The sequence below is a fragment of the Dialister hominis genome (genome assembly GCF_007164725.1).
Taxonomy (GTDB): Bacteria; Bacillota; Negativicutes; order Veillonellales; family Dialisteraceae; genus Dialister; species Dialister hominis.
Map to the genome: position 1 here is coordinate 1229433 of NZ_AP019697.1, position 103068 is coordinate 1332500.

Below are 103068 nucleotides of genomic sequence, written 5' to 3' on the forward strand. Positions count from 1 at the left end.
ATTATACCAAATCCACTGGGTCAAGGTACAAAGGAAATCAGGGATTAATCCCCTCAATTTCCCCAAACTTTGATAGCAGCTTCTGCCATGAGTTCCTGTCCCTTCTCGTTAGGATAAACCCCGTCAACATAATAATCATCGTCAAAGGGAATCACTTTTGAAAAATCAATCACCCGTACGTCAAGGCTCTGTGCCAGTTCCTTTAAGAAGGAAATATACGTCCTGTAATCTTCCTGATTGGCATCATAGGAAAATTCCGACTGCCATCCTGCCTCAACGCTTGCGCGTGTTACCTGAGGCGGGATGGCAATCGTCAGCGGCAGGCTGGCTGCTATATGTGAAATCCCCCTTTCCATATTCTTTTCAAGGGAAGAAAGCCTTATTCTGCACAGCAAATCATTGGTTCCGCCCATGATGAAAATTTCATCCTGACTTCCGGCTCTCTCAAGAAAAAATTCTGCCTTTTGAAGGATATCTGATGACAGGGAGCCGCAGGATCCAAAATTCCTGAACCTGATGCCATGTATTTCCCTGGTAGCAATCTCAAGCCAGTACCTGCCCTTCCTTAGTCCGAACCCTTCAGTCAGGCTGTCACCGAAGCAATTCATGAATAAAGGCGCCTGCCCTTTCCATCGATCTTCCATATTCACTCTTGTGTATAAAAAAGACTGCAGCCCATGAATGAACTGCAGTCTCATTTAAATTACTTGCTTACTGAAATTCCTTTTTTCGGTCTTTTGAAACCATGAATTCGTTCAATAACAACGAAGAGCATCGGTACAATGAAGATCTGGAATACAGTTGCAGAAAGCACGCCGAATACTACAGCAATACCCATTTCAGAACGGGAATTCGAACCTGCACCAGTCGAAAGTGCCAGCGGAATGTTGCCGAGGATGAATGCCAGGGAAGTCATCAGAATCGGGCGCAGACGAATCTGCGATGCTTCGATGGAAGCCTTCATGACATCCATGCCATTATCAACACGGACTTTCGCGTACTCGACGATCAGGATGGCGTTCTTCGCAGCCAGCCCGATGATGGTCAAGAGACCGATCTGGAAGTAAATGTCGTTATATACATGGAATGCCATGGCTGCCAGGCTCGCGCCAAAGAAACCAGTCGGTATCCCGAAGATGACCGTGAATGGAACCTTCCAGCTTTCATAGAGAGCTGCCAAAGACAGGAATACGAAGAGCATGCCGAGCGAGAGGGCATATACTGTCTTACCGCTCGCTTCACGTTCCTGGGCAGAGGATTCGACGAATTCGAAGCCATAACCATTCGGAAGTACCTGATTGGCGGTTTCTTCGAGCGCATCGAGCGCCTGCCCGGAGGAGTATCCATCCTTCTGCTGCCCGCCGACCTTGACGGCCGGGAAGTTGTCGTAACGAGTGATGACGGAGATCGCATTGGATTTCTTCGGAGTGATAAAGGTGGAGATCGGCACCATATTGCCCTTATTGTCGCGAACCGTCAGGAACTTGTTGTCCCCCGGGTTCGTGCGGTACTGGGTATCCGCCTGCGCGACGACCTTGAAGTTACGGCCATAAATGGTGAAATCATTGATCTGGACAGAGCCATAGTAGGCCTGAAGAGCGGTGAAGATATCCCCGACAGCCACACCATTTCGCTGTGCTTTTTCTCGGTCGATATCATAATTGTAGGATGGTGTATCGCTTCGGAAAGTGGTGTAGGCCATCTGGATTTCCGGACGCTGGTTGGCTGCGCCGAGGAATTCTCCGACAACGCGCTGGAATTCTTCATCCGATGCACCGCTCTTGTTCATGATATAAAGGCTGAAGCCACCGGAGGCGCCAAGGCCTGGAATCGGAGGCGGATTCAGCGCCATCAGAGATACCTCCGGATGGGTCGCCCCATATGCCATGGCTTTGCCCATAATGGCATTGATCTGTTCGTTTGGCGCTTTGCGTTCATCCCACGGTTTCAGTTTGATGAAGGAAAGACCCGCATTTGGTTTCTGCCCGCCGGACAAAATATCAAAGCCGGTGACGCCCTGCGACTGTTCGATCGCCGGATCTTTTCCCATATAATCAAGGTAATCGTTGATCGCTGCATTCGTTCTGACATTGACAGAGCCTTCCGGCAAAGAGAATGCCGTGATGAAGAAGCCATTATCTTCCTGCGGAAGAAATGCTGTCGGAAGCTTGAAGAAAATACCGAAAGCTGCGACCGTGATGACGACAAGAACAAGGATCGGAGCAGCGATCGCATGTCCCATCTTCTGCAGGATCGCTCCGTAGATCTCTACCATACGATCGAAACCATCATTGAAGGTATCCCAAAATCGATCGAGGAAGTTTTTCCTATTCTGCTTCTTCGGCGGTTTCAGAAGACCGGCACAAAGAGCCGGAGTCAGAGACAGCGCGACGAAAGCAGAAATCAGGACAGAGACAGCGATGGTGAGAGCAAACTGTTTGTACAGGATACCCATGATCCCGCCCAGAAAAGCGACCGGTACGAAAACCGCAGCCAGAACGACCGCTACGCCGATAACCGGGCTCTGTACCTTCTGCATCGCAGCAACAGTCGCCTCTTTCGGGCCCATGTTGTTATAGCGCATTTCATACTCGACGGCTTCTATGACGACGATCGCATCATCGACGACCAGCCCGATGGCCAAAACCATTGCGAAAAGCGTCAGGGTATTGATGGTAAATCCGAGAAGCAGGAAGGAAGCAAAGGTACCAAAGAGCGATACCGGGACCGCAATCATCGGGATGAGCGTGGATCTCCAGTTCTGCAGGAAAATGTACACGATCAGTGCTACGATGAGAAGCGCTTCGACGAAGGTATGCATGACCTCCTTGATGGAGGCATAGATGAAGTCCGTGTTATCCGCGCAGATGACATAGGTCATGTCATCTGGGAAGCTCTTCGCATCTTCTTTCAGCTTCTCCTTGATCGCCCCCAGAGTTTCGAGCGCATTCGCATCATCGGTCAGAGAGAAGGCGAGGATCGCCGACTCCTGTCCCGCCGCACGGGAAATGAAGCTGTAGTCCTTTGCACCAAGCTCGATACGGGCCACATCCTTCAGACGAAGCATGGAGCCGTCATCATTGGTACGAAGTACGATATCGCCGAATTCCTTCTCCGTCACAAGACGGCCCTTCGCCGTGATGATGTACTGGAAGGAGGCATTCTGATCGACCGGAGCGCTGGAAATGTTACCGGCCGCGATCTGCTTATTCTGCGAAGAAACGGCAGAAATGACCTCGCTCGCAGTGATCTTGTTCTGCGACATCTTCGTCGGATCCATCCAGATGCGCATCGCGAAGTCAGAGCCGAATTCCTGTACGTTGCCGACGCCCTTGATGGACTTCAGCTCATCCAGGTAGTTCATGGAGAAATAGTTCTTCAGGAATACGTCATCATAAGTGCCATTCGGTGAGAGCAGGCCGACGACGAGTGCCATATCCCCCGAAGATTTCTTCGTGGAGACGCCGATGGAACGGACTGTATCAGGAAGCCCTGCATCGGCAGCCGTGACACCATTCTGTACACGGATGGTCGCCATATCCGAGTCCGTCCCCGTCAGGAACTGGACCGAGAGCGAATAGGAGCCATTCGAGTTCGATGTCGAAGACATATTATCAAAACCTTCGGCACCGACGACATTCTTTTCTATGACCTCGGCCACCGTCTGCGCTACGACTTCAGAGTCAGCGCCCGGATAGGTCGCATGGACAGAGACCTGAGGCGGCGTGATCTTCGGATAGCGGTCGATCGGCAGTGAGAAAATACAGAGTGCCCCGGCGATCGTGATGACAAGAGCCACGACGATAGCAAAGATAGGGCGTTTAATAAAGAAATTTGCCATAGCTCCTCCCCTTATTTCTTAGCATCTGTCGTGCCATGCTGCACAGAAGCGGCCTTGATCGCCGCCTGTTCCAAAGCCTCGCGCGTGGTTTCTTCCGGAGCGACTGCCTGTCCGACACGGACTTTATTCTGGCCTTCGACGATGATCTCATCATTTTCATCGATGCCGCTTTCGATGATGGTATAGATGCCATAGGTCGCACCGAGCTTGACCGCCTTCTGCTGGACCTTGCCATCGACGACGACATCGAGCATATCTCGGTTCAGGAGCTGTACGAGTGCCTTGGTCGGTACCAGGATACTGCCCTTGGCGATTTCTGCATCAGAAACGACCGTCGCATACATCCCCGGTACGAGCAGGTTATCCGGATTTGCATATGCCGCCTTCATGGTCAGCTGCCCGCCGGTCAGCCCCGGATTGATCTGGACGATCTTGCCGGTCTCCTGATAGATGGAGCCATCAGCAAGGCGAAGCTTCAGGGTATCCCCGAGCGTCTCCGTGCCACTCTTATTCTTGGTGAGCGAAAGGTATTCGCTCTCCGACATATCAAACTGAACATACAGCGGATCTGCCGAGGAAATCGTGACGAGAGGCGTCTGTCCTGCCGAAGCGAAAGTGCCGATATTCACATCATCCATGGAGAGCGTCCCGGTGAAGGGAGCTGTCACGATGGTATCGGAGAGATTATCCGATGCGATCGCTGCCTGCGACTGGGCTGCTTCGACGACGGCCTGATAGGACTCTGTCGCTGCCTTCTGCGCATCATAGGCCTGCCGAGAAATCGCCCCCGTCGCGATCAGCTGCTCATAGCGGGCGAGATCGCGCTTCGCATTTTCATAGGTAGCCGAAGCCTGCGCGACCTGCGCCTCTGCGGCTGCCAGAGAAGACGAATAAGTGCGCGTATCAAGGCGGAAGAGCGGCTGCCCTTCTGTGACATGGTCACCGCCTTTGACGTATTTTTCCATGACTGTACCGGATACTTTCGAGCGGACCGGCACCTCCTGCAATGCCATAATGGAGCCGGCATACTCTCTCTGGATCGGCGTGTCCGACTTGAACGGTTTGAAAGTCGTGACCTTCATCGCCTGCTGCTGCCCCTGCTGCTGTTTGGCCGACCCGCATCCGCCGGTCATCATGCCGGCGGAAAGCAAAAAGCCTGCCGCCATGGCAGCTGCCAAAAATTTTTTATACTTCATACTCTGCCCCCTTACACATACCACCTTCATCGTGCGGTACTGTAGAAATCGCTAGTAATCGAATATAGATTATAATAGCAAAGAGTTGACTTTAAGTCAAGAAGAGGTTCGTTCAATTTTCGCAATCACCAGCCACCTCTGATCCCTGACTTCTATTTCACACTCACCCATTCCACCGGCACCTTCACGACAGCTTTGCGAAGCTGCCGGCTGCCACTTTCTCCCTGGCAGAGCGGGCGATGGAGGTCTTCGGGGAAGAATACGGCAAAACGGCCCTTCTTGAAATGAATTTTCGTTTCCGGATCTTTTCCTGCTTCATAAAAATAAAGGTCTCTGTCCGGATGACTTTCTATGCATTTCCCGGCATCAAAAATTGTCTCAATCCCGATCCATTCTTCTTTGCCTTCCACTTCATACTGAACATCAATAAAATCCTTGTGCCCTTCAAGTTTCCTCTGAGCAGAAGGCTCCGTCGGTGAAGTCTCCACATTCATATTGCATCCTTTGATTTTATATTTTCCATCAGGAACGCCTGCAAAATCAAACTGGGAAGCTTCCTTGAGAACCTCGTAAATAAAATCAGGCATTTGGGCCTTGTACGCATCCAGATGTTTCATGTCTCCCATAATCATAATAATTCCACTTTCCTTTCCTACAGGTATCCCTTTAATAAAACAGCAGCTTCTATTGAGGATTTGACCTCAATTGCTCCCGCATTTATTTTATGATTCCCGAAAAGTCATCAAAAAAATAAATGTCTGAACACTTGCTAATGATTTATCTTAACACATTTTTTTACTCTGATGTAATAGCTTTCTTCCAATAAAAATTTTATTTCTCTTATATAAATATACGGCAAAAAGATGCCTAAAATATCCCGCTTGGTCCAAAGGATTGGAATCCTGAAAATGACATCATAAATTATTTGACACAGGGAATTGCCTATGATATAGTGCTAGTAATTAAAAATAAGCAATGAAGAGAAGAGTAGGCAGAAAAGACTATACCAGAAAGCTCCGGCAGATGGAAAGGAGCATAGGGATATTTGCTGAACATGGCCTCTGAGCTGGGATTGCTGAATAATGAAGCATCCCGGGTGTGCCCGATACAGCACTAAGGTATTAAGGCAAAAGCCGGCGTACCTGATGAGATTCATGCAGCGATGTATGGATAAACTTGGGTGGTAACACGAATCTTTCGTCCCTTTGGGGATGGAGGATTTTTTTATTGGTGTAGAAGGAGGTCTCCCATGCCTTTCTATAATGGTACATTATTTCAAATCAATGAAAAGGAAATGCTCAGATATGCAGGAATGAATCCTTCTTCAAAGGATTTTCCTCCCGAAGAAGTGAGTTCTGCGGTCAGAGAGGCGCTTGCCCTTGCAGAGCCCAGGGGAATCTGGCAGGTTCTTCCCTATGACAATAAAAACGGCATCATCTGCGGAGACTTCCCCATGAAGCTTGAAGGAAATGCCATCAAGCATCATCTTGCCAACTCTTCATCCGTTGCCGTCCTGGCAGTCACGGTCGGAGATGAGATTGAAAAACAGTCCGATGCTCATTTTAAAGCAGGTGAATATGTAAAAGGCCTTCTTTTAGATGCAGCAGCTACTACGTCTGTTGAACACCTGGCTGACCAGGTCGATGAACTTATCCAGAAAGAAGCTTCAAAGAATGGCGAGAAAACCGTCTGGCGCTTTTCACCAGGATACGGGGACTGGCCGATTTACCAGCAAAAGCAGTTCTGCCAGTTGATTCAGGCTGAAAAAATAGGAGTCTCCGTGACGGATCACTCCATGCTTTTCCCAAGAAAATCAGTTTCGGCCATCATCGGCCTTTCAGGCACGATCCAGAGGGATAAGCCCCCGAAGTGCTCCACATGCTCATTTCTAAACTGTCAATTCAGGCATTAATCGTAATACAGGTATAAGGAGGGTTTCATTATGGTATTTTTTGACGGCGGTATGGGGACGATGCTCCAGAAGTATGGATTATCAAATAGTGAATGTCCGGATTATCTCAACATCTCCCATCCGGAAATTGTCCAGCGTATTCATAAAGAATATGAGGCAGCGGGATGCCAGTTCATTACAACAAACACATTTGGCTCTTCCCCGCTGAAGCTTGAGGATTATGACCTTCAGGACAAGGTAGAAGTCATTACAGAAGCAGCCGTAAAGAATGCAAGAGAAGCATGCAGCAGCCGCGTTAAGATTGCAGGTGATATGGGACCGACCGGACGTTTCTTAAGTCCTCTTGGCGATTTATCATTTGACGAGGCATGCGAAAACTACTACCGTCTTGCCAAAGCTCTTGCCAACGCCGGAGCCGACTGCCTTATCATTGAAACCATCATAGATATTCAGGAAATGAAGGCCGCACTGATTGCCGCCAAAGCTGCGTCAAACCTTCCGGTCATCTGCCAGATGACGTATGCCGAAGACGGAAGAACCATTACAGGCACTCCTCCTAAAGCCGCTGCCATTCTTCTTGATTCCATGGGTGCTGATATCATTGGAGCCAACTGCTCGCTCGGGCCGGACAAACTCTTCAATGTTGCAAAGGAAATGATTGCCGCAACGAATAAGCCCATCATCATCCAGCCAAATGCAGGAATGCCCGTACTGGAAAACGGAGAAACACTCTTCCCGCTTTCTGCTGAAGACTTTGCCAGAGAAACAGCAAAATTTGCTGATATCGGCGTATCTTATCTTGGCGGATGCTGCGGAACGACACCGGAGCATCTTCATGCTTTAATCAAGGAACTTGAAAACAAACCAACTGTCACGCCTCCAAAGGTAAAGCCCTTTACTGCACTTACCTGCCGCACAGGCGTCGTCTATGTCGGTGATAATTACGCTCCCGTCAAGATTGGCGAAAGAATCAATCCGACAGGAAGAAAGACACTCCGGGAAGATATTCAGAAGGGAAGCTTCGTCTCCATTAAAAAGGAAGGGCTTGCTGAAGTGGCCGCCGGCGCTGACATTCTTGATGTAAATATGGGTGTCCCCGGAGTCGACCAGGCCGCCGCCATGGAAACTGCCATATCCCAGCTTTCCATGCTCTGCCCCGTCCCTTTCTCCATCGACAGCACGGATCCTGTCGTCATAGAAAGAGCCCTTAAGGTATATCCCGGCCGCCCTCTGATCAATTCCGTCAATGCGGCTGAAGAAGAGGCACTCGAGAAGATCCTGAAGCTTGCCAAGCAATATGGCGCTGCCGTCCTCTGTCTTCCGCTTGAGAAAGGAAATCTTCCTGCCACTGCCGAAGAACGAGTCAGAATCATTCACAGAATTGTAGAAAAGGCGGATGAAATCGGACTCAGACGCGAAGACCTTCTTTTAGACCCGCTGGTCCTCACAGTAGGGTCAGGAGAAAAAGGTGCCAGCGAAACTCTCCGCACCATCCGATTATATAAGGAAGAATTCGGTTTCCCCTGTGTCATGGGGACAAGCAATGTTTCCTTCGGTCTTCCTTCCCGTCCGCGCATCAACGCCGCATTCCTCACCATGGCATTTGCCTGCGGCATGAATGCCCCCATCATCAATCCTCTCGACCAGGGCATCAAGGATGCATTTATCAATGCAAAGCTCCTTCTTGGATTTGATAAAGGTGCTGCAAACTTCATCGCAGAAACCGCAAAGATGCCGGCGCCTGCCGAAAAGGCTGAAGCAAGCCAGGACCTTCCTCCCCTTGAACAGATCAAAGCTGCTGTAAAGAACGGCGAGAAGGAACAATCCGCCTCACTCATGAAGACGGCTTTAGATGCAGGCATCTCTTCGGAAACGATTATCAAGGAAGGGCTCACATCTGCCATGACTGAAATCGGTGACGGATATGGCGCTGGAAAAGTATACCTTCCCCAGGTCATGATGGCGGCTGAAGCCATGCAGTCTGCCTTCAGTGAATTAAAGAAGCTTCTTCCTGATATCAAGTCAAAAGAAAAAGGAACCCTGGTTATCGGCACCGTTCAAGGCGATATCCACGATCTTGGAAAGAATATAGTAGCTGCTCTCATGGAAAACAGCGGTTATAAAGTCATCGATTTGGGCAAGGACGTCAGTCCGGATGCATTTGTCAAAGCTGCAATCGAATACAAGGCCGATCTGGCAGGACTGTGCTCTTTGATGACGACCACTCTTCCTGAACTGGAATCTACCGTCAAAAAGCTGAAGGAAGCTGTCCCCTCTGTCGATATTCTTGTCGGCGGAGCCGTAGTAACACAGGACTATGCCAATGAAATCGGCGCCCCGAACTACTGCAAGGACGGAATTGCCGCTGTCCGCATCGCTGATCAGTTAATAGAAAAGAGGAATTCATAATGACAACACTAAGGGCCAAAAACAAGAATCACATCTTTACAATTACCGCTGAACTGGATCCGCCCAAAAGCGCTTCTTCTGAAATTACTGAAAAGCAGGTTGCAGAAATTGCCGATTACGTGGATGCTGTCAATATCGCTGACTGCCCCATGGCAAAGCTTCGGATGAGCCCGATTGCCCTCTCCTCTATCATTCAGCAGAAATACTGCGTAGAATCCATTTTCCACCTGACCTGCCGCGACCGCAACACAATCGGGCTTCAGGCAGAACTCCTGGGGGCCTATGCCCTTGGCGTACACAATATCCTCACTTTGACCGGCGATCCGCCCTCCATTGGCGATCATCCGGATGCCACAGGCGTATTTGATGTGGACTCCACGGGTCTTATAGAGATTGCACGCCGCCTTAATGAAGGCCATGACCTTAAAGGAAATCCGCTTGGCGCCGCAACAAACTTTTACATCGGCACTACAGCAAATCCAGGTGCTGACGACCTGGATAAGGAAATCCTTCGTCTGGAAGGCAAGAAAAAAGCCGGCGCGCAGTTCATCCAGACGCAGCCCGTCTATGAAATTTCTCAGGCTGAAAAATTTCTCTCCTATGCAAAAGACCTTGATCTCCCGATTCTCTTCGGTATCGTGCCCTTAAAGAGTTTCAAAATGGCCAATTACTTAAACGACAAGGTCCCGGGCATTTCCATTCCCCAGAGAATCCTAAAGGAAATGGAGACAGGAAACAGGGAAACGGGGCTTAAGCTTGCCTCTGAACTCGTACAGGGATTGAAGGATATCGGTACTGACGGCGTCCATTTGATGCCGGTCAATGATGTGGATGCTGTTCCTGTCATCGTGAAAAATCTCAAATAAATAACCAATAAAAAATGATTGCTCCCGTTATGGAAACAATCATTTTTTATTGGTTATTTTCGTTCTGTCCGCTTTTTCTCTGCTTCTTCGTCTTCCACCAGATGAAGCCATAAATCACCGTAACAAGGATAATGATGATCGTAAGCCGCATGGAATGTTCTTCCAGATTGACGACATCGTGCCCCAGGACAACTTCAAGCGCTGTCGAAGGCAGCTTGCCCAAAAGACAGCCGAAAGCATAGTCCTTGAACTTCATACTGGACAATGCGGCTATGGCCGTTATGAGGCCGTTTGGCATATACGGGATTGCTCTGGCCGCCGCAATTGCCTGCCAGCTTTCATAGGAATCCAGCTTTGACAGCGTCTTGCTCTTGTTGATCAGATTCATCGCCATTCCGCGGAACAGCGTACGCATGACATAGAAAGAAAGAATGACTCCGACTGTCTCAGCCAGCCATGAAATAATAACGCCCCAGAACAAGCCGAATATGAGGCCGTTTGCTGTGGAAATGAATATCGAGGGAAGAAATCCCACGATATTTATGATGACATCAATGAAGAAACTTACGAATGCTGCATAGATGCCAAATCCCTTGAGATAATGAATTGTTCCATGAAGATCGCCGTCTTTTGACAGATGATAGATTGTCGGATAGAACGAGGGGTCGATAAAATGGATTGCCGCCAGCATCAGGATCAGGATTCCCAAAAGGATCAGCCTGAATCTGCGTTCCCCTCTTTCATACCAGTTTCTTCTTCTCATCGACTAGAGACCTCGGATTCATTTTACAATTTCATCAACAACTTCCTGAATGGATTCTTTGATATTTTCCGGATTGATCACATCCGTAAAGCGTTTCTTCCTGTTTTCCAATTCTCCCAGCTGCGAAGGAATCGGAATCCCGGTATATTTCTTGATGGATCGCAGTGTATCATAAGGATTTTCCTCTGCCGCAATGCCAAGTGCCTCAGAAACAGCACCAGGGAATTTATAAGGATGCGCCGTACTGATAATGACGGTGTGCGTATGTCTTGTGACCTTGCCGCTGCGGCGGAGATTGTCATAAACAGCATATGCAACAGCCGTATGCGGATCCATCAGGTAATCATACTTTTCATATACATCGGAAATGGCTTTTCTCATGGTGTCAGAATCTGCCCAGCCACCAATCATTTCGCCTGATACCTTTTTACGCTCTTCCTCAGGAACACGGTATACACCGTTTTCCCTGAGTTCTGTCATGTCTTTCAAAACTTCATCAGACGATCCCGTCATGTAGTACAGGAACCTCTCAAAATTAGAGGAAATCAGGATATCCATAGAAGGAGATTCCGTCAGATGGAATTCCCTGTTGATATTGTATTCTCCGGTTTCAAAGAAATCTGCCAGCACCTTATTTTCATTAGATGCGCAAATCATCTGTCCGATAGGCGTGCCGATTTTCTTTGCAATCCATGCCGCCAGAATATTGCCAAAGTTGCCGGTAGGAACAACCACATTGAATGACTCTCTGGAGCCAATAGAACCGCTTCTAAGAAGGCTCAGCCAAATCCACACATAATATACGACCTGTGGAAGCAGGCGGCCGATATTAATGGAATTGGCGCTGGAGAACAGGACTCCCTTTTCAAGAGCTTCATCGCGCAGGTCACTCACAAAAATATTTTTCAAAGCAGACTGGGCATCATCAAAATTTCCTTCAATCCCCAGAACTTTGACATTTTCACCAAGCTGCTTCTGCATCTGATCCTTTTGCAGCGGGCTGACCCCGTGGGAAGGATAGAATACCATGATATGCACGCCTGGAACGTCTTTAAACCCTTCCAGAGCCGCTTTTCCGGTATCTCCTGAAGTAGCAGTCAGGATAAGCGTTTCCTTCCCATCCCCCAGCTTCTTCTTAGCATACACGAGAAGATGCGGGAAAAGTGAAAGCGCCAGATCTTTGAATGCGCATGTCCTCCCATGGAACATTTCGGCCATGGAAAAGGATTCGGACAATGTTTTTACCGGGACAATTTCAGATGTATCAAATGTACCGGTATATGCATCATGCGTCAGCTTGGATAAATCCTTCAGTGTAATATCCGTCAGAAAATGATGAAGTACAAAAGCTGCCAGTTCTTCGTAAGACATAGCTTTTAAAACATCAGCATCTAAAAATGGATCGGGCAGTTGTTCAGGCACATACAATCCGCCATCAGCAGCAAGCCCCTTCAGCAGCGCTTCTTCGGCTGTTACAGTCTCATTACTTCTGGTGCTTCTATAGTTCATAATACGCCTCCACACAGATAACTTTATACTTTATTTTATCATAAAATCTATCAATGGAATATAATATGCCGAAAGAATATAACGATTTACGATAGGCTTTGCCTGGTTTTATGATGAAATTCATAGAAGTACAGTTCATTTGCCGCTTTTCCTGTATAATTTTGCTTCTGCGCTGATTGTAGTGCCGCTCCTTATGCACTGGCGGAATCATTCGAATACATGTCCCGCTTTTTCAGGCAAAATAAAACCCGAAGCATTTCCATGCTTCGGGAATAGATTCTGGTGGATCATCAGGGGTTCGAACCCCGGACACCCTGATTAAGAGTCAGGTGCTCTACCAACTGAGCTAATGATCCGTTCAACGAATAGTATTATATCATTCCGATTTGTTTTTGTCAAATCTTTTTTTATTTCGGATTTGATCAAATGTACTGTTCGGAAGACGTAAGTTATTATAGCATGACACTCTTCATATTTCTAGTCCCCCCGGCAAATTTTTTTTACAAATTTTACCGGTTAATAATGAATGCCATACTTGTGTTTCAAAGCCTCTATATCTTCTCTCATTTCCTGGTCGCATTTTTCAAGTTCTGCTTTGATATACGGCAGATTTCTTCTGACAAGGGCCGCTTTTTTGGCACTTGCCATCTTGTAAACATGTGCCAGTTCCTTCTTGTATGAAGCCATGAGATCCTGCATTTCTTCATCAGTCAGATTCTCATTGATCAATTCTCTTGCATCCTTCTCATTTCCCATGACTGTCTCCTTTCAAGCCAAATAAAATGTAAAGAAAAACACTCCATAGAGGAGTGAATTTTCTCTTATATAAATCCGATCAAATCGGTTGTCATCAATGGAGCGCCTAGAGGGATTCGAACCCTCGCACCCGGTTCCGGAGACCGGTGCTCTATCCCCTGAGCTATAGGCGCTTAACGAGATTAATTATACCATAGATCTTACTGCCTGAAAAGGAACAGCCCGGGTGCCCTGCATCCATTATTTATTCATCTACATAGATTCTTGGAACCCGCTTCAGCCCGCACATGACTTCATGCGGTATGGTATTTACTATGGCAGCAATTTCTTCCGGATAGATCACTTCGTCTCCCTGACGGCCAAGGAGAACGACTTCATCCCCCACCTGGACATCATCACCAGCTGCAATCATCATCTGGTCCATGCATATGCGTCCAATGATGCGGTGCCTCTTTCCGTTGACCAGGACACTTCCCTTATTGGAAAGAGCCCTGTGGAATCCATCCGCATACCCGATCGGGATTGTTGCTGTTCTCATATCTTCTTCCGCTACATATGTCCCGCCGTAGCCAATCGCCTCTCCTTTGCGGAGAACCTGCACATGGGTAATATGGCTGATGAGGCGCATCGGATACTCCAGATCCCACATGTTGTCCATTTCATCGGAGGGATGCGGCCCGTAAAGAATGATTCCGGGCCTTGCCAAATTATACCAGCTCTCCGGCATGTCAAGGACGCCTGCACTGTTGGCGGCTGAAATGATAAATCCTTTCTCCAGTCTTTGCGGCATATGGGAAAGAGCTTCCTCAAATTTTTCCAGCTGCTTTCTTGCTGTAGTTTTATCATGGATATCCGCTTTTGCCATGTGCGTAAAAGTGCCATGGATATGGATATGCGGATATTTCTTTAATTTTTCAAGGAAGCCCTCTACATCTTCAGGATGCGTGCCTATCCGGTTCATACCCGTATCAATAGGAAGCCATACCTCAAGTATTTTCCCCTGGCCCTCTGCCGCTTCTTCGAAAGGTTCCAGTTCCACTGTATCATCCACAGGAACAATTAAATCATACTTTACCGCTGTTTCTGCTTCTTCAGGAAGCGGAAGTCCCAATGTGAAAACAGGGCAGGTGAATCCATCCTTCCTAAGTGCCACGCCTTCTTCTACTCTGGCTACAGCAGCTGAGTTGTATCCCTCTTCAAGAGCAATGCGCATCGCTTCAGAAGCGCCATGACCATAAGCATCTGCTTTAACGACTGCTGTGCAATCCACATGCGCCGGCAAATGACTGCGGATAACCCTCAAATTATGACGAAGGGCACTGCGATTGATTTCTATGTAGGAAACTGACATATGGAATACCTCCTCCAAATAAAAAAGCACCTGGAACCACAGATTGGATTTGACCCATTACTGTATCTATGAAGCCCCAGTGCTCCCTTATTGTATTTTTACACCAATCAAAGTGCGCATAAAAATACGTCAAATTTATTTCTTCCTATCATAAAACAAATACTGAAAAAAAGAAAGATACGAATAAAATTATTATCGAGTAAAGATCTATTCCCGAATTGCAATAATAAGTTGAACACCCGGCGAACCTTTATGCAGTAAGTGCTGCAAGCATTTCTTCCCTAAAGCACTCCTCGGGTGTCTTATAGCCGAGTATTTTTCTTGGCAGGGTGTTGGCCCAGCACTCTACTCTGGAAATGTGTTCCACTGGGTAATCCTGGATTTTCTTCCCTTTGGGAAGAAATCGACGGAATAAGCCGTTGTGATTCTCATTCGTACCTTTGTCGCTGGAGCAGTACGGATGCGCATAATAGATCCGTGTGTGACTTAGTTTCTCTAGCTCCGACAGGCTAGAAAACTCACTGCCATTGTCTGTCGTAATGCTGAGGAACACTCGGCTGAAACAGCCGCGGAACATTCCATCCTTCAATTTTCTGAAGGCTGCTATTACAGAGGCACTTTCCTTGTTGGGCAGTTTTCTGATGAGGGAACAGCGTGTCTTGCGCTCAACCAGAGTCAGCAGTACTTCGTCCTTTGAGCGAGATCCCAGTACAAGGTCACACTCCCAATGCCCGAAATCCTGACGCTCATCCACAGAAGGATCGCGCTCATCTATACTGCGGCCGAACTTCTTCTTACGCTCACGAACCCGCTTCCTGGCGTTTTTTCGCTTGACGCGCAAGGGCAGGTCAATACTCTTGATTTTTCCTAGGAGCCCCAGCGTGACATAGTTGTACAGGGTTTTCGTACAGACCATCTCGCCACGTTGAAATTCTCCCGTAACCAGTGCCCTGCCAAAGCAGGCATCGAGCGACCAGTGATGTTCCTGAAGTCTCTTCTGCACATAGTCGAGGAATGCTCCCTTTGCTATGGCGTCGCATTTGCGACCACAGTTTTCGCGATGCGCCTCATAGGTGCTTTGCCCGTCTGCTGCGCGATAGCGTTCCACCTTGCCGTTATAGCAAAGGACCTTGCCACGCTTCACCTCGTTGCGTACCGTATTGACACAGCACCCAATCTCACGGGCTATGCTCCGATACGATTGCTTGTCGCGGAGACGCGTTTGGATAATGACTCGTTCCTCAAAAGTTAAATGAGCCCCTTTTTTGCGTAACGTATCCGTGGTAAAATGATTTTGATCCATAGCGATTCTCCTTTGTGGTTGTGTTTTTTGTGCAACTACATTTTACCACAAGGGTTCGCTATGGATTTTTAAGTGTTCAACTTAATTATACAATCCGCCGTAAAGATCTATTCATCGATAATGAACTGTTCAAATACGAAATTTCCCAAAGCAGCACCATGATACGTCATAAAAAGATGTCCCAAAGATTCCTTCAGAAGCTTCCTCTCTTTCAGCATGGCAATTTCCCTGCCGAACCAGTGCTCAATCGGAAATCCATACCTTTCCTCAAAATCCTGAAGCGGGATTCCCTCTCTTGTACGAAGATGCAGGAAGCAGTATTCTTCCATTTCATCTTTGACAGAAAGATTCTCCACTTCTTCCGGCGGAAGATTCCCAGACAGAACTTCTTTCTCATATAATCTGACGCCCGGGTTGTTTTCTTTCCTTGCATGTCCGATCCTTGAACATGCCGCGGGTCCCAATCCCAGGTAATGGGATAAATCCCAATACTTCAGATTATGTCTTGATCTGTATCCTTTTCTTGCAAAACTGGAAATCTCATATCTTTCAAGGCCGTAGTGAGGAAGAATGCGGCACATCATCTGATACATTTCCCAGCTCTCTTCTTCCGTCGGCCTTTTGAGGATTCCTCTTTCAGCCATCTGACCGAACTTTGTCCCGTTTTCAATGATCAGACTGTAGACAGACAGATGATTGATCGGAAGATGGACAGCCCATTTCAAACTTTTTTCAAAGTCAAGCGGTGTCTGCCCGGGAAGTTCATACATGAGATCGATGCTGATATTATGGAAGCCCAGACGATAGGCGCGCTTCACAGCTTCTTCAGCAGCCTTTGAATCATGCCTCCTGTCTATAGCCTTCAGCAGGTAATCATTATGTGACTGCACACCGACAGAAAGCCTGTTGATGCCCAGACGGCGGGCATTTGCCAGGTATTCTTCTGTCATGTCGCAGGGATTCATTTCCATCGTAATTTCAGCCTGATCGGAAATATGGAAGTTTTTGTAAAGAGCTTCCATAATTTCCGAAAGCTGCATGCCGGTCAGCGTCGACGGGGTTCCGCCTCCAAAGTAAATAGTGTCACAGACTCTGTCCTTAAAGCCTGCACTCTTCATTTCAATTTCACGGATCAAAGCTTCAGAGAATCTTGTATCCGGCGTTCTGCTGATGGAATAGAAATCACAATAGGCACACCGGCTCCTACAAAAGGGAATGTGCAGGTAAAGCCCGAGCGGCTTAGTCATCTTTGAGCACCGCCATGAAAGCTTCCTGAGGGATTTCAACGCTCCCGACCTGCTTCATCCTCTTCTTGCCTTCCTTCTGCTTTTCCAGAAGTTTCTTCTTACGGGAGACGTCGCCGCCATAGCACTTGGCAAGAACGTCCTTCTTGTATGCCTTGATTGTTTCCCTGGCTACAATCTTGCTTCCAATCGCTGCCTGGATCGGCACTTCAAACTGCTGACGCGGAATGATTTCCTTCAGTTTCTGAGCCAGAGTCCTGCCTCTCGAAGCTGCATTGCTGCGGTGCACGATAATGGAAAGTGCATCGATCAGTTCACCGTTCAGGAGGATATCAAGCTTGACTGCATCTGTCTTTTCGTATCCGCAAAGCTGATAATCAAGAGATGCATATCCCTTTGTGCTCGATTTCAGTTTGTCAAAGAAGTCGAAGATGATTTCAGAAAGCGGAATTTTATAATGGAGATCGACTCTTGTTTCATCAAGATATTCCATGGTCTGATATACGCCGCGGCGGTTCTGCACCAGTTCCATGACATTGCCGATCATGTCTGACGGTACCAATATTTCCACTTTGGCAATCGGTTCCTCAATGAAATCAATTTTCGTCATAGGCGGAAGTTCAGCCGGGTTGTCGACTGGTATCATCGTGCCGTCTGTCTTATGGACATGGTAAATAACAGAAGGCGCTGTTGTAATCAGTTTTAAATTGTATTCACGTTCGAGTCTTTCCTCGACAACGTCCATATGAAGAAGTCCGAGGAAGCCACAGCGGAAACCGAATCCCAAAGCCTGGGACGTTTCAGGAACGTATTCCAGAGCTGCATCGTTAAGCTGCAGTTTTTCCAGAGCCACTTTCAAGTTGTCATAATCTTTGCTTTCGATCGGGTACAATCCGCAGAATACCATAGGGAGCGCCTTGCGGTAGCCTGGAAGGCTTTCCTTGGCTCCATTTTCCTCTGTAGTGATCGTATCGCCGACTTCGCAGTCCTGCACGTTTTTGATGCTTGCTGCCACATAACCTACCGAGCCGCAGGAAAGCACGTCACAGGCCTTTGGAAATGGCGAGAAATATCCTACTTCAGTCACTGTATAGACTTTTCCGGAAGCCATCATGCGGATATTCATGCCCGGACGGATTTCTCCATCTTTGACACGCACATAGGCGATGGCGCCTTTATAGGAATCAAAAATCGAATCGAAAATCAGACATCTTAAAGGTTCATTGGAATGATCTTCAGGCGGCGGTACTTGTTCTACAATGCGCTTGAGAACTTCTTCCACGTTCTGTCCTGTTTTAGCGCTGACCGGAATGGCATCAGACATATCAATCCCGATGATATTTTCCACTTCCTTCTTGACGCGTTCCACGTCTGCACTGGGAAGATCCACCTTATTGATGACAGGAATAATTTCCAGGTTATGATCAAGAGCCAGATACACATTGGCAAGAGTCTGCGCTTGCACGCCCTGCGTTGCATCGATAATGAGGATCGCTCCTTCGCAGGCTGAAAGGCTTCTTGATACCTCATAGTTAAAGTCTACATGCCCTGGGGTATCAATCAGGTTCAGTTCATAGGTTTCCCCGTCCTCATACTTGTACATCAAACGGACAGACTGCTCCTTGATTGTGATGCCTCTTTCCCTCTCCAATTCCATGGTATCAAGGATCTGGGCTTCCATATCTCTTTTTTGGACAGTCCCTGTCAATTCGATCAAGCGGTCTGCCAGTGTGGACTTCCCGTGGTCAATATGAGCGATAATCGAGAAATTCCTAATGTGTTTTGTATCCATGCTGTCTCCTGTCAAACTGTATTCTTTAAAATTTATCTATAGAAATGCACCTGTGCGAAAGTGCGGTATTTATATGGTATTCCCCTGTTTCCTCACTCTGAGGAATGGTGAATGCTTTCCTGTATAGGCAGGCGCAATGATTGCCATGACAACCATCATGATTCCCAGAGACTGTATCATATCAAAGCTCATCTGGAAGAAGGCCCATGACATCAGGACAGAAGCGATAGGCTCAGATGCTGCCGTAATCAGGGCCTGTTCGGGCGAAAGGTACATCAATCCCGTATTATAAAGGAGAAATGCGGCTACTGTCCCGAAGAGGACAATCCACATGACACCTACGATTATATCAGGCTCGAAAAAAGCTGCCAAATTCATATCCGGAACAAATGCCCAGGACACAAGGCCGCCCAGAATCATCCCCACGCCCAGGATAAATGTACAGTTGATCTTGAGGAAAAGATGCTTCGGATAAATGGACGCAAAGGAATATATAACACCATTCAAGAGCGAGAGCAGTATGCAGATGACCGAAACATTCAGTGTCGCCGGATTTCCTCCGGTCACGAGAAGGAATGTGCCAAAGACAGCCAGAAATGTGGTAAACATCTTAGTCTCTGACGGCAGATGATGCTCCCGGATTGCCTGATAGCAGACAACCATGGCCGGACAACTGTAAAGGATAACTGTTGCAGTAGGCGCATCCCCATAAGCAATTGCTTCAAAGTACGTATAATGCATGAGCATCAGTCCTACAACTGCATAAATCAGGACATCCAGCCACAAAAGCTTATGCTCATTCATCGCTTTCATGCTGCTTTTGAATTTTCCTTCCCAAACGGTCATCCCTAAAAGGATGATTCCTGCCATGATCATTCTGAAAGCTGTCAGTTCCATTGCATTGATGGAACTCTTTTCATAAACATTCTGTGCGCCAAGACCGCTTCCTGCCCACATGACACCCGCGGAAACAACCATCATAATTGCCATTGGCGAAGACGAACCAGCTAAGAGCTTCATTTTTCCCACCTCAGAAAATCATTCCAACACCACATCATTTATGCTGAAATCCTAACCTTTTCTTTAACATATGCTCAGAACCAGGCGCTGCAATCGCAGCAAGAATAAGAATAATGCCAACTGCCTGAAATACATTAAACATTTCACTAAACAGGAAATATGAAGCAATGACCGATATAGCAGGCTCTACGGTAGCCGTTACGGAAGCCTCTGTCTCAGTAAGACGGCGAAGACCCGCATTATAGCAGGTAAAGGCAACTACGGTTCCGCAAATGACGATCCAGAAGATATCCATGATGATATCCCTATGGAAAAATGCCCCTATATCGGTAACCGGGTCTGCGGCAAAAGCAGCCGCAGCTCCACAAAACATGCCAATCGATAAAACAAAAGAACCATCGGAAAAAGCCATCAGGTTTTTAGGATACACAGCGCATACTGCAAAAAATACAGCTGATGCAAGCCCCAGCCAGATGCAGTCAGCAGGAACCATGATCCTGTCAAGATTCCCTCCTGTAACCAGAAGGAAAACCCCTCCTATGGCAAGAATGACAGAAGCGGCTTCTGCCGTACCAGGAAGCCTTCCCTTCCTGAAGGATGTCCATAGGATCACGATGGCAGGACAGGTATATTGTATCACGGTTGCGGCCGCTGCATTCCCGGCTTCTATCGATGCAAAGTATGTCCAGTGCATCAGCATCAGCCCGATGATCCCATAAAAGGAAAGCTTCGCTAAAAGAAATGGATGGTCCTTCAGGATACGGATGGATTTCACAAAATTGCCTCTGGCAATCGTGAGTGCCATCATGATCACGCCCGCACAAAACATGCGGAACACGGTCAGATCCATCGGGGTAAGGCTGCTCCTGGAAAAGAAATCCTGTGCCGCCAGACCACATCCAGCCCACATTGCGCCTGCTGTTATTACAAGCAGAACGGCAAAGACATCCATGGCCTTCCAACGCCTCCAAATTCATAAAATTTATACAGAAAAACCCGCCAAATGGCGGGTTCTATTTTGGTGGGACTATTTGGATTCGAACCAAAGACCTCTTCGATGTCAACGAAGCGCTCTAACCAGCTGAGCTATAACCCCAAGTAACGTGTCATTATTATATATGATGCGTTTGTAAAAAGCAACTGAAAAATGACAGATAAAAAGAGATCATTTTACAGTTCTCCAAAAAAGGATTCCGCCCTTTTGCTGTATTTTCCCAGGCGCCAGTTTCCTGAGTTGTTTATGGCAATCTGCTAAGCAGAGATGAACTTCTGGTGGGACTATCTGGGTTCGAACCGGAGACCTCTTCGATGTGAGCGAAGCGCTCTGACCAACTGAGCTATAGCCCCTTGAACACGTCATATTATAGCACCGGTATTTCAGATTGTTAATATAAATTTCTTTGATGAAATTCCCCCGCGCAAAAGGACTGTGAATGGCATTCCCATTCACAGTCCTTTATTGCATATCTGTATTTTATTAATCTTCGAGACCGCCTCTGGCAGCGAGGATCTTCTCTGCAGCGCCCATTACGGCAAGCATGGTGTGTTCAAAAACAAGACCGCCTTGGAAGTACATGATGTACGGAGGTCTTACAGGGCCGTCAGCTGACATTTCGATTGTAGAGCCCTGGACGAAAGTGCCTGCTGCCATAATGATCGGATCCGTATATCCGGGCATGGGCCCCGGGACAGGAACGGCATCCGAATCAACCGGAGACCAGTTCTGCACGGCCTCGGCAAAGCTGCACATATTTTCTTCAGAGCCCAAAGTAATGGCTGTAATAAGGTCAGTCCTTAGATGGCCCGGTTCAGGAACGACGTCAAAGCCGAGCACCTTGAATACAGCAGCGCAGAATTCGGCGCTCATCATTGCCTGACGCGTAATATGCGGAGCGAGGAAAAGTCCTTCAAAGAACGGGCGGTAAGAAGCAGCATAGGATCCCATTTCTGCGCCAAGTCCGGGAGCTGTCCAGACGTAGGAGCAAAGCTCGACAAGATCTTCTCTTCCGCAGATATAAGCACCCGTCGGTGCAAGTCCGCCGCCGGCGTTTTTAATCAATGAACCTGCCGTAATATCAGCGCCAAGCTCGATCGGTTCTTCCTTGCATGTAAATTCGCCATAGCAGTTATCGACAAAGCAAATCGCATTTGGATTCTTTGCTTTGACTGTTTCGATGATTTTCCTGATGTCGGATGGGAAAAGCGAATCTCTCAGCATGTACCCTCTGGAGCGCTGGATTTCTACAAGTTTTGTATTTTCATCAACAGCATCTGTAATGGCTTCCAGATCGTAAGTGTTGTTCTTAAGAGGCACTTCCTTATAATGAACGCCCTTGGATTTAAGATTGCCCGGTGCGTTTCCGGAAATCCCGATGACGCTCTGCATCGTGTCATAAGGAGCACCTACAGCAGATACCATCGTATCTCCCGGCTCGAGGAGCGCAAGGAGAACGGTAGCAAGCGCATGAGTGCCTGAAACAAACTGCGGACGGACCAGGGCGCTTTCTGCCTTGAATATATCTTTCCAGATTTCCTCGAGTTCTTCACGGCCCGGATCCCCATAGCCATAGCCATTGGATGGAGCGAAGTGATAAGCAGAGAGGTGGTGGTTCCTGAATGCTTCCAGAACTTTCTGTGTATTGTATAAGGAAATCTCTTTCATTTCATCAAAAACAGGCGCACAAAGAGCGAGCGCTTCTTCCTGCACCTGTTGAAGTTTTTCATTCATTTTCACTCAATCAGATCCTTTGTATTGTAGAAATAGCATGCTTGTAAATCAGCTGCGAACGATTTTCGCTTACAAGAAGCACGGTAAAGCTGTCAAAGGACTTTACCTTGCCCTTCAGTTGAACTCCATTCATCAAAAAAATGCTGACAGGCGCATTTTCTTTCCTGGCTTCATTTAAAAATGTATCCTGCAGATTCATTTTACCTTCCATCTTCACATTCTCCTCTAAAATATGAAATGACATAATCCGTGATTTCCTTACACCACGTGTCCTGGTTAAACTCATTTCTCTCATACCAGTGAATATACGGCATTCTCTTATACCATGTAATCTGCCGTTTTGCGAAATGGCGAGTGTTTTTCTGGATGAGAGCTTCTGCCTCTTCAATAGAGAGCTCGCCTTTTATGCACTGAACCATTTCCCGATAGCCAATGGCCTTCAGTGACTGGGCTGTTTCCGGAATGCCTGAATCCAGAAGTTCTTGAACTTCATCATATAATCCGTCCTGCATCATATGACAGACTCGCTTATTTATTCTATCATATAAGACCGCTCTGTCCATAGCAATCCCTATAACTGGACCATCATAAATGAGAGATTGGCTCTTTTCCGGGGATAAATCCCTGCCTTCTGCATCAATCAGCTCCAGTTTTCTCAGCATTCTCTGCGGATCATCAGGAATTTCCCTGACGCCTGCTTTCTTAAGTTCTCTTTCAAGGCCTTCTTTCCCATTGGCCAAATAAAAGTCATGCCACTTTTTCCGCTGATCAGACTTAGGCAGGAAAGAATATCCTTCCAGAAGCGACTGGATATAAAGCCCTGTTCCTCCCACAAGGACAGGAATTCTTCCTTCTTTATTTTCTCTTGTTATGATTTCTGAAGCTTTCTTCTGAAAATCAGCAGCGGAATAGGGTTCTCTGGGATCGATACAGTCGACAAGATAATGAGGGATTCCCTGCATTTCTTCTTTTGTCACTTTGGCCGTTCCAATATCCATTTCCTTGTAGACCTGGAATGCATCGCCGGAAGTAATGGAAGACCCCAGCGCTTTTGCAATCTCAATCCCGACCTCTGATTTACCAGAAGCAGTCGGCCCTAGTATGGTTATAAGCTTTTCCTTCATGATAAATCAATCACCCCGTATGCCGTGGTCTGCCCCTTTTTGGCTTCAATCCTTGTAAAAAAGTCCTTCTTGAAAAGCAATGAAAACGGGCGCTCCTTGACAATCACACGCGCCCTGGCCGCGCGCATGGCCAGCAGAATCGTCTCGTCATCAAGCTTGTCATAAGCGGCTGCTTCCCGAAAGCCTGTCATATCATTGACTTTTGCCTGCACAGGATGCCGGAACATAGGATCAAAGTAAACGACATCAAAACTTTTCTCTGGAATATTTTTCAGATATTCCTTGAAATCAGCATGAATCAAATAGATTCTCCGAACGGCATCCGTCAGCGCAGGGTCTTTATCCTGATAAGATTCTATGCCGGCCCTTCCTATTTCATAAAGCGCAGTGCTTTTCTCCAAGGCTGTGACGCTTCCCCTGTCCCCTAAGAACCAGGAAATCGTCGTGGAATCATTCGCATGGCCAAAGGTACAGTCAAGGACGCGGCAGGGTCCTTCCTTTGGAAGCAGCCTGCATAAGCGGTCCTCATTCCCCGCAAGAATCTGGCGCGTGCGGAGGACGGATGTCCCTAAATGAAAATGGTATTCCCCGTCTTTCGTCTTAAACGAAGGAAGGCGCCTGCCATAAATCAGGAAACCTTCTGCCTTGTACTTCTCTGCCATCTCTTCAAGCTTGTCTTCTCTCTCAAGGTAAGGGATAGCCAAAGCTTTTGCACGCTCTTTTGCCTTTTCTCGGATCAGTCCCGGAGCATCCGAGATTGTTGTTGCAGCAATCTTCATGGCCTTTTGAACAGCCTTCCCAGTTCTTCAGGTGTGAATCTTACAATCGTCGGTCTCCCATGCGGACATACAAACGGGCGAGACGTGTGGAAGAGATCTGTAATCAGTTCCTTCATCTGGCGGATATTCAAGGGATCTCCCCTCTTGATGGCGCCGCGGCATGCTGCATAGGCCATCATGCGGTGGCGGAGCGTTTCAGGTGAAACCATATCTTCATCGTGATAGGCGACTAAAATATCCCTTATGACGCGAAGGAGTTCATCATCTGCAAAATCCTCCGGCACTCCGGTCACGCGTATGACATCAGGTCCTGCCTGCTCAAATGTAATGCCCAGCTTGAGCAGTTCATTTTCATGATCCTGCAAAATCAGAATATCATCCGGCTCCACATGGATCAGATGAGGAATCAGGAGTTTCTGGACAGGAATTCCTTCCGCTCTTTCTGCAAGCTTATCATAACGAACGCGTTCATGCGCTGCATGCTGGTCAATGATGAAAAGATCCTTCCCATGCTGGCAGAGAATGAAGCAGTCTGCCACCTGTCCTAAAGGGATAACCGTTTCTGCTTCTTCTTTTTCTGATTCAAATAAGACGCCTTCAGAAATCGTTTTCTGATCTTTCGACTCCTGATGATCTTCCTGATCTTCTCTCTTGAAGAATGGCTTATCCGACAGGATTTCACGGCTTCCTACTGATGGCTGGAATGTCTCCCGCATCGTTTCAGAGTTTTTTCCAGTGCCGGAAGATGAAGATCCCTTCTGCTGCTGGCTGTATTCTTCAAGATGCGCTCTCCATGAATCAGGTACAGAGGGAGTCTTTGCCTCTCCTGTCTCCATAGCAAGCCCGATGTCGTGAAGAGGTTTCTGGTCTTCCACTTTCACATTGACCGGATTTACATCCATTTCACCAAGGACCTGATGGCCCGGATCCTTGATCATCTCGCGGGCAATGCTGTCTGCATCCGACTGGGATGTGAGCGTCCTTAAAACGGCATGGTAGACCGTGCGGAATGCCATCTGTTCATCAGAAAACTTGATTTCCCTTTTCTGAGGATGCACATTGACATCGATGCTTTCCGGCGGCACATCAAAAGAAAGGACAAGAAGCGGATAGCCATTCTTTGGAAGAAGTGAATGGTATGCATTGTCCACGGCTTTTGAAATGACAGAACTTTCAATAACTCTCCGATTGATGATCAGCGTCTGGAACTGGCGGCTGCTCTTTAAGAGCGATGGTTTCGAAATCAGTCCGTTAAGGAAGATATTTTCCCCTTCTTCTTTGACTTCAAGCATTTCACCGGCTGTCTTTACACCGTATAAAGCAGAGACAACGTCTAGAAGTCTTCCGTTGCCCGGTGTTTCAATGACGACTCTTCCATTATTGATCAGGCGGAAAGCAACATCTGGATTGGCAAGGGCCAGTTTTCCCACCATCGTATTGATTCTAGCCGATTCCGTTCTTTCTGATTTCAGGAATTTCTTCCTCGCCGGAACGTTATAGAAAAGCTCCCTGACCTCAACCGTTGTGCCGGCTGGCGTTCCGGCGGCATGCACATCTTCAACAACGCCGCCCTTGATATCAATGACCGTTCCTTCAACATCTTCCGGTCTTCTTGTCGTGATGGATGATCTTGAAACGGACATAATGCTTGGAAGCGCTTCCCCGCGGAATCCCAGGGAGGCAATGTGATAAATGTTATCCACATTGGAAATTTTGCTTGTGGCGTGGCGGATAATGGACATCTTGGCATCTTCTGCAGTCATTCCAGAGCCGTTATCCGTCACACGGATGTAAGTCATACCGCCGTCTGCAATTTCTATTTCCACTTCATGAGCGCCTGCATCGACAGAATTTTCCACCAGCTCTTTGACGACATTGACCGGACGCTCGACGACTTCTCCTGCAGCAATCTGATTCGCCGTAACTTCATCAAGAACATGAATTAATCCCATTATCGGCTCTCCTTTGCTTCCTTACTCAGGCGGAATAAAATCTCCATGGCTTCAATCGGTGTCTTGCTCATGACATCAAGGTCTGCCAGTTCATTGATGATGGGCGATGCAAAAAGATCAAAGCCGGTTTCTCTTGCTTCATTAGAAGGAGCAGAAGGCGCATGGTATCCCTTGCCATCCGATCCCTCCAGTCCTTCAAGAATATCGTCGGCTCTTTTCAGGAGAGATTCGGGAAGCCCGGCAAGTCTTGCGACATGGATACCGTAGCTTCTGTCTGCGCAGCCTGGAACGATGCGGCGGAGGAACATGACATCCTTTCCGCGCTCCTTCACTGTTACCGTATAATTCTTGATCTTGCTGCTGCCATCTGCCATATCTGATAATTCATGATAGTGCGTAGCAAACAAAGTAAAGCCATGAATCTTTTGGTCAATGTATTCGACAACGGCTCTTGCAATGCTCATGCCGTCATATGTGCTCGTGCCTCTCCCGATTTCATCAAGAAGAATCAGGCTGTTTCTGGTAGCATTGCGGAGAATATACGATACTTCCTGCATTTCCACCATGAACGTACTCTGCCCGGTCGATATATCATCCGTGGCTCCGATCCTTGTGAATATGCGGTCGACAGGAGAAAACATACCGCTTTTTGCCGGTATGAAGGATCCGATCTGCGCCATAATCGTCAAAACGGCAACCTGACGCATGTATGTCGACTTGCCTGCCATGTTGGGCCCTGTGATAACCAGGATTTCCTGATTATCATGATTCAGTTCTGTATCGTTTGGTACAAACATTTCATGATTGAGTGCATGTTCTACCATCGGATGCCTTCCATCAGAAATGGAAATGCGGCCTTCCTTCTGCGGGAGGATCTGCGGTCTTACATAACGGTCCTTCAGAGCTGCCCTTGCAAGGCTTGCTATGCAGTCAATACCCGCCAGAGCAGAAGCTGTTCTCTGCATATCCGGAATTTCCGGGCGTATTTCCGCTTTGACCATCTGGTAGATCTTAAGTTCGAGCTCTTCGGTCTTTTCCTTGGCGGAGAGCGCTTTAGCCTCGAATTCCTTCAGCTCGGGGGTAATATATCTTTCCGCATTGACCAGCGTCTGTTTTCTCACATAATACTCGGGAACAGGAATCTTATTGGCATTGGAGATTTCAAAGTAATAGCCAAAGACATTATTGAAGCCAATCTTCAGCTTGATGCCCGTCTTCTCTTTTTCCTCTTCTTCCAGCTTTGCTATATATTCCTGGCTGTCTTCCGACAAAGAGCGGATTTCGTCAAGTTCCTCGGAAAAGCCCTTCTTTATGTACTTGCCGTCCTTGATATTCCCTGTGCCGTTTTCATTCATCGCACGATCCAGAAGGTCAAAAACGGCTTCATGCACTTTCATCTGTCCGTTCAGCTTTTTCAAGATGACTGAACTGGAAGATGCAAGGAGATTCTTGATCTGCGGCACAATCTTGAGCGTTGCTTTGAGTGCCAGCAAATCCTTCGGCGAGGTGACATTGGCTTCGATACGGCCAAGGATTCTTTCAAAGTCAAAAACCTGAGAAAGCAGCTCCTCGAGCTGTGTCAATTCCATGGCATGATTCGTAAGTTCTTCAATCCCGTCCTGACGAAGGATGATTCCATTCACATCCACCAGAGGCCTTTCAAGCCAGCGGCGCAAAAGTCTTGCCCCCATTGCCGTATGCGTGTGGTCAAGAAGCTCAAGAAGTGTCCCTCTTCTTCCGCCGTCCCTCATATTCCTGGTGATTTCAAGATTCCTGATGCACTGGTCGGAAAGAATCAGCGTATGATCTTCCCTGATCGGCTGCACGGAATGGAATTCCGGCAGGTTGTCTCTCATGACATTCTGCAGGTAATCCGCCAGGTATCCAAAGGCCATGCGTACATTTTCATCCTCAATCGATTCCGCGATTGAAGGTGCCTTGCACGTTTCATCCGTTTCAGGCATTCTCGTGACAAGACAGCTTCCAAGGCGTGATGAACAGAAGGATGTCAGCTGGCGGTAGAAATCATCAGATACGCCGCATACGAGTTCTGCCGGATTATATACAGAAAGGACATCCAGGAAATCGTCCTGCTCCTTTTTCAGATTCCAGATCCCCCACCAGCTTTCGCCTGTTGAAATATCACAGAGGACCATATGGATCTTCTTGTCTTTCTCAAGCAGACAGGCCAGATAGTTGTTGGATTTATCCGCAATGGCATTTTCAAAGAGAATGGTTCCCGGCGTAATGACGCGGATGACATCGCGCTTAACGAGTCCCTTTGCCTTCTTAGGATCTTCAAGCTGTTCGCAGATGGCTACTTTATACCCCTTTTGAATCAAACGGTAAATATAAACCTCGGCCGCATGGTACGGCACGCCGCACATAGGAACGCGGCCTTCTGCACCTGCATTCTTCCCTGTCAGGGTCAATTCCAGTTCATGAGAAGCCGTGTACGCGTCATCATAAAACAATTCGTAAAAATCACCCAGACGGTAAAAGAGCAGGCAGTCCTTGTATCCCTCTTTTATCTCTTTGTATTGATCCATTAATGGCGTTTTAGCCAATCTCAATCACCTCTCGATCAAATGACAAGACAGAATTCAGATCAGTTCTCCCTTGAGAACCCAGGTCTGCGCTGTGTCAACTTTAACGTCAACAATATCTCCGACGGAAATTCCTTCCTTGTACGGGAATAAGATCATTTTGTTTCCTGAAGTTCTTCCATACCAGTTCATCGGATCCTGCTTGGAAGGGCCTTCTACGATAATGGAATATGTCTTTCCTTCCATTTCCTTATTGAGTTCAAGGCTGACTTCATTTTCCACATCCATCAGTTCCTGCAGACGTCTGTGCTTGGTATCAGAATCGATCTGGTCTTCCATTCTTGCTGCAGGCGTTCCGGTTCTTGGAGAATAAATAAATGTATAAGCGGAATCGAAACGGACTTCCTTCAAGAGGGCCAGCGTTTCCTGATGCATTTCTTCCGTTTCCCCCGGGAAGCCTGTAATAAGATCTGTTGTTACGACAATATCAGGCATTTTGCTTCTTACGTAGGAAAGGAGTTCCTTGAAATGTTCAATCGTATAGCCGCGGTTCATCTTCTTCAGCATTTCATTGGATCCGTGCTGGACAGGAAGATGCATATGACGGACAACCTTCGACGATTCTGCCATGGCATCAATCATTTCGAATGTCATATCTCTTGGATGGGATGTCATGTAGCGTACTCTTTCAATGCCATCAATTTTATCGATAGCACGGATCAAGTCGCCGAAATCGGTTCCGTTCCTGAAATCGAGCCCGTAAGAATTGACATTCTGCCCGAGAAGTGTAACTTCCTTATATCCTTCATCGGCAAGAGTCTGGATTTCATTGGAAATGTCATCAATCGTACGGCTGATTTCACGGCCTCTAACATAGGGAACGATGCAGTAAGTACAGAACTTATTGCATCCCTGCATGATCGGAACCCATGCGAAAATCTTAGACTTTCTGACAGACTTCAATTCGCTGTAATCTTCAACGCTGTGTGGATTTCTTTCTGTCTTGACGACATGGCCGCCGCGTGCATTTTCCTTGGAAACGATATCTTTCAGATCATGAATATGGTATGGTCCGATAACAAAATCAATGATCGGCATTCTTTCAATCAGCTTGCCCTTGTTTTCCTGCGCCATGCAGCCGGCGATTCCCAGAAGCATGTCCGGGTTCTTGTCCTTCAGCTTCTTGATTTCACCGATTTTCCCATACACTTTTTCTTCCGCATTCTGGCGGACGCTGCATGTATTCATGATGACGATGTCTGCGTCTTCCATTTCTTCAGCCGGCCGATATCCCAGTTCTTCCAGCTGTCCGTTAATACGTTCTGTGTCAGATTCATTCATCTGGCATCCATATGTAATCGTATAATATTTTTTCCCCATCGAGAGCTGCTCCTTATCCACGGCAATCCTCCTGTATTATGTTAAATCAATTATAATATTATACCATATACAGGATATTCCTTTCATATAATCTAATTTCCACCACGCAAAAAGGAGCCGCGGCAAAATGAATTGCACATTTTGTCACAGCCCTTTTATGGGTTTCTGCTTACTTTCCAAGCTTCTTGAAAAGGCTTGCCATTTCAAGAGCATCCATAGCGCATTCAAAGCCCTTGTTGCCGGACTTGAGCCCTGCTCTGTTGACAGCCTGTTCAATCGTATCGGTGGTCAATACGCCGTAGAGAACAGGAATGCCGCTCGAAAGCGATGCCATAGCAACACCCTTTGTCACTTCGGTTGCTACATGTTCATAATGATCTGTTTCACCGCGGATGACTGCGCCAAGGCAGATGACAGCATCATATTTTCCTGATTCAGCCATTTTCTTGGAAGCCAGCGGGATTTCGAAAGCGCCTGGCACCCATGCCAGATCTACTTTATCCATATCGACGCCATGACGGGTAAGTCCGTCTACGGCTCCGTCAATGAGCTTGCTGACGATGACTTCATTGAAACGGGATGCTACAATTCCTACTCTGATTTCACTTTCATTAAAAAGTCCGGAAATAATATTCACTTTGAATGCCTCCTGTGCTTACTCTTTTGGTTCTTCAATATCTTTATCAAGCTTTAACATATGGCCCATTTTTTCCTGCTTCGTTTTCAGATAGAATTCGTCTTCGCGGGTAGGAGCCATTTCAATTGGTTCTCTTGATGCAATGGTGATGCCGTATTCACTGACATCTCCGATTTTCTGCGGATTATTGGTCAGAAGACGGATGCTGTTTACGCCCAATGCCTTAAGAATCTGCGCGCCTGTCATGTATTCACGAAGGTCAGCCGCAAATCCAAGCTTCAGGTTTGCTTCAACGGTATCATATCCTTCATCCTGAAGAGCATAGGCTCTGATCTTGTTGATCAGGCCGATTCCTCTTCCTTCCTGGCGAAGGTAAACAAGAACGCCGCGTCCTTCACGGGCAATCTGGCGCATAGCCTGCGCAAGCTGCTGGCCGCAGTCACAGCGAAGGGAACCGAAGCAGTCTCCTGTCAGACATTCAGAATGAATGCGGCAAAGGACCGGCTTACCGTCAGAAACATTGCCCATGGAAAGGGCTACGTGGTGTTCCCCGTTCATCTTATTCACAAATCCGTAAATTTCAAATTCGCCATACTTTGTCGGAAGCTTGGCATGAGAAACTTCATCTACCAGTACTTCGTGCTTTTTCCTGTATTCGATGAGCTCCTGAATATTGCCAATCTTCATATTCTTTTCTCTGGCAAGCTTGAAGAGGTCGTCCCTTCTTGCCATTGTTCCGTCATCATTCATGATTTCACAGCAAAGGCCTGCCGGTTTCAATCCTGCAAGTCTTGCAAGATCGACAGTTGCTTCCGTGTGGCCCTGACGTTCAAGAACGCCCCATTTTCTTGCCTTCAGCGGGAAAAGATGGCCGGGTCTTCTGAAATCTTCCGGTTTTGCTCCGTCCTTGATTGCTTCAAGCGCTGTCATGGAGCGGGCATAAGCGGAAACTCCCGTACCGGAATCTTTATAATCGATCGATTCCAGGAATGCTGTCTGGTGATTATCCGTATTATGGCGGATCATCGGTCCCAGGTACAGGGAATCAGCGATTTCTTCAGACATCGGCATGCAGATGACGCCTTTTGCTTCCGAAGCCATGCGGTTCACATTTTCCGGAGTAGCAAATTCTGCGGCGCAAATATAATCGCCTTCATTTTCTCTGGACTCCGGATCCTGCATGATGACAATGTGTCCTGCACGGATTTCTTCAATGATTTCTTCAATACTGTCAAATTTATAATCCATAACTTCCTCCATGCCCAAGGCTCTGAAGCATCCCCAGCGTCAACCCCTCGCCCGGTTTGTCTTTCATGAGCTGCTCGATGTACTTTCCTATATAATCACATTCGATATTGACCGGATCCCCTGGTTTTTTGTCCATCAATATCGTCTTCTCTCCCGTATGAGGGATAAGAGAAATGGTGAAACCCGTATCTGTTCTTTCCGCCACGGTAAGGCTGATGCCGTCTATGGCGACAGAACCCTTTTCAACAATATATCTCATCAGCGCTTTGTCTAATGTTATGGCAACTTCGATGGAATTATCCAGTTTCCTGAATGAAAGGATCTTTCCCTGTCCATCGACATGGCCAAGCATGATGTGTCCGCCCAGGCGGTCGCAGAGCCTGAGTGCTCTTTCAAGATTAACCGGTGATCCCGGCCGGCAAATAGAGAAGGATGTTCTTCTCAAAGTTTCAGGCGTAACATCAGCGTCAAAAGAATCCTGATCCATCCTTGTTACGGTGAGACAGGCGCCATTGACTGCAATGCTGTCGCCAAGCTTGGTCCCTTCCAGTACAGTCCTGCAGGATATAGTCAGCGTGCAGCTGTGTCCGGATCTTTTGATCTGCCTGATATGGCCGATTTCCTCAGCAATCCCGGTAAACATTCTTATTCACCCTTTTCATCCTCTCCTTTTTCGATAGGGAGATCTGATGCAGGTTCATCATGAGCTTCTTCTGATTTCTCAGGTTCTTCTTTAGGAGATTCCTCTTTGTGATCTACATAACCTTCAATGATGAGATCGGAGCCTGACATCAATGTCGTAATATTTTTCAGCCTGACTGCTTCCGGTATGGTATCTGCGCCTTTTCCTCCAAGGAGGCCCGGTGCATCTTTTCCGCCAATCAGGATAGGAGCTGCATAGATTCTTACCTTATCAACGATTCCTGCCTCAAATGCATCCGCAGCAAGGGTTGCGCCGCCTTCCAGAAGGATGCCGTCGATTCCTTTCAAGGCAAGTCCTGTCATAGCAGCGGAAAGGTCTACCTTTCCCTTGATATCGCCGTCTGCGATAATGACATCAATGCCGTTTTTTATCAGGGCATCACGCTTTGTCTCATCGGCCGAGGTGGTCGTAAGGACGATGGCCTTTCCCGGTTCCTGGAATACCTTTGCCTTTAGCGGAACGGATAGATTGCCATCTACGATAATTCTTACCGGATCGATCATCCCTTCCGTGCGGGATGTCAAAAGCGGATTATCGGCCAGTATAGTGCCGGCTCCCGCCATAATTCCTGCATAGCAGCCGCGGAGAACGTGAACCTCCTCGCGTGAATCTTCGGAAGAAATCCACTTGGATTCACCGGTATGGCAGGCTGTTTTTCCATCCAGGGACATGGCCGCTTTGTAAAGGACAAAAGGTTTATGCTTCTGGATGTACTTCAGGAAAACTTCATTGAGCTCTTTTGCTTCTTTTTCCATGACGCCGACAGTAACAAAAATGCCCGCATCCCTTAATTTCCTGATTCCCTTTCCTGCTACGAGCGGATTGGGATCGACCATTGCCGTGACAACGCGGTCGATGTCTTTTTGGATAATGAGATCCGCACACGGCGGCGTCTTCCCGTAGTGAGAGCAGGGCTCCAGACTGACGTACAAAGTCGCCCCCTTCGGATCTTCTGTGCAGTTATTAAATGCATTCACTTCTGCATGAGGGCCGCCGTACTGTTCATGCCAGCCTTCACCGATGACACGCCCGTCCTTGACAATGACAGCACCTACCATTGGATTCGGGCGCGTATGCCCCATTCCCCTGACTGCCAGTTCCAGAGCGCGGGCCATGTACTTTCTATCTTCATCAATACGCAAAAAATCCACCTCCCTTTCGTTCCAGGGAGGTGGATTCCTAAGAATCTTATCCACTCTTCTTTCATCCGGACTATACCGTCGGCTCTGGATTCACACCAGATCTTACCAAGCGAAATTGGTTCGTGGGCTGTCACCACCGGTGGGGACTTCCACCCCGCCCTGAAGAGATTAATCTATTCTTATTTATTATAGCAGAACGATGTATAAACGCAATAGTCAGCCTGTCATCCAAAGACCTTGTCCGTTTATTTTCCCATCATGGAAAGAACTGCGTCTTTTACATCACGGCTGATATCATCAGGACTTCTAAGATTTTCTTCTTCCACGCAGGAAATCTTCTTCCAGCCATACAAAGCAACCAGCTCCTGATAGGCTGCATGACATTTCTTCAAATAATCCAGATGCTGTTCATGAATATCTGAGGAACCGCCCTTTGCCGCTCTTTCCCTGATCAGCCTTTCTGAAATGGCCAAAGGGATATCAAGCAGAATGACCAGATCAGGCCTTGGCAGTTCAAGTTCTCCATACTCGGTCGCCTCAAGCCATTGAAGGAACTTCTTCCTTTCTTCTGCCTGATCATACTTTGTCATCTGATGCACCATATTGCTTGTCGTGTACCGGTCTGCAATGACAATTCCGCCGTTTTCATAAAACTTTTTCCACTTGGTGCGGAAGGAAGCAAACCTGTCGACGGCATAGAACAAGGATGCTGCATACGGATTCACATCCATCGGATCTTTACCGAAATCTCCGCGAAGGTACATTTTCACAAGAGCGGAAGATTCACTTTCGTAATCAGGAAAGGAAATATGCATGACATCCTTCCCGAGACTTATCAGATTCTGCTCCAGAAATTCTGACTGCGTTGCTTTCCCGCTTCCATCAATTCCTTCAAGAACGATTAAGTGTCCTTTCATTCTTTCACCTCCAGAGCTCAATTGGCCCAGTCATCAAAAACAGCCGCCCATGCAGGCGGCCGCTTTCATTCAGGCTTTTCTCTTTGGATTAAAGAGGTTCATTGCGCGATCCACGCCGCTTTCCAGTGCGGTTTCAATGGAATCCGCGGTTTTTATCTTTGCCTCTTCGATTTTGGCAATATCGTCTCCGTAAGGACGGCCCAGGACATGCTCTATGACTGTGTGTCCATCCTGAGGATGACCCACGCCAATTCTGAAGCGTGTGAATCCTTCACTTCCCAGATGAGCAATCAGAGATTTGATTCCGTTATGGCCTCCTGCGGAGCCTTTTTTGCGAATTCTTACTTTTCCGGGCGGCAAATCAAGATCATCACAGATGATATAAATATCATCGAGACCGACCTTGTAATAATTGGCAATGGCTCCCACTGCTTCTCCGCTGTTATTCATATAGGTCAGCGGTTTGACAAGAAGAACCTTTTCCCCGTTGACAACAACAGCTGCTGTTTCCGCCTTCATCGTTTCTTTCCATGCAGAAACATTCCAGCGTTTTGCCAGAATATCAATGACATCAAACCCCATATTATGGCGGGTGTGTTCATATTCCTTGCCCGGATTTCCGAGTCCTGCTAAGATCTTCATTATTTATCGAAGAGCTGGCTGACGGATGCATCATGGAAAATGCGGAGGATAGCTTCGCCAAGGAGCGGAGCAATGGAGAGAACCGTCAGTTTATCCTGGATTTTTTCCGGAGGAATCGGAAGAGAATTGGTAACAATCAGTTCCTTGATGTTGGAATTCTTGATTCTTTCGGTAGCCGGATCTGTCAGTACCGGATGGCAGACTGCAGCATATACGCTTTTAGCGCCATATTCGGCAAGAGCTTTGGCACCTTCGCAGAGGGATCCTGCTGTATCAACGATATCATCAACAACGAAGCAGTTTCTGTCTTTTACGTTGCCGATGATGTTCATGACTTTAGCAACGCCCGGTTCCGGACGTCTCTTTTCAATGATGGCGATCGGAGCACCTACACGGTCAGCCAGTTCTCTGGCTCTTGTTACGCCGCCAAAGTCAGGAGAAACGATGGTCAGGTTTTCCAGATTCTTGGATTTTACATAATCTGCCAGAAGAGATGCGGACATCAGATGATCGACAGGAACATTGAAGAAGCCCTGGATCTGTCCTGCATGAAGGTCCATCGTTACAACTCTTGTCACGCCGGCAGTGGACATGAGATCGGCAACCAGCTTGGAGCTGATCGGTTCACGGCCTCTTGTCTTGCGGTCCTGACGAGCATATCCATAATATGGAACAACAACAGTGATGTGGCGTGCAGAAGCTCTCTTGAGCGCATCAACCATAATCAGCATTTCCATCAGGTTATCATTAACCGGAGCACCAGTCGGCTGAATGATAAAGCAGTCCTTACCACGGACGCTTTCATTAATCATGACCTGTATTTCTCCATTATTGAAGCGGCCGCAGATTGCTTTACCGAGCGGGACTCCAATGTAGTCAGAAATTTCCTTTGCCAGAGCCAGATGCGCGGTACCCGTAAAAATCTTCAATTTAGAAGTGTCTTCCATGTCCATTTGCTGATTCTCCCTTTCCTTTCACATAGATGAAAGTTAAAAATTTATATGGAATTGCTGATTTGTCCCTAACCGGACTATTCCATTTCATTATATACCAGTTTCACTTGGATATCTGAAAATTTTTATTACTTTTTTGAAATTTAATCATAACAAAAGATTCACAAATTCACAGTGTCAAGGAATTAATCTTTGTAAGTGTCATCCTTGACCCAGTCTTCGATATTTCTCTGCTTTGCGCGTGCAACAGAAAGCGCATTGGCAGGAACATCTTTTGTTATGGTAGACCCTGCTGCCGTAAAGGCGCGTTCTCCGATATGAACGGGAGCCACAAGGTTTGTATTGCATCCGATGAAAGCGTGATCATCAATTTTGCAGCGGTGTTTTTCCTTGCCGTCGAAGTTGACGGTAACGGTGCCGCAGCCGAAATTCACATTTTCGCCGAGATCGGAATCACCGCAGTAAATGAGATGCGGAAGCTTTGTGCCATTTCCAACAGTAGAATTCTTCACTTCTACGAAGTTTCCGATCTTTATGTGATCATGAAGGTCGGTATTTGGACGAAGATGAACGAAAGGTCCGATTTCATTATAAGAGCCGATTTTGCATTCATGTGCATAAACGCGGTTCAGATGAGTAAAGCTGCCGCAGGTGACATCTGTCAGCTGGGTATCGGGACCAATGACGCATCCTTCCCCAATCACGGTATGACTTTCAAGGATCGTCCCCGGATAAAGGATGGTGTCTCTTCCCACTTTTACATCCTGTCCGATATATGTATTCTCCGGATTTATGATGCTGACGCCTTCAGCCATCAATTCCTCTGCCTTGCGGAGGCGGAGAATCCTGTCTGCCTCAGCAAGCTGAATGCGTGAATTGACGCCTTCGGTTTCTTCAGGATTATCGCAGATCTTCGGAATGACTTTCTTTCCATCGCGGATCATGATGCCAAACACGTCGGTCAGGTAATACTCGCCCTGCGCGTTTTTGTTGTCAATACGTCCCAAAGCATCAATGAGATCCTTTGCGCGGAACACATAGGTCCCCGTATTGATTTCATGAACGGAAAGCTGCTCAGGCGTCCCGTCCTTCTGCTCTACGATGCATGTCATATTCCCTTTTTCATCACGGAGAACCCTTCCGTATCCGAATGGATTATCCAGAACAGCAGTCAAAACCGCAGCGGATGCTCCATTGGAAATGCATGTATCCGTCAGATCCCTGATTGTCTCAGCGCGAAGAAGCGGGGTGTCTCCGCAGACGACAAGAACATATCCTTCCGGATCATCCTTGAATTCAGGCAGCGCCTGCATGACGGCATGACCTGTTCCGAGCTGTTCTTCCTGATGCACAAATACGACTTCTTTATCTTCCAGGCATTCTCTTACAAGTTTTTCCTTAAAACCTGTGATTACGACACACTTTTCAAATCCGCCCAGTCTGACAACACGGATGACCTGCTCAGCCATCGGTACGCCGCACACACGGTGAAGCACCTTGGGATAAGCAGATTTCATACGGGTTCCCTGACCGGCTGCCAAAATGACGGCTGTCAACTCTGCCATACAACCTCCTGAACTGCAACAAAATGAAATGCAAAATACCGGAAAAGAATTTCCCAGAGCTTTTGTGTTCAAATAAAAAATTTAATAAAACCCATGAGTTTTATTTTAGCAAATGACACATCTCATGGCAAGGAAAACAGCGTATACATAAGAAAAAATCATCCTGAAAAATACAGTTCATGAAAACTTTCCTGTGTATTGGCGAAAAAGTAAAAGCAGGCGGCCATAAGACCACCTGCCTGCTTTTATTTTATGAGATAGACTGTTACGCGCGGTTTTGTTCCCCACGCATATGCCTGATCTAATGTATCAACTCCGACATCAATAATCATGCCATGAATGGCGCCGCCGATATCATCACAGATAGCGTAGCCATATCCTTCAATGAAAACGATGCTTCCAAGCGGAATTACATTAGGATCGACAGCGGCGTGACCCTTCCCTGCAAAACCGCCAAGCGCCGTATGCCCGTTTCCATTCCCGTCATTTGGCGTATAAGCTGTTGCTTCCATGTGGAACACCTTGATATAGTTTCCGGTAAAGCGCGGCGGATCATCCAGTCTTTTCCAGACATTGCTGTCTACGCTCCCCGTCCTTGCCAGATTCTGCTCAGCCTGGAAAGCTTTTACTGCATCAGCCGTGCTCTGCCCGTAAACACCGTCAGCCGTTCCGGGATTGTATCCATGCAGAAGAAGCTTGTTTTGAAGAAGAATGACCTTTTTTCCCGAATCGCCCAAAGCAAGGGAGAAATCCCCCGGCCTGTCTGCATAGGCCTGAGACAAGGCATCCAGTGTCCCTTCATCAATTTCTCCTGTTTCAGAAATTCCCTGATCTCCCTGGAAAGCTTTCACCGCATTGGCGGTAAGTCCGCCGTAAATACCGTCAACTGTCCCGTCAAGATATCCAAGCTTCTTCAGCTTATTCTGGATATCGAGCACCCGGTCTCCGCTGTCTCCGATTCCATACAAGCGGGATGGGCGGTTTGACCTGGCCTGGGCGCTCTCCTGACTGCTTTTCCCTTTAAGAGAATTGTATGTCATCTCATCAATCACGCCGGATACAGGAAATCCATGATCCTTCTGGTAAGCCCTGACAGCATTTTCCGTGTCCTGCCCGTAAACGCCATCAATGCCGCCTTTCAGATAGCCGGCTTTCTGCAGCCTCAGCTGCATATCAACGATGACGTCTCCCCTGTTGCCAGATGCATACACGACTCCACCCCCATTGCGGTAGCCGGAGTTCTCATTTCTTCGGATGGATGCAATGGTCGCATCATCTGCTTTCCCTGTCGCAAGAAGCCCGTGATCCTTCTGGAAAAGGAATACTGCTTCTTTTGTCGTCGAGCCGTAGTCTCCATCTACGGTTCTGGCTAAATAGCCTGCCTGGACAAGTGCATTCTGCAGATCAGCAACCGCGCTTCCACTCATACCTGCCGTCAGCGTTTCCGCTGAAACAGCCATGGAAGTCATGAGCCACAAAACGGCTGCACAGCTCCATTTATATAAGTCACGCACATCTATCACCTCCACGAACTTCTGTATTTTACCATTTTTCGCCAAATTTGTAAAAATATGCCTGAAACCCCTTGTTTTATAAATGCAAAATCTTCTGATTTCCTTTATTCTTCACCGCACGATTTCAGAAAAATGCATCGTGGTTTGAAATGTTTCAAAATGCATGAAATATACAATGGCATCCCAAATTACCGCATGTTTTTGAGCCCTCATCCTGGCATGTGTCCATCCCACGCGTACACATGCAGCAGGAAAGCTCCTCTCCTTTCATGTATGCATTCCTTTCGCCCTGTATCTTTGGACTTTTACTGGCTTTTCCTTAACTTTTCTAATCCTCCCGTCATGATAAATTTATATTCATGATGTTGTACAAAGCGGCAAAACATTATATAATGAGTTGAATTTGTACATATATATTGTATTAAAAGAAGAAGAAGAGTATGGTATGGAGTCATTAAACGACATTGTCTCATCAATCAACGGCGTCCTGTGGTCGTCAGTCATCATTGTCCTTTTGGTAGGCGCAGGCGTGTACTTTACCATCCGCACAAAAGCAGTACAGCTTCGCTATTTCGGCACGATGTTCAAACTGATAGCAAATACGGCCGGCACAAAAACAGAAGGAAATGAAATTTCTCCTTTCCAGGCGTTCTGCGTCAGTACAGCATCCCGAGTCGGCGTAGGCAATATTGCCGGCATTGCAATTGCTATTGTATCCGGCGGTCCTGGAGCTATTTTCTGGATGTGGTTCATTGCTGTCATCGGTTCGGCTACAGGATTTGTAGAAAGTACCCTGGCTCAGATTTACAAGGTTCCGCGTGAAGGCGGAAATGGTTTCAGAGGCGGTCCTGCTTACTACCTGAAAAATGGTTTAGGCCACAAACTCTGGGCAGCTATCTTTGCCATCCTCATTTCCGTTACTTACGGCATGATTTACAACTCCGTCCAGTCCAATACTATTTCCCTTGCGCTGAACCATGCACTTGGTGCTGACCGTATGGTCGTCGGAGCTGTTGTTACAGTTCTTGCCATGGCTGTCATCTGCGGCGGCATGGGACGTATTGCCCGCGTCACTGAATGGATGGTTCCCCTCATGGCAGGCCTTTACATCGTTATTGCGCTTGGCATCATGATTTACAACATCACGGATATGCCGCATGTTTTCTACATCATTTTCAGAGATGCATTTGACTGGCAGGCTGCATTTGGCGGCGGCATGGGCGCTGCTGTCCTGACTGGTTTCAAGAGAGGCCTCTTCTCCAATGAAGCCGGCGAAGGTTCTGTTCCAAACGCAGCTGCAACAGCTGATGCCAATCATCCGGTTGTACAGGGCCTGATCCAGGCATTCGGCGTATATGTCGATACACTCTTCATCTGCTCTGCTTCTGCATTCATTGTTCTTTTAACTGGTGATTATGCATCTACCGGACTGACCGGTATCGAACTGGTACAGTGGGATCTGGCGCAGTACTTTGGACCTATGGCTCCAAAAGCCGTTTCCATCCTGATTTTCCTCTTTGCATTCACCTCTCTTATCGGCAACTACTACTATGGTGAAATCAATATCGGCCATCTGACTCATAAAAAATGGCCGCTGAATCTCTTCCGCGTACTGATCGCTGTCATGATTTTCTGGGGTTCCATTGCTGATCTTCCGCTCGTCTGGAATCTGGCTGACCTCTTCATGGCATTCATGGTTCTGACAAACGTTACAGCTATTCTCCTCTTATTCCCGCAGGTTCGTACATGCCTGAAGGATTATGAAGACCAGCTTGCAAAAGGCATCAAGCTTCCGATTTTCCACAAGAAAGTACTCAAGAACCAGAAGGGTATCGTATGGTGGGATGACGAGAACAACTTCAACGGCGCTAAGAAATAACGCTGTCCCCATCATTCTTAATAAGCATTTGAAAAGGACTGCTCAATGAGCAGTCCTTTTTGTGTTGGCTTTCTATTAAGCTTTCAGCGTACCAACGATTTCCTGAATATCCTTGACGCCGTTCTTATCGCACCATTCATCCATTTCATCGGCAATACGTTCCATGGCATTAGGATCAATGATATTGGCTGTGCCGATCTGAACCGTATCTGCGCCTGCCATCATAAACTCAATGGCATCGATGCCGGTCATGATGCCGCCTAATCCGGATACCGGAATATTGACGGCCTTTGCCACCTGCCATACCATGCGGAGCGCAACCGGCTTGATGGCAGGGCCGGCGAATCCGCCTGTTATATTTCCAAGAATCGGGCGTCTTGTCCTGACATCAATGGCAAGTCCTAAAAGCGTATTGACAAGGGACAGTGAATCAGCGCCTGCATCTTCCACCGCTTTTGCAATCGTGACGATATCGGTCACGTTCGGTGACAGCTTTACGATAACAGGAAGATTCGTGCTGTCCTTGATGGCTCTTGTCACAGCGGCTGCCTGTTTGGGATCTGTCCCGAAAGCAACACCGCCTTCCTTGACATTCGGGCAGGAAATATTGACTTCCAGCGCATCAACGCCGTCTACCGTCAGCATTTTTGCACATTCTGCATATTCTTCGGTCGTCTTCCCCACCATATTGGCGATGAAAGGAACGCCCAGCTTTTTAACCTTGGGAAGGTAATGCTCAATAAAGTAAGGAACACCTGGATTTTCAAGGCCGATGGCATTCAGCATGCCGGAATCCGTTTCAGCAACGCGTATGCCTTCATTTCCTTTCCAGGGAGTCGGCGCAAGGCCCTTCCCGGAAATGGCGCCGACTTTATTCATGTCGACGTATTCAGCAATTTCAAGTCCGAAGCCTACTGTCCCGGACGCGCCGATCAGCGGTGTTTTCATCGGGATTCCCAGGTAATTTACCGACAGATTTGTCATAATACTACCTCCTCTGCGTTAAACACCGGGCCGTCAGTGCATACCTTGTAATGGCCTTCGCCTGACTTCTTGTCGCAAACGCAGCCAAGGCATGTGCCAATGCCGCATCCCATTCTTCTCTCCATAGAGACTTCGCAGTATACGCCTGCCGTCTTTGCCATTTCTGCGGCAGTCTTCATCATGATGGCTGGTCCGCATACGCAGGCTTCGTCCACCTTTTCTTCAGCAAACATCTGAGGAAGCACGGAGACGGAGAATCCTTTGATTCCATAAGATCCATCATCCGTCGTTACGATCATTTTCCTGACCGTATCCGGGAATAAATCCTTCCAGAATACTTCTTCCTTATTTCTGCCGCCGATGACAACGGTCATCTGTCCAGGTCTTGCCTGTCTTGCCATGAAAAGGATCGGCGCAATTCCAATGCCGCCGCCAATGCCTACGATATGATCCTTATCCATGGAAAAGGATGTGCCAAGAGGCCCTAAGCTGTCTACGACATCCCCTTCCTTCAGATGGGACATGGCTTCTGTTCCTTTTCCGACGATACGGTAAATGATTTCAACGAGTCCCTTTTCAGGGTCCGTTCCCGCAATGGAAATCGGACGCCTTAAAAGGTAACGCGGATCATTGACTTTCATATGGATGAACTGTCCTGGCTTTGCTTCTCTGGCTGTCAGCGGAAGTTCAATCTGCATCTGCCAGATGTCCTTAGCAATCTTCTTATGAAGCCGGATAATTCCTTTTTCTACATAACCTGCCATGCTTTTTCAGTTCTCCTTCACATAATCCTGAATGGCTTCCACGTGATAGCCATCTCCGGTCGATGCCATGACACGCAGTACTTCCTTGGCTGTATCCAGAGAAGTAATGCACGGGATGGCAAGTTCTACCGCAATGCGGCGGAGGTCATAGCCTTCCTGTTCGATTTGGCTTCCATAGGAAATCGTATTGAGTACCATGTCTACCTTGCCAAGTTTCAGATACTTTTCGCAGTTTTCGCCCTTTTCATGGATCTTCTTGATGATTTCAACCGGAATTCCAAGGTTCTGGAAATAGGAACCTGTACCGGATGTACAGATCAGACGATATCCGAGGTTGACGAACCCGCGGGCAAGTTCAGCTGTTTCGGGCTTATCGCGGTCGCTGACGGTAATCAGGACATTGCCATGGGACGGAACGGTAAGATGCGCAGCAACGACTGCTTTGTAAAGTGCTTCCTGATAGGTGTGTCCGATGCCCATGACTTCGCCGGTGGATTTCATTTCCGGCCCGAGCTTGATTTCAACAAGTCCCAGCTTGGAGAAAGAGAATACCGGTGCTTTAACGGCTACATAGCCTTTGTCCGGCACGAGTCCGAGCGGAAGCCCTGTATCCTTCAGGGATTCACCAAGAGCGACTCTTGTTGCATATTCAACCATGTTGATGCCGGTAATCTTGCTCATGAATGGAACCGTACGGCTGGCTCTCGGATTGACTTCAATGACATAGACCTTGCCATTGACTACGATGAACTGGATATTGACGAGGCCCTTGACGTTCATGGCTCTTGCAATTCTTCCTGTGTAATCAGTCAGTGTTTCAATGATTTCCTGCGAGAGATGCTGCGGAGGATAAACGGCAATGGAGTCGCCGGAATGAACGCCGGAACGTTCAATCTGTTCCATGATGCCCGGGATGCAGACATCGACGCCATCGGAAATGGCATCGACTTCCACTTCACGGCCGACCATGTACTGGTCGATCAGGACCGGATGCTCATGGGATGCGACAACGGCTTCCTTCAGGTACTGTTTCAGTTCAGCCTGATCATAAACGATCTGCATGGCTCTTCCCCCAAGGACGTAGCTTGGGCGGACAATCAGCGGATAATCAAGTTCCTCCGTCTTTGCCATAGCTTCTTCAACACTTTCGACAAGGCAGCCCTTCGGGCGTGCAATGCCAAGCTGGCCCATCAATGTATCAAAACGTTCACGGTCTTCTGCCATATCGATGGATTCATTGGAGGAACCGATAATGCGGATGCCGCGTTTTGCCATCGGTGTTGCCAGGTTGATGGCAGTCTGGCCGCCGAACTGGCAGATGACGCCTTCCGGTTTTTCCTTATCGATGATTTCCATGACATCCTGTTCTGTCAGTGGTTCAAAGTACAGGGAATCGGATGTATCAAAGTCGGTCGAAACGGTTTCCGGGTTGTTGTTGATGACGATGGATTTCTTTCCTGCCTTCCTGAGAGCCCAGGAAGCATGAACGGAGCAGTAGTCAAATTCGATGCCCTGCCCGATGCGGATCGGACCGGAGCCGAATACGACGACGGAACCCTTCCCCTGCGGCTTTACTTCGTCTTCTGCGCCGTAGGTGGAGTAGTAATATGGCGTATGCGCTTCAAATTCAGCAGCGCAGGTATCTACCATCTTGAAGTCCGGATGCACGTTGGCTTTTCTCTTGAAGTTTTCCACTTCTTTGGGAGTAACTTCGCAGAAATGCGCAATCGCTTCATCAGGCATCTGGATTCTCTTGGCAGCCTTCAGGGATTCTACCGTCAGTCCTTCCTTCATGAGACGGCGTTCCATCATAATGATGTTCTGGATCTTGTAGATGAAGAAGAGGTCGATTCTTGTAATGCGGTTGATTTCTTCAGGTTCGATGCCTCTTCTGAGTGCTTCAGCGACAACAAAGATTCTTTCATTGTCAATGCGTCTCAAGAGGCAGCGGATATCATAGAGGGACTGTCCGTCAAGCTTGTCGAGGTGCAGGTAGCCGCCTCCGACTTCGAGGGAACGGAGTGCTTTAAGAAGAGCACCTTCCAGTGTACGGTCGAGCGCCATGACTTCGCCGGTTGCCTTCATCTGCGTTCCGATTTCGCGGTCGGCAAGCGTGAACTTTTCAAACGGCCATCTCGGGAATTTGCATACGACATAGTCGATCGACGGTTCAAAGCATGCTTTTGTATTTCCTGTAATGGCATTGGTGATTTCATCAAGATGCATGCCAAGGGCAATCTTTGCTGCTACTTTGGCAATCGGATAGCCGGTTGCTTTCGATGCCAGAGCCGATGAACGGCTGACACGCGGATTGACTTCGATGACGTAGTACTGGTTCGTCTTGGTATCAAGGCCGTACTGTACGTTGCAGCCGCCTTCGATGCGGAGATAGCGGATGATATCAAGGGAAGCTGTACGGAGCATCTGGTACTGCTGGTCTGTCAGAGTCTGCGTCGGAGCGACAACAATGGAATCGCCTGTATGAACACCGACAGGATCGATATTTTCCATAGCGCAGACGATAATGCAGTTATCAGCACCGTCTCTCATGACTTCGAATTCTACTTCTTTCCAGCCGGCGATGCTGCGTTCAACCAGAATCTGATTGATCGGAGAAAGCTTGATGCCGCGGTTGGCGATTTCTTCCATTTCATAGCGGTCATGCGCAATGCCGCCGCCTGTACCGCCCAGTGTATAAGCGGGGCGGATGATGACCGGGTATCCGATCTTATCTGCGAAAGCAACAGCAGGTTCCAGGTCTTCGAAAATTTCAGATTCAGGAACCGGCTGATGGATTTCTTTCATAGCTTCCTTAAAGAGTTCTCTGTCTTCTGCATGCTTGATTGCATGGAGAGAAGAGCCGAGGAGTTTTACATTATACTTGTCCAGCACACCTGCATCAGCAAGCTGTACTGCCATGTTAAGGCCGACCTGTCCGCCAAGCGTGGCAAGAAGGGCATCCGGACGTTCTTTCTTGATGACTTCCGTTACGAATGGGAGCGTAATCGGTTCGATATATACACGGTCAGCAATATCTACGTCGGTCATGATTGTGGATGGATTGCTGTTGACAAGAACAACTTCCACGCCTTCTTCTCTAAGAGAGCGGCAGGCCTGTGTACCAGCGTAGTCAAACTCTGCAGCCTGTCCGATGACAATAGGACCAGAGCCAATAACGAGAACTTTTTTCACATCTTTATTTATCATTTTTGAACTCCTCCATGGCCTTCGTAAATTCAGCAAAGAGATAGAAGTTATCCTTCGGTCCGGGTGAAGCTTCCGGATGATACTGCACTGCCTGAATCGGAAGTGTCTTATGGCGGATGCCTTCAATGGTTCCGTCGTTGACGCTTCTGTGCGTGACTTCAATGCAATCCGGCAGTCCTTCATCGGAAACTGCATAACCATGGTTCTGGCTCGTGATGTATACGCGGCCGGTTCTGAGGTCCTTGACCGGGTGGTTGGATCCTCTGTGTCCGAAAGGCAGCTTAAAGGTATGCGCGCCTAAGGCGGTGGAGAGCATCTGGATTCCCAGGCAGATACCGAAAATCGGCTTCTTTCCGATCAGTTTCTTGACCGTTTCAACGACATAGGGCACATCCTGCGGGTCTCCCGGTCCGGGCGAAAGGAAAATTCCGTCCGGATCGGACGCAAGGAGTTCCTCAGCCGTTGTATGGGCCGGGAATACATGCACCGTGCAGTCATTGGCCGCCAGACTGACGAGAATATTCTTCTTCAGTCCGCAGTCAAGAAGGGATACCTGGTACTTACCGTCCCCGTATGTATATGGATAAGCGGTCGTTACTCTTTCGACCTGATTCTTGTGCATCGGTTTTGCCAGGGCTTCCTGAATGAAATCTTCGCCTCTGTCAGCAGAAACGATGACAGCTTTCATGACGCCCTGCATGCGGACCATTCTTGTGACCGCTCTTGTATCTACATTGTAGAGGCATGGCACATGGTATCTTTCAATGAAATCCGTAATCTTTTCCTTGCATTCCCAGTTGCTCGGATGCTCTGTGATCTGATCCAGGACATATCCTGCAGCAGCCGGTTTCCTGTTCTGCATGAAAAGATCATTCGCACCGTAGTTGCCGATCAGCGGATATGTCAGTGTCAGGATCTGTCCTTCATAAGACGGATCCGTAAAGCATTCCTGGTATCCTGTCATGCCCGTATTGAATACGAGCTCTCCCATTCCTTCTACTGTTCCCAGGAGATCACCCTCGAAGCGGGCGCCGTTTTCTAAAACCAAGAGGCCTTTCATTTCAGCACCTTCCCTTCCTTCATGACAATCTCTCCATCTACGACTGTAAGCACAGCCCTGCCCTTCAAAGTCAGTCCTTCATAAGGCGTGAAAAGTGATTTCGTATAAAGTTCATTTCCATGAACCGTCCATTCCTTGTCCGGATCGATGACGACAATATCAGCAGCAGCTCCTTCTTCAAGAACTCCGCCTTCTACGCCAAGGAGACGGGCCGGATTGACGCTCATGAGTTCAATAAGCCTGTCAATCGTAAATCCGTTGTTGTGGCAAAGAACCGTCAGCGCAGAAGCAAGAGACGTTTCCAGTCCTGCAATGCCGTTAGGCGCACAGTTGAAAGGAACATCCTTTTCTTCGTTGCAGTGCGGCGCATGATCGGTAATGATGGCGTCGATCGTGCCGTCCTTCAATCCTTCAATCAGAGCTTTCCTGTCATCTTCGGTGCGGATTGGCGGTGCCATCTTGAAGGAAGACTCATAATTCTTCAGCCATTCATCTGTAAAGTAAAGATGCTGTGATGTGACTTCTGTTGTGCAGTTCACATGCTTCGCCTTAGCCTCGCGGATCAGTTCCACAGCCTTTGCACTGCTGACGTGGGCGATATGGATATGGCATCCCGTCATTTCTGACAGAAGAAGATCTCTTGCTACTGCAATATCTTCCCCGGCTGCCGGTCTTCCGGTCACGCCCATTGCATAAGATACCTTTCCTTCATTCATGAAACCGCCGGAGCACATGGTTGCATCTTCTGCGTGGTCGATGACCATCTTGTGCAGCATGTCTGCATATTCCATAGCCCTGCGCATGAAGTTTGCGCTTTCTACATAATGGCCATCATCAGAGAAAGCGGCTGCGCCTTCGGCTGCCATGTCTCCCATCTCAGAGAGCTGCTTTCCTTCCAGATTTTTGGAAAGAGCACCGATGACGCTGACCTTGACGACACCGCATTCATCGACGCGTCTCAGCACATCCCTGAAGACTGCTGCATTATCGATGACAGGCTTTGTGTTGGCCATTGTTGCCACGCGCGTGATGCCGCCTGCGCCTGCTGCCTGCGTGCCTGTGTGAATATCTTCCTTGGCTTCCTGTCCGGGTTCACGGAGATGGACATGCATATCAATGAGTCCTGGTGCAACAAACAAGCCATTTGCATCATAAACTTCTGCCCCTTCTGTATCTGCAGTCCCGCCAATGGAGAGGATTTTCCCATTTTCTATGACAATGTCGCCTTTTTCATGCTGCTTTCTGGCAGGATTTACAATGATTCCGTTTTTAATGACCAGCTTCAATGTCTTTGCCCTCCGTCAGTGTCAAATACTCCAATGCCATACGCACTGCTACGCCGTTTCTTACTTCTTCCTGAATCCAGGATGATTCATCGTAAGCCACATCATATCCGATTTCTATGCCACGGTTCATCGGGCCCGGATGGATGATGGCCGCATCCTTCTTGCAAAGCTCCAGTCTCTTCTTGTTGATGCCGAAGAGACGTGCATATTCTCTTGTTGTCGGAATGAATCCGCCTGCAGCTCTTTCAAGCTGGATACGAAGAATATTGATCGCATCAGCATCCCTTAATGCATCTTCAAGGTTGTCATCAACGATGACTCCCATTGACTCGAGTTCCTTAGGAACCAAAGTGCGCGGTCCCACAAGATGTACTTCAGCGCCCAGCTTCGTAAACCCGTAAATATCACTTCGCGCAACGCGGGAGTGGAGAATGTCGCCAATGATGACATACTTCATTCCTTTGATATTCTTGCCTGCTTCCTTTAATGTGAAAAGTTCGAGCAGCGCCTGCGTCGGATGAGCATGCGCGCCGTCGCCTGCATTGATGACAACAGGCACCTTGACCTTGGGGCTCATTACTTTGGATGCAAAAAGAGCGGCCCCCTCTGACGAATCACGAATAATCACTGCATCTACTCCCATAGCGGAAACAGTAAGCAATGTATCTCGCATGCTTTCACCTTTCGTCATCGAGCTGCCGCTCTTTGTAATATTGATAACATCGGCTCCCAAGTATTTACCGGCAAGCTCGAAAGAACTGCGTGTTCTCGTTGATGCCTCAGAAAACACTGTCACAATGGATTTGCCTTTCAGGAAATCCCGCTTTTTGTTATCAGACAGTACAATTTTTTTCATCTGTGCTGCCACTTCCAGAATCCGTTCAATTTCCCCGGCTGTAAAATCCTGCAGTCCGAGGACAGAACGGCCTTTGAGCGAAATCGCGTTCATGCCGGCCTCCTTAAAAACAACAAAATATGATATCTTTATAATCTTAAAAGGTATACTCGGGTTTTTCAATAGCAAAATTGTTAAATTTTCATTATAGAAAAACCCAGGTACCTGAAGACATACTACTTCTCACCGGATTGTCCCTTATTCCCGGCGGAAAAGCGGACAGCCGCATGAATGGTTCTGGCAAAAGCAGGCGGAATTTCATTTTCCGTCAGCCTCTTTCCCAGAGCGCGCCCTATGATAACGCCTTTGTTCCCATAGAGCCAGGCAAAGTAATAGAACTCCTGCGCTTTCTCATCTCTTGGATTAATATTCTTCAGCTTCTTTGGCGGATAAAAGCCCTTCGGAACGCCCAGCTTTGCTCCTGCTTTTTTGATCAGCGCAGAGCTTACGACATCCCCCGCTTCTTCAATATCCCCGATGACGTCATCGAGAAGCTTTCGTTTCCCATGTGACAGGCAGGATTTTACGACATCCATTTCAAAACAGATGTAGTCCGTATAGAAGACATAGGGAGAATGGTGCCTTGACCCCATGACGTCCCTGTCATAGAGACATACGGCCGGTATATGGAAACGTCGGATCAATTCAGCAATCTTTGAAATGGAACTTTCTCCCCGTGCATTGATGAGGCAGATTCCATGATAATCAAACTGAACGCCGAGTGTCTTTGCAAAATAGCCGAAGGAACCATACTCCGTCTCTCCTTCGACAAGGATCGTGCAGCGGGAGTAAAGGGCTTCCTTGACTTCCGGGAAATGCATAATCAGATGCTTTTCTATTTCACTGTCAAAATGGAAGGAAGAACCGCAGGCAGCACGTACCATTTCCTTCTCATCCCTGTACATGCGGATGATTTTCTGGTAGTCGTTGACAAGAGCATCCGTAGAATGAGTGACGACAAAGAGCTGCCCGTCCAGTCCGTCCACACCAAGAAGATTCTGCACAAGCTTCAAGAAGAAACTTTCCTTGTTATTCAGGATCGAACGGCAGAATGCCAGAAGAGCACGCTGGAGGTATGGATGCAGATGGAGCTCCGGCTCATCAATATTCACAATGACAGGAAGAAGGCGCGTTCCGTCATTCTTCGTCATGATGATATTCTCGAAGGAAATCGCACGGCTTTCCCGCTTCTCCCGCATCAGGACAAGAAGCGAAACCCCTACGGCAATCATCAGCTTCATCGTGGAATCATAAGAAGTCCCGGAAATCTGTGCGCCGAAAATTTCACCGAAAAGGACCAGTGCGGCCTTATGAGGATCATCCTTAGGAAGGGAAATGGAAAAGCCTCTTTCCTTCATCATGCGTTCCACTTCTTCCACGGCCTCAGGACCATAGGAAAGATATTCATCGAAGATACTGATCGTCCTGCCGGCCAGATTGTCATCCAGCATATTTTTAGGGATTTCAGAGAGAGCAAAATCCAGGCAGAAAAGGCAGCGCATGTATTCAAGAGGAAGTGTTTCCCCTGTATCCATATTGTAGAGGCGCGGCACGATCTCCCTGACAGACTGTTTAAGCTCAATTCGGATGGAATCATTGCCGCCTTCATCTTTTGTCGTCAAATCGAAGGTAACCCGTATCGGAAGGTCTGAATCCAGGAAATCTGCCTCCTTGAATCCATATCCGTGCGTAGCTGATTTCAGAAGGCTCAGGAAATTACTCTTCCCTATATTATTGTCCCCTACAATATAATTGACCTGGCTGTCGAAATGAAAACTTACATTTTGAAACGTTCTGTAATTTTCCACAGTCATTCCTGAAATAAACATAATTTCCCTCCTTGCCGGCACTGCTTTTTCCTTTATTATATCATTCCAGAAAGGAAGAAACCTTTTATGCCTGCAGTTTTATTCACTTACGAAAAAGGACCTCAAAAGAGGTCTTTTTTTCAAGAATCGGAATCCGGATACATCCCGCGCCCGTAACAAGAAAAGGATGGGATAAAAACAATTACGGCCGCGAGGGAAGAGAAAGAAAGTGTTAAATCAATCGGATTCCGCTTCCGTTCTGTCTGTGCAGCAGCCGTTTCCTGGATATCGTGTTTCCAGGAATAGCTGTTCACAGCATCCTTTTTCTTACATCTTTATTATATCGCTTTATAGAAATTTTATCATTTATAACATGTATATAATAAATTTCTTTCATTTTGATTTAGTTTACTTATTTTTATACTGAGTACTATTCCGGACAAATTCTTCCTCTTGTATGGCCTAAAGACCCTGCGGCCCCGTCTGTCCCCTTTACGTCCCTGGAGTTCGTATACAAAATACCATCGATTTTACGGCAATAAAAAGCTGTGACAAAATGTACGATCATTTCATCACAGCTTTTTTACCGCCAAAACAGATTTTCATAAAGCTTCCGTATTTTATTTCTGTGTCAGATCGGCTGCCTCCGCATGAATCAATTCTACGAGATCTTTTGGTGCAATCAGTACCTGGCGGCCTCTCTGGCCTGCGCTGATGCTGATCCTTTCATGGTTATAGCAGCTTTCATCAATATATGTAGGAAATTCTTTCTTCATTCCAATCGGTGAGCATCCGCCCCGGATATACCCCGTCAGACCCGGAAGTTCCTTGACATGAATCATTTCGACACTCTTGTTTCCACTTACACGGGCCGCTGCTTTCAAATCGATTTCCTTTTCAGAAGGAAGGCAGAAAACAACCGGACCTGTCTTGTCTCCCTTGGTAACGATCGTCTTGAATACCATATCTGCATCATAGCCTAATGCAGCAGCTGCATGAACGCCGGAAAGATCCTCTTCTGTGTAGTCGTAGGACTTTGTGTCATAATCAATTTTTTCTTTATCCAGAATTCTCATCACATTGGTCTTTTTTCCTTTTTTTGCCATGATAATTACCTCTGATAAATGTTTTTATAAATTAAAAGGGCCGGAGCACAAAGCTCCGGCCTGTTTGATTCTTAATTGGTGCCGAGGACCGGAATCGAACCGGTACGAATCTTACGATTCGAGGGATTTTAAGTCCCTTGCGTCTGCCAGTTCCGCCACCCCGGCAGGTAACTTTAAAAAAATATGGAGGCGGCACCCAGAATCGAACTGGGGATAAAGGTTTTGCAGACCTCTGCCTTACCGCTTGGCTATGCCGCCATATGGAGCGGAAAACGGGACTCGAACCCGCGACCCCAACCTTGGCAAGGTTGTGCTCTACCACTGAGCTACTTCCGCGCTGGCGACCCGGATCAGATTTGAACTGACGATCTCCGCCGTGACAGGGCGGCATGTTAGACCACTACACCACCGGGCCGCACGTAAGTTACTTGAATAGTATACCCATTAATGCTAAATTTGTCAAGCGTAATTAAAGAACTCTTTAGGATGCGGTCAAACCGCTCCATTCAGCACTTTTTCCCCTGCTTTGAAAATAAAAATTCCCGGCATCCTGCCATGCAGTCTGCCGGGGAATTTTATTGATCTCCCTTGCCGTACATATCCCACTGCATTTCCATAATATGGAAACGGTCTTCTGAGCTGTGTTTTTGCAGGTGAAGAATATCCTTCTGCTGTTCCTTGTTTTCTTCCAGCGCTTTTTCTGCTTCCCAGCGGATATCATTCAATTGATCATCATAGCGGGAGGCTTCTATATTCATCATCCTTGTCTGCAGATCCGTAATCAGAACCTGCTGGTAAATCGTCATTCCCGTCAGGGCGATCAGTGCAAGGTATAAATACTTCTTATCCTTCCAGCCGATTTTAGCTTTCCAATTGCTCACGGATACTTTATTCCTTTATGCCTTCATCCAGTTTTGTATCTACATTCAGAAGTGTCAGATGATCCTTGGTGAATTTGATCCATAAACGGGCTGCTCTGGACAGGTAGCGGCCTTTCTTCCAGATCGCATAGAGATGATGCGTCATGCGCGGTTCTGTCATGACACGGGTGACAACCTTGCTGTCTTCGCTGTTTGCCGGGCAAAGGCGGGAAGGAAGGATGGCAACGCCAAGTCCGCTCATGACGGTCTGCAGCATCAATTCACGCTGGCTGGTTTCAAATACAACCTTCGGAGTGAATCCGATCTTCTTGCAGTTGGCAAGAATGTCGTCATGAAGATTGAAATCATCACGGTAAAGAACGAGCGGATAGTCTGCCAGAAGTTTCATCGGGACTTCCTTGTGTTCTTCCAGCGGATAGCCCTTTGGCATGACGACGCACATCTCATCTTCAGAAAGGAAGAAAGATTCAAAATCCTTATTCGGGATGGTGCAGATGATGCCTACATCAATGACGCCTTCCTGAACGGATGATTCAATGACTTTGGAACCATGTTCATACAATTTGATGGCAATCTGCGGATATGTTTTCTTGAATTCACCCAGAAGCTTTGCGAATACATGGGCATCCGTAATAGGCGGAAGTCCGATCTCAATCGTATCCTGCTTCAGATTGAATTCGTTTTCAAAGTCTGATTTCAAATGTTCAAAAACAAACAAGCAGCGCTTAGCATAGTTCAGGAAGATGGTTCCAGGAGCTGTGATTTCTACAGTCTTCGCATTTCTGATAAAGAGCGTAACCCCCAGCTCTTCTTCAAGTGATTTGATCATACGGCTGATTGCAGACTGTGAAATGTGCAAATTTCTGGCCGCCTTGCTGAAGCTCTTCTGCTCCGCCACTTCCATAAAATACTTCAGGTGACGATAGTCCATGGCATATTCCTCCTGTTTCCGTATATGCTTTTCTTTATCATAGGAAAGCAATTGAATGCATGCGCCCGGGGCCAATTCTTCTTGTGGAATAATTGAGTTTATCTTATAATAATAATGTATCTACCTCTGCTAGATGCACCCTGAAAAAGCGCAATGTTTTGCATAACTCTGGCTGAGTAAAACGCTGGATACCTATGCAAATTTATCATAAAATCATTGTACATAATTTTCAGGGTTCTTGCAAGAGAATCAGCGGCTTGAGGTTGTTTTTCAGAGTATAAAAAAGGCATGTGTTCACGAATGAGTGAAATGATCCATCACCAGGGCCTTTCAAGCTCTTTTCTGCTTCATCTGCTGCTTCCATTGTGCATATGTCCCTCTTGAGGGCATTTTAGGAAAAGTCTGAAAGCCCAGATTTTTCTGTAAAGAAAAAGGAGTGTTTATTTGTGAGAAAAGTAAAAACAATGGATGGCAATACAGCTGCTGCGTATATTTCCTACGCTTTCACAGAAGTAGCTGCTATTTATCCAATTACCCCTTCTTCTCCGATGGCTGAAGTGGTAGACGAATGGTCCGCACACGGAAAGAAAAACATTTTCGGCGACACCGTACATGTTGTTGAAATGCAGTCCGAAGGCGGCGCATCCGGCGCATTCCACGGCTCTCTGCAGAGCGGTGCGCTGACTACTACCTATACAGCATCGCAGGGCATGCTCCTCATGCTTCCAAACATGTATAAAGTAGCTGGCGAACTTCTTCCGGGCGTTTTCCATATCGCTGCCCGTGCACTGGCCAACCATGCTTTGTCCATTTTTGGCGATCATCAGGATGTCATGAGTGCAAGAGCTACCGGCTGCGCTATGCTGGCTGAAGCTAACGCACAGGAAATCATGGATCTTTCCGGCGTCGCTCATCTGGCTGCCATCAAAGGCCGCGTTCCTTTCATCAACTTCTTCGATGGTTTCCGTACAAGCCATGAAATCCAGAAGATTGAAGTCCTGGATTATGATGAACTGGCTCCTCTCATCGATCAGGAAGCACTGGCTGATTTCAGAGCAAGAGCTCTGAACCCGAATCACCCGGTCATCCGCGGCACAGCAGAAAATCCGGATGTCTACTTCCAGCACTGCGAATCCGCAAACCCCTATTACAATGCACTTCCTGACATCGTTCAGGGCTACATGGACAAGATCAGCGCTATCACCGGCAGAGAATATCACCTCTTTGACTACTATGGTGCTCCGGATGCTGACCGCATCGTCATTGCCATCGGCTCTGTCACGGATATCTGCAAAGATGTCACAGACGCCCTTAATGCACATGGCGAAAAGGTAGGCGTACTGAACGTCCACCTCTTCCGTCCGTTCTCCGTCAAGCATTTCCTGTCCCAGATTCCGGATACAGTCAAGAAGATTGCTGTCCTCGACAGGACAAGAGAACCGGGCGCCATCGGCGAACCGCTGTATCTTGACGTTGTCAGCGCCATCGCTTCTTCCGGCCGTTCCATCAAGGTATGCGGCGGACGTTACGGCCTTGGTTCCAAGGACGTTGTTCCGGAAGACATCATGGCTGTCTATGAACACCTCAAGGAAGAAACACCGCGCCACAACTTTACACTGTCCATCAACGACGATGTGACAAACCTCTCTCTGGCACCGGTTCCTGTACCGGAAATGCCAAGCAAGCTTGTATCCTGCAAATTCTGGGGCTTCGGTTCTGACGGCACCGTCGGCGCAAACAAGAGCGCCATCAAGATCATCGGCGACCACACTGACCTCTATGCACAGGGCTACTTCGCTTATGATTCCAAGAAATCCGGCGGCGTAACAATCTCCCACCTCCGTTTCGGACCGGATCCGATCAGAAGACCATACCTGATCAGCAAAGCAGACTACATTGCCTGCCACCGCCCATCCTACATTTACAAGTATGACCTTCTCCGCGGACTCAAGCCAGGCGGCATCTTCCTCCTGAACTCCACATGGAGAAAAGAAGATCTCGACAGAGTCCTCCCGGTCGGCATGAAGAGAAAACTCGCTGCTCTCCACGCAAAATTCTACATCATCGATGCATTTGAAATTGCAAAGGAAATCGGCCTTGGCGGACGCATCAACATGATCATGCAGTCTGCATTCTTCCATCTGACCCACATCATTCCTGATGAAGACAGCATCAGATACCTGAAGGAATCCAACGAACACTCCTACGGCAAGAAGGGCCAGGATGTCGTTGACATGAACAACCGCGCTGTTGATGCAGGCATGCAGGGCATTGTTGAAGTACCGGTTCCTGAAGAATGGGCTCACGCAACAACCGGAGGCTCCATTGCCAGAGTAGAACGTCCTGATTTCGTAAAGAACGTCTGCGATGTCATGAACCGTCAGGAAGGCGATGATCTCCCTGTTTCCACCTTCACCGGCATGGAAGACGGCACATTCCCGTCCGGCACTTCCAAGTATGAACGCCCGACCGCTGCTATCAACGTTCCTGAATGGATTGCTGAAAACTGCATCGAATGCAACCAGTGCGCTATCGTCTGCCCACATGCAACAATCCGTCCTGTACTCGTTACAGAAGAAGAAGAAGAAGCTGCTCCTGAAGGATTCATCGTCAAGGAATTCAGAGGACCAGTCAAAGGCCTCAAGTTCCGCATCATTATCGATCAGGAAGACTGCTATGGCTGCGGCATCTGCGCTAACGTATGCCCGGCTCCGAAGAAAGCTCTTGTCATGAAACCGCTTGATACCCAGATTTCCAAGCAGAATCTCTGGGATTATGCAATGAATCTTCCGGAAAGAACGAACCCGATCGGAAAGACAACCGCCAGAGGCACTGCCTTTGAACCGACCTACTTCGAATTCTCCGGCGCTTGCGCAGGATGCGGCGAAACACCTTATATCAATATGGTAACCAGACTGTTCGGTGATCGCATGGTCATTGCCAATGCTACAGGCTGCTCCTCCATTTACGGTGCAAGCTCCCCGTCCATGCCATATACAAAGAACCTTCGCGGACAGGGTCCTGCATGGGCTAACTCCCTCTTCGAAGACAACGCTGAATACGGTCTTGGCATGCACCTCGGCGAACAGAAACTCCGTGACCGCCTTGTTCAGAGAATTACAAATGCTCTTCCTTCCGCAACCGGCGATGTCAAAGAAGCTATGGAAGAATGGCTTGACAAGAAGGATGTAGGCGCAGGCACACGTCTCCGCGCTGAAACACTTGAAAGCGCTCTGGAAGCAGAAGTCTCCGCTCATCCGGAATACAAGGATCTCCTTGAACTGAAAGACCACTTCATCAAGAAGAGCCAGTGGATCTTCGGCGGCGACGGCTGGGCTTATGATATCGGCTTCGGCGGCCTCGATCAGGTTCTTGCATCCGGCGAAGACGTCAATGTCCTCGTTCTCGATACCGAAGTTTACTCCAACACCGGCGGACAGTCCTCCAAGTCCACACCGGCTGCTGCCATTGCAAAATTTGCAGCTTCCGGCAAGAAGACAAAGAAGAAAGATCTCGGCATGATTGCTGTTTCCTATGGATACATCTATGTAGCTCAGATTGCTCTTGGCGCTGACATGAACCAGGCATTCAAGGCTATTGCAGAAGCAGAAGCATATCCGGGACCGTCCCTGATCATTGCATACTCTCCATGCATCAACCACGGCCTGAAAGCCGGAATGGGCATGTCCTCTGCTGAAGAGAAACGCGCTGTAGAATGCGGTTACTGGTGCAACTGGCGCTACAACCCGACTCTTCTCGAAGAAGGAAAGAACCCGTTCCATCTCGACAGCCGTGAACCGAAGGGCAACTTCAGAGAATACCTCATGGGCGAAGTCCGTTACTCCTCCCTGGCAAAACTCTTCCCTGAAGAAGCAGAAGCACTCTTCGAAAAGACCGAAAGAGATGCCCTCCAGCGCAGAGAAAACTATGTACGTATCCAGAAATCCTACGATCTGGAAATCGAAGCTAAAAAAGCTGCTGAACAGAAATAAGGATCTGAAGTCTGCTATGCAGGCACATGCTCTATAATGCTGAATAAGAAATCCTGCGGGGTACGGCCCTGCAGGATTTTTTATTGATTCCTTATCACTGCCATTCATTTGCCACTTTTCTCCCGTTATGTTACGATGAGGGTAAGAGAATACAAGGAAGTCATCATTTCGCGATCTCTCATATTTTCCAAAGGAGGCTGTCACGATGAGTACTGATGCCGTTTCAGAAAAGAAAGGTCTGCTTCATGAATTAAAGGATGGATTTTCCATTGATTTGACAGAGGAAGAATATCTGGCAAAGGAAGCGGAAATCCGAAAAATTGCAGGCAAGCTCACAATCAATATGGATGTATTGAATTTGCTGGAAAAGGATTACAAGCTGCGTCTTCTCGTCCTTTCCATTATATCCTATTTCGGATTCAGGGAAGTAACAGGAGAAGAACTTCTTGATGCAGCAAATCTTCAGCCGGCGGAAGGAATCAATCCCATGAAATTCTTCTTTATGAAGGCAGGATGGGCTCCCTACTATCTGGAATATTCCTTCAGCAAAGACTATCATGTCCCGTTCAACGAGGTCATGGACACGTTTTATGCGGATGTAGAGTTCTACATGGATATGTCTGAGCATCTGGGTACGGTAAGGATTCCAAACGCTCTGAGGATTGTTTAAATCAAAAAGAGGCTGTGACAAAATGTGCAATCATTTTGCCACAGCCTCTTTTATTTTGCCCTTCCCCAGTCATGGAGTTCCCATATGTCTGAAAAAGGAATCGTTTTGTCATTCACTACGATTTCTTTTTTTATTTCATCAACTTTTGAAGCAATTCCGCTTTCTTCCTCATAATGATCTTCTTTATAGAAGATGCAACGGATCAAATCTCCCCTGCTCATGCTTCTGATCATCAGGTCAAGAAAGGCTCCCCTTCTTTCTGATATTTCCTTCTTTGGTTCCTTTATCTTCCGTTTTTTCCTGATCATTTCATCATATCCGCGCAGTCCGTTAAAGGGAAGAAACTGCACGGCTCTTTTCTTATCACTCATGATGTCCTCCTACCAGTCCGTTTCTTGTCTGCTGCATGGCTCCCGGCGCATAATTGAAACCGCGGAGCAGCGCATTTTTCCCAAATTCTCTTTTTACCTGGATCATCACCCGTTCCAGCTCTTTGTCCCTGTCCTCCTCCTCACTGCTTCTGAATAAAGACATAATCCTTGGCACCTCTTCTGCTTTCCTGACATTTTCCAGGCATAGGCTGACTGTCCTTATCGGGATCTCTTCCCTGACTTTTTCTACATACAGCCGGTCAAATGCCGCCCATATATCCTTAGGTATATCCGTAGGTGTCTCCAGTTTCCTGCTGCCTCCGTTTCCTCTCCTTTCATTTCCTGAATATCCGACATGAAGGGATATCCCCTCCGCCACCAGATTCTTTTCTAAAAGCTGCTGGATAAGGACTTCTGCCATTTCACCTGTAAGAAGCCTTGCACTTTCATAATCATAATCCTTAAACAGTACCTGCCCGTTGGAAAGAGACCTCGCAGCCGGCGTGTAACTATGGATATCCGAAATGGTGCAGGGTTCCCTCCCATATGCATGATCGATCAGGTACTCTGCCCTCTTCCCGAACTCCTTATAGAGAAGCGATTCATTGACTTTCGTGATGCCATACAGATCAAAGATGCCGTATTTAGCCAGTCTTGTCGCCATATGTGTTCCGATTCCCCAAATATCCGTGATGGGCCTGTGATGCCAGATTTCCTCTTTAAAACTGTCTTCATCAAGGACTGCCGCACGTTCGGCATTGTGCTTTGCCAGGACATCCATTGCGACCTTTGCCAGAAACATATTGCTTCCGATCCCGGCTGAAGAACTGATGCCTGTTTTCACAAAGATGGATTTCATCAGAAAAAGCGCCATGCGTCGCCCGTTCATACGATACAGTGGCAGATAGGATGTGACGTCAATGAAGCATTCATCAATGGAATATGCATATATATCTTCCCTTCTGAAGATTTTCAGGTAATTTTCGTAGATATCAGAAGATACCTCCATATACTGTCTCATCCGGGGAAGCGCCGCGATGTACTTCATTTCCGGAGGAATTTCAAAAAGACGGCAGCGGTTTCTGACTCCTCTCGTCTTCATGGCAGGGCTTACCGCCAGGCAGAGTGCGCCATGTCCCCTTCCGGGATCTGCGACAACCAGGTTGGAAGAAAAGGGATCAAGGCCGCGGGCTACGCACTCTACAGAAGCATAAAAGCTCTTCAAATCAATGCATATGTACGTTTTTCTCATTTCCAGCGCCAAACTTATTTTCACCAAATAAATATTCCGTCTTTCTATTATAGAATATCGGTTCGGTTCTTTCAATAGTCCAGTTTTTTTGAAAATTTCCATGAAAAAAGCACCGGAGTCATCCTCCAGTGCTTCTTTCATGGATTATTTCAGAAAAGGGAGTTCCTGACCTGTTAAGCGAACGGTACCCACTTTCCGTCTTTGACCTGCAGAACGTCCAGATCCATCTTCGGATCGCGGTGTTCGTCAAACTGGAATTTGCCGGTAGCGCCTTCGAAGTCTTTGATCTTAGCCAGTGTATCACGGAATTTCTTGCGGTCTGTTGTTGTGCCGGACTGTTCAGCAGCCTGGTGCATAACGTACATAGCATCGTAAGCCTGAGCAGCGAACTGATCTGGTTCATGTCCGTACTTGGCAACATATGCCTTGCGGAATGCCTGAGCCTTGTCGCTCTTGCGTTCCGGGTTCCACGGGGTAGCTACAAGTGTGCCGTTAGCAGCATCGCCTGCCTGCTGGATATATGCAGGGCTGTTGAAGCCGTTGTTGCCGATGATCGGCTGGGTCATTCCCATTTCACGAGCTTTCTTGACGATGAGAGCGCCTTCCTGATAGAGGCCTGCAATAGCGATGACATCCGGATTAGCTGCCTGAATCTTTGTCAGCTGTGCAGAGAAGTCTGTATCTTTATCAGCGAAAGTTTCAGTATCTACGACATTGACGCCCAGCTGCTTGAATACGTCCTGATAAATCTTGTTTTCGCCGACCATCTGGTCATTGTTGTTGGAGTACATGACAGCAACGGTCTTGAAGCCAAGCTTGTCATAAGCTTTCTGTACAGTAACCGGAATTGCGAGTTTGCCTGGGATAGCATTACGGAAAATGTAGTCGCCAAGATCGGTGATGCCAGGAGCTGTGGTGCCGGTACCAAAGGCAACGACCTTGGACTGCTGGGCAACGGGACCTGCAGCAAACATTTCGCCAGATGTCATCGGACCTTCAATAGCGAGGACTTTATCCTGTTCAATGCACTTCTTGACAGCATTGATTGCTTCTGCCTTGTTCAGCTTGGTATCGTAAGTTACGAGATCGATCTTCATCTTTGTCTTCGGATCTTTGTTGATTTCTTCGACAGCGAGATCAACGCCTTCCTTCATAGCCTGGCCGTAAGCTGCGCCGGGGCCTGTATATGCAGTTACAAATCCGAATTTAACTGTCTGTCCTGCTGCGCCGCTCTGGGCAGCTTTCTTGTCTCCGCCGCATCCTGCAAATGCACCGGCCAGTGCTGCTGCTGCCATGACAGCAGCCATTCCCTTGAACCATTTCTTCTGCATAATGTCTCCCTCTTCCTCTCAAAATACTTTTTAATCCCAGCCTTCCAACCGATGAAGTAAAACAAAACCCCGCAGACATAAAAATATTGCCTGCGGGGGCGCATTGCGCGGTACCACTCCGGTTTATCACTCATGTGCTAAATACTATGGAACAGGTACAAAAAAAGCCCTATCTCCCTACGAAGATAGGGGCGACGTATCGCGGTACCACCCTACATTATACTTAGCAATCTATTCGTAACGTGAATGAACGCCGGCTCCTACTTTTTTCGGATCCAGAGCTCGCAAGGGATATTATGAATATTGCTGTCCACCGGTTTGCACCATACACCGGCTCTCTGAGGAACACTGCAACAGACCTTTTGTCTTGCTCATCGCTTGTTCTGGCTGTTTGATTGTTTGAATGTGTATATCATAATCTGATTATTTTGCCTTGTCAAGCTTTTTTATCTTAAACTTTCTTTATCATGTTAGAGTAAAACATTTATAATGTATACTATTATTCAGTTCTTATTTTTGCTATATAATCTACTATTGCAATCCAGCCTGACAATAAAGTACCTTATGAAGTTCGAGAATGATTCCCCTTTACAGCAGATGAAGCATTTCATCTTATCCTTCCCACCTGGCAGAGTTTATTTGGGAAAATTGGGGAACTGAATAAAAAACATGGAAAGATTACATGAGATGCTTTTTTAGCAGCAACCGCAGCATCAGCAAAGGAAAAATGAAATACAATGCACGTACCGCTCGTCACGGCTTATTCCCGTATAAAAGGGAATCCTTATTCTTCAGGGATGTGGATATATCCTTCTGAATAAATTGCCGCTTTACCGCCAAGAATAACCCGCTTCCCTTTCATCTGGCAGTAAAGGACACCGCTTCTCTCGGAAGCCTGCCATGCTGTCAATTTACCTTTCCCAAGCTTTTCTGCCCACAGAGGTATGACATGACAATGGCCAGAGCCACAGACTGGATCTTCATCAACTAAAAGTTTCGGCGCAAAGCTCCTGGTTACGCAGTCATAACTTTTCCCTTTAGCAGTGATATGCAGTAAGAGTCCATCCAGCTTCAGGACTGCCTCCTGATCAATTTTTGCATGGACGACATCCTCTTCATTGTCTAAAACGCATACCAGATCGCGGCCCATCCAGGCTTCTTTGGGACGGATGCCGACAGCCTTTTCCATCTCATCGGTCACCGGGATTTCTTTCAGCTCATAAGCCGGCATGTCCATTTCATAAATATCCCCATTCCTATGGATAGTCAGATTGCCGCTCATCGTATGAAATACGATATCTTCCCTATCCTTTTCTATAAAATTGAAGAGGATGTAAGCCGTTCCCAAGGTAGCATGACCGCAAAGATCTATTTCGCCGCCCGGTGTGAACCATCTAAGTTCATAATCCTGATCTTTTTTGACAGTAAATGCTGTCTCTGACAAGCGATTTTCTTTGGCGATATTTTGCATCATTTCATCAGAAATCCAATTCTGGAGCAGGCAAATGGCTGCAGGATTCCCTTTAAAAACGGTGTCAGTAAATGCATCTGCAATATACTGCCTGACAATAAGTTCTTTCATAACTAACCTCCGTGAAGATCTTTCTATATTGGGTCAAGAGATAATTTAGCTTATTTGAATTATAAGGCTATATCTTGAGTAAGACAATCCATATCTGCCCCTGCATTTTACTTCCGGGAAATGACCTTTTGTAAAATGTTTGTATCAACAATCCATGATGATTTGATATAATAAGCATAAGATCAACAAACTGCGGAATTGGGACCGCAGTCATTCGGGAGAGTAAATTTATGGAAAAATCAGGACAGTGTACTGTCATCGTCAACCCTACTTCAGGGCGTGAGCGTGCCCCCAAGTACATACCCTTGCTGCACTCCGTGCTGTCAAAACGGTTTGAGGACATTACCATAAAGCTCACGGAAAAACCGGGAGATGCCACACATTTTGCTGAAATTGCCGCTAAAAAAGGCCATGACATCATCTGCATGGGAGGCGACGGCACAATCAATGAAACCATCAACGGAATGGTTCCTGTTGGAGGGAAATCCGCCTTTGGATTCATCCCTTTCGGTACGGTAAATGATCTGGCGCGTGCCCTTCACATCCCCCGCTCGCCAAAAGGTGCTATACGGATGCTTGAAACGGCTGTAAAAACGAATATCGACGTCGGCAAGATAAATGACCGCTACTTCATCAATGTCGTTGCTGCAGGCCTCTTATCGGAAGCCGTAGGAGAAGTCACCATCAAAGAAAAGACACTCTTTGGTTCTCTTGCCTACTTCATGAAGGGAATGCAGGTCCTGAACCGCCAGAAATCGTATCACTTCAGAATTGAAGAAGACGACGGCACTGTCATTCAGGTCTCCTCTCCTTTAATTGCGGCCATGCTGACTGACTCAGCAGGGAGCTTCCGCAACCTGATCCCGCCGGAAGACAGGAACAAGGGCGTCATAAAGCTCTGCCTGTTCCATGATTTCGAATGGCTTCTTGCCATCCGCCAGGCGCCAAAGCTTCTGGCAGGCATTCAGATGGGTCCTGACTTCGTCACCGTTGTCAGCTTGAAGAAGGCTCATATTTCCATTGACGAAAATGATGTACTTTGGACAAACGTTGACGGCGACAAGGGGCCAAAATTTCCTATTGACCTTGAAATTCTTCCAGCCTGCCTTCCCGTCTTCGTACCTAAGGACGCAAGGGATGATACCGTTCATTTCCCGCACTTCTTCAACAGTGTGGCGCCTCATATCCATTTCCCCTGGAATGAAAATGAAGAGCTCCTCCAGAAGGATAAGACCACGCAGGAAAGCAGCGAGCCTTCCGAGACAGAAGAAAAATAGTTCATCATCAACAGAGCATAATAAAAAGCGTGCCGCATTGGACACGCTTTTTATTATGCTTTTATGCTTTTTCTTTTTTACTTCTGAACCACTGCATGACGCCTACGCCTACAAGAAGTGCAACGCCGATGAGATCTGTCAGGCCATGAGGATCAATCAGGCAGAGGCCGCCTGCAGCCAGAATCAAACGTTCAAATACATTTGCCCTGGTATAGAACTGGCCGATCATAGCTCCCGAAATACCAATCATGCCGATGATGGCAGTTGTCGTCGTCATGAGAACACTCGTAAAGGTGGCTCCTATGCCAAGCAGCTGCGGAGACAGAACGAATACATATGGAATGATAAACGCGGCTATGCCCAGCTTTGATGCATTCACGCCCGTTTTCAGCGGGTCACCTCCTGAAATTGCAGAGCCAGCATATGCTGCCAGAGCAACCGGCGGAGTGATATCCGCAATGATACCGAAGTAGAATACGAACATGTGCGCTGCCAGCGTAGGAACGCCAAGCTGAATCAGGGCTGGAGCAGCGATTGTGGATGTAATAACGTAGTTTGCTGTTGTCGGAACGCCCATCCCGAGGATCAGGGAAGTGAGCATGGTGCAGAACAGGAGAAGCATGAAGTTGCCTGCAGCAACAGTAACGAGTGCGGAAGCCAGTTTCAGGCCGACACCTGTCTTTGTAACAACGCCGATGATCATACCTGCAGCGGCGCACGCTACGAGTACGCCTAAAGCGCCTCTGGCACCCTTGATGAGGCCGTCTACAATGTCATAGAAGCTCATGCGGGTATTTTTTCTAAGCATAGCTGTTGCAATGGAAATGAAGATACCTGCAAGAGCTGCTTTCATTGGTGTATAGCCGGAAGCAAGAAGCCCGATGATGGCAATCAGCGGAATAGCCAGATGGCCTTCTTCTTTCATGATTTTGCCCCATGGCGGAAGTTCGCTTCTGGGCGTTCCTTCCAGATGGTGTTTCTTTGCTTCAAAATGAACGCCAAGGAAAACGCCAAGGAAGTAAAGGATAGCTGGTACGACAGCCGCTTTAACGACTTCCATGTAAGGAATACCAACGAATTCAGCCATCAGGAATGCAGCTGCGCCCATGATAGGAGGCATCAGCTGGCCGCCTGTGGAAGCGGCAGCTTCTACGGCGCCTGCAAAGTTCTTATGGTAACCCAGTTTCTTCATCATCGGAATGGTGAAGGAGCCGGAACCTACAACGTTTGCAACGGAAGATCCGGAAATGGTGCCCTGGAGAGCAGAGGAAAGTACGGCAACTTTTGCCGGACCACCGGATGCCCAGCCTGCAATGGCGTTCGCAATATCAATGAAGAATTTGCCAAGGCCTGTCTTTTCCAGGAATGCACCAAAGAGGATAAACAGGAAAATAAATGTTGAGGATACGCCCAGCGGAATACCGAATACGCCTTCCGTCGTAAAGAAGAGGTGTCCGACCATCTGCTGCAGGGAAAGTCCCCTGTGTGCCAATGGTCCGGGCATGTACGGCCCAAAAAAGCCGAATCCCAGGAAGCACAGTACGACGATGACAATCGGCAGTCCGACGATACGTCTTGCTGCTTCAATGACCATGACAATCCCCAGCGTGCCAATGACCGTATCAAGTGGCGTTACGGTGCCGGCGCGGAGGATGAGCTGCTGGTAATTGACAAGGATGTATACCGGCGGAACCATGGCCAGAATGGCAAGTCCCACATCAAGCCAGTGGAATTTCCCGTCTTTGATCCATTCCTTCTTTGTCGGGCAGAGCAGGTACACCAGGCAGAGACCGAACGACAAGTGGATACATCTCTGGATCATGGCATCTAATGTACCAAAAATCCCTGTGTAGATCTGGAAGAGGGAGAAGCAAATGCAGATTGCTGCAATGATTTTCCCGAAGATGCCAGAGTACTCTACGGTATTGGATTCCTTATCCAATTCCTTGAGCTTCTTTTGGAGTTCATCTGTGAGCTCCCCGTTTATGGGTTCTGTATCATTCGGCGGATTCGTCCCATTTTTCTTTAATTCATCCAAGATTATCAGCTCCTAATTTCTTTTTTCATATACCAACCTTTGTAAAGAGGCGCTACGTAGAGATGAAGTTCTTTTCCCAGAGGCATCAGCTTTGACAGCTCATATTCCTTATCTCCCACATAGACCTTCTCTTCATTGGTTACACCATTTCTAATCGATAATTCCGGGAAATTGCGGTTCATGTTATCCATGATGAACCAGCCGTCTTCTTCCCTGAAATCACCATCTCCCTGTGAGAATGGCAGGCCAACTCCCAGCGATTGGTACTTGGTGGACTTCAGGACGAATCCTTCCGTTGCTTTATTGACTTCCAGATATTCATAAATCATCGTCTTCTGTACGGAATGTCTATAAACCAGCGTTACGGGTGTTCCTGCTTCCACTCTCTGCCTGATGATAAATCCGTCCGAGGTTTGTCCGAACAGGTATGGCTGCCGGATAATCCATCCTCCGACAGCAATAACCAGACAGATAATCAGCCCGAAAACAATCAGGACTGTTTCTAATTTCCCATTTTTCTGCTTTCTCATTAAAGTGAGAACGGACCCTGCCCTGCAGAGTCCGTTCCCCCTCCTTCCTTTTTAAAGAATCGGCGTAATGAGATGACCCTTTAGTTAGACTTCAGATACTTTTCAGCACCGGCGTTCATCTGAATGGACATACCTTCCAGAGCGGTGTCCTTCGTAATGTACTTGCCTACGGCGTGAGCTGCTTTCATGCGGTCGAGATGCGTGTAGAGAGCTTTGACGATTTCTCCGCCCATTTCATCGCTGAGTTTTGTTGTTCCGACGATGACGCACTTAACAGCTACAGTATTGACGTCTTCTGTCTGTCCAGGATAAGTGCCCTTCGGAATGACCATCTTGGTGTAGTATGGATATTTCTGCATCAGCTGATCAGAAATCTTCGGATCGATATCAACGATAGCAGCAGATTTGTTAGCAGCAAGGTCCTGTACAGCTGCTGTCGGGAAGCCTGCTACAACGACGCCTGCATCAACGTTGCCATCCTTCAGAGCATCGACTGCTTCGCCGAAGGAGAGGTACTGTACATCAATATCATTGTATGTGATTCCATAAGCTTCCAGAATCTGGCGTGCATTGGCTTCAGCACCGGAGCCGGATGCGCCGACTGCTACTTTCTTGCCTTTCAGGTCGGCAATTGTCTTAATTCCCTTGTCCTGGGTTGTAACGAACTGAATTGTTTCCGGATAGAGAGCTGCAAGACCGCGGAGGGAATCCACTTTATTGTCTTTGAACATTTCCTTGCCATTTGCTGCGTAGTAAGCAATATCGTTCTGGATGAAAGCGATATCAACGGATCCGTCTTTCAGCATATTGACGTTAGCTACGGATGCGCCGGTGGACTGTGCGGAAGCGTTCATCCCTTTGATGTTCTGGTTCAGGATTTCAGCTAATGCGCCGCCCAGAGGATAATAGGTGCCGGCTGTACCGCCGGTTGCGATGTTCAGGAACTGTTTGCCGCCAGAAGAACTATCGCTTCCGCAGCCTGCCAGGAATGCAGCACCTGCCATGCAAAGGACACCTGCTACCATCAATTTCTTCATTGCCTTTTTCATAACTGTCGACCTCCTTGGTTCTCTTAGAAAGCACTGGTGCTGTAGTTTGCTCTTGTGCCTCCGGAAACATTTGTGCACTGCAGAGAAATAAAAAAGCAGCGAGACATACGGGAACCGTACATCTGCTGCAAGCTTCTTTGCTTTATGTGCTATAAAGTTATTCTGATAATACTACTTTTCGAAATCTTTGTAAAGGAGGCTGGGCTGAATTCCTGTATTATTTTGATATTTTCCCTGATCATACGTATCAGCTTCGCCAAGAACCGTATGGAAATAGATCTGGCAGATCTCTACTCCTGCATAGATGCGGATCGGCTGCACGCAGAACATTTCAAGTGTCCAGTAGCCTGAGAATCCTACATCGCCGAACCCTGCCGTAACGTGGATGAAGAGACCAAGCCGTCCGATAGAAGATCTTCCTTCCAGCATCGGCACAAAGCACTTCGTCTTTGTATATTCTCTTGTTCTTCCCAGGTAGAGCTTGTTTGGTTCAAGAAGAATTCCTTCTTCCGGTATATGGAGGAGGTGTCCGGTATTCTTCTTTTTCATATCCAGCTCATGATTGTCATAAACCATAAGCTCATCGGACAGTGTCAGATTGTAACTGTTGGGATTTACCTTTTTGGGATCAAACGGATCAATGATTATTTCCTCACCCATATGCCGAACGATTTCTCTTCCGGATAAAATCATTTGTGCTTCCTGCCTTCCTGATTAAAAATTCTTCTATGTACAGCCATCCTGCGGCGGCTGAACGGGTTTACTGCCTGCATGCCTTCTGTCAGATTGAAAAGAGATTTCTCCTTATCTGTCAGGCGGTCGGATATCAGGAGTTCTCCCCTGTCATTAAATGTAATCAAATGCGCTGCAAACAGTGACCCATGCGTCGGGCAGAAGACGAGCCCCTTATGGTTGAAGTCATCATCTCCGTAGGGAACGGCTCTCAATAAAGAAAGTCTTTCTGCTCCGCAAACGGTGCACCTCGGATGTTCACCAAAGGATTTGCGGTGAAAGGTATGCTCTTCATCAAGATAGCGGCGGATTCTTCCTACTGTTGTTTCAGATGGCTTTGAAAAAAGATTTCCTTCCACTCCGGCCGCTGATACGTCCTCATCGAGGAATCTTCGGATAGCTTCTCCGCCCCAGATATCGGCTTCAACAAGTTCGCGGTAAGCACGGACGGCTTCCGGTTTCAAAATCCAGAAATAAGTGCCGTCTTCACTTTCAGAACCATCAAAGACATACTCCCAGGGGGCTCTTTTCTTAGGTGCGGCATCTGCTTTTAGAGCCCCTTCGCCGGCAGCGTCTTCGCTGCCTGTTTCTTCCGCTCCATCAGCCTCGCTGTTCTTAGCCAGCTTTCCTTCTTCATACAGGCTCTTGATCTTGTTTCCTGCCCAGCCGACGCCTGCATTCAGGGCACGGTATTCCATATAAAGAGCTTCTGCAATATTCTTCGCATTGTCTGTATAATCCGGGGTATAGTAGAGCTTGGAGAATATTCTCATCATCAGCTGGCTCATGACAGCATTATCGCCTAAAAGCGTCATCCAGCCTTCTGTTGATATTTTGTCCCACTGTTTCAAACCTTTTCTTCTTGCCATACTCACCGCCCCGTTTAGTTCATATCTATCATTCTCTGTTTCAGCGTTTTGGTATATTATATATAATTTTAATGAGCCTGTATATATTTTTATTTCAGATATAGGCGCTAAAGCGTGAATTCTCTCAATTTCAATAAAAAAAGGAGCCGTGGATCATGCATTGCTGCATTCCACTGCTCCTTTTTTTATTCGATCCGCCTTGATCAGTTTCCTTCCAGTTCTGCCACTCCTACAGGCGGGCTTTCAAGGAATTTGACCTTCGGATTTCTCTGTTCGAGCCATCCTGCCTGCCATGCATTTGGAAGCAGGTATACCGGACGTTCCCTTCTGTCGTATACGACAAGTGCATTGTCGATGCCAATCAGTTCTTCCGGCGGAACATCGCCTTCCGTCCAGCGGGCTGTCGTATATTCCATAAGATCCAGATTTACAGTTACATTGTATTCATTTTCAAGACGGTACTTCATGACTTCAAACTGGAGCTGGCCGACAGCACCGATAATGAAGGATTCCATGATATACGGCTGCTTGTAAACCTGAATGGCGCCTTCCTGGGCAAGCTGTCCTACGCCGTTCAGGAACTGCTTTCTCTTCATGCTGCTTTCCGGGGAAATCCGGGCAAAGAGTTCCGGCGGGAATACAGGGAAATCAATGAATGTGACAGGATGCTTCTTCTCACAGACTGTATCTCCCACACCAAGTTCGCCTGTATCAAAAATACCGATGATATCACCCGGGTATGCTTTTTCGACGGTCTGTCTTTCCGTGGCAAGGAACTGCTGCGGCTGGGACAGGCGGAGCATCTTGCCGCTCTGGCGGTGAAGGACGCTTGCGCCCTTTTCGAAAATGCCGGAGCAGATGCGCATGAATGCGACTCTGTCGTGATGCTTGGGATCCATATTCGCCTGGATTTTGAAAACGAAAGCGGAGAAGGATGGATCTTCCGGGGAAATCGAACCTTCCAGCGTTTTTCTAGGTTCCGGAGGCGGAGCAAGCTGCAGGTATTTTTCAAGGAACGGCTGCACGCCGAAGTTCGTCATGGCCGAGCCAAAGAACATCGGTGTCAGTTCCCCTTTCTTTACTTTTTCTTCATCAAAAGGATCGCCGGCTTCATCAAGAAGTTCCAGATCACTTTCGAGAGATTCAATGATTTCCGGAGTCAGATTCGATTTGATTGCTTCGTCATCAATCTTGCCGGAGATAACTTCGAGCTTCTTGACGCCGTGGGCATTGTCCTTCAGGAACAGGTGGCACATTTCTGTCTCCCTGTCATAAATCCCTGTGTAATTGCCGTTTACGCCAATCGGCCAGTTCATCGGGCAGGAACGGATGCCAAGGACGTCCTCGATTTCAGCCATCAGATCAAATGGATTCTTGCCAAAGTGGTCGATTTTATTGACGAATGTAAAAATCGGGATGCCTCTGTCAGAGCAAACTTTGAAAAGTTTCTTTGTCTGCGCTTCGACACCTTTTGCAACGTCGATGACCATGACAGCCGAGTCGACGGCCATCAGTGTACGATATGTATCTTCAGAGAAATCCGCATGCCCTGGCGTATCCAGAATATTGATTCTGCATCCTGCATAGTCAAACTGCAGTACGGAACTCGTTACAGAAATACCGCGCTGCTTTTCAATTTCCATCCAGTCAGACACTGCATATCTGGCTGTTTTCCTTGCTTTTACGGAGCCTGCCAGGTGAATAGCACCCCCGTAAAGCAGAAGTTTTTCCGTCAATGTCGTTTTACCGGCATCCGGATGTGAAATAATGGCAAATGTACGGCGTCTCTGTATTTCTTCTAAATCAGTCATTTTGCACCTCAATAATAAAAAACATATACATTTATATTATACATCAAGGAGGCATCAGTTTCCTACAGCTTCTTGGAAATTCAGAAATTTCGTTTCACTGCCTTTATTTCAGGAATATACATCGCAAATTTCTTGTAGTATAATAACTGTAATTATCTATTAAACAGATAATTGTATTCTATGTATTGATAACGATTCGTACAGGAGAATGGTATGTACCCTGAATCAGCCCATCTGGTTCGTTTGGAGTAAAGGAGAAGAGAATCTTATGTCAATCAAAACCAGAAAAATCGGAATCATCGGAGCCGGCAACGTAGGCTCCCACTTAGCCCTTCAGTTTGCAGTCCAGGGACTTGCAGACGAAGTCGTTTTCTATGATATCAATCATGACAAGGCAACAGGCGAATCTTTGGATCTGCTTGATGCCGTAAGTTACCAGCCGCATCATTTCGAAGCCTATGCAGGCACAGTCGATGATATGAAAGATGCGGATATCCTCATCAATGCATCCGGCAGGCCGCGCCTTCAGGGACAGAACCGCCTCGACATGATGAACAGCGCCGTCGATACGAGCAAGGAATTCCTCCCGATCATTGAAAAATCCGGATTTGACGGCATCATTATTTCCATTTCCAACCCATGCGATATTATTGCCGAATACCTGCAGTACAAGCTTGACTGGCCAAAGCAGAAAATCATAGGCTCGGGCACAGCTTTGGACTCCGCCCGCCTGCAGATGCAGCTCTCCACGCAGCTTAAAATCAACCGCCGTTCCCTCACAGCTTACCTCTTAGGCGAACACGGGGATTCGAGCATGATTCCGTGGAGCCACGTCACGGTAGCAGGCAAGCCGATTGATGAACTTCTTGCTGAAAAGCCGGACGTTTACCACATGGATTCCAAGGATGAAATTCTCCGCAAGGTTCATGAAGAAGGCACCTGGGAAAATTCCATGAAAGGCTGCACTGAATTCGGTGTTTCTTCTGCAACAGCTGAGCTTGTCCGTGCCATTTACCATGATGAGCACAAGATTCTCCCCTGCTCCGTCTACCTCGACGGCCCGTATGGAATCAAGGACAGCTTTGCTTCCGTTCCGGTCAAGATCGGTAAGGACGGTGTAGAGGACATCATTGAACTCCACCTGACAGATGAAGAAAATGAAGAATTCCAGAAGTCCATTAAGGTCCTGAAAGAACACTTTGCAAGAGCACTGAAACTCTAATCTGAAAACTAAAAAGAGGCTGTGAAAAGCGGAAAATCGTTTTTTACAGCCTTTTTTATGGCTCTTCACGGAAATTTGGGGGATGAATAATTTTTAGGTAAAGAATGGAATCGGATAAGGGTAAAGAAATAATCCATGTTTCGGTACCCATATCCGATTCTTTTTAGTACCTTGATCTTATTATTGAATCCTTCAAGCTTCCCCGTATTGATAGGATACAGGGCATGAGCAGCCAGTCCCTTGATTCGCTTCTGCTTTTGCCGGGCAAACTTTACCAGGGCAGGGATCCCGCTCTCCAGTCCAGCCTGAATCCATTTTGTCCATCCGGCGAGAGCTTCTTCATAGTCAGTCAATGTGAACAGACGAGTCATCTCCTGCTTCATGGCATAACAAATCGCCAAATCCCTATGCTCGCTCAGGATATCCAACAGATGAGTTTTCTGCCTTTCATTCAGGTGGTCGTCCTTCTTTAACAGTATCCATCGGGATTTCTTTAATTCGGTATAAAGCTTCCTTTCTTCATGGCTCTTTTCCCTGGCCATCTTCTGGAGCTCTGGATTATTAGTTTCTTTCGTATATTCCTTTAATGCTTCTGCTTCCTGCCTATGCTTTTGTGCTTCCTCCAGGCGCACGGCTCCCATAACATCACGCCCAAACTGTGCCTGCATATGGTACCGGTCATAAACGATGGGGACCTTCGGACAATATTTCTGGAACAGCCTGTTAAAGGATGCGTTCATATCCATGGCCACCGCTTTTAGCCTGGAAAGAAGCGAAAGGCCAATGCTCTTAAAGAAGTGCTCAAAATCTGCCATGGAGCGGCCCAGGCCGGCCCACAAGATGAATCCCGTTTCCAAATCCATAACGCAGGTGGCATAGCGATGGCCCTTATGGATAGCGAACTCATCTACGGCCAAATACCGTGGGCGATAGTTACTTTTCTTCAGGCAGGTTTCAAAGGCAGCCAACGCCTTATCCATGATATGCTTTTGTATTTTCTGTATGGTACTCCAATGTACAGAGAGCATGGCCGAAATGGCAGAAATGGATGTATGACACTTAAGCAGGTGGATAATCCACAAGGCCATATCCCAAGTAACGCGTGTGAAAGGGCATTGGCAGGGGATATCTTCCGTTATGGCCTCCCCGCAGGATGTGCAGCGGAATCTGTGCCCCGAGAACTCTATATACTTCTTTTGCTTAGGAAGATCTGGAAAATCCTTGATGAGTACAGAAAAAGCCCCATAACTATACATACGGGAGTGACAGTGCGGACAGGAAAAATCTCTGGCAGTCCGTAGACTGGTAACTCGGGTATGGCAATGAGGATTTGGATGGTTAATGATATTTTCTGTGCGATAATATTGACAATTAAAAGTGATTTCATTATGGTAATAAAAGAGCATTATTCGACCTCCGTGCGTAGTTTTAGGCAACTTACATTTTGGAGTAGATGATGCTCTTTTTCAATGCCAATTTTATATGTTATTATTTTTATCCCACAAAAAAGCGTGAAGAACCTTTTTTATTGTATTATACCTGATCCGCCAGATTCAGGATCAATTCATAGCTCTTTGCCCATCCAAGGCATGGATCGGTAATGGACTTGCCATAAATCCCTTCTCCGATTTTCTGGCTTCCGTCTTCGATGTAGCTCTCGATCATAAGCCCTTTGACCAGATGATGAATATCCGGAGAATAAGCTCTGCTTGCCATGACATCTCTGGCAATACGGATCTGCTCCATGTACTTCTTGCCGGAATTGGAATGGTTGCAGTCCACAACGATGGCAGGATTTTCCAGTGATCTTTCATTGTACATTTCCATCACATGCTGCAAGTTTTCATAATGATAGTTGGGCATGCTTGTCCCGAAGTGATTGACATATCCGCGGAGGATAGCATGCGCCAGGGGATTTCCCGTCGTATGCACTTCCCACCCATGGAAAAGGAAATCCTGCTCATTCTGAGCGGCTTCAATGGAATTCATCATGACAGAAAGATCGCCAGATGTCGGATTCTTCATGCCGACCGGAATCCCCACGCCGCTTGCAATCATCCTGTGAAGCTGATCCTCGACAGAGCGCGCCCCGATGGCTCCATATGCCAGTAGATCGGAGAGATATCTGTGATTTTCCGGATAGAGGATTTCCTCAGCACAGGTAAATCCTGTATTTTCAATGACACGGACATGCATGCAGCGGATAGCTTTGATTCCTTCCATCATGTTTTCCTTTCCTTCCGGATCGGGCTGATGAAGCATGCCTTTGTAACCCTTGCCTATCGTGCGCGGCTTATTCGTGTATACTCTTGGAACAATGAATAATTTGTCCTTGACTTCATCTGCCGCTTTGGCAAGACGCTCACAGTAATCGAGCACGGCAGTTTCATTATCTGCTGAGCAGGGGCCGATGATCAGTAAGAATCTGTCATCCTTCCCTGTCATGATGTCTGCAAGCTCTTTATCTCTTCTCTCCTTCAATTCTGCATATTCCGGCTTCAATGGAATTTCCTGCTTCATTTCCATTGGTTCAGGAAGCCTGCGGATGAATTTCATCTGTTCCATGATGTCCACACCCATTCTCACTTATACAACTTTCAGAAAAGACTGATTAGTCCTCTTTCTCTTCATCGATTCGTTCGATTTTGAATACATTGATGGTTTCTACATCAGGGCAGCAGAAAATGGCTGTCCCTTTTTTCTGTCCCGGCTGGGGAATCTCTCCGCCGTACCTCAGGATATCTATGTATGGAAATGCCACATGCATGACCATGGAGCAGATTTCTCCTCTGTCCTTATCAAAATCCCAGGAATCTCCCGGACGGTGTCCCCTGTGGCAGGGGCATTTTCCCAATCTGTCAATATAGGTAATCTTGATTTTCGGTCTTCTAGCCATTAGTCCAAAACCTCCAGACATGTTTCAATCGGAATTCCTTTAAAAGGTTCCCTGCTTCCTAAATTCTTTTCTATCATTCTGCGTACGGTATCCATGGCATGCGACGCAGCATCCTTCATCGTTTTTCCATGAAGCACTCCGCCCATGAACACGGCAGAAAAAATATCGCCGGTCCCTGGGAAGCGCATGGGAATCAGTGAAAAATGGATGAGGAAAAACTTATCAAGCTTTGCGTCATAGCCTGCTACTGCATTCTTTCCATCTACTTTTGCGCTTGTTATAATAACGGATCCCCTGCTGATCTCATGAAGACGAAGCAGAAGGTCTTTGATTTCAGGCTCTGTCGTCCCCTCTTCCTTGTAAGGCACTCCTGCCAGGAAAGATGCCTCCGTATAATTGGGGACCATGAAGTCTGCTGCGGAAATCAAATTTCTGAGCCCTGCAACTGTCTGATCCGTAAGCCCGTTATACAGATGCCCTTCATCTCCCATAATCGGATCTACAAATATCAGTGTTCCTTTTTTGCGTTCTTCCACGCAGTACTCCCGGATCATCTCCGCCTGCTTCTCCGTTACGATAAAGCCGGTAGAAACGGCATCGAAGGAGAAATTAAGCGTTCTCCAGACATCAAGCGTATGGATCATATAATCCGTCGTGTCCAGGATTTCAAACTTCCCATAATCCAGGGTATTTGAGACCAGAGCTGTCGGCAGATTATAAATATGATGCCCCATATGGGTAAGAATAGGCATCATGGCAGCCAGCGCTACTTCGCCGTATCCGGGAAGATCATTAATCAATAGTACTTGTTTTCCCAAAACAGCCCCTCCCTTCAGTAATACTTCAATATATTTTTTATTGTACCATATTGCCAAAAGGGAAAATCATCTATTATTGCATCTTTATCGATTTCAATCAAAAAAGCCGCCATCCTCATATGGACAACGGCTTTTGCTTAATTAATTACATAAGACCTGCTTTTGTGAGCCACGGGTCAATGACATTGTACGAAGTATTTGCATCAAGTGTCAGCCCCTGGAAAATCTTAGCGCCAGGCGCTGCGGCTGCAATGGCCGGTATAGTCACCTCGATTGGACTGCTGTAGGAACACATGAATGGAACAATCAGCTTCCCTTTCAGATCCTGCTGTTCAAGGAATGACGGGATGACCATCGGTGCTGTAAACCACCATGCCGGATACCCCAGAACCAGTACATCATACTGCTTCAAATCAGGCTGTATTCCGGCAAGCTTGGGACGTGCATTGCTGTCTGTTTCTGCGGCTGCTTCCTTCAGGACAGCATTATATTCCTTGGAATAGTCCGGATCTCTCTTGATTTCATAAATATCGCCGCCAATTTTCTGCTGGATGGAATGAGCGACTTCGCCCGTTATGCCGCCCCACGTAAAGTAAGCGATCATGATTTTCTTTCCCTTATTGGATCCGGCAGGCAGCTCTTTGATCGTATCAATAGATTTTGCTTCCTTTTCATGAAGGCTTTCTAGCTGGTCCTTCAGGTCTTCGGACATAGGCTTCCCTGTCGGATTTGGCACATACTTCCCGTTCTGCGAAGTTGGCTGCACGGCAGAGGCCGCTTTGCTTGAAGAACTTCCCGAGTTTCCGCAGGCGGTCAACGCCAGGACAAGCCCGCCCAATGCAAGAGCCGCGCAGATTTTCTTGATTTTCATAAAATCCCTCCCATAATCACAATCCTTGTACCTCATTTTCCTCTATTTTATCACCTGAAGCAGAAATATAAACAAAATAAACAAACAGAATTTTTATTATTCTTTTTTTCTTTTAGAGGACCCTTTCCCTTTGATTCCTGTATAATAAGGAAAACAGTTTCATCAGGAGGATATATGATCGTTACTATCAAAGACGATTTCGATGCTGATAAGATCATGAGAAGCGGACAGTGCTTCCGTGTCGTTCAAACTGAATATGGTTACCGCTTTATCACAGGCTCCCATGTACTTTACATGAAGCCGCTTACAGAGACAAAGTATGACATTTCCTGCAGCCGGTATCAGTGGAATCATACATGGAAGCCTTACTTTGACTGGAACAGGAATTACAAATCCATAAGGGAGGCTCTTCCGGAATCAGATCCATGCCTGTACAAGGCAGCTTCCTACAGCAGTGGCATCCGGATTCTCCGTCAGGATCCATGGGAAACGCTCATTACTTTCATCATCTCGCAAAGAAAATCCATTCCTGCTATCCGTTCGGCTGTCGAAGCGCTTGCAAAGGCCGCAGGAAAACCTGTAAAGACACCCTATGAAATCATTTATACATTCCCAATGCCAAAGGAATTATCAAAGCTTTCGTTAGAAGAGCTCAAATCCTGCTCCTTAGGATACAGAGCTCCTTATATATACGATACTGTGAAAGCGGCTGTTAAAACTCCCGGTATAATGAAAAAGATAGGTACACTCGATGACGAAGATCTTTTGAAGGCGCTGATGGATTTCCCGGGTGTCGGCATTAAAGTAGCAGGATGCACAGCACTCTTCGGATACGGACGGACATCTTTTGCCCCCGTTGATGTATGGATTTCCCGGGTCATCGATACATTCTACCAGGGAGAAAACCCATTCCCTTCTTTTGGTGAAAATGCTGGAATCCTCCAGCAATACCTTTTCTTCTACGCCCAGACAACAAAATTGAAATAAAAAAGGGGCTGTGACAAAATGGTTAATCATTTTGTTGCAGCCTCTTTTTTGCGTCTTTATTTCATCATTTTTAGCTCTGCTGTAAGCCTTTTACGTAAAAATGCGCGTAAGCCCCCTTACCCCCATAAGACTTTTAATTATATTGTCTTAGGCGGCAATCCTTATACGCATTATTTTTGTGATGTATTTCCTTAAATTATAGCCAAGTGCTACCAGGTATAACTCGGCTTTTACAGAATCTATCCCTTTTCTGACGATTCTTTTGTACCATCTGTCATGTTTCATGATTCCAAAAGTTCCTTCAGCCTGGATTGACCGGTTCATTCTTAGCAGGGCTCCATGGATGCTTTCCAGATTATCCTGAACCTCCTGGTACATGTTATTCCGTTCTCTGCTCAATGAGATTCTTTTGTTCTTCGGGGTCTTTTTACATTGCTCTGCCAGCGGGCATCCTTGGCAGTCTTCGCATTCAAATACTTCCTCCTGCCTGCCGTATAAGTTCCCTCTGACCAGATGTCTATAGATAAATTTGAAAGCCCTGTCATTTGGACAACGGATGGTTCCATTCTCATCAACTCTAAAGTTTATTGGCCGAAACGGATTGGTATGGTATTTCTTGTCTTTCGTTTCTTTCTTGTACATGGGGAATTTCATATACTTTTCCATACCGTGCTGCTCGCAATAGATGTAATTGTTGAAAGATCCATATCCTGCATCTGCCACAGGATACTTAGGATAAGCCCCATAGACTTCGTGGAATTCCTCCATCAGCGGTACGAAGCAATCCATATCTGAACGATACTGGTTAACATCAATTACGGCAATAAATTCATCGGCAACACCTATTTGGACATTGTATGCAGGCAGAAGCTGATCATTTCCCATGTAGTCCGACTTGATTCGCATGAATGTTGCATCCGTATCGGTCTTCGAATAACTGTTTCTGGAAGTACCGCATATCTGTATCTTCTCAACATATTCTTCAAGTTTTGATGTATATGCCTTAAGCTGCTCATACTTGCGTTGATGATCGGACTTGCGATGCCCGCTTCCATGAACAAAGGCCGTCTCATCAATCTGCCAGATTTCTTTTAATTTATCCAATACCAGACGCAGATAGTCCGGAGCGTATTCTGTATTGATGTTTACACTCATATGGTCATACTTAAGATCATCATTGAGTAACTCAAAAAGGCTGGTAATCTTGGCAAAAAGCTTGTAGCGGGATTTTTCAGCGGATTTCTTCCATACCCAGCTGTATTTATTTGCGTTCGCTTCAAACTTGGAACCGTCAATATATATATGCTGCAAATCCACGTTGAGTTTGCCGCAGAGTTCTTTCGTAATTGAATAAAAGATATCCTTGAGAGAATACTTAAGAAAGCCCTTCACGAAATGACAGAATGTCCGATAGGATGGGGCTTCATAATTCATCAGGTACATATATCTGATATTAACCCTGCAATTATCTTCAAGTTTTCTAAAAGAGCAATATCCTTCTTCTGCGAAACCATAGATGATCGTTTTCAGCATGTTGACGGGATTATACCTGGGTCTGCCAGCGCCACGCGTCGGTATGTAACGAAGGTACTTTTTAAGATCGATTTCCTCCATAAATCTGTCATACATTAAAACAGGATCATCGACATTGAGAATCTCAGAGGGAAACATTGGCAAAATGCCTTGTTCTGCGGTAAAATGATTGCTAGTGTTGTTATTTTTCATTGTAAAAAATTATAACACGAAAGGCTCTGCCCCGGACCAAATGATCCGGGGCAGAGCCCTTTTTGTTGGGATGAATTTTGTCACATCCCCTTTTATTTTAGAATTTCAGCCCTGCTTTCCGGAGCGCTTTGAATGTGTAATCAAGAATATTGTACAATGTTTCGCTGTCTTCAGCAGTCAGATTCTTTCCGTCGACTGCTTTAAGATCCTTGTAATAAAATCCTAGTTTCTTTTCAAGATTCTTTGCAATATCAATACCTTCTGCAGGTGTCTCAACCTTAGGCTGATTCATTTCAGCTTCCAGCTGGAATACGCGTTCCTGCAGTTTTTCATTTTCTTTTTCCAGTGAATCGATGGTCAAATGAAGTCCATCGATGGCATCTCTTTCCTGATCCAGATTCATCTGGAGGCTCTCTACCGTTCCCTTCAATACCTGAATCGTTTCAGCAGCCGCTTCCATTGCACTCTTTGAAATTTCCTGATTATCCATTATCCATCACCTCGCGGAAACTACGATACTTTTCTTTATTTTATCACAGCTTTTGACAGTCTATCAGGTATTTTTAATGAAATCTGTGACATATTCGCGATAAGCCGGCCCATTTGCAGACATTTCCATCGTATGTGACGCTCCCTGGAATATATAAAGTTTTTTGTTCGTGCTGGACGAATCTGCTAAAAGAAGTTCTGCTACTTCAGGCGGTACGAGCTGGTCTTTCGCGCCATGAAGGAAAAGCACCGGAGATGTCATGTGCTGGACTCTGTTTACCGGATCGATATCAGATAAAAGCTTGCCCGTGTGCATGTATAAGGCTGCCTGGAAGAATGGATTCAATACGTCCATGCCGAGGACCAATCTGTCATCCCCCGTATACTTCATAAGCTTGTCTCTTCCAAGATCTAAAAGATCCCCGTAAGAGCTGTCGGCCACATAGAATTTCATTTGCTTTCCTTCATCGCTTGCACTGTAGATGAGCGCCATGGCAGCGCCTAAGGAAACACCATGGAACCCGATCTGCATCTGCGGATTTTTGCTTCTAAGAAGCGAAACCCATGCATTCATATCCTCTACATCATGGATGCCCCAGTCTGTATGGCCGCCTTCACTTTCTCCATGCCCGCGAAGATCGGCCAGCAGGACATTGTATCCCATCCTGCGGTAAATATTGGCATAAGGAATGCACATCGTGCGGTTCTGATACAAACCATGGAGAAGTATCACCGTATTCCGGGTTCCTGATTCTCCCGGAATATACGTCCCGACAAGTTTCGTCCCATCCTTTGAATGGACTTCGACCCTCTGCCAGCCATTTCTCGCCTCCAGTGAATGGATCCGGTCAAGTTCTCCTTTACGATTCTCTATTCCAAGAATCTGATCCCAGGGCGCGGAGAAAAGCTCTTCATACGCTACATTTCCCGCATAAAGCCCCGCCGCCAGAAAAAGGATAAGTGCAAGACCGACGAGCCACTTGATTAATTTCCACAAAAAACGCATTCTAATGTCCCCTATAAGCAAATTTTTGCTTCCTGTCCCGTTTCTTCTGGAATAACAAATGACCGCAGAATATCTGCGGTCACTATTATTTCTGTCATCATCTGATGTCTGCGCGCTCAATCTTCCCGACAAGAGGCACATCAGCATCAATCATAATCCGATCTCTCCCTGCCTGCTTTGCCTTGAACAACAAACGGTCTGCCCTGTCGACAATGGATTTTAAGGTATCTTCTTCTCTGACAAAGGTCACGCCAATAGAAACTGTAACAGAAAGCTTATTTCCGTCTTTAATAATATACGCCTGATTGACTACATCCCGCAAGCGGTTTGCAATCGGAACGGCATCCTTTTCATAAGGAACAGGGCATACACCGACAAACTCCTCGCCGCCCCAGCGTCCGATCACATCTTCGTGCCGGACATTCTCTTTAATGCTGTCAGCAAATGATTTCAGCATCATATCTCCGGCAACATGGCCATATTTTATATTAAAGTCATGGAAATGGTCAATATCCATAAACATCACGGCAAACGGGCGGAATAATTTGTGGTACTCATAGAACCTGACCTTCAGTATGGATTCCATGTACAAGCGGTTCGGAAGCTCTGTCAGGGAGTCATGGAATGCGATCTCATGCAGATTTTCAACGAGACGGGAATCTGCTTCCACCGGGCCCACTACCTCAAAAATTTCTGCTACATGCTTCGTTTCCCCATTTTCATCCTTAAGCGGCACAAAATATGTATCAATCAAGATGCGGTATCCGTTCTTATGAAGAAAAGTAACTCTTGCTTTTGATTTTTCTCCCGATTCGACAGTAGCAAGGAGCGGGCAGAAGAATTGGCAAAGGCTTCGTCCCTCTTCATCCATATGGAACAATCCTGACTGCGGACAGTGCTTGCCCACCATTTCCTCTCTTTTATATCCTGTAATCTGTTCCGCTTCCTTATTCCAGTAAACGATCGTACGGTCCGGCTCTACAATGTAAAGTCCAAAAGGAAGATCATCCGCTATCTTTCTAAAATTTTCTTCTTTCAGCTCCATCAGTAACTCCCCTTTCTATAATCCGAGTTCCGTACAGGAATTACATGGTACATAACAAATCATGAAATCATGGCCGGCACAAATCATCATTTAGAGAACCTGCCGTTTGCATGCATCAGCTGTTCCCGCTGCGGAATTACCTTGCAGCAGCTCTTTCATCTCCCCGTTCTGTCAGTTTGTGTGTTTTGTAATATTTCTTCTTGTTGCGATACATCTTTTTATCGGCAGATTTCATGCCAAAATCAAACTCAGATGCATTCTCCACCCATTCAAAACCAATGGCAACATCCACGGAACGATTCCGGATGACCTTTTTGAATTTCCTAAGTTTATCCATCTTGTCCAGTTTCTTCACATTATCCATGATGATAATGAATTCATCGCCGCCAAGGCGGTATATATCGTCAAGATCGAAGATTTCCTTCATGATGTCAGCGATTTCCTTCAGCCGGAGATCCCCTGCATCATGCCCGTATGTATCATTTGTTGCTTTAAGATTATTCAGATCGGCATATATAATTCCAACCGGCGTCCGATGGAGCTTGAGCTCCTCTACCTTCTTGCTCATTGCGTTCCTGTTATGGAGTCCGGTCAGCAGATTATTGCCCGACATATATTTCAGTGTATCCATCAGTTCCTGGTTTCTTGCCTTGAGGTCCAGGTAACCAGCCACTTTTTCCAGCATGTACCTGACATCGACTCCATTTTCCCTGTCGTAATTGATTACGCCAAGGAAGCCATATAAATGATTATCACGGAAAATAGGAACTTCAGCAATAGAATGCACATCGTGCGCTTTCAGGAACTGATACGTTACCCGGTCAGTCTCCTTGATATCATCAATATCGGAAATCGCAATGCTGTCATTCTTCTCAAGGAGATGCTTCCTCATCTCGACATATTCATCAAAATCAGCACCTGTAAATCCCAGATTCTTAATCGATGCAAGACCTTCTCTGCACCAGCTGAAAGGATAGGAAACTGACTGATTCTGTATGTTTCCGATGAAAACGCGGTCTGCGGAAATGATAATTCCTATTTCCTTGAGAACACTTCCAATCGCTGTGCCATAATTCTCGCCTTTGATGAGGATATCCATCAGGTAATTGACCAGATGATCCGTTGAATAATTGAGTACTCTGGGTGCTGCCTGCACGGTACTCTTGTCCCGGTGAAGAATCATTGCTGAACAGGTGCCTCTTCTAGGCCCCCTGAAAAACAGATAGTCCAGCCATTCTCCTTCTTCAGGGAAGTACTTCTGATTGAAAACGGTCCTTCCTTCGTAAGCGGCTTCATACAAACGCTGCCGCCAGGTATAATCCGGCGTATCCAGAAGATCAGAAAAGCGTTTTTCCAATTCAGTCTTATTATGGATTCCCATCATCTTCTCATATGCCGTATTCTTGTAACGGCAGATGATGCCTGAAATCATTCCATCATTTCCAATCGGAACATCAAGCAGGACGTAAGGAATGGGAATACGATCGAACAGTTCGCCTTTATTGACCCAGTCATCGACGGAAATTTCAGCACCGCCGCTCCTGATAATGCCAATAGCCTGTTCCATCAATTTACCGGCTGCAATCTTATCTGATCCATATGTAATCAGTGTATTTGCATCCACTTTGCACGGAATATTTTTCACATGATCAATATGGGAAATTTCTTCTTTCAGTTTCCGGCTCATATCCGAAACAGCCCCCTGGTCCTCATAATGGAAGAGAAGGATAAACTCTCCTCCATTGATTCTTCCGACCGGCCCGCTCCTGCCGAAAACTGAATTGATTCTTGAAGTGACTTCTCTCAAAAGTTCATCTGCCGTCTCTTTCCCGTAAGATGCCAGCATTTGATTGTACTGGGGAACAAAGATAAAGACCCGAATTGCAATAATAAGTTGAACACCCGGCGAACCTTTATGCAGTAAGTGCTGCAAGCATTTCTTCCCTAAAACACTCCTCGGGTGTCTTATAGCCGAGTATTTTTCTTGGCAGGGTGTTGGCCCAGCACTCTACTCTGGAAATGTGTTCCACTGGGTAATCCTGGATTTTCTTCCCTTTGGGAAGAAATCGACGGAATAAGCCGTTGTGATTCTCATTCGTACCTTTGTCGCCGGAGCAGTACGGATGCGCATAATAGATCCGTGTGTGACTTAGTTTCTCTAGCTCCGACAGGCTGGAAAACTCACTGCCATTGTCTGTCGTAATGCTGAGGAACACTCGGCTGAAACAGCCGCGGAACATTCCATCCTTCAATTTTCTGAAGGCTGCTATTACAGAGGCACTTTCCTTGTTGGGCAGTTTTCTGATGAGGGAACAGCGTGTCTTGCGCTCAACCAGGGTCAGCAGTACTTCGTCCTTTGAGCGAGATCCCAGTACAAGGTCACACTCCCAATGCCCGAAATCCTGACGCTCATCCACAGAAGGATCGCGCTCATCTATACTGCGGCCGAACTTCTTCTTACGCTCACGAACCCGCTTTCTGGCGTTTTTTCGCTTGACGCGCAAGGGCAGGTCAATACTCTTGATTTTTCCTAGGAGCCCCAGCGTGACATAGTTGTACAGGGTTTTCGTACAGACCATCTCGCCACGTTGAAATTCTCCCGTAACCAGTGCCCTGCCAAAGCAGGCATCGAGCGACCAGTGATGTTCCTGAAGTCTCTTCTGCACATAGTCGAGGAATGCTCCCTTTGCTATGGCGTCGCATTTGCGACCACAGTTTTCGCGATGCGCCTCATAGGTGCTTTGCCCGTCTGCTGCGCGATAGCGTTCCACCTTGCCGTTATAGCAAAGAACCTTGCCACGCTTCACCTCGTTGCGTACCGTATTGACACAGCACCCAATCTCACGGGCTATGCTCCGATACGATTGCTTGTCGCGGAGACGCGTTTGGATAATGACTCGTTCCTCAAAAGTTAAATGAGCCCCTTTTTTGCGTAACGTATCCGTGGTAAAATGATTTTGATCCATAGCGATTCTCCTTTGTGGTTGTGTTTTTTGTGCAACTACATTTTACCACAAGGGTTCGCTATGGATTTTTAAGTGTTCAACTTAATTATACAATCCGCCTACTTATTTCTTTTAATCATATATAATCGTTATAGATGAGAGCAACGGCAGGCCCGGGGAGAGGCCTCAAAAAAATACCCGGCCCCTGCCAATGCTGCAAGCCATCTCGCATAGATGAATCCATAAGAGCTCCGGGATGAAAACCCGTTCGAAGCGCTGAGAATCTCCAACCGCCCGGGAGGAGAGACTCCAAGATTCAATATAGTTGTGTATTGCATTGTGCAGAATATCTGAGGCGGAAAGCCTGAAGGACGACATCCATTTCCATGGATGGGCTGTGATTCTTTATGGGTTGTGTCACAGCAACGAGCTAGCTCCTTTGGGCTTTTTGTCGTGGAATGAATATGCCGTTGATTCCCAATCGTTAAAACTGCAAATGTATCAAATATACGATAGCATGGCTGTGGCCTGCGACCAGGGCTGTGTCTAACGACAGGGCTCTGCCTGGCGGCATGGCTATGGCGTACGCCAATGCTCAAGGTAGAATTTTATATTCCAGCTTCCGCCATACCACTGGCTACGGACTTTGACAAGGGCTATATCTGACGACAGGGCTCTGCCTGATGGCTCTGTTGTTTAAAGTCCCTAAAGCTTAGAGGAGTGGAGAAATCTTTTTTGCAGTTGAGAAAACAGGGCTTTGGGAAGTGAAGAACGAAGAGAAAAGAGGGAGGAGAACAGCAGCCGCGAAGCGGCGGGACCTCAACTCTCTTCACTCAAATCTCAAATCTGCTTTTTAGAGAAATCATTCTTACGTTCGGGAATACAGCCTTTACCCTGGCATTGGAGTTGTAAAAACGTTATAGACGATAATCAGGGAGATCTACTACAATGGAATACGGTTAGGAGATGTCCAGCTAGCAGCTCTTAACTACCTTGTTGTTGAAGCTGTACAATAGAGATGCAATGGATGGACTGGAGAGATCTGGAACATTACCGTTCGTTCGAGAGCCCGTCTTCCAGCATCCTGGTACAGCGTCCGTTTTAAGCAGGCGGATCTGGTCGTCTTATGATCAAGTTCGTGTACCTTAGTAGATAGGATAAGCATCAGGGAATTGCTGGAGTCTGTACATTGTTCTTTTGTAGTAAAGAGGCGCATTGTAATGGAATTATCTAAATGTAATGAAACTGTGAAAGTGTCTGTAGGTATCGATGTTTCAAAAGGACATAGCACGGTTTCTTTTTTTCGTACAGGAGACAAGTCTCCGTCGAAACCGTTTACGATTAATCATGACATACCGGATCTGAAGTCTTTGGAGAGAAAGCTCGACAGGTACAAGGCTAATGGCACATTGAGAATCTACATGGAATGTACCGGTCGATACCACCTCGGCCTTGCGAATGGTCTTTACAAGGACGGATATACTGTGTATGCGGTGAATCCGAAGCTTCTTGCCGACTTCCATGACGATTCCCTTCGTAAACCGAAGACAGACCCGGTAGATGCGCAGAAAATTGCAAGCTATGGAATTCAATACTGGAATAAGGATAGAAGGCCCTTTAATCAGATGGATTCTAAAAGGGAATGCCTCAAAGAATGTGAGCGGCAGTACAAACTATATACTGATGAATGTGTGACATTTACTAATAATCTGCTGTCTCTTACCGACCTCACTTGCCCAGGAGTGAACAGGCTGTTTTCAAGTAATACCAATCAGAATGGGCACTTGAAATGGGTAGATTTTGTGAATACCTGGTGGCATGTTGACTGCATCAGAAAAATGTCTATGAATGCATTTTCTAACCGGTATTGTAAATGGTGTCAGAAACATGGTTATGAATTCAGTGAAGATAAAGCTGAGGACATCATGGACTGGGCCAAAAAAGCACTGGTTGCAATGCCCAAGAGCACATATATAAAGAAAACTATACAGATAGCAGTCAATGCGATTAATGACCTCTTGGAGACTATCCAAAATACCAAGAAGCATATGAACCAGCTGGCATCACAGCTCCCGGAATATCCGGTAGTCATGAAGATGGATGGTGTCGGTGAGGTGACGGGTCCCATCATCATGGGGGAATTGGGAGATGTTACCAGATTCAACAAGCGCAGCCAGATAACTGCGTTCGCCGGTGTTGACCCCAAAAAGCATGAATCCGGCGACGACAAGCCGAAAAGCTCTCGAGCCACTAAAATCGGGTCACCTGAGCTCCGACGGGCATTATATCTGGTTATGACCTCAAAGCTGGCCAGAAAACCACAGGGAGACCGGGTATATGACTTTATAGTGAAAAAACGCAGTGAAGGCAAGAAATACCTTGTCTATATGACAGCTGGTGCAAATAAATTTCTGAGAATTTATTACGGTACAGTACGTGATTATATGCAAAATAAACAGAATCCATCGTTTATTCAGGATAAGGCACCAGCAGGCCAGGCAAATGTATCCCAAACTGCGTAAAAAAACATACAGCCCGGATTGGGTGAATCATGTAATCTAAATCAGGTCAGGGCAGTTTTCCATGCCTTTATCTGATTTAGTCTCACATGGCCCAATGTAGTCCAAGATGGAGTAAGAGCCAGTTTAGCGGCATTAGGATGAATTACTGTAGAAATTAATATAAGCTAAATTATCCCCACCTGAAATGGTGGGCTTTTGGCGTGTAGCAAACAGAGCCAAAAAAAATTTACAAAAAAAGGCTTGACATTATGTTAGCAGGCTCTCGACTCATCGAAGCTGTAGCTATTCTTAAGCGCTGAGTCATTACGACGCTAACCACCGCTCGAGATGACGTGGAGTGGACAGTGTCATTTCTACTGAAATGAAGTCTCATTAAAAATTCTTCCCCGAGCCCCCAGCAGCCAAACTATTGCTTGGGCCGTAGGCCCTGAATACATATTTTCTTCCTTAAGCCCAGGCGGCAGCCTTAGCCTTGACGCAGTCACAGCCCTGTCCGCAGGACAACGCCCCGGCCGGCAGGCCGATGCCCGGGCCGCAGGCCCAATACACAAATTTCCTTCCCTGAGCCCTGGCACCAGTCACCGTCCTTTCGAATACATAGCCTTGCCGCAGGCATAGCCCTGGCGAAGCCTCCAAAAACTACATGACGGCGCCGCCATGTTCTATTATAATAAATAGAGCAATTAGACATTATATCCACAGTCAATAGATAAAGGAATTCACCCAATGAAAACTGCAGTCATTATTGGTGCCGGCCCGGCAGGGCTAACGGCAGCCTATGAATTATTGGTACATACAGATATTCATCCGATTATTCTGGAAAAGGACAGTATCGTAGGCGGCCTGTCCCGCACCGTCAATTTTGATGGCAACCGCATGGATATCGGGGGCCATCGTTTTTTCACCAAGAGCCGGGAGGTCCAGGAGCTATGGGACTCCATCATGCCCAAAGCCTCTGCCCCTGCCCTGGACGACCGCCTGCTGGGAAGGACTCCGGACCTGGACCCCGCCGGAAGGGATCCGGAAACGGAAGACATCGTATTTCTGAACCGCCAGCGGGTATCCCGGATTCTTTACCTTCACAAATTCTTCGATTACCCCGTATCTCTGAACCCCACCACCATCCGGAACCTAGGGCTTTTCCGCATGACCTCCATGGGACTCTCCTACCTTCACGCCTGCTTCCACAAAAGACCGGAAAAGACGTTGGAAGACTTCATGGTGAACCGGTTTGGGGAAAAGCTGTACCAGACCTTTTTCGAGGGATACACAGAAAAGGTGTGGGGAAAGTCCCCCAAGAACCTCTCCGCCGACTGGGGCAGCCAGCGAATCAAAGGCATCTCCATCGGTGCGGTGCTGAAAGATTTCTTCCAGCGGGCCCTTCACCTGCAGCAGAAAAAAGTGGAAACCTCCCTCATCGAAAGATTCTCCTACCCCAAGTACGGCCCCGGTGAGTTTTACGAATGCCTCCGGGATGAGGTCCTGGGGCTGGGCGGTGAAATCCGAATGAATGCAGACACCATCGGCTTCACCGGTGGAGAGGATAAAAATATAACAGCCGTACTGTACAGGGATGGCAAGGGCAAGACTCAAAAGGTAAAAGCAGACTACGTTCTTTCCAGCATGGCTGTCAAAGACCTGGCAGCAGCCCTGCCGGAAGGATGGCTTGACGAGAAAGATAAAGAAACCGCCCAGACTCTTCCCTACCGTGATTTCATGACAGCCGGTCTTCTGGTGGACCGGCTGGAACTACAGAACCACACCCATCACAGGACACTGAATAATATAGTGCCAGACTGCTGGATCTATATTCAGGAGCCGGAAGTCAAAATCGGACGCCTCCAGATTTTCAATAACTGGTCTCCCTACATGGTGAAGGATTCCCTACACACCGTCTGGATCGGCCTTGAATACTTCTGCCAGGAAGGGGATGACCTCTGGTCCATGAAAGACGAGGATTTTCTCCGCTTTGCAGAACAGGAACTTGTAAAAATTCACGTTCTCCGCAAGGGGGCCGTGAAAGAGGGCCATGTGGTGCACATGAAGAAGGCATACCCTGCCTACTACGGAAGCTACAAGGATTTTCCAAGGCTCCAGCAGTCTCTGGATACCATTTCCAACCTGTACTGCATCGGCCGGAATGGCCAGCACCGCTACAACAACATGGACCATTCCATGCTTACCGCCATCCGGGCAGTGGAACTGATACAGAATCAGAGTACCGATAAATCTTCCCTGTGGAACGTGAATACGGAGTCCGACTACCAGGAAATCAAAGAGGAGGATCGGAACAGTGAGAAATAAATTATCTACTATCCTGTTTTTCCTAACCGTAATTTGTATTCTCTTCGCTTTTACATCCCGCTTTGACAATGATGGCTGGTTCCTCCTGAATTCAGGACGATACATAGAAAATTACGGCATTCCCCACACAGAGCCTTTTACAATCCATGAGAATTTTCACTTCGTCATGCAACAGTGGCTTTTCGATGTAATACTGTGGAAAATATATACTTTGGCCCATATGAATGGGATGCTGGCATTCAGTTGGATTTGTGGCGGAATCATTCTCTTTATTTACTATCATTTGCTCCAACTGACGGATCATAAAAATATAAAAGTATCCAGACTACTTACTATTGCCACAGGTATTCTGATGGCTCCCTTCTTCTGTCAACGTCCCCAAACGTTGTCCAGCCTCATCTTCCTCAGTGAAATTTATGTATTGGAACGTTTCAAAGGTAAAGATAGGCCACCCCTCCTTTTATATGTTCTCTTCTTTGCGTTTTCTGTAATCCTCATCAATGCCCATGCTGCCATGTGGCCCATGTTCTCTGTATTTCTCCTGCCCTATCTGGCAGAAGCGCTGCTGGGGAATCGACTCCCCTGGTTTACCCATACCTTCCACTGGCATTGGAAATACGTATTAGCTCTCTTTGTGCCAATTATCGCCGCCGGCTTCATCAATCCCTATGGCACGGAAGCCATGACCTATGCTTTCCATTCCTATGGATATAGGGATATTAATAATTTAGTGATTGAGATGCATCCTCTTGTCATCGATCTGCAATCTTTTACCTCAGTCATAGTACCGGTTATCATTCTTCTTACCATCGTATATGCCAGACATCCCCTTCCTCTCCGGCATATACTGCTATTTGCCGGTACAGGGCTCATGGCTATGATGGCTATCCGAAGTATCTTCCTCTTCCTCATTGCAGGCATTTTTCCCCTGGCTTCTATCCTGCGTACAAAAGATACTTCCTCTAATGCCTCTAACCGCACCTGGAAACGAACCTGGCCTCCCATGCTCCTTATGGGAATGGCCACATGTATTGGGGTCATAGGCATATTTGCCAGGAATACAATACCTTCCGGTAAGGCCATTCCGGTTTATATCATCGTCACCATACTGGTCTTCTTTTCCCTGGCCTGTGCTTTCATTTTATGGAAGCAGCGTTCTGATGCCATGTCTCTGTATACCAACAGCCGAAGCTTGTTTGCTTCTTTTGTCATTCTTCTTCTTTTCCCTATCTTCTTTATTTATTTCAATACAGCCATGGTGGATCCGGCCTTGAAAAAGAGCGTGGATATCATTGAAGAAGACAGTGCCGGAAAGCCCATCCAGCTATGGACGGGCTACAACGATGGTCCCTATGCAGAATTCCGCGGCATCCCCTGCTACATGGATACAAGGGCCGAAGTATTTATCCCAAAGCTGAACCATCAGAAAAATGTATTCCACGAATACGTAAGCCTCCTGTACGGCCGGCTGGATTACAGGGACTTCCTCGCTTCCTATCACTTCACCCATCTTCTCACTTCCGACATAGATCCCCTCTATACGTACCTTTTAAAAGATCCGAACTATACTCTCCTCTATGACTCCGATACAGACGAAACACTGGAAAAACAGAATGGGGAGAACGTAGAAAAACATTACCGGATATATAAATATAATCAGAGGTAAAAAGAAGCACACATCACTTTAATACTAAATGATGTGTGCTTTTTACTATGGGAGAGACTCGTATTGACTGTCTCCATCAGAATGTAAAGTTATTGATCCGGTTCCACCGGTATTACCGGACGATGAATTATCTCCAGCAAAATCGAATCGATCCCATTTGATATTATATCCTGATCCTTGATGTACCATAACTTGTTTAGCTACCATACTTCCTTCAAAGTTTGTATCAGTCTTCAAATCAATATATCCATTAGGTGCATAAAACAGTCCCTTTACAAGTTTATGAGGGGGGTAACCATCAATTGTTATATTTCCATGAAGTGAAACTACAGTAAGATGGTCATTGGAGCTAAGATTTTCAAACGTATTATTTATTATATGGATATTCCCGTATGCAATTATGGTCTTATATGTGCGCCAATCTCCAAAATTATAGCTCCAATCGGGGCTGGAATTATCAATAGCAATATACACTCCATCGTTTTTCGAGCGGTCTGCCGTAATTCCGTGATCGCCCATATTCCCCGCCGTAATAACTCCATGATTTTTCTTTTGTTCTTGAATAAAATCATAAATATTCTTTGTTTTTGGGTTATCCTTAGAGAGGGTAATATCAATAGGATCAACATAATGGCCATTCGCCGTTATGTCATTACCATTCTGGTCATGTAAGCGCCATTTCAGCGTATAGTTTTTCCTTAGCTCAGGATCCCATTCATTATTTCCAAATGGCCAAAGAACATTATCATCTTTCTGTGAAGTACTAAATTGGGACCCATCTTTAATAATAACTCCATTATCTTTGCCATAGAGAGCAAAATTTTCTCTTGCATAAATTTTTCCATCAATATGTGTGCCATTCGTACTGAACTGAACAGAATAGCGATTCCACTCATTAAAACGTCTTATCTCATCAGATGTACCTGTCCCCATGATTGCATAGCCAAAAACATCATCACTATTACTTGGAGTAGATTTGACAATCTTGGCCGTAGAATAAACACCCACATGAAGAGTATTGACATCAAACATTGCCAAAAAACTGGTCGGCACTTCTGCACTGGCATGTAAAGTCAATAGGATCCCTTTGGATTGGTCACCATCTTTAGGTTCCCGGTAAAAAATACCATTCCTCTGATCTCTATTTTTATCATAGCTATAAGTAAGCCCGCCACTATTTTGGGATAAATAGGTTCGAATCAACTTCTCTACATTGCCCTGATCATTACTAGAATACTGATAAGCCCCAGCCAAGACGGCAGCATCTGCTGCATTTTGAAGTTTAGCTCTAACGGCCCAGGCTTTTCCAAAGTCGGCTGCAAAGCCAGCACATATGAAAATAAAAGGGATAATGACAGCGGCTAAAACAAGGAATGCACCTCGCTGTCCGTTTTTCTTTTTCATCATTTTCCCCTCCTTGTCTGACTCATAACAATCTTTATTTTATTATACCCATTTCATAGTATATATTGTATTAGAAAGCAGTGCTATACCCATATTATATCAAACTTCAGGCACATCATCTAAAAAGCAGATAGGTCTACCGGCATCACCAATAAAACCTATCTGCTTTTTCATTTTTATTCACTCAGGCGTCTGTATAGCTGCTGTCATCGTCTTTATAGAGGGTCACGCCCCCTTCTGCACCACTGCTGCCGGAAGATCCGGAGCCGCCGCTGAAGCCGAAGTCCTTCCAGGTCACATCGGACTGGGCCTGTACTGACTGGGCCACGATGCTTCCTACGAGCCCTGCCCCTGCATAAAGGGTCACATCTCCCTGGGGTGCATAAACAAGGGCACGAAGCGGTTTATCTCCCGAAGGAGCAATGGTCACATTGCCATGGAGGGAAATGATGATCATGTAATCGGAATCGGACTGGCTCTGGTAATTATTGGGGTTAATAGCAATATCGCCGTCCACGATGATTACCTTATATTCCCGGTAATCATTAAAACCATCACCTCCGCGGTTCGTATCACTGTAATGACCGTCAGTCCGCACATAAACCGACTCATCGCTGCTGTTCCTGTACTTTTCTACCAGGCTGTAGATACCACTGGTATTGGAATTGCTGGGACTCAGGGAAATATCCCTGGCACCGGACTGGGCCACATAGTTTTCTGAAGCCACCACGTCCCGTCCTGCTGCCGTGCCATCATCAAAGCCAAGACGCATATAATGGCGCCAGGTATACTGCCCCTGGGCCCAGCTGTAGGGAGACCGGATCCAATCATCGTGGGTATAAAGACCTTGCCCCTCAGTTTCATTGACATGATCCCAGTAGTTATCCGAAAAATTGGACCACAGGTCCCGGTCATTGGCTATGGAGGTGGTAAAGTTTCCGGGATCAACCATAAAAGCCCTGCGTCCATTGATCACGTTATTCGTCAGATAAATGGGTCCATCGGCGTGAACCTTTCCCTTGATATGAAGATAGGGATGGTTGAAGTACAGGGCATTCTGATCCCAGGGATAGGAATTGTCCCAAGCCATATTATGGGGTTTACCTTTATGGCCCCCATAAATGGCATAGTCGAAAATACCGCTGCTCCCCTTCTCATCGGGAGTCACCTTTGCTGTGGAAACCACGGACACATGCATGGAATCCCGGCCGATGATACGGATAAAGTTGGTAGGAACCTCGGCGCTGTCATAGAGGGAAATAAGGGTCCCTTTGGTAGGATCCCCCTCTTTATAGCGGTACCGGATCCGGTCAATCTTATAACCGTCCCTGCCCATATTGGAATTCATATACTCTTCCATACGGGTGCGGGTATTTCCCTGGTCCTGGTTCACTTTATACACATAGGCCCCTGCCAGCACAGCAGCATCGGTCCCGTTCTGGAGCTTGGACTGATAGGCCCAGCCTTTGCCCAGGTCTGCCGCCAGGCAGGTAAAAAGAAATATGACAGGAACAAGAATGGCTGTCAGAACAAGAAAAGCGCCCTTCTGTCCCCTAAAAATCCTGCTAAACATCGGAACGTCCTCTTTTCAGTATGCAATTAAATGATAAACTTATAATCCCCGAACCAAAAACAGCGCAATTGTGGTCAATGCAAAATAGGGTCCATAGGCAAAGGCGGACTTCCGTTTCTTCTTCCCCGTCAGAAGAAGCAGGAGCGCCACCAAGCCGCCCAGAATAATCCCAATCATGGATACCGCAAACAGGGCATCGGTTCCCAGCCAAAGGCCAAGGCAGGCGATGAGCTTGATGTCTCCGCCGCCCAGTGCCCCACGGGACAATATTGCAATGATGAGAAACAGCACACCTCCTGCCGCTGCAGCAATCAGATGATCAATGGCTATGGGTAGAAACAGCGCGCAGCAAAGTACTCCTCCCGCTGCTAAAGGAATGATCATGTCATTAAAAATGCAGTACTGCTCAAAATCTGTTGCAATGATCAAAAGCAGCAATCCGCAAAGTGCAAGTGCCAAAACTAAAATAATTCCCTGTGAAACGAAGAAGAGTCTGATGCCGGTCAGGAAAAACAGCAGCGTCAGCAGCTTTACTCTGTACCTGGCCCTGCTTCCTACTGCATCAGGAAATGATAAAATCGAATGATTTTTGAGGTATAACCTATCAATCCACAGGGATCCATACTTTCCAAAGAAAAAGGACATCGCCAGCAAAAGCGCTCCATAAGCAATTAAGAAATAATCCATGACCGTCTCCCAATAAACAAAACTTTGTTACAATATTTTTTATTATACAACGAAAACTTATCAGAATAACAAATATCAGTGAAGTATTCCGTAAATAAGAAAAGGCCCCGATTGACGCTGCCAATCCAGGACCTTCTCTTATTTAATAAACTGTATTTCTGAAACCATCTGATTAATCTTCTGTATCGAAGATGAAAAGTTTATGTTTTTTATCAGAAACCAGTTTTGTAAATCTATCATATTGTCTCAATATATCAACAATAATCTCATCTTTCTTCATATAGCGGACAGGATACCCGGTTCTGCCATCCTCAAAATAACTCATGGGAACATAAACAACTTCACTATCAACTTGAGGCATGGAGTCATTTTTGATGGCAAAATCAGAAACATTATGGATTTCGCAATCAATACCATACTTGAAATTTCTAATAGAATCCTGCTTAATAATAAACTCCGCTTTAGGAAGCAGCGATTCAGAATCATACTCAACCGTAGCTTCTACTCCATACTTTTTCATCTCATCTGCCAGTTCTTCAAAAGCCGGTACAGCCACTTCCCTGATAAACTTTCTGGCATTCACGAGATCTGGTTTTCTAGACATAGAATGAAGCCTTTCCTTCCACAAGGAGCCCGTCCAGTAGGAAGTACAAACAGAAAGCCCGCGGCTGAAATATCCGTTATCGACTAAAAGACCGTCCCACAAGCAGAAGCAAAGAACAATCATGACAACCAGGAACGGAAGCGCCATAACCATCGTCATCGCCTGCAGTGCCCCAAGACCGCCGGAATATAAAAGGACAATAGCCAGAAGAGCTAAAGATGCGCCCCAGAAAATACTCTGCCATTTAGGGAATCCGGATTTGCCATAGGAAGCAATGGTATTGATAACAAAAATACCAGAGTCAGCCGAAGTTACAAAAAATAATGCAATGATGACAACAGAAATGAAAGATGTCACACTACCCAGCGGAAGATGATTCAGGAAAGCGAAGAGCAAAGCTTCTGTCTCGCCTGAAATTGCAGAAATAGAGCCATTGGTCTGCAAATCCACCCAGATGGCACTATTCCCAAAAATAGTCATCCAAAGCAGATTGAACAAAGTCGGAACGAACAAGACCCCAAGGACAAACTCACGAATCGTACGCCCTCTGGAAATCTTTGCAATGAACATGCCGACAAATGGCGCCCAGGCAATCCACCATGCCCAGTAAACGACCGTCCAGGAAGTGAACCATCCTTCATTTTCAGGATCATAGGCAAATGTCCTGAAACTCAAAGGAATAATATTATGGATATACTCGCCAAGATTCTGCGTGAAATCACTCATAATCATCATGGAAGGCCCCGCAAGCAGGACAAAAAGCAGCAGTCCAAGTGCTAAAAGCAGATTAATTTCACTTAAATGGCGAACACCCTTACCAACTCCTGATATCGCAGATAAAATCGAAAACGATATCGAAACAATTATGATGACAATCAGCTGGGGCATATCAATATGAGAAATGAAGCCAATCTGCTTCAATCCTGCTCCAAGCTGCAGAGCGCCGAATCCCAATGTTGTTGTAATACCGAAAATCGTACAGCAAAGTGCAGTTATATCAATAATACGGCCGAGAGCACCATCCAGACGATTCTTAAGCAGTGGATAAAAACCACTTCTTACGGTCAGCGGCAAATGATAGCGGAAACCAAAATACGCCAATGCCAGTCCAAGTACACCATAGATTGCCCAAGCGTGTATCCCCCAATGGAAAAATGTATTGAGCATGGCAGTTTCAGCACGAGCCCCCTGAGACAGGTTAGGATCAAGAGGAAGGGCATAGTGAGAAATTGGTTCGGCTACGCCAAAGTACATAAGTCCGATTCCCATTCCGGCAGCGAAGAGCATTGCAATCCAGGATAAAAACGGATACTCAGGTTCTTCATCATCATCTCCCAGACGTATATCCCCTAATTTGCTGACGCAGAGGAGAAGGAGAAAAATAACAAAGCAGGATACGCCAAGAATAAAGAGCCAGCCCCAAGATTTGGTAATCCATTGTTTTGCTTCATTGAGATAGTAACCTGAAGATCCCGGGAAAGCAGCACATGCAATCACAACTGCCAATATCACTATAATTCCGGGTATCGTGACCCATGAATTAAAAGTGGAACGGAATGGGAATTTACGAGAATCATCCAATGGAACCGCCTCCAGTCAAAAAACAATAATTTATAATAACTGCACTTCATCAATCCATTCTGATTAATAAACACAGCAAAAGAGAGATTAAGCCTAGTTGAGCTGTTCTCCCTAAACTCGTTATAGATAAATCTATAGCGATATATTAATATCTTTTATTATACCATAAGTCACTTATGTATCCAAATTATAAAATCTTAATAATGTTCGATAAGTGGCGAATCCGGAAGAAAACAAAAGAAAAATTATATAATCTGAATGAGTTTAGTAAAATACGGTTACCCTTCTATTTTTTATCGAAAAGCAGTATTCGATAACGTATAAATGGAAAATGAAAAAGACGTTGACTTGTAATCAGCCAACGCCTTGTACTTCTTAATCTTTCAAAAATTCTCACACATTGAGAATACATTGATTTCATTAAGATTTTAATATACCTTCACTTAGGATTCTATTCTCCTCTCACCATGCATTGTCAAAGAATTATCCTTTGTTCTGTCATATGCAATATTCCCGAGGGTAAGATTCGATTCTTCCATAGGTGCGCCCTGAATACCCATAATCTCTACCATAAAGTTGTACAGAAGATCATTAGTCCAATATGAACTCCTTTGATCGATCAAAGGAGAGAATAAATAAGAGTGATTTTCCCTATATCTTTCTGAAAAATGAGCAATGAGAGGAATACGTGTCATTTGATTGGAAAACTTAGTCGGTTCATGAGCCGTCCCATCATCAGGTTCTTCCCCATGATCAGAAAAATATATAAATCCCTGGAAATTAGGATTGTCCTTGACAAGGTCATACAGCCTGCTCACCACATAGTCCGTATAAAGTATAGCATTATCATATTCGCTGGTTTTGCTAACCTTACGATCAAACTTTTGATACTTAAAGGGATAACGTTCTGTATATAACTGATGACAGCCCATAAGATGGTATACAATCAGAGCATTGTCTGCATTTTTGAGGTCTGGAGTCTGATCTGCCAACTCCTCATCATAATAATTTGAGCGTATATATTCACCAACATCGCCATTCAACCAAATCTGATGATTGGCCATAGATGCGATTTCAGCTATAGGTGTATCAAAAATACCATAGCGCTCCTGATTACTGATCCAGTAAGTATCAAATCCCGCCGCGGCAGCAACTTCTATCAATGAATAGGCCTGTGCCATAGATACAGAATTATACTGATTCTTATCCGTCAATGCATAGGTCAAGACGGGAACCGTAGTCACATAATTTGAATATGCTTTTTTAAAACAGATGGTGCCTGGCTCTTTAACAAATTGAGACATCCAGGGCGTCGTATCAAAACGATATCCATAAACGGACATATGATCTCTTGCTGTTGACTCACCAATGACAAGTACATAGATCCCTTTATGCTCTGGAAGCACTGAGAGTGTACCTAAGTTATATAAATACTGCATCCTTTCCTGTCGGTTTTTAGCGAAAGAGGTATATCTTTTAACCGAATTCTTGAAGGAATCCATAATACGCACGGGTTCGTACCCGACAAATGAATATGTTACCTTCACACCTAAAAACAAAAGAAAAATTGTAAGAATTAACGACCCCCATAGATACCGGCGCGAAGCAAATTCAATACGTTTTCGCATGCTGATACAGATTATACGCACTACGTAACCAATAAAAATCCTAGAAAAGCAAAGAGCAGGCTAAATATATTTTGAGTCAATAAATAGTCTATAGCTTCTTTTAAATTTGTCTGATAGACCGCTAAAATAATATCGGAACGTAAATAATGATGGCTGACAATATAATATATCCAAAACAGCAAATTAGATAAAGCAAAAGGTATAAGGCTGAAAATAATCCACAGACCAGCAATTACACGCCCTACGCTGCATTTTCACAAAATAGCTGCAATATTATTAATGCAGAAGCCTATAAGGAGGATAGATATCCAGATTATACTCGCTAGAGAAATGTTTACAAAAATATCTAACGCCATTACGATGATATGATCAAATAATTTAATTAGAATTCCGCTGCAGAGAAAAAACATCATCCCGAGATATGCAATAAGAAAATTCCGTCTAAATCCGCAGATCCACCATGCAAAAGCAAAAAGAAGTGCAGAATATAAGACTCCAATATTAAATCCATAAGAATAAAAATGATCAGTCAGGATATACGCTAAAAATGTGATCATATATATATACAAAAAGATAACTAAAAACATCTTTTCAAGATTAACTTTATTCTTTGCTAAAAATTTATTCATAAAAGCTCTCCCAGATGCACGCTGATAAAATGATCACTGTCCGAGTGCAGTACAAAGTAGAAAGTGTCCTAAAGCAGATAAAAACAACTGCACTCCTATGTCTATATATAATAATTATCATTTAACTTATATAATAAAGCAACCTAAAAGACAATCATTCAAAGACATTTTGTTGTGTTTTGAATAAAGTAATAACTTATTCTGTCATAATTGCTGGATAGTTTCCTTGGATCATCTCGGCCCGTTGTTCACCGTATCGGCCGAGATGTATCTGAACATAATAGTATAGATAAAATAAAAACGCCAATCAAAACGATTGACATCCTTTCTATTAATCAGCGATACTTGTTGTTCGCCATTCCAGCCAAGATGAGGTAGCAGGTATTCTAACAAAATAAAAAAACGCCAATCGCAATGATTGACGTCCTTCTTTCTTAATCAGCTCTGCTTGTTCCTCCCAGCCATCCCAGCCGAGATGACACAGCAGGTATCTGCACAAATAAAAATAGCACTTACAATTAAGTAAGTGCTATTTTCTAGTTAATCAGCAGCTTCCTATCCTCCCAGGCCGCTTCCAGCCAAGTACTTTCGGCGTTTGTGAGCTTAACTACCGTGTTCGGCATGGGTACGGGTGTATCCTCACAGCTATCGCCACTGAATCTGAGAGTCTGTTCTCTCAAAACTATACAGAAGAAGTTCCGAAGGCTCTTTCAAGCCGGTCGTGCTTTTGTGAAATTAAGTTAAGACCTCGACCTATTAGTACTGCGTCGCTCCAAGCCTCGCGGCTCTTCCACTCACAGCCTATCAACCTCATCGTCTTTAAGGGGTCTTACTCATTGCTGATGAGAAGTCTCATCTTGGGACGGGCTTCACGCTTAGATGCTTTCAGCGTTTATCCTTTCCGGATGCGGCTTTCCAGCCGTGCCACTGGCGTGACAACTGGTACACCGTTGATCCGTCCACTCCGGTCCTCTCGTACTAGGAGCAGCCTCCCTCAAACTTCTTGCGCCCGCGATGGATATGAACCAAACTGTCTCACGACGTTTTGAACCCAGCTCGCGTACCACTTTAATGGGCGAACAGCCCAACCCTTGGAACCTACTCCAGCTCCAGGATGTGATGAGCCGACATCGAGGTGCCAAACCTCCCCGTCGATATGAACTCTTGGGAGAGATTAGCCTGTTATCCCCAGGGTAGCTTTTATCCGTTGAGCGATGGCCTTTCCACGCAGTACCACCGGATCACTAAGCCCGACTTTCGTCTCTGCTCGACTTGTCTGTCTCGCAGTCAAGCTCCCTTCTGCCTTTGCACTCTTCGGCCGGTTTCTGTCCGGCCTGAGGGAACCTTTGGGCGCCTCCGTTACTCTTTCGGAGGCGACCGCCCCAGTCAAACCGCCTACCTGAGATGGTCCGCAAGGTTGTTAATCTTCGCGTTAGAATCCCAGCAACAGAAGGGTGGTATCCCAACGTCGGCTCCATAGCAACCAAAGTCACTATCTCAAAGCCTCCCACCTATCCTGTGCGTCTGCCACCGGGATTCAATCTCAAGCTGCAGTAAAGCTCCATGGGGTCTTTCTGTCCAGTCGCGGGTAACCTGCATCTTCACAGGTATTTCAATTTCACCGGGCCCCTCGTTGAGACAGCGCCCAAATCATTACGCCTTTCATGCGGGTCGGAACTTACCCGACAAGGAATTTCGCTACCTTAGGACCGTTATAGTTACGGCCGCCGTTCACTGGGGCTTCAGTTCAAAGCTTCGCTTGCGCTAACCTCTCTCCTTAACCTTCCAGCACCGGGCAGGCGTCAGCACCTATACTTCAGCTTTCGCTTTCGCAGGCACCTGTGTTTTTGGTAAACAGTTGCTTGGGCCTCTTTTCTGCCACCCTTTTCTGTTCCGTGCGTTTCTGCACTTCGCCTACTCAGGGCCATCCTTCTCCCGAAGTTACGGATGCAATTTGCCGAGTTCCTTAACGAGGGTTTTCCCGCGCACCTTAGGATTCTCTCCCCGCCTACCTGTGTCGGTTTACGGTACGGGCGGATTTCGTCTCGCTAGAAGTTTTTCTTGGCAGTGTGGGATCCATGAGTTCGTCATAATCGCTTATAACTCCCCATCATGTCTCTGCTTTCAGAATCGGGGATTTGCCTCCGATTCAACATACGCACTTGGACGCGCTCTTCCAGTCGCGCGATCATGTGCCCTCCTGCGTCACTCCATTGCTCAAATGACTCCATCCGGTACAGGAATTTCAACCTGTTGTCCATCGCCTATGCGTCTGTGCCTCGGCTTAGGTCCCGACTTACCCTGAGACGACGATCGTTGCTCAGGAACCCTCGGGCTTTCGGTGGAAAGGATTCTCACCTTTCTTTTCG

At 46.7% G+C, this 103068-nt stretch carries 77 protein-coding genes, 8 tRNA genes, 2 rRNA genes, 1 pseudogene, 1 riboswitch and 2 other annotated features (1 of these 91 cut by a window edge); of the genes and pseudogenes, 12 read left to right on the forward strand and 76 right to left on the reverse strand.

What is annotated here, in order from left to right; translation table 11 throughout:
- Nucleotides 1-53: 53 nt before the first annotated feature.
- The 4 genes from Dia5BBH33_RS05765 to Dia5BBH33_RS05780 all read right to left on the reverse strand — a co-directional run bounded on the left by Dia5BBH33_RS05765 (nt 54) and on the right by Dia5BBH33_RS05780 (nt 5669).
- Nucleotides 54-608, reverse strand: coding sequence for an SGNH/GDSL hydrolase family protein (locus Dia5BBH33_RS05765; RefSeq protein ID WP_157952003.1), 555 nt, complete (start codon nt 606-608; stop codon nt 54-56).
- Nucleotides 609-703: 95 nt separating this feature from the next.
- Nucleotides 704-3841 (reverse strand): multidrug efflux RND transporter permease subunit, encoded by a 3138-nt coding sequence (locus Dia5BBH33_RS05770; protein WP_022381733.1) that lies wholly within the window; start codon nt 3839-3841, stop codon nt 704-706.
- A gap of 11 nt (nt 3842-3852) precedes the next feature.
- Nucleotides 3853-5037, reverse strand: coding sequence for an efflux RND transporter periplasmic adaptor subunit (locus Dia5BBH33_RS05775; RefSeq protein ID WP_022381732.1), 1185 nt, complete (start codon nt 5035-5037; stop codon nt 3853-3855).
- Between the two features lie 152 nt (nt 5038-5189).
- On the reverse strand, nt 5190-5669 hold the full coding sequence (locus Dia5BBH33_RS05780; protein ID WP_022381731.1) for a YhcH/YjgK/YiaL family protein: 480 nt from the start codon (nt 5667-5669) through the stop codon (nt 5190-5192).
- A gap of 334 nt (nt 5670-6003) precedes the next feature.
- Nucleotides 6004-6245, forward strand: a binding site (T-box leader).
- 41 nt (nt 6246-6286) lie between these two features.
- Here Dia5BBH33_RS05780 and Dia5BBH33_RS05785 point away from each other — a divergent pair.
- The 3 genes from Dia5BBH33_RS05785 to Dia5BBH33_RS05795 are packed head-to-tail and all read left to right on the forward strand — an operon-like array spanning nt 6287 to nt 10224.
- Entirely contained in the window at nt 6287-6949 is a 663-nt protein-coding gene (locus Dia5BBH33_RS05785; protein WP_022381730.1) for a vitamin B12 dependent-methionine synthase activation domain-containing protein, read from the forward strand.
- A 30-nt stretch (nt 6950-6979) separates the two neighbouring features.
- Complete coding sequence (locus Dia5BBH33_RS05790) at nt 6980-9358, forward strand: homocysteine S-methyltransferase family protein (RefSeq protein WP_022381729.1); 2379 nt, start codon at nt 6980-6982, stop codon at nt 9356-9358.
- Complete coding sequence (locus Dia5BBH33_RS05795) at nt 9358-10224, forward strand: methylenetetrahydrofolate reductase (protein WP_022381728.1); 867 nt, start codon at nt 9358-9360, stop codon at nt 10222-10224. The genes Dia5BBH33_RS05790 and Dia5BBH33_RS05795 overlap by 1 nt, the downstream gene beginning before the upstream one ends.
- Before the next feature lie 46 nt (nt 10225-10270).
- Here the strand turns inward: Dia5BBH33_RS05795 and Dia5BBH33_RS05800 are convergent, their stop codons facing one another.
- From Dia5BBH33_RS05800 to Dia5BBH33_RS05940, 30 genes and pseudogenes are all read right to left on the reverse strand, one after another.
- Nucleotides 10271-10987: a TVP38/TMEM64 family protein gene (locus tag Dia5BBH33_RS05800; protein ID WP_022381727.1), complete on the reverse strand. Its 717-nt coding sequence runs from the start codon at nt 10985-10987 to the stop codon at nt 10271-10273.
- Between the two features lie 18 nt (nt 10988-11005).
- A complete protein-coding gene (gene thrC / locus Dia5BBH33_RS05805; RefSeq protein WP_022381726.1) occupies nt 11006-12496 on the reverse strand; it encodes a threonine synthase in 1491 nt (496 codons plus the stop codon).
- 280 nt (nt 12497-12776) lie between these two features.
- Nucleotides 12777-12852, reverse strand: a tRNA-Lys gene (locus Dia5BBH33_RS05810).
- A 160-nt stretch (nt 12853-13012) separates the two neighbouring features.
- Nucleotides 13013-13252: a hypothetical protein gene (locus tag Dia5BBH33_RS05815; RefSeq protein ID WP_022382674.1), complete on the reverse strand. Its 240-nt coding sequence runs from the start codon at nt 13250-13252 to the stop codon at nt 13013-13015.
- A 98-nt stretch (nt 13253-13350) separates the two neighbouring features.
- Nucleotides 13351-13425 (reverse strand) — tRNA-Arg (locus Dia5BBH33_RS05820).
- Between the two features lie 71 nt (nt 13426-13496).
- Entirely contained in the window at nt 13497-14603 is a 1107-nt protein-coding gene (gene alr, locus Dia5BBH33_RS05825; protein ID WP_143332552.1) for an alanine racemase, read from the reverse strand.
- 250 nt (nt 14604-14853) lie between these two features.
- The gene (locus Dia5BBH33_RS05830; RefSeq protein WP_108849707.1) at nt 14854-15906 is read right to left on the reverse strand and encodes an IS30 family transposase; all 1053 of its coding nucleotides are present in this window, start codon (nt 15904-15906) and stop codon (nt 14854-14856) included.
- 107 nt (nt 15907-16013) lie between these two features.
- A complete protein-coding gene (hemW, locus tag Dia5BBH33_RS05835; RefSeq protein WP_108849619.1) occupies nt 16014-17153 on the reverse strand; it encodes a radical SAM family heme chaperone HemW in 1140 nt (379 codons plus the stop codon).
- The gene (lepA, locus tag Dia5BBH33_RS05840) at nt 17146-18942 is read right to left on the reverse strand and encodes a translation elongation factor 4 (protein WP_022383096.1); all 1797 of its coding nucleotides are present in this window, start codon (nt 18940-18942) and stop codon (nt 17146-17148) included. Before lepA ends, hemW begins: the two co-directional genes overlap by 8 nt.
- A 69-nt stretch (nt 18943-19011) precedes the next feature.
- On the reverse strand, nt 19012-19962 hold the full coding sequence (locus Dia5BBH33_RS05845) for a DMT family transporter (RefSeq protein WP_143332553.1): 951 nt from the start codon (nt 19960-19962) through the stop codon (nt 19012-19014).
- Nucleotides 19963-19996: 34 nt separating this feature from the next.
- Entirely contained in the window at nt 19997-20455 is a 459-nt protein-coding gene (locus Dia5BBH33_RS11280) for an EamA family transporter (protein ID WP_232518120.1), read from the reverse strand.
- Between the two features lie 84 nt (nt 20456-20539).
- Nucleotides 20540-20914, reverse strand: a pseudogene (locus tag Dia5BBH33_RS11285) (EamA family transporter); the annotation flags it as partial.
- 67 nt (nt 20915-20981) lie between these two features.
- Nucleotides 20982-21058, reverse strand: a tRNA-Val gene (locus Dia5BBH33_RS05855).
- A 174-nt stretch (nt 21059-21232) separates the two neighbouring features.
- Nucleotides 21233-21309 (reverse strand) — tRNA-Val (locus tag Dia5BBH33_RS05860).
- Between the two features lie 130 nt (nt 21310-21439).
- Entirely contained in the window at nt 21440-22690 is a 1251-nt protein-coding gene (locus Dia5BBH33_RS05865) for a methionine gamma-lyase family protein (RefSeq protein WP_144269412.1), read from the reverse strand.
- A 10-nt stretch (nt 22691-22700) separates the two neighbouring features.
- Nucleotides 22701-22901: an RNA chaperone Hfq gene (hfq, locus tag Dia5BBH33_RS05870; RefSeq protein WP_022383092.1), complete on the reverse strand. Its 201-nt coding sequence runs from the start codon at nt 22899-22901 to the stop codon at nt 22701-22703.
- Nucleotides 22891-23814: a tRNA (adenosine(37)-N6)-dimethylallyltransferase MiaA gene (miaA, locus tag Dia5BBH33_RS05875; protein ID WP_232518021.1), complete on the reverse strand. Its 924-nt coding sequence runs from the start codon at nt 23812-23814 to the stop codon at nt 22891-22893. The genes hfq and miaA overlap by 11 nt, the downstream gene beginning before the upstream one ends.
- Entirely contained in the window at nt 23811-24593 is a 783-nt protein-coding gene (locus Dia5BBH33_RS05880) for a class I SAM-dependent methyltransferase (RefSeq protein WP_022383090.1), read from the reverse strand. The genes miaA and Dia5BBH33_RS05880 overlap by 4 nt, the downstream gene beginning before the upstream one ends.
- Nucleotides 24590-26545 carry a DNA mismatch repair endonuclease MutL gene (mutL, locus tag Dia5BBH33_RS05885; protein WP_143332556.1) on the reverse strand — a complete coding sequence of 652 codons (1956 nt, stop codon included), beginning with the start codon at nt 26543-26545 and terminating at the stop codon, nt 24590-24592. Before mutL ends, Dia5BBH33_RS05880 begins: the two co-directional genes overlap by 4 nt.
- Entirely contained in the window at nt 26545-29094 is a 2550-nt protein-coding gene (gene mutS / locus Dia5BBH33_RS05890) for a DNA mismatch repair protein MutS (protein ID WP_179951941.1), read from the reverse strand. The genes mutL and mutS overlap by 1 nt, the downstream gene beginning before the upstream one ends.
- 54 nt (nt 29095-29148) lie before the next feature.
- Nucleotides 29149-30471, reverse strand: a complete 1323-nt coding sequence (gene miaB, locus Dia5BBH33_RS05895; RefSeq protein WP_144269413.1) for a tRNA (N6-isopentenyl adenosine(37)-C2)-methylthiotransferase MiaB — start codon at nt 30469-30471, stop codon at nt 29149-29151.
- Between the two features lie 169 nt (nt 30472-30640).
- A complete protein-coding gene (gene ribH / locus Dia5BBH33_RS05900; RefSeq protein ID WP_022383086.1) occupies nt 30641-31108 on the reverse strand; it encodes a 6,7-dimethyl-8-ribityllumazine synthase in 468 nt (155 codons plus the stop codon).
- A gap of 18 nt (nt 31109-31126) precedes the next feature.
- Entirely contained in the window at nt 31127-32356 is a 1230-nt protein-coding gene (locus Dia5BBH33_RS05905; RefSeq protein ID WP_022383085.1) for a bifunctional 3,4-dihydroxy-2-butanone-4-phosphate synthase/GTP cyclohydrolase II, read from the reverse strand.
- Entirely contained in the window at nt 32346-32999 is a 654-nt protein-coding gene (locus Dia5BBH33_RS05910) for a riboflavin synthase (protein WP_143332558.1), read from the reverse strand. Before Dia5BBH33_RS05910 ends, Dia5BBH33_RS05905 begins: the two co-directional genes overlap by 11 nt.
- 2 nt (nt 33000-33001) lie before the next feature.
- The gene (gene ribD / locus Dia5BBH33_RS05915) at nt 33002-34201 is read right to left on the reverse strand and encodes a bifunctional diaminohydroxyphosphoribosylaminopyrimidine deaminase/5-amino-6-(5-phosphoribosylamino)uracil reductase RibD (protein WP_143332559.1); all 1200 of its coding nucleotides are present in this window, start codon (nt 34199-34201) and stop codon (nt 33002-33004) included.
- Nucleotides 34202-34250: 49 nt separating this feature from the next.
- A riboswitch (FMN riboswitch) is annotated at nt 34251-34372 on the reverse strand.
- 74 nt (nt 34373-34446) lie between these two features.
- Nucleotides 34447-35118 (reverse strand): dTMP kinase, encoded by a 672-nt coding sequence (locus Dia5BBH33_RS05920; protein WP_108849611.1) that lies wholly within the window; start codon nt 35116-35118, stop codon nt 34447-34449.
- A gap of 69 nt (nt 35119-35187) precedes the next feature.
- Nucleotides 35188-35760, reverse strand: coding sequence for an aminoacyl-tRNA hydrolase (pth, locus tag Dia5BBH33_RS05925; protein ID WP_022383081.1), 573 nt, complete (start codon nt 35758-35760; stop codon nt 35188-35190).
- Complete coding sequence (locus tag Dia5BBH33_RS05930; protein WP_143332560.1) at nt 35760-36713, reverse strand: ribose-phosphate diphosphokinase; 954 nt, start codon at nt 36711-36713, stop codon at nt 35760-35762. The genes pth and Dia5BBH33_RS05930 overlap by 1 nt, the downstream gene beginning before the upstream one ends.
- Before the next feature lie 185 nt (nt 36714-36898).
- Nucleotides 36899-38278, reverse strand: a complete 1380-nt coding sequence (gene glmU / locus Dia5BBH33_RS05935) for a bifunctional UDP-N-acetylglucosamine diphosphorylase/glucosamine-1-phosphate N-acetyltransferase GlmU (RefSeq protein WP_143332561.1) — start codon at nt 38276-38278, stop codon at nt 36899-36901.
- Nucleotides 38279-38523: 245 nt separating this feature from the next.
- Nucleotides 38524-39792: a peptidoglycan-binding protein gene (locus Dia5BBH33_RS05940; RefSeq protein ID WP_232518022.1), complete on the reverse strand. Its 1269-nt coding sequence runs from the start codon at nt 39790-39792 to the stop codon at nt 38524-38526.
- 445 nt (nt 39793-40237) lie between these two features.
- Here Dia5BBH33_RS05940 and Dia5BBH33_RS05945 point away from each other — a divergent pair, with 445 nt between their 5' ends.
- Nucleotides 40238-41671, forward strand: a complete 1434-nt coding sequence (locus Dia5BBH33_RS05945; RefSeq protein ID WP_143332562.1) for an alanine/glycine:cation symporter family protein — start codon at nt 40238-40240, stop codon at nt 41669-41671.
- 75 nt (nt 41672-41746) lie between these two features.
- Here the strand turns inward: Dia5BBH33_RS05945 and Dia5BBH33_RS05950 are convergent, their stop codons facing one another.
- The 14 genes from Dia5BBH33_RS05950 to Dia5BBH33_RS06015 form a co-directional block, all read right to left on the reverse strand.
- Nucleotides 41747-42655: a dihydroorotate dehydrogenase gene (locus Dia5BBH33_RS05950; protein ID WP_022383076.1), complete on the reverse strand. Its 909-nt coding sequence runs from the start codon at nt 42653-42655 to the stop codon at nt 41747-41749.
- Complete coding sequence (locus Dia5BBH33_RS05955) at nt 42652-43419, reverse strand: dihydroorotate dehydrogenase electron transfer subunit (RefSeq protein WP_143332563.1); 768 nt, start codon at nt 43417-43419, stop codon at nt 42652-42654. Before Dia5BBH33_RS05955 ends, Dia5BBH33_RS05950 begins: the two co-directional genes overlap by 4 nt.
- Nucleotides 43420-43425: 6 nt before the next feature.
- Nucleotides 43426-46626 (reverse strand): carbamoyl-phosphate synthase large subunit, encoded by a 3201-nt coding sequence (gene carB / locus Dia5BBH33_RS05960; protein WP_143332564.1) that lies wholly within the window; start codon nt 46624-46626, stop codon nt 43426-43428.
- Entirely contained in the window at nt 46616-47686 is a 1071-nt protein-coding gene (gene carA / locus Dia5BBH33_RS05965) for a glutamine-hydrolyzing carbamoyl-phosphate synthase small subunit (RefSeq protein WP_143332565.1), read from the reverse strand. Before carA ends, carB begins: the two co-directional genes overlap by 11 nt.
- Nucleotides 47683-48972 (reverse strand): dihydroorotase, encoded by a 1290-nt coding sequence (locus tag Dia5BBH33_RS05970; RefSeq protein WP_143332566.1) that lies wholly within the window; start codon nt 48970-48972, stop codon nt 47683-47685. The genes carA and Dia5BBH33_RS05970 overlap by 4 nt, the downstream gene beginning before the upstream one ends.
- On the reverse strand, nt 48956-49921 hold the full coding sequence (locus Dia5BBH33_RS05975; protein ID WP_022383071.1) for an aspartate carbamoyltransferase catalytic subunit: 966 nt from the start codon (nt 49919-49921) through the stop codon (nt 48956-48958). The genes Dia5BBH33_RS05970 and Dia5BBH33_RS05975 overlap by 17 nt, the downstream gene beginning before the upstream one ends.
- Before the next feature lie 122 nt (nt 49922-50043).
- The gene (locus Dia5BBH33_RS05980) at nt 50044-51696 is read right to left on the reverse strand and encodes an ATP-dependent nuclease (protein WP_143332567.1); all 1653 of its coding nucleotides are present in this window, start codon (nt 51694-51696) and stop codon (nt 50044-50046) included.
- Nucleotides 51697-52295: 599 nt separating this feature from the next.
- Nucleotides 52296-52781, reverse strand: a complete 486-nt coding sequence (gene ybaK, locus Dia5BBH33_RS05985) for a Cys-tRNA(Pro) deacylase (RefSeq protein ID WP_143332568.1) — start codon at nt 52779-52781, stop codon at nt 52296-52298.
- A gap of 76 nt (nt 52782-52857) precedes the next feature.
- Nucleotides 52858-52946: transfer RNA gene (locus tag Dia5BBH33_RS05990), tRNA-Leu, on the reverse strand.
- A gap of 19 nt (nt 52947-52965) precedes the next feature.
- Nucleotides 52966-53039 (reverse strand) — tRNA-Cys (locus tag Dia5BBH33_RS05995).
- Nucleotides 53040-53042: 3 nt separating this feature from the next.
- A tRNA-Gly gene (locus Dia5BBH33_RS06000) sits at nt 53043-53117 on the reverse strand.
- A gap of 2 nt (nt 53118-53119) precedes the next feature.
- Nucleotides 53120-53196, reverse strand: a tRNA-Asp gene (locus tag Dia5BBH33_RS06005).
- Nucleotides 53197-53356: 160 nt separating this feature from the next.
- Nucleotides 53357-53662: a hypothetical protein gene (locus Dia5BBH33_RS06010; RefSeq protein ID WP_022382984.1), complete on the reverse strand. Its 306-nt coding sequence runs from the start codon at nt 53660-53662 to the stop codon at nt 53357-53359.
- Between the two features lie 7 nt (nt 53663-53669).
- Nucleotides 53670-54593: a LysR family transcriptional regulator gene (locus Dia5BBH33_RS06015; protein ID WP_143332569.1), complete on the reverse strand. Its 924-nt coding sequence runs from the start codon at nt 54591-54593 to the stop codon at nt 53670-53672.
- A gap of 464 nt (nt 54594-55057) precedes the next feature.
- On the opposite strand from Dia5BBH33_RS06015, the gene nifJ reads away from it, so the two are divergent.
- Nucleotides 55058-58585, forward strand: a complete 3528-nt coding sequence (nifJ, locus tag Dia5BBH33_RS06020; RefSeq protein WP_269776994.1) for a pyruvate:ferredoxin (flavodoxin) oxidoreductase — start codon at nt 55058-55060, stop codon at nt 58583-58585.
- A gap of 205 nt (nt 58586-58790) precedes the next feature.
- Nucleotides 58791-59255: a hypothetical protein gene (locus Dia5BBH33_RS06025; RefSeq protein ID WP_143332571.1), complete on the forward strand. Its 465-nt coding sequence runs from the start codon at nt 58791-58793 to the stop codon at nt 59253-59255.
- Between the two features lie 50 nt (nt 59256-59305).
- Here Dia5BBH33_RS06025 and Dia5BBH33_RS06030 read toward each other — a convergent pair whose 3' ends face one another.
- From Dia5BBH33_RS06030 to Dia5BBH33_RS06045, 4 genes are all read right to left on the reverse strand, one after another.
- The gene (locus Dia5BBH33_RS06030) at nt 59306-59626 is read right to left on the reverse strand and encodes a hypothetical protein (RefSeq protein WP_143332572.1); all 321 of its coding nucleotides are present in this window, start codon (nt 59624-59626) and stop codon (nt 59306-59308) included.
- Nucleotides 59619-60878 (reverse strand): Y-family DNA polymerase, encoded by a 1260-nt coding sequence (locus Dia5BBH33_RS06035; protein ID WP_143332573.1) that lies wholly within the window; start codon nt 60876-60878, stop codon nt 59619-59621. Before Dia5BBH33_RS06035 ends, Dia5BBH33_RS06030 begins: the two co-directional genes overlap by 8 nt.
- Nucleotides 60879-61051: 173 nt before the next feature.
- Nucleotides 61052-62209, reverse strand: a complete 1158-nt coding sequence (locus tag Dia5BBH33_RS06040; protein WP_022382990.1) for an ABC transporter substrate-binding protein — start codon at nt 62207-62209, stop codon at nt 61052-61054.
- 184 nt (nt 62210-62393) lie between these two features.
- Nucleotides 62394-62593 (reverse strand) — a binding site (T-box leader).
- Between the two features lie 400 nt (nt 62594-62993).
- Nucleotides 62994-63791 carry a PhzF family phenazine biosynthesis protein gene (locus Dia5BBH33_RS06045; RefSeq protein ID WP_022382991.1) on the reverse strand — a complete coding sequence of 266 codons (798 nt, stop codon included), beginning with the start codon at nt 63789-63791 and terminating at the stop codon, nt 62994-62996.
- Between the two features lie 230 nt (nt 63792-64021).
- Here Dia5BBH33_RS06045 and Dia5BBH33_RS06050 point away from each other — a divergent pair, with 230 nt between their 5' ends.
- Entirely contained in the window at nt 64022-65068 is a 1047-nt protein-coding gene (locus Dia5BBH33_RS06050) for a diacylglycerol/lipid kinase family protein (RefSeq protein WP_108849600.1), read from the forward strand.
- A 61-nt stretch (nt 65069-65129) separates the two neighbouring features.
- Here Dia5BBH33_RS06050 and Dia5BBH33_RS06055 read toward each other — a convergent pair whose 3' ends face one another.
- The 6 genes from Dia5BBH33_RS06055 to Dia5BBH33_RS06080 all read right to left on the reverse strand — a co-directional run bounded on the left by Dia5BBH33_RS06055 (nt 65130) and on the right by Dia5BBH33_RS06080 (nt 72097).
- Nucleotides 65130-67106, reverse strand: a complete 1977-nt coding sequence (locus Dia5BBH33_RS06055) for a TRAP transporter permease (RefSeq protein WP_197710278.1) — start codon at nt 67104-67106, stop codon at nt 65130-65132.
- A gap of 5 nt (nt 67107-67111) precedes the next feature.
- Nucleotides 67112-67636 carry a DUF1850 domain-containing protein gene (locus tag Dia5BBH33_RS06060; protein WP_108849599.1) on the reverse strand — a complete coding sequence of 175 codons (525 nt, stop codon included), beginning with the start codon at nt 67634-67636 and terminating at the stop codon, nt 67112-67114.
- 80 nt (nt 67637-67716) lie between these two features.
- On the reverse strand, nt 67717-68685 hold the full coding sequence (locus Dia5BBH33_RS06065) for a TAXI family TRAP transporter solute-binding subunit (RefSeq protein WP_143332574.1): 969 nt from the start codon (nt 68683-68685) through the stop codon (nt 67717-67719).
- A 171-nt stretch (nt 68686-68856) separates the two neighbouring features.
- Complete coding sequence (gene dcd / locus Dia5BBH33_RS06070) at nt 68857-69378, reverse strand: dCTP deaminase (protein WP_108849598.1); 522 nt, start codon at nt 69376-69378, stop codon at nt 68857-68859.
- Entirely contained in the window at nt 69375-70286 is a 912-nt protein-coding gene (locus Dia5BBH33_RS06075; protein WP_022382997.1) for a hypothetical protein, read from the reverse strand. The genes dcd and Dia5BBH33_RS06075 overlap by 4 nt, the downstream gene beginning before the upstream one ends.
- Nucleotides 70287-70489: 203 nt before the next feature.
- Nucleotides 70490-72097, reverse strand: a complete 1608-nt coding sequence (locus tag Dia5BBH33_RS06080; RefSeq protein WP_022382998.1) for a peptide chain release factor 3 — start codon at nt 72095-72097, stop codon at nt 70490-70492.
- A 268-nt stretch (nt 72098-72365) separates the two neighbouring features.
- Here Dia5BBH33_RS06080 and Dia5BBH33_RS06085 point away from each other — a divergent pair, with 268 nt between their 5' ends.
- The gene (locus tag Dia5BBH33_RS06085) at nt 72366-73319 is read left to right on the forward strand and encodes an L-lactate dehydrogenase (RefSeq protein ID WP_022382999.1); all 954 of its coding nucleotides are present in this window, start codon (nt 72366-72368) and stop codon (nt 73317-73319) included.
- 65 nt (nt 73320-73384) lie between these two features.
- On the opposite strand, the gene Dia5BBH33_RS06090 is transcribed toward Dia5BBH33_RS06085, so the two are convergent.
- The 5 genes from Dia5BBH33_RS06090 to Dia5BBH33_RS06110 all read right to left on the reverse strand — a co-directional run bounded on the left by Dia5BBH33_RS06090 (nt 73385) and on the right by Dia5BBH33_RS06110 (nt 77904).
- Nucleotides 73385-74575, reverse strand: coding sequence for an ISL3 family transposase (locus Dia5BBH33_RS06090; RefSeq protein ID WP_162501766.1), 1191 nt, complete (start codon nt 74573-74575; stop codon nt 73385-73387).
- A gap of 277 nt (nt 74576-74852) precedes the next feature.
- Nucleotides 74853-75884: a 3-deoxy-7-phosphoheptulonate synthase gene (locus tag Dia5BBH33_RS06095; RefSeq protein ID WP_143332576.1), complete on the reverse strand. Its 1032-nt coding sequence runs from the start codon at nt 75882-75884 to the stop codon at nt 74853-74855.
- 46 nt (nt 75885-75930) lie between these two features.
- Nucleotides 75931-76215, reverse strand: a complete 285-nt coding sequence (locus Dia5BBH33_RS06100; RefSeq protein WP_143332577.1) for a TIGR04076 family protein — start codon at nt 76213-76215, stop codon at nt 75931-75933.
- Entirely contained in the window at nt 76215-77033 is an 819-nt protein-coding gene (locus Dia5BBH33_RS06105; RefSeq protein WP_143332578.1) for a pyridoxamine kinase, read from the reverse strand. The genes Dia5BBH33_RS06100 and Dia5BBH33_RS06105 overlap by 1 nt, the downstream gene beginning before the upstream one ends.
- Nucleotides 77034-77178: 145 nt before the next feature.
- The gene (locus Dia5BBH33_RS06110) at nt 77179-77904 is read right to left on the reverse strand and encodes a flavodoxin (protein ID WP_162501767.1); all 726 of its coding nucleotides are present in this window, start codon (nt 77902-77904) and stop codon (nt 77179-77181) included.
- A 174-nt stretch (nt 77905-78078) separates the two neighbouring features.
- Between Dia5BBH33_RS06110 and Dia5BBH33_RS06115 the strand changes: the two genes are divergently transcribed.
- Entirely contained in the window at nt 78079-78891 is an 813-nt protein-coding gene (locus tag Dia5BBH33_RS06115) for a DNA-3-methyladenine glycosylase family protein (RefSeq protein ID WP_022383003.1), read from the forward strand.
- A 147-nt stretch (nt 78892-79038) separates the two neighbouring features.
- Here the strand turns inward: Dia5BBH33_RS06115 and Dia5BBH33_RS06120 are convergent, their stop codons facing one another.
- The 6 genes from Dia5BBH33_RS06120 to Dia5BBH33_RS06145 form a co-directional block, all read right to left on the reverse strand.
- The gene (locus Dia5BBH33_RS06120; RefSeq protein WP_143332102.1) at nt 79039-80616 is read right to left on the reverse strand and encodes an IS1182 family transposase; all 1578 of its coding nucleotides are present in this window, start codon (nt 80614-80616) and stop codon (nt 79039-79041) included.
- A 97-nt stretch (nt 80617-80713) separates the two neighbouring features.
- A complete protein-coding gene (locus Dia5BBH33_RS06125) occupies nt 80714-81106 on the reverse strand; it encodes a hypothetical protein (RefSeq protein ID WP_022383004.1) in 393 nt (130 codons plus the stop codon).
- A gap of 63 nt (nt 81107-81169) precedes the next feature.
- Nucleotides 81170-82111, reverse strand: a complete 942-nt coding sequence (locus Dia5BBH33_RS06130) for an alpha/beta hydrolase (protein ID WP_108849594.1) — start codon at nt 82109-82111, stop codon at nt 81170-81172.
- Nucleotides 82112-82208: 97 nt separating this feature from the next.
- On the reverse strand, nt 82209-83156 hold the full coding sequence (locus tag Dia5BBH33_RS06135) for a sensor domain-containing diguanylate cyclase (protein WP_108849593.1): 948 nt from the start codon (nt 83154-83156) through the stop codon (nt 82209-82211).
- Between the two features lie 136 nt (nt 83157-83292).
- Nucleotides 83293-85002 carry a diguanylate cyclase domain-containing protein gene (locus Dia5BBH33_RS06140; RefSeq protein ID WP_143332580.1) on the reverse strand — a complete coding sequence of 570 codons (1710 nt, stop codon included), beginning with the start codon at nt 85000-85002 and terminating at the stop codon, nt 83293-83295.
- A 67-nt stretch (nt 85003-85069) separates the two neighbouring features.
- Complete coding sequence (locus Dia5BBH33_RS06145) at nt 85070-86122, reverse strand: IS30 family transposase (RefSeq protein ID WP_108849579.1); 1053 nt, start codon at nt 86120-86122, stop codon at nt 85070-85072.
- A gap of 1199 nt (nt 86123-87321) precedes the next feature.
- Between Dia5BBH33_RS06145 and Dia5BBH33_RS06150 the strand changes: the two genes are divergently transcribed.
- The 3 genes from Dia5BBH33_RS06150 to Dia5BBH33_RS06160 all read left to right on the forward strand — a co-directional run bounded on the left by Dia5BBH33_RS06150 (nt 87322) and on the right by Dia5BBH33_RS06160 (nt 92593).
- Nucleotides 87322-88623, forward strand: a complete 1302-nt coding sequence (locus tag Dia5BBH33_RS06150; RefSeq protein WP_198419597.1) for an IS110 family RNA-guided transposase — start codon at nt 87322-87324, stop codon at nt 88621-88623.
- Nucleotides 88624-89349: 726 nt separating this feature from the next.
- Nucleotides 89350-90927, forward strand: coding sequence for an NAD(P)/FAD-dependent oxidoreductase (locus Dia5BBH33_RS06155; RefSeq protein WP_108850854.1), 1578 nt, complete (start codon nt 89350-89352; stop codon nt 90925-90927).
- A 523-nt stretch (nt 90928-91450) separates the two neighbouring features.
- Nucleotides 91451-92593: a hypothetical protein gene (locus Dia5BBH33_RS06160; RefSeq protein WP_143332581.1), complete on the forward strand. Its 1143-nt coding sequence runs from the start codon at nt 91451-91453 to the stop codon at nt 92591-92593.
- A gap of 45 nt (nt 92594-92638) precedes the next feature.
- On the opposite strand, the gene Dia5BBH33_RS06165 is transcribed toward Dia5BBH33_RS06160, so the two are convergent.
- The 7 genes from Dia5BBH33_RS06165 to Dia5BBH33_RS06195 form a co-directional block, all read right to left on the reverse strand.
- Nucleotides 92639-94000 (reverse strand): TadE/TadG family type IV pilus assembly protein, encoded by a 1362-nt coding sequence (locus Dia5BBH33_RS06165; RefSeq protein WP_143332582.1) that lies wholly within the window; start codon nt 93998-94000, stop codon nt 92639-92641.
- A 181-nt stretch (nt 94001-94181) separates the two neighbouring features.
- Nucleotides 94182-95570: a Tad domain-containing protein gene (locus tag Dia5BBH33_RS06170; RefSeq protein ID WP_143332583.1), complete on the reverse strand. Its 1389-nt coding sequence runs from the start codon at nt 95568-95570 to the stop codon at nt 94182-94184.
- A gap of 39 nt (nt 95571-95609) precedes the next feature.
- Nucleotides 95610-96257 carry a prepilin peptidase gene (locus Dia5BBH33_RS06175; RefSeq protein ID WP_143332584.1) on the reverse strand — a complete coding sequence of 216 codons (648 nt, stop codon included), beginning with the start codon at nt 96255-96257 and terminating at the stop codon, nt 95610-95612.
- A 172-nt stretch (nt 96258-96429) separates the two neighbouring features.
- Complete coding sequence (locus tag Dia5BBH33_RS06180; RefSeq protein ID WP_108850845.1) at nt 96430-98442, reverse strand: BCCT family transporter; 2013 nt, start codon at nt 98440-98442, stop codon at nt 96430-96432.
- A 443-nt stretch (nt 98443-98885) separates the two neighbouring features.
- The gene (locus Dia5BBH33_RS06185) at nt 98886-99944 is read right to left on the reverse strand and encodes a phosphoethanolamine transferase (protein WP_162501768.1); all 1059 of its coding nucleotides are present in this window, start codon (nt 99942-99944) and stop codon (nt 98886-98888) included.
- Nucleotides 99945-101241: 1297 nt separating this feature from the next.
- Nucleotides 101242-101358 (reverse strand): 5S ribosomal RNA (gene rrf / locus Dia5BBH33_RS06190).
- 77 nt (nt 101359-101435) lie between these two features.
- Nucleotides 101436-103068: ribosomal RNA gene (locus tag Dia5BBH33_RS06195) — 23S ribosomal RNA — on the reverse strand (it continues 1292 nt past the right edge of the window).

Coding starts and splice junctions, on each gene's coding strand:
- hfq (WP_022383092.1), bottom strand. CDS start 22,901: ATGGAAGGTAAAATGAATCTGCAGGATACATTTTTAAATGAAGCCAGG.
- Dia5BBH33_RS05975 (WP_022383071.1), bottom strand. CDS start 49,921: ATGAACGCGATTTCGCTCAAAGGCCGTTCTGTCCTCGGACTGCAGGAT.
- Dia5BBH33_RS05980 (WP_143332567.1), bottom strand. CDS start 51,696: ATGTTTATTTCAGGAATGACTGTGGAAAATTACAGAACGTTTCAAAAT.
- Dia5BBH33_RS06155 (WP_108850854.1), top strand. CDS start 89,350: ATGAAAACTGCAGTCATTATTGGTGCCGGCCCGGCAGGGCTAACGGCA.
- Dia5BBH33_RS05780 (WP_022381731.1), bottom strand. CDS start 5,669: ATGATTATGGGAGACATGAAACATCTGGATGCGTACAAGGCCCAAATG.
- Dia5BBH33_RS05765 (WP_157952003.1), bottom strand. CDS start 608: ATGAATTGCTTCGGTGACAGCCTGACTGAAGGGTTCGGACTAAGGAAG.
- mutS (WP_179951941.1), bottom strand. CDS start 29,094: ATGGATCAATACAAAGAGATAAAAGAGGGATACAAGGACTGCCTGCTC.
- Dia5BBH33_RS06090 (WP_162501766.1), bottom strand. CDS start 74,575: ATGTATAGTTATGGGGCTTTTTCTGTACTCATCAAGGATTTTCCAGAT.
- Dia5BBH33_RS06050 (WP_108849600.1), top strand. CDS start 64,022: ATGGAAAAATCAGGACAGTGTACTGTCATCGTCAACCCTACTTCAGGG.
- hemW (WP_108849619.1), bottom strand. CDS start 17,153: ATGACTAAGCCGCTCGGGCTTTACCTGCACATTCCCTTTTGTAGGAGC.
- Dia5BBH33_RS05845 (WP_143332553.1), bottom strand. CDS start 19,962: ATGAAGCTCTTAGCTGGTTCGTCTTCGCCAATGGCAATTATGATGGTT.
- lepA (WP_022383096.1), bottom strand. CDS start 18,942: ATGGATACAAAACACATTAGGAATTTCTCGATTATCGCTCATATTGAC.
- Dia5BBH33_RS06120 (WP_143332102.1), bottom strand. CDS start 80,616: ATGAAAAATAACAACACTAGCAATCATTTTACCGCAGAACAAGGCATT.
- Dia5BBH33_RS05865 (WP_144269412.1), bottom strand. CDS start 22,690: ATGAATGAAAAACTTCAACAGGTGCAGGAAGAAGCGCTCGCTCTTTGT.
- Dia5BBH33_RS06175 (WP_143332584.1), bottom strand. CDS start 96,257: ATGGATTATTTCTTAATTGCTTATGGAGCGCTTTTGCTGGCGATGTCC.
- Dia5BBH33_RS06115 (WP_022383003.1), top strand. CDS start 78,079: ATGATCGTTACTATCAAAGACGATTTCGATGCTGATAAGATCATGAGA.
- Dia5BBH33_RS05830 (WP_108849707.1), bottom strand. CDS start 15,906: ATGGATCAAAATCATTTTACCACGGATACGTTACGCAAAAAAGGGGCT.
- Dia5BBH33_RS05880 (WP_022383090.1), bottom strand. CDS start 24,593: ATGAAGATTGCTGCAACAACAATCTCGGATGCTCCGGGACTGATCCGA.
- Dia5BBH33_RS06075 (WP_022382997.1), bottom strand. CDS start 70,286: ATGGCAAGAAGAAAAGGTTTGAAACAGTGGGACAAAATATCAACAGAA.
- Dia5BBH33_RS06095 (WP_143332576.1), bottom strand. CDS start 75,884: ATGGAACAGATGAAATTCATCCGCAGGCTTCCTGAACCAATGGAAATG.
- Dia5BBH33_RS05910 (WP_143332558.1), bottom strand. CDS start 32,999: ATGTTTACCGGGATTGCTGAGGAAATCGGCCATATCAGGCAGATCAAA.
- dcd (WP_108849598.1), bottom strand. CDS start 69,378: ATGATTTTATCCGGAAGAGAAATCGTTCGGCATATGGGTGAGGAAATA.
- Dia5BBH33_RS05815 (WP_022382674.1), bottom strand. CDS start 13,252: ATGGGAAATGAGAAGGATGCAAGAGAATTGATCAATGAGAATCTGACT.
- Dia5BBH33_RS06135 (WP_108849593.1), bottom strand. CDS start 83,156: ATGGAGCTGAAAGAAGAAAATTTTAGAAAGATAGCGGATGATCTTCCT.
- glmU (WP_143332561.1), bottom strand. CDS start 38,278: ATGGCAGAGTTGACAGCCGTCATTTTGGCAGCCGGTCAGGGAACCCGT.
- Dia5BBH33_RS05795 (WP_022381728.1), top strand. CDS start 9,358: ATGACAACACTAAGGGCCAAAAACAAGAATCACATCTTTACAATTACC.
- Dia5BBH33_RS05775 (WP_022381732.1), bottom strand. CDS start 5,037: ATGAAGTATAAAAAATTTTTGGCAGCTGCCATGGCGGCAGGCTTTTTG.
- Dia5BBH33_RS05905 (WP_022383085.1), bottom strand. CDS start 32,356: ATGGATTATAAATTTGACAGTATTGAAGAAATCATTGAAGAAATCCGT.
- Dia5BBH33_RS06125 (WP_022383004.1), bottom strand. CDS start 81,106: ATGGATAATCAGGAAATTTCAAAGAGTGCAATGGAAGCGGCTGCTGAA.
- mutL (WP_143332556.1), bottom strand. CDS start 26,545: ATGGGATTAATTCATGTTCTTGATGAAGTTACGGCGAATCAGATTGCT.
- thrC (WP_022381726.1), bottom strand. CDS start 12,496: ATGAACTATAGAAGCACCAGAAGTAATGAGACTGTAACAGCCGAAGAA.
- Dia5BBH33_RS06100 (WP_143332577.1), bottom strand. CDS start 76,215: ATGGCTAGAAGACCGAAAATCAAGATTACCTATATTGACAGATTGGGA.
- Dia5BBH33_RS06150 (WP_198419597.1), top strand. CDS start 87,322: ATGGAATTATCTAAATGTAATGAAACTGTGAAAGTGTCTGTAGGTATC.
- Dia5BBH33_RS05785 (WP_022381730.1), top strand. CDS start 6,287: ATGCCTTTCTATAATGGTACATTATTTCAAATCAATGAAAAGGAAATG.
- Dia5BBH33_RS05945 (WP_143332562.1), top strand. CDS start 40,238: ATGGAGTCATTAAACGACATTGTCTCATCAATCAACGGCGTCCTGTGG.
- nifJ (WP_269776994.1), top strand. CDS start 55,058: ATGGATGGCAATACAGCTGCTGCGTATATTTCCTACGCTTTCACAGAA.
- Dia5BBH33_RS06045 (WP_022382991.1), bottom strand. CDS start 63,791: ATGAAAGAACTTATTGTCAGGCAGTATATTGCAGATGCATTTACTGAC.
- Dia5BBH33_RS06130 (WP_108849594.1), bottom strand. CDS start 82,111: ATGCGTTTTTTGTGGAAATTAATCAAGTGGCTCGTCGGTCTTGCACTT.
- miaB (WP_144269413.1), bottom strand. CDS start 30,471: ATGGGGAAAAAATATTATACGATTACATATGGATGCCAGATGAATGAA.
- Dia5BBH33_RS06110 (WP_162501767.1), bottom strand. CDS start 77,904: ATGAAAATCAAGAAAATCTGCGCGGCTCTTGCATTGGGCGGGCTTGTC.
- Dia5BBH33_RS06015 (WP_143332569.1), bottom strand. CDS start 54,593: ATGGACTATCGTCACCTGAAGTATTTTATGGAAGTGGCGGAGCAGAAG.
- pth (WP_022383081.1), bottom strand. CDS start 35,760: ATGAAGATCTTAGCAGGACTCGGAAATCCGGGCAAGGAATATGAACAC.
- Dia5BBH33_RS06025 (WP_143332571.1), top strand. CDS start 58,791: ATGAGTACTGATGCCGTTTCAGAAAAGAAAGGTCTGCTTCATGAATTA.
- Dia5BBH33_RS06030 (WP_143332572.1), bottom strand. CDS start 59,626: ATGAGTGATAAGAAAAGAGCCGTGCAGTTTCTTCCCTTTAACGGACTG.
- alr (WP_143332552.1), bottom strand. CDS start 14,603: ATGTCAGTTTCCTACATAGAAATCAATCGCAGTGCCCTTCGTCATAAT.
- Dia5BBH33_RS11280 (WP_232518120.1), bottom strand. CDS start 20,455: ATGGTTCCTGCTGACTGCATCTGGCTGGGGCTTGCATCAGCTGTATTT.
- Dia5BBH33_RS06040 (WP_022382990.1), bottom strand. CDS start 62,209: ATGCAGAAGAAATGGTTCAAGGGAATGGCTGCTGTCATGGCAGCAGCA.
- Dia5BBH33_RS06185 (WP_162501768.1), bottom strand. CDS start 99,944: ATGGATTCCTTCAAGAATTCGGTTAAAAGATATACCTCTTTCGCTAAA.
- Dia5BBH33_RS05950 (WP_022383076.1), bottom strand. CDS start 42,655: ATGACAAATCTGTCGGTAAATTACCTGGGAATCCCGATGAAAACACCG.
- Dia5BBH33_RS05790 (WP_022381729.1), top strand. CDS start 6,980: ATGGTATTTTTTGACGGCGGTATGGGGACGATGCTCCAGAAGTATGGA.
- Dia5BBH33_RS05930 (WP_143332560.1), bottom strand. CDS start 36,713: ATGGACATGGAAGACACTTCTAAATTGAAGATTTTTACGGGTACCGCG.
- Dia5BBH33_RS06145 (WP_108849579.1), bottom strand. CDS start 86,122: ATGGATCAAAATCATTTTACCACGGATACGTTACGCAAAAAAGGGGCT.
- Dia5BBH33_RS05955 (WP_143332563.1), bottom strand. CDS start 43,419: ATGGCAGGTTATGTAGAAAAAGGAATTATCCGGCTTCATAAGAAGATT.
- Dia5BBH33_RS06035 (WP_143332573.1), bottom strand. CDS start 60,878: ATGAGAAAAACGTACATATGCATTGATTTGAAGAGCTTTTATGCTTCT.
- carB (WP_143332564.1), bottom strand. CDS start 46,626: ATGATAAATAAAGATGTGAAAAAAGTTCTCGTTATTGGCTCTGGTCCT.
- carA (WP_143332565.1), bottom strand. CDS start 47,686: ATGAAAGGCCTCTTGGTTTTAGAAAACGGCGCCCGCTTCGAGGGTGAT.
- Dia5BBH33_RS06080 (WP_022382998.1), bottom strand. CDS start 72,097: ATGACTGATTTAGAAGAAATACAGAGACGCCGTACATTTGCCATTATT.
- Dia5BBH33_RS06165 (WP_143332582.1), bottom strand. CDS start 94,000: ATGATGAAAAAGAAAAACGGACAGCGAGGTGCATTCCTTGTTTTAGCC.
- Dia5BBH33_RS06065 (WP_143332574.1), bottom strand. CDS start 68,685: ATGAAAAAGGCAATGAAGAAATTGATGGTAGCAGGTGTCCTTTGCATG.
- miaA (WP_232518021.1), bottom strand. CDS start 23,814: ATGAAGGAAAAGCTTATAACCATACTAGGGCCGACTGCTTCTGGTAAA.
- Dia5BBH33_RS05920 (WP_108849611.1), bottom strand. CDS start 35,118: ATGAAAGGACACTTAATCGTTCTTGAAGGAATTGATGGAAGCGGGAAA.
- Dia5BBH33_RS06160 (WP_143332581.1), top strand. CDS start 91,451: ATGTTCTCTGTATTTCTCCTGCCCTATCTGGCAGAAGCGCTGCTGGGG.
- Dia5BBH33_RS05800 (WP_022381727.1), bottom strand. CDS start 10,987: ATGAGAAGAAGAAACTGGTATGAAAGAGGGGAACGCAGATTCAGGCTG.
- Dia5BBH33_RS05770 (WP_022381733.1), bottom strand. CDS start 3,841: ATGGCAAATTTCTTTATTAAACGCCCTATCTTTGCTATCGTCGTGGCT.
- Dia5BBH33_RS06060 (WP_108849599.1), bottom strand. CDS start 67,636: ATGAGAAAGCAGAAAAATGGGAAATTAGAAACAGTCCTGATTGTTTTC.
- ybaK (WP_143332568.1), bottom strand. CDS start 52,781: ATGGCAAAAAAAGGAAAAAAGACCAATGTGATGAGAATTCTGGATAAA.
- Dia5BBH33_RS06170 (WP_143332583.1), bottom strand. CDS start 95,570: ATGTTTAGCAGGATTTTTAGGGGACAGAAGGGCGCTTTTCTTGTTCTG.
- Dia5BBH33_RS06085 (WP_022382999.1), top strand. CDS start 72,366: ATGTCAATCAAAACCAGAAAAATCGGAATCATCGGAGCCGGCAACGTA.
- Dia5BBH33_RS06140 (WP_143332580.1), bottom strand. CDS start 85,002: ATGCTGGCATCTTACGGGAAAGAGACGGCAGATGAACTTTTGAGAGAA.